Origin of the sequence: Streptomyces sp. NPDC050085 (assembly GCF_044460595.1) — a bacterium.
In the GTDB taxonomy this organism is placed as follows: Bacteria; Actinomycetota; Actinomycetes; order Streptomycetales; family Streptomycetaceae; genus Streptomyces.
Genome location: NZ_JBITJZ010000001.1, coordinates 1 through 115343 on the forward strand (window position 1 = coordinate 1; position 115343 = coordinate 115343).

The following is a 115343-nucleotide window of genomic DNA, read 5'->3' on the forward strand; positions in this document are numbered from 1 at the left end:
GGCCTCGTACTGGATGTACTTGGCCTTACGCCCGGTGCGGCGAAGGGGGCACCTCCCTGCTCGAGGTTGTTCGAGAGCTTGGGGGCGCGTGCCAGGCGTCGTGAGGCTGGGGGCACCTCCCAGCGTTAGCTGGGGGAGGGAGTTTGAAGACACGCCCTAGGACCTGACGAGGGGCTCCCCCGCGTCCTCGCGCACCCCGAACCGCTCGTGCACCCGTCGCAGCGGCCGCGGCGCCCACCATGCCCAGCGGCCGAGGAGTGCCATCGTCGCCGGTACGAGGAGCATGCGGACGACCGTCGCGTCGATCAGGACCGCGAGCGTGAGGCCGAGACCGATCTCCAGGATCGGGGCGAAGCCGCCCGTCATGAAGGCGCCGAAGACGACGGCGAGGAGGAGCGCGGCGCAGGAGACGACGCGCCCCGAGCGGCGCAGGCCGCTGACCACGGCGCCGGAGGCGTCGCCCATCGCGGTCCACGACTCGCGCATCCGGGCGAGGATGAACAGCTCGTAGTCCATGGCGAGCCCGAAGGCGATGGCGACGATCAGCGGGGGCGCGGTCAGGCTGAGGGCGCCGAGGCCCTCGCCGCCGAGCCAGGAGGCGAGGTGGCCGTCCTGGAAGACGAGCACCACCACGCCGAGCGCCGCGCCGAGGCTGAGCAGCGTCGTGAGGACCGTGCGCAGCGGGATCAGGACCGAGCCGGTGAACGCGAAGAGGAGGACCAGGATGCCGACGAGCACGGTGAGGGCGGCCCAGGCGGTGCGCTCGGCGAGCATGTGGCGGAAGTCGACGAGGCGGGCGGCGGTGCCACCGACCATGACCGGCCCGCTGTCCCTCAACGCCCGTGCGTCCCTGACCAGTTGCGTCGCCGTGGGGCCGTCCACGGCGCCCGTGGGTTTGACGCGCAGGACCCGGGTGCCGTCAGGGAGGGGCTGCGTCTCGTACGAGGCGACACCGGGCAGGGCGGTGACGCGGCGCGCGAACTGCGGGTCCGTGCCCGGCCGTTGGACGATCACGATCGGGTCGACGCCGGCGCCCGGCGGGTAGTGCGCGCGCACGGTGTCGTACACCTGGCGCGCCTCGGTGGCGGCGGGCAGCTGGCGGGCATCCCCGATGTCGATGCGCAGGTTCGTCACGGGCAGCGCGAGCGAAAGCAGGGCCAGCACGCTCACCGTCATCACGGCGATCGGGCGGCGCCCCGCGAACCGCGCGATGCGGGCGAAGGCCCGGCCCTCTTCGCCGGGCACGCGCGGCTTCGACGGGGCGATGCGCGCACCGAAGCGGGTGAGCAGCGCGGGCAGCAGGGTCAGTGCGGCGAGCATGTCGACGACCACGACGGCGGCCACGGCCAGGCCCATGCTGCGCAGGAACGGGCTCGGGAACACGAGCAGTCCGCTGAGGCTGACGGCGACGGTGAGGCCGGAGAAGAGGATGGTGCGGCCCGCGCGGTCGACGGTCCGGCGCACGGCCTCGGGAACGTCGGCGCTCGTGCGGCGCTCCTCGCGGAAACGCATGACCATCAGCAGGGCGTAGTCCACGGCGAGGCCGAGTCCGAGCATGGTCGTCACCTGGACGACGTAGACGGAGATCTCGGTGATCTGGCTGAAGCCGAACAGGGCGAGGAACGCCCCGGCGACGCCGCTCACCGCGACGAGCAGCGGAAGCCCCGCGGCGCGCAGTCCGCCGAAGACGAGGAGCAGCAGGGCGAGCACGACGGGCAGGGAGAACAACTCGGCGCGCTGGACGTCCTGTTGGGCCCGCTCCCCCAGCTGCCGACCGAGCAGCGGGCCGCCGCTGACGTGCACGTCGGCGGCGTCGACCTGGTTGATGCGGTCGGCCGCCGCGTCGACGGCGTCGTCCTCCGCGTCGTCGCCGAGCCCGCCCTCGAGGGTGATCGGCACGATGAGCGCCCGCCCGTCGGCGGCCGCCAGTCCGCGGGCGGTGTACGGGTCGGGCACGTCGGCGATGCCGGGGATGCGGCGCAGGTCGGCGACGGCCGCCTCGACCGTGCGGCGCACCGGGGCGTCGGTGACGCGGGGTGCCTCGACGACCGCGGTGATCGACTCGCCGCGCGGGTCGATGCGTTCGAGGAGGGCCTCGGTGGACTCGGACTCGGTGCCGGGGACTTCCGGGACCGCGTCGGAGAGCCGGCCGAACACGCCGGTGCCGAGCCCGAGTCCGAGCACGATCAGGGCCAGCCAGGTGAGGATCACGGTACGGGGGCGGCGGGTGGCCGCCCGGGCGAGTGCGCTGAGCACGGCGCCTCCTCGGAGGGTTCCGATGGGACGCGAACAGCGTTGCGGGCGCGGCCTGTTGGGCGGATCGCCGTGCCGGGCGGTTCGCCTCTCGCCCGTACGGGGGAGGCGGCGGCGACGGCTCCCCCGGGCGGGCGAGTTCACGGTCTCGTCCGGCGGCCCGAGTCACCGGGCCACCGGGTCACCGGGTCACCGGGTCACCGAGTCACCGGGCCACCGGGTCACCGGGTCACCGGGTCATTCGGCGGCCGGGGTCACGAGCCCGGACTCGTACGCGCAGATCACCGCCTGCACGCGGTCGCGCAGGCCCAGCTTGCTCAGGACGTTGCTGACGTGCGTCTTGACGGTGTGCTCGCTGACGAAGAGGGTCCCGGCGATCTCCGCGTTGGTCAGGCCGCGCGCGAGGTGGCGCAGGGTCTCCGTCTCGCGGGCGGTGAGCGCGTCGAGGCTCGGCGCGGCGGTGGTGCGGCGCCTGCGGCGGATGACGTCGGCGACCAGGCGCCGGGTGACGGACGGCGCGAGCAGCGAGTCACCGGCGGCGACGACGCGCACCGCGTGCACGAGGTCGTCTCGGCGCACGTCCTTGAGGAGGAACCCGGACGCCCCGGCGTACAGCGCCTCGTACACGTACTCGTCGAGGTCGAACGTGGTGAGCATGACGACCCGGCAACTCGACTGTGCGCAGACGCGTCTGGCCGCTTCGAGGCCGTCCATGCGCGGCATGCGGATGTCCAGGAGGAGCACGTCGGGCGCGTGCCGCAGCACGGCGGTGAGAGCCTGCGCGCCGTCGCCCGCCTCGGCGACCACCTCGATGTCGGGCTGCGCCTCGAGGATCATGGCGAAGCCGCTGCGGACGAGTTCCTGGTCGTCGGCGACGACGACGCGGATGCTCATGGCCCGCCGGGCGCGGGCAGCCGTGCGGTCACCCGGAATCCGCCGTGCGGTCCCGGTCCGCCGCGCGCGCTGCCGCCGCAGGCCGCCGCCCGTTCCTCGATCCCGACGAGCCCGTGCCCACCGGTGGACCCGGGCGCTGCGCGGCCCGTCCCGTCGTCCGTCACGGTGATCGTCAACTCCCCCTCCACCCAGTCGAGTTGTACGTCCGCCCGGGCAGCGTACGCGTGCTTGAGGGTGTTGGTCAGGGCTTCCTGGACGATGCGGTACGCGGCGGTCTCCGTGTCGGGGCCGAGCGGGCGCGGGTGTCCCGTGGTGCGCAGGGTGACGCTGAGTTCGGTGGTGGCGTCGACCTTGCCGACCAGCTCGGGAACGTCGGCGAGGCGCGGCTGCGGGGCACGCGCCGAGCTGCCTTCGGCCTCTCTCAACACGCCCAGGATGCGGCGGAGTTGCACCATGGCGTCGCGCCCGGTCCCGGCGATCGCCTCGAAGGCGGCCTCTGCCCGGTCGGGCCTGCTGCGCACCACGACGGGCCCGGCCTCGGCCTGCACCACCATCAGGCTGACGGCGTGTGCGAGGACGTCGTGCATGTCGCGGGCGATCCTGGCGCGCTCGCGGGCGGCGGCCCGGGCCCGGTCGGTCTCGCGTTCGCGCTCCACCGCGCGGGCCCGCTGTTCCAGGGCGGCGGTGTAGGCGCGCTGGGTGCGGGCCAGGAGCCCGAAGCCGTACGCGCTGAACACGCTGAGCAGGTGGAAGGCGTACTCGAAGGGCTCGGCGTGCTCCTTCATCGACATGGTGGCCCAGGCGCCGACGAACCAGCCGGTGAGCATGATGCGGCGCGGGACGGGCGCGGAGTACGCGGCGACGGTGTAGAGCACGACGAGGCCGCCGTACACGACGTCCGGCGGCGGCGCGTGGTACAGCGCCATCGCCGGGGTGAACACCGAGACGACGGACGCGCACACCATGGGCGCGCGGCGCCGCCACACGAGCGGCACGGCCGTGCCCGCGCCCAGCAGGAACCCCTGCCAGGACAGCGGGTCCCCGCCCTCGTCGGGGAAGAGGAACTGGAGGGACACGGCGAACAGGACGAGTGCGGCGAGGGCCGCGTCGACGAGCACGGGACGCGGGCGGCGGGGCAGGCGCATACGGCGGCTCCTTCCGGGCGGGCCCAGTATCGGGCGCCCGCGGGCCGAAGAACTCGCCGGTGCGGGGGATTTACCGGCAGTCCCGGCCGGCCGGGGCGGATCCCTCAGTCGAGCACCTTGATCTTCTTCATGGTGGGCTGGGACACGACCCGGGCGACCCCTTGCAGGCCGATCACCTTGCCGGTCTGGAACGCCTCGTACGCGTTGTAGTCGGCGACCATGACCCGCAGCAGATAGTCGGGGCGGCCGAACAGCCGCCGGAACTCGACGACTTCGTCGTATCCGGCGATGACCTCCTCCAGGTCCGCGAGCGTCTTCAGATCGCTCACGGAGACCTCGATGAAGACCATCACCTCCAGGCCGCCGCCGAGCGCCTCGTGGTCGACGCGGGCGCGGTAGCCGGTGATGATCCCGGCCTCCTCGAGGCGCCGTACGCGGCGCAGGCAGGGCGGCGGTGACAGGCCCACGCGGCGGGCGAGTTCGACGTTGGTCAGGCGGCCGTCCTCACGCAGGAGACGCAATATTTCGCGGTCGATGGCATCGAGGGTCATTTCCTTGCGCATGGCGCGACTTTAGGGAAACACTTCGCAACCATGTAAGGCGCGAATCGGCCTACCGTTGCTCCATGTCAACTCGCCTGCACCGTCTGGTTGTTGCCGTGCGGGACGCCGGTCCGGTCGGGCTCGGCGCGTTCCCGATGGGCGTGGCCTTCGGGGTGTTGCTGGTCCGCTCGGGGCTCGCCTGGTGGTGGGCGCCGGTGATGTCGGGGTGCGTGTACGCGGGTTCGCTGGAGTTCCTGCTGCTCGGCCTGGTGCTCGCCGCGGCGCCCCTCGGCTCGATCGCGGCAACGGCGTTCTTCGTGAACGTCCGGCACGTGTTCTACGCGTTGGCGTTCCCGCTGCACCGGATCGCGGGCCGGGCGGGCAGGGCGTACGGCACGTTCGCGCTGTCCGACGAGGCCTGGGTGGTCACCACCCGTGCACAGGCGGCGAGTTGGGACGGTCCGCGGATCCTCGGCGCCCAGGGGGTCATTCATGCGTACTGGGCGGGCGGAGCCACGCTGGGAGCCCTGACGGGGAGTTGGCTGCCGGTGGATCTGCACGGGGTCGAGTTCGCGGTGACCGCGCTGTTCGTGGCGCTCGCCCTGGACGCGCTGAGGGCGCACCCGGACGTCGTCACCCCCGTGCTGGCGCTGGCCTGCGCGCTGTTCGCCCGCTTCGTGTTCCCCGGCCAACTCCTCGTGGTGGCCTTTGCGTTGTTCACGGCAGGTCTGATGGCACGGCACCTGGGGACCGGCCGTGCCTGACGCCCCGTACCTGCTGGCGGCGGTGGGCGTCTCGGTCGCCGTGACCTGGGCGCTGCGCGCGCTGCCGTTCCTGGCCCTGGCGCCGCTGCGATCGAGCGCCACGGCCGCGTACCTCAACTCCCGCATGCCTCTGGGGGTGTTGACCATCCTGACCGTCCACACCCTGCGGGACTTCTCCCCGCACGTCCCGCACCGGGCGTGGCCGGCCGCGCTCGCCCTCGCGGTCACGGTCGGCCTGCACCTGTGGCGGCGCAACGTGCTGCTGTCGGTGCTCGGCGGCACCGCCGCTCATGTCGCTCTGGTTCAGGGCGTGTTCGGCTGAGCTGTGGAGTTCCTGCCTCGGCTGGCGTGGAAGCGGGCCTTCTTCTGCCGGTTCCCGCACGTGTTCATGTCGCACCATTTGCGGGTGCGGCTCTGACTGGTGTCGAAGAAGGCGGCCCGGCAGGTCGGTGACGCGCACAGGGCCAGTCTTCCGTCGCGTTCGCCCGCGATGACGCTGATCGCGTCGGCGGCGATCACGCCGAGGGCGTCCTCCACTCCGGAGGCCGGGTCGAGCCGCCAGCGCCGCTGCCCCTCGGGCGTCAGGACCGCCGCGGCCCGCCCCTGTGCGCTGCGGTCGTTGATGACGCGCAGGGCGGACGCAGGCAGGGCGTCCTGGAGCGCGGCCGCTGTCGCGGCGGCGTGGATCGACTCCCGCAACTCTCGGGCGAGTTCGAGCTGGTCGAGGGTGCAGGCATCCACGGCGAGGCCGCTCACCGCCAGCCAGTCGACGAGTCGGTGCGGTACGGGAATGCGCTCCACGGAGGTGCCATGACGCTCCGACAGGGTCCCCGTGAAGCTGGTCGCCAGCACGCTGCCGAGGCGGAAGTCGGGGAACTCAGAAGGCATGGAACCACCTTAGCCGGTTGCGCGACGACGCGACGACGGAGTAGAACCGTCTTAGCCGGTTCTCGCGATGCACGACCGGTTCCGCGACGGCCTGGAGGTCTCATGCCCCGCCCCACCAGCGACGGACAAGCACCCACCGGCGGCGTACAAGCCCCGCTCAACGACGCAGGAACACCGCTCAACGGCGCAGAACCACCGGTCAACGGCGTACAGGCATGGGAAGTCCGTGCGACGGAGGCCGACCTCGACGATCTGCGCACACGGCTGGCCGCCGCGCGGTTGCCGGAGGCCGAGACGGTCCGGGGCGCCGCGCCCGGACCCGGCCGCTGGGCCCAGGGTGTTCCGCTCGCCGACCTCGTCGATGTCGTGCACCACTGGCGCACCGGGTACGACTGGCGGTCGTTCGAGGAGCGCCTCGACCGGATCGGGCAGTTCCGCACGACCATCGACGGTCTGGGCATCCACTTCCTGCACCGTCGGTCCGCGCGCGCGGATGCCACTCCCCTGATCCTGACGCACGGATGGCCGGACAGCATCGTCCGGTTCCTCGACGTGGTGGAGGAGCTGGCGGATCCGGCGGACGCCGACGCACCGGCGTTCCACGTCGTGGTCCCGTCGCTCCCGGGCTTCGGGTACAGCGACAAACCGGCCACCACCGGCTGGGGAACGGAACGGATCGCGGCCGCGTGGGTGGAGCTGATGGGAAGGCTGGGCTACCCCACGTTCCTTGCCCACGGCGGGGATTGGGGCGGCAACATCACCACGGTGCTCGGCGGCAGGTTCCCGGCGCACGTGCTCGGCATCCACACGACGTTCGCGGAGGGACCGCCCGGGCTGACCATGGATGGGCTGACAGCGGCCGAGCGCCGATGGGCCGACGAAACCCGCGATTTCTGGCGCCACCGCGCGGCGTACGCGAAGCAGCAGGCGACCCGGCCGCAGACCATCGGCTACGGGCTCGTCGACTCACCGGTCGGGCTGCTGGCCTGGATCCTCGACAAGTTCGCCGAGTGGTCGGACACCGAGGACAGCCCGTTCGAGACGATCTCCATGGACAGGATCCTGGACGACGTCACTCTGTACTGGCTGACCAGGACCGGCGCATCGGCGGCCCGCATCTACTACGAGAGCCACAACTCGCTCGATCCCGGACTGCGCGTCGACGTCCCGTCGGCGATCACCATGTATCCCCGCGACGTCGAGAAGTGTCCGCGCCCCTGGGCGCAGGAGCGCTACCGGCACATCGCCCGCTGGGCCTGCCCCGAAAGCGGCGGGCACTTCCCGTCGCTGGAGGTTCCCGAGCATTTCGTCCGGGACCTGCGGGAGGGACTCGCGGCGGTGCTGGCCGCCCGGCGGTGAACGCGGGCACCGCCCGCCCCGGAGAGCGGACGGTGCCGAAGGCGCGCCAAGGGTGTCAGGCGATCGGCGCCGGGAACGTCGGGTACTCCACCCCGGAGACGTGCTGGACGACCCGGATGACCTGGCACGAGTAGCCGAACTCGTTGTCGTACCAGAGGTAGAGGATCGCGTTGTCGCCGTCGACCTTCGTGGCACCCGCGTCCACGATCGAGGCGTGCCGGGAGCCGATGAAGTCGCTGGAGACCGCGTCGGGCGAGTCCGTGAAGTCGATCTGGCGCTTGAGCGGCGAGGTCAGCGAGACGTCCCGGAGGTGACCGAGGACCTCGTCGCGGGTGGTCTCGCGGCCGAGCCGCAGGCTCAGGATCGCGATGGAGACGTCCGGGACGGGGACGCGGATCGAGCTGCCGGTGATCGGCGCCTTCAGGTCGGGCAGCGCCTTGGCGACGGCCGAGGCGGCGCCGGTCTCCGTGATGACCATGTTGAGCGGCGCGGAGCGGCCGCGGCGGTCGGCCTTGTGGTAATTGTCCAGCAGGTTCTGGTCGTTGGTGAACGAGTGGACGGTCTCCACGTGGCCGCGCAGCACGCCGTACTCGTCGGCCATGGCCTTCAGCGGCGGCACGATCGCGTTCGTGGTGCAGGAGGCGCAGGACAGGATCTGCTCGTCCGGCTTGATGGTGTCGTGGTTGACGCCGTGCACGATGTTCGGGACGTCGCCCTTGCCGGGCGCGGTCAGCACGACCTTGTCGATGCCGGGGCGCAGGTGCCCCGAAAGCCCTTCCCGGTCACGCCACTTGCCCGTGTTGTCGATCAGGATCGCGTTGTCGATGCCGTACGCGGTGTAGTCGATCTCGGACGGGTCGTTCGCGTAGATCACCTTGATGGCGTTGCCGTTGGCGACGATGGTGCTGGTCGCCTCGTCGACGGTGATCGTGCCCTGGAACTGGCCGTGGATCGAGTCGCGGCGCAGCAGCGAGGCCCGCTTCACGAGGTCGGCCTCGCCGCCGCCGCGGACGACGATGGCGCGCAGCCGAAGTCCGTTGCCCGAGCCGGACTTCTCGATGAGGAGGCGGGCGACGAGGCGGCCGATGCGGCCGAAGCCGTAGAGGACGACGTCGCGGCCCGCGCCCGGCTCGATGCTGCCGGTGCCGATGGCTCCGGCGACGGCGTCGGCGGTGAACTCCTCGACGCCGAGCCCGCGTTCGTCGGTGCGGTACGTCGCGGCGAGCATGCCGATGTCGATCTGCGAGGGCCCGAGGTCGAGCGTGGCCAGGGCCCGCAGGAACGGCATCGTCTCGGTGACCGAGAGCTCCTCGCCCGCTATCTGCCGGGCGAAACGGTGGGTCTTGAGAATGCTGACCACCGACTTGTTCACCAAGGAGCGGCTGTGCAGCAGGACGTTCACGTCCCGCTCGCGGTGCAGCTTCCCGATGATCGGGATCATCGACTCCGCGGTCTCCTCGCGGTGCTTCCAATTGGTGAACGAGTCGTCATTGACAGTCACGTGCGTCTCTTTCGAGCTAGGCGGCGCTCATATGCTAACCCGCCCGCTCGGTGGCCCTGCGGGCGCCCCTGATCATGAGCCCGCAGAGGTCACGCGAAGGCGCCGCCAGGGCCGAAGACGCGCTCGGCGAAACGCTCGCCGATGCGGAGGTGGCTGGCCGCGTCGGGGTGCAGCGCGTCGGGCAGCGGCAGCTCGGCGTGGTCCGCCTCGCCGTACAGCGCGAGCCCGTCGAGGTGGTGCAGGTACGGGTCGTCGGCCCGGCGCTGCGCCACGATGCGGGCGAGCTCGTCGCGGATGGTGCGCAGCGTGAGCTTCCCGTACGCCGTCTCGGCCGGGTCGCCCGTCGCCATGAACCTGACCTGCCCGCTGCCGAGCGACGCCGGGTCGGGGGCGCCGGGACCCGGGGTGTCCTCGTGGATCGGGCACAGGATCGGGGAGACGACCAGCAGCGGCGCCGTGGGGTGCCCGTCCCGGACGGTGTCGAGGAACCCGTGCACGGCCGGGGTGAAGGCGCGCATCCGCATCAGGTCGTAGTTGACGACGTTGATCCCGATCTTGACGCTGATCAGGTCGGCCGGGGTGTCCCGCATCGCCCGCGCCGTGAACGGGTCGAGCAGCGCGGCGCCGCCGAACCCCAGGTTGACCAGCTCGGCGCCGCCCAGCGAGGCCGCGTGCGCGGGCCAGGTGGCCGAGGGGCTCGCGGCGTCGGAGCCGTGGCTGATGGAGCTGCCGTGGTGCAGCCACACGGGCCGGCCCCGGTCGGGCAGCGGCTCGACGGGGGCGTCCGTGCGCAGGGCGACGAGCTCGGTGGTCTCCTGGTGCGGGAGCCAGATCTCGACGTCCTTCACGGCATCGGACAGGCCGTCGAAGCGCAGGGTGCCGGGCTCCCCCGGCCGGTGCTCGAAGGTGCCCGCGGCCATGTCGATGACCAGGCAGTGACCGCCTGCCACCCGGCCCTGCGCGACGAGCCGCCCGTCGACGAGGAGGTCGTACACGCCGTCCGGCCGGGGCGGGGATCCGGCGTAGACGCGCTTGGTCGGCACGGTGTCCAGCTCGATCGCGGTCGCCCGGGTACGGAACGCGAGCCGTACGCCCGAGGGCTGGGACTCGGCCATGGCGAGCTGTCCGTCGACGTTCTGGGCGCGGGCCCGGGCGGGCAGCCGGTGCGGCAGCAGGCCGAGCGGTGTGCGCTCGACGTCGAGGGCGCCGCGCAGCAGGTCGGGGGTGAGGGGTGCGGTGATCACGAGGTGGCCTCCGGCCAGTTGCGCAGGAGCGCGTCGAGGGCGTCGAGGGTGCGCACCCAGGTCTCGTCCGAGTCGGGTGCGCTGTGGCTGAATCCGCCGCCCATCTCCAGGCTCACGTAGCCGTGGAAGACGCTGCCGAGCAGGCGTACGGCGTGGGTCTGGTCCGGTTCGGCCAGGTCGTAGCCGCGCAGCAGCGCGCGGAACATCTGCGAGTGCCGCACTCCCGCGCTGGCGGCGGCCGCCTCGGGGTCGAGACGGAACTGGGCCGATGCGTAGCGGCCGGGGTGGGCGCGGGCGTAGTCCCGGTAGACGTTCGCGAGGGCGGTGAGCGCGTCCTTGCCGGCGCGTCCGGCGAGCGCTTCGGCGGCCCGGTCGGCGAGCTCCTCCAGGGCGATCAGGCAGATCCGCGTCTTGAGGTCGTGCGAGTTCTTCACGTGCGAGTACAGGCTCGCGACCTTGACGTCGAACCGGCGGGCCAGGGCCGAGACGGTGACGTGCTCGAAGCCGACCTCGTCGGCCAGGTCCGCGCCCGCCCGCGCCAGGCGCTCCGCATTGAGCCCCACTCGCACCATGACTGCCCTTCCGTCGACGCCCTGGTTGCTTCACTCATTATGCATTTGCCTAAAAGCTTTAGGCAACTTAGCCTCGGTGTTATGAAGCCACTGACCGAACGGGAGATCCGTTCCGCATTCGTGAACTGCAGCAAGGGCGAGGCGAAGCGCATGAACGTCCCGCACGATCTGGCCGAACGCCCCTGGGACGACCTGGACTTCTTCGGCTGGCGCGACCCCCAGGCCCCCGACCGCGCGTACCTCGTCGCCGAGATCGACGGCGAGGTGCAGGGTCTGTCCCTGCGCTCGTCGAACGCGGCGTCGTGGCAGACCCGGCGCAGCATGTGCTCGATGTGCGTCACGACGCACACCGGCGGCGTCTCCCTGCTGGTCGCGCCCAAGGCGGGCAAGGCCGGGAAGCAGGGCGACTCCGTGGGCGCGTACATGTGCAGCGATCTGGCCTGCTCTCTGTACGTGCGCGGCAAGAAGGACGCGGGGTCGGGCTCGCGCGTGCACGAGACCCTCACGCTGGAGGAGAAGGTCGAGCGGACGCGGACGAACGTGGCGGCCTTCTTCGCGAAGGTCACCGCGTGAGCGCCTGACCCGGCAACCCCACACGTCGCGGCGGCGACAGGAACGTGACCGGCAACTGCCGGTACGAGCCGACGAATTGGGGACCACCGGATGCACGGGATGCGCAGGACACGCAGCACGGGCAAGACGCACGGGACGACCAGGGCGACCAGGGCGCACGGGATGCGGCGGCCCACGGCGCTGCGCCTGTCCGCGGCGCTGGCCGCGGCGGCGCTCGCCGGCGGGATCGCGGCGGCCGTGTCGACGCCCGAGGCGTCCGCGGCCGCCCCCACCGCCACCGGGTACGCGAGCCGGAACGGCGGCACGACGGGCGGCGCGGGCGGGCAGACCGTGCGGGCCACCACGGGCACCCAGATCCACCAGGCCCTGTGCGGCCGGGCCGCGCGCGACACCCCGATCACCATCGAGGTCGAGGGCACGATCAACCACGCCAACACCAGCCAGGTGTCGGGCGACAGCTGCACCACCGCGGACGACGTGATCGAGCTGAAGCAGATCAAGAACGTCACGCTCGTCGGCGTCGGCAGTGGCGCCGTCTTCGACCAACTCGGCATCCACATCAGGGAGTCGAGCAACATCGTCATCCAGAACGTGACGGTCAGGAACGTCAAGAAGTCCGGCTCGCCCACGTCGAACGGCGGCGACGCCATCGGCATGGAGAAGAACGTCCGCAACGTCTGGGTCGACCACGTCAGCCTGCTCGCCTCCGGCGGCGAGTCGGACGGCTACGACGGCCTCTTCGACATGAAGAACAACACCCAGTACGTGACGCTGTCCTACAGCACGCTGCGCAATTCGGGCCGCGGCGGACTGATCGGCTCCAGCGACAGCGACCTGTCGAACGGCTTCGTCACGTTCCACCACAACCTGTACGAGAACCTCGACTCGCGCGCCCCGCTGCTGCGCGGCGGCACGGCCCACATCTACAACAACGCGTACGTGAGCCTGAACGAGTCCGGCATCAACTCCCGCGCGGGCGCCAAGGCCAAGGTCGAGAACAACCACTTCAAGGACTCCAAGGACGTCCTCGGCACCTTCTACACCGACGCGGCCGGGTACTGGCAGGTCAGCGGCAACGTCTTCGACAACGTGACCTGGTCGGCGCCCGGCGACGAGAACAACCCGGCGGGACCGGACGTGAAGTCGACGACCACGGTCTCGATCCCGTACGCGTACACGCTCGACGCGGCGAACTGCGTGCCGGACATCGTCGGCCGAACGGCGGGCGCGGGCAAGGGACTTCAGGTGTCGGACGGCACCTGCTGAGCAACGCCCTCGTCAGTGGGGCCGCTCGGCGGCGGCGAGGCGGGCGACCAGGTCGAGCCAGCCCTCCTCGAGCCGCTCGAGCGGCATCCCGCGCCGCCGCGTCAGATGGTGGACCACCGCGGGATCCACGCAGCCCATGAGCGTCTGCGCGTACACATCGCAGTCCGCGTCCGGGACGACCTGCGTCAGCAGATGGCGGACGTGCAGGGCGAGCACCTCGTGCGAGGGGTGCGCGAGCCGCCGGGACGGCTCGGGCTGCGCGGCAAGCTGGAGGTCGAGCTGGTCGGCGGTCCTGCGCAGGACGGTCAGGCCGAAGGCCCGCAGCCGCTCGATCGGCGGGGCGCCGGGGCCGAGCGGCGGCGGGCCGCCCATGAGATCGGCCTGCAGCTGGGTCGCGGAGTGGTCGAGGAGCGCCATCAGCAGCCCGTTGCGATCGCCGAAGCGGCGGAACACCGTCCCCTTGCCGACGCACGCCGCGGTGGCCACCGCCTCCATCGTGACCGCGGCCGCACCGCGCTCGGCGACCAGGCGCGCGGCCGCCTCCAGCACCTTGGCCTGGTTCCGCGCCGCATCGGCCCGCAGCCCCGACTCCTCGCCGGGGCGGCCGATCGCGAGCAACTGCGGCTGCCCGTCGGCGTCTTGCGGGTCCGGAAGGGGTGGCAGGGTGCGGGACATGAACACAGCGTAAAGCATTCTCGAGAAAACTGGACCACGGTCCGCTTAGGCTGCTACAACTTTAAACGGACCCCGGTCCGGGTCACTTTCAGCCTTCTTTGGAGACCTCATGTCTGTTCGCATCCTCGCGCTCGTCGGCAGCCTCCGCGCCGGTTCGCACAACCGGCAGCTCGCCGAGGCCGCCGCCAAGCACGCCCCGGAGGGCGCCGAGATCGAGCTGTACGAAGGCCTGGCCGACGTCCCGTTCTACAACGAGGACATCGACGTGGAGGGCAGCGTCCCCGCCGCCGCGGCCCGCCTGCGCGCGGCCGCCGCGTCCGCGGACGCGTTCCTGCTCTTCTCGCCCGAGTACAACGGCACCATCCCGGCCGTCCTCAAGAACGCCATCGACTGGCTGTCCCGCCCGTACGGCGCCGGCGCCTTCACCGGCAAGCCGGTCGCCGTGGTCGGCACCGCCTACGGCCAGTTCGGCGGCGTCTGGGCGCAGGACGAGGCCCGCAAGGCCGTGGGCATCGCCGGCGGCACCGTGCTCGAGGACGTCAAGCTCTCGATCCCGGGCTCGGTCGAGCGGTTCGCCACCACGCACCCCGCGGACGACGCCGAGGTCGCGGCCCAGGTCACCGAGGTCGTCGCCCGGCTGCGGGGCACCGTGACGCAGGCCGCGGCCGCCTGATCCCGCCACGCCACCACGAGGGGTCCCGTCCGCGCCGGACGGGACCCCTCGCCGTGTTCAGTGCCCGCGGAACGCCTCCTCCAGCCACCAGGACCCGTGCTCCCGTACGACCTTGGCGTCGACGAGCAGCGGCGCGGTCCGCGGTCCCACGAGCCAGTCCCGTACGGCCTTCAGGTCGGCCGGGGTGCGCACGGTGACCGCCTCGAAGCCGTAGCCGCGGGCGACGGCCGCGATGTCGGTGGGCGGGAACTCGACCGTGCCGAGCGGGAAGCCGTCCGGACCGAAGTGGTGCACCTCCGCCCCGTACGCGTCGTCGTTGTACACGACGACCACCATGGGCAGCGCGAGCCGCCGCACCGTGTCGAGCTCGACGGCGCTCATCAGTGCCCCGCCGTCGCCGAGCGCGGCCACCGCGAGCCGGTCGGGGCGGGCCAGGGCGGCGCCGATCGTGGTGGCGAGACCGAGCCCGATGGACTGGAAGGCCTGGGTGAAGCAGAGGCCCTGTTCGTCGGGGACGGACAGGTACATCGTCGGATGGCCCATGAAGTTGCCCGAGTCGATGCCGATGACGCGCTCGGCGGGCAGCAGGTCGTCCAGGGCGATGCTGAGCGTGCGCGGGTCGATGCGGTCCCGGGTGCCCTCGTCCTCGTACGGGATGTCGCGCCAGCGCAGTCGGTCGGTGAGCGCGGCGCGGACCCCGGGGGTGCGGTAGCCGCGGCGCTCGTCGTCCCCGAGCGCGCCCAGCGTCCGCCGCGCGGTCAGGAGCACGTCGCCGGTGACGCCGAGGTGGACGGGCCGGTTCACGCCGAGGGCGGCGGGGTCGTCGTCGACCTGGACGAGCGTGGCGTCGTCGGCGATGAGCCGGCCGTGCCGGGTCGTCCACATCGTCAGCGAGCAGCCCAGGCCCACGACCACGTCGGCGCCCTCGATCAACTCGGCGGCCAGCGGCGAGGCGAAGCCGCCGGACACGTCCAGCGACCAGGGGTTGCCGTGGAACAGGCCGCGGGCCACCGCCGACGTGGCGAGCAGCGCACCGCAGCGCTCGGCGAGCGCCTCGACGGCCGCGCGGCAGCCGGGCCCGCGTGCGCCGCGCCCGGCGACGAGGACCGGGCGCTCGGCGGACGCGAGGATCCCGGCGAGGGCCGCGATCTCGTCGTCGGCCGGGGTGACGGCGGGGCGCGGCGAGGGCGGCGCGACGGCCGCCAACTCCCGTTCGGCGTCCGGGACTTCCTGAACCTGTACGTCGAGCGGCAGGTTGAGCACGACCGTGCACCGCTCGTGGACGGCGAGGCGCACGGCGTCCGACGCCTGCGTGATGGCGTCGGCCGCCGAGGTCACGCGGGCACTGCGCGCGCCGACGGCGTGCGCCAACGCCCCTTGGTCGACAGCGAAGTTGGAGCGCGGCTGCGACGCCTCCGCCGCGAGGACGACGAGCGGCGTACGGCTCTTGGCCGCCTCGCCGATGCCGGTCATGGCGTTCGTGAGCCCGCACCCCTGGTGCACGCTGACCGCCGCCACGCCGCCCCGCACCCGGGCGTACGCGTCGGCCATGGTCGCGGCGCCGCCCTCGTGGCGCGTCGCGACGAACCGGGCGCCCGCCGCCACCATCGCGTTCGTGACGTGGAAGTTGCCGGAGCCGACGACCCCGAAGACCTGGTCGACCCCGGCCGCGACCAGGGTCCGGCCGACCGCCTCGGCGACGTTCATGACGCCTGCCCCGATCGCTCGACGAGGGCGAGGACCCGCGCCGGGGCGCCGGAGCCGGAGACGATGGGCAGCGGCCCGGCGACCACGACGGCGCCGGTCGGCGGCAGTTGAGCCAGGTTCTGCAGCTGCGTGAGACCGTACTTGCCGCTCCCCATCAGGTACGAGTGGCAGGGGAACGCGGGCTCGAAGGCGTGCGCGCGGCCCGCGTCCGTGCCCACCGTCTCGACGCCGAGCCCGATCACCGGCGTCCGTTCGGCGACCCAGCGGGCGCACTGCGCGGACAGGCCCGGCGTGTGCGGCCCGTTCTCGTCGGCGTTCAGGAACGGCTCCTGGGCGTGCGACCTGCTGCTCCAGCCCGTTCGCAGCAGGAGCCAACCGCCTTGCGGCAACGGCCCGTTGTGCCTCTGCCAGGCCTGGATGTGCTCCACCTCGACGAGGAAGTCCGGGTCCTTCGCGGCCTCTTCCGTGAAGTCGAGGACCACCGCGGGGGCCACGAGCCGGTCGGCGGGCACCGAGGCGACGTCACCGAGGTCCTTGCCCGTCACCCAGTGGTTGGGCGCGTCGAAGTGGGTGCCGGTGTGTTCGCCGCTGCGGAAGTTGTTCCAGTACCAGGCGGGCCCCCGGTCGTCGTACCGGCTGATCTCCTCCAGCTCGAACACCCGGGTCTGGCCGAATTCCGGCGGCAGTCGGAGCACCGGCGTACGCGACGACAACGGCGCGGTGAGGTCGACGACTTCGATCGCACCACCCCGCAATCCGGCCACCAGGGCGGCGAGAACGGACGGCGACGAGGAACCGGACGCTGCTGCGGCTGCAGCCGTGGGCTCAGACATACCCGCATCCTGAAGGCAGCGGCAAGATCGCACAATGGTCCCGACCGGCGGCCACGGCGTACTCTTCGACCGGAATCGGCGGCGTACGGGGAAGGAAGCGCGATGACCGACGCGGCGGCGCAGGCGTGGGAATCGAGGCTGACGTCGGTGGTGGTGTACGCGCGGGGCGCGGTCTGCCGGCGGCGGGCCGAGGGCGTCGTGCCGTCCGACGGCCGAGTCCGGGTGGGCGGACTGCCGCGGACCCTGGACCCCGACTCGCTGCGCGCCCGCGTCGTGGACGCGGCGGGCGCGCGCGTCGGCGAGGCGCGCCTCGTCGTCGACGCCGAGCCGGTCGCCCCCGGCGCGGACCACGAACTGCGCCGCGAGGTCGAGCGGTTGCACGAGGAGCGGCAGGCGGTCCAGGTGCGCCGGGACCGGCAGGCCGGGCGCGTCGAGGAGATCGCGGGCCTGCGCCCGGTGGCACCGGCGCGCAAGCGCGAGGACCCGCACCGGCGCACCCCCGTGGACGCGTGGCTGGGCCTCGCCGCCTTCGTCGACGAGCGGCTTGCGGCGCTGCACGACGGTCTCGCCGCGCTGGACGAGGAGCTCCGCCGGATCGACCACGAACTCGCGCTCGCCACGGACCGGTTGGAGCGCGCGTCCACGGACGCCCCGTCGGCCCGCGTGCAGTTGGCGGTCGCCGCCGACCTCACCGTGGAGGGCGGCGGAGCGGGCAGGGTCGTGGTGGAGGTGGAGTACCGCGTCCCGGGTGCGGTCTGGGTGCCCACCTATCGACTGACACACCGTCAGGGCGAGGGTGACGCACGGCTGGTGCTCCGCGCCTTCGTCGCGCAGCGCACCGGGGAGGACTGGACCGGTGTGCACCTCGGGCTCTCCACCGCGGACCTGCAACGACCCACCGGCGTACCGAAGTTGCGCTCGCTGCGGATCGGGCGCCGGCAGAGCGCCCCGGAGCCGTCCGGCTGGCGCGAGCCGCCCGCGGGGCTCTCCGCGCTCTTCACCGGGTACGACGCGGCGGGGCCGCGGCCCGTCACCGCCTTCCAGGCCGCGGCGCAGGCGGGCGGGTACGCGGAGGCGGCGGAGGAACCCCGGACGTTCGACGCGCCAGGGGCCGCCGCGGCCGCCCCGCAGGCCTACGGCGGAGCCGCACCCGCGGGCTACGGAGCAGCCGCACCTGTCGCACCCGCCGCGCCGTCGGGGCTGCGCCGAGCACCCCGCACGGTGGGACTCGACGCCCTGGACCGTTCCGCGCCCCCGGCTCCGGCCCCCGCCGGGGCACCGCCCCCGCCTCCGCCGCAGCTGGGGCCGCCGCGTCCCAGCAGTGCCGAACTCGACTACACCGGGCTCGTGTTGGCCGGACCCGAGGAGCCCGGCGACCGGCGCGGCCTCCTGCTGCCGGGCTCCCCCACCGACGCGGTGGCCGCCGAGTACCGGCGCCGCGCGGGCACGGTCGACGCGCTGCCGCTGCCCGGGCACGCGGTACGGCCGCACCTGTCGTCCGGCTCGTTCGACCACCGCTACGACGCCTCGGCGCCCGCCGACATCCCCTCCGACGGGACCTGGCACACCGTCACGGTCACCGAGCTCCCGATCGCGCTGCGCACCGAGTACGTCTGCGTGCCGTCCGTGGACGAGACCGTGTACGCGACGCTGCTGGTCTCCAACACCACCGACCAGGCGCTCCTCGCGGGCCCGGTGGACATCACGGTCGACGGCGACCACCTGCCGACCACGGCCCTGCCGACCCTCGCCCCTGGCGGCACGGGACGCGTCGGGCTCGGACCGGCCGAGGCGCTGCGCGCCGCGCGCCGCACCGAACTGCGCGAGACCACCACGGGGTTGCGCAGCACCACCACCGTGCTCGACCACCGGGTCCACGTGGAGCTGGCCAACCGCCTCGCCCGGCCGGTCACGGTGGAGGTGCGCGAGCGCGTCCCCGTGACCTCCGAACCGGACGTGCGCATCGAGGAGCACGGCACCTGGACCCGCCCCCCGGAGGCCACCGACGGCCCCGAGCAGCACGTGCCGGGCACCCGGCTGTGGCGGGTCGACGTCCCCGCGGGCGGCACCGCCGTGCTCGACGGCGGCTACGAGATCCGCATCCCGGCCGCCAAGGCCCTGACCGGCGGCAACCGCAGGAGCTGACACACATGCCCGTATCGCAGCCCGTGCCCCTGTCCCGGCCGGACGCCGTGCCGACGCCGCTGCCCGTCACCGCGGTGACCTGTCTGGAGGACCGCGCCCACGTCGAGCGCACCGCCACCGTGGAACTCGCTGTGGGCGTACAGGAGTTGCTCCTCGGGCCGGTCAGCGCCCTCGCCGTCGACCACAGCCTGCACGCCGAGCTCGACGGAGCCCCGGACGCCACCGTCCTCGACGTACGACTCGTCCGGGCCTGGACGCCGCGGGGTCCGCAGCCGCCGGCCGACGAGGACTCGGCGCTGCGCCGGCACGTCCACGCCCTGAAGGAGGAGCGCCGGGCCCTGGAGCGGCGGTGCGAGCGGCTGCGTACCCGGCGCGACGTCCTCGGCAGGCTGACCGCCGATCTGCTCCGGGACATCGGCGAGGGCACGGGCTTCGGAGAGGCCGAACCGGCGCGCTGGGCGGGCGAGTTGGACCGGGTGGACGCCGAGCGCGACGCCTGCGGGGACGAACTGCGCTCCGTTGAGGCCCGGTTGACCGCGGCGACCGTCGAACTGACCGAGACCCGGCAGGCGTTGCATCTGGCCGAGCAGGAGGACCCGGAGCTGACCGCCCTCGTCCGGCTGACCGTGCGCTCGGACACCGGAGGCACCGCCGCACTGCGCCTGAGCCACCTCACGCCCTGCGCCGTGTGGCGCCCCGCCTACCGCGCCACGCTCGACGACGGTGAACTGACGCTGCAGACCGACGCGATGGTGTGGCAGCGCACGGGCGAGGACTGGTCGGGGGTCCGGCTCACGCTGTCGACGGCCCGGTCCGCCGGGGCCACCGCCCCGCCGCGCCTCGTGGAGGACCGGCTCACGCTGCGGGACCGGTCCGCCGCCGAGCGCCGCACGGTCGAGGTGGAGGTGCGCGAGGAGGAGATCTCCGGGCTCGGCCCGAAGCCGGTCGCCGGTCTGCCCGGCGTGGACGACGGCGGCGAGGCACGCGTCCTGCAGGCCCCCGCCCCGGTCGCCGTGCCCGGTGACGGACGCGCCCACCGGGTGCCGCTCACCACCGCGGTCACGGCGGCGCACAGCGAGCACGCCTGCGCGCCCGAACTCTCCCCGCTGGTCACCGAAGTGGTCCGGTTCACCAACCCCTCAGGGCACGCCCTGCTCGCCGGCCCCGTGGAGCTGGTCCGCCCCAGCGGCTTCACCGGGCGCGGCACCCTGGCGTTCACCGCGCCCGGCGCCCCCGCGGAGCTGGCCTTCGGCAGCTCGGACACGTACCGCGTCATCCGCGAGAGCGACGAGTCCCGCGACACGACGGGCTTCACCGGCAAGGCCGTGACCACCCGCACGGTCCGGCTGCACCTGTCCCGGTTCTCCGCGCCGGAGGAGTCCGGCGCCCACGTCATCACACTGCGGGAGCGGATCCCGGTCTCCGAAGTGGCGGAGGTCGACGTCCGGCTCCGCAAGGAGGCCTGCTCCCCCGCCCCCGACTCGCTCGACGCGGACGGCATCGCCCGCTGGGACGTCACGCTGGCGCCCGGCGGGCGGCGCACGCTGACGCTGGTCTACGACGTGGTGTCGAGCGGGAAGGTCTCCGGGGTCTGACGACGGCACCTGATCCCACGACCGCACCTGATCCCACGACCGCGGCTCATCGCACGGCCGCGGGCAGCGGCGGCAGGCGCGTCCCGTACACCCAGTCGTCGAACAGCTCGTCCACCGGCCCGGGTGCGAACCGCTCCACGTGCCCGGCGAACATCTGCGTACTGACGACACCGTGCCGGTGGACGACGGCCCATTCGCGCAGCATCCGGAAGAACGCGTCGTCACCGAGCGCACAGCGCACCGCGTGCACGGCGACGCCGCCGCGTTCGTAGAGCCGGTCGTCGAACATCGACTTGCGGCCCGGGTCGGCCAGTTTGAGGTCCTGCGGCTGTGCGGCGAGCCGGCGGTGGGAGATACCGGCCAGTTCGTGGGCGGCACGCGCGCCCGAACGCTCCGACCAGAGCCATTCCGCGTACCGGGCGAGGCCCTCGTTGAGCCAGATGTGCCGCCAGTCGGCGACGGTGACGCTGTTGCCGAACCACTGGTGGGCGAGTTCGTGCGCGACGAGCCGCTCCGAACCGCGGGCGCCGTCCACGTGGTTGACGCCGAACAGGGAGAGGCCCTGCGCCTCGACGGGCACGTCGAGTTCCTCGTCGGCGACGACGACGCCGTACTCCCCGAAGGGGTAGGGCCCGAAGAGTTCCTCGAAGAGCCCCATCATCTGCGGCTGGCGGGCGAAGTCCCGGGAGAACTCGGCGAGCAGATGGGCCGGGACGTGCCCGGTCTGCGGCACCCCGCTGAGCCCCGGGTCGCCGAGCAGCACCGTCTGGTACTTGCCGATGGACAGGCCGACGAGATAGCTGGACGTGGGCGCGGGCTGTTCGTACAGCCAGGTGGTGGTGGAGGCCCTGGTGGTACGGGTGAGCAGGCGGCCGCCGATCACCACCTGGTACGCGGAGGGTGTGGTGACCGAGATCTGGTACGCGGCCTTGTCGGCGGGCCGGTCGTTGCACGGGTACCAGGACGGTGCCCCGACCGGCTGGCTGGCGACCAGCGCACCGTCGGTCAGCTCCTCCCAACCGAGGCCGCCCCAGGGGCTGTTGACCGGCTTGGGGTTGCCGGCGTAGTGCACCTCGACGGTGAACGCGGCCCCGGCGGCGAGCGGCTTCGCGGGCCGTACGCGCAGCTTGCCGCCGCGCAGCGTGTAGTGCGGGACGCGGCCGTCGACGCGGATCCGGCCGATGCGGAAGTCGCCGAGGTTCAGCTGGAACTCGCTCAGCGCGGCGCGGCCCGCGATCGCGCTGAGCCGCGCCGATCCCTCGAGCCGGTTCGGGACCGGCCGGTAGTCGAGGTCCAGTTCGTAGCGGTGCACCCGGAAGCGGGGGTCACCGTTGCCCGGGAAGTAGGGGTCCGGTGCCGTCATCTGCTGCCCGCTCACGCCTGGTCCGCTCCCTGCCGTGTCCTCGTCCGACGCGCCGCCGTACCGTCCCCGTCGGCCGGGTGACGGCGGCCCGCCGCCTCAGGGGCGCCAGGCCTCGATCGGGTTGCCCAGCCAGCGGGTGTCCGCCGGTACCGACTCCCCGGCCATCGCGAGGGACGCGGGGCCCAGGGTCGAGCGGGCCCCGATCTCGCTGCCGGGGAGCACGATCCCGCCCGGGCCCAGAGTGGCACCCGCGCGGAGGATCACAGTATCCGTCCGCAGGATCCGATCATGGAAGAGATGGGTCTGCAGGACACAGCCCCGGTTCACGCTCGCCGCGGACTCGACGGTGACCAGATCGGTCTCCGGCAGCCAGTAGCTCTCGCACCACACACCCCGCCCGATGCGGGCGCCGAGCCCGCGCAGCCACAGGTTCAGGACCGGGGTGCCGGGGACGGCTCCGGCGAGCCAGGGCACGGCGAGCATCTCGACGAAGGTGTCGGCGAGTTCGTTGCGCCACACGAAGGCGCACCACAGGGGGTGCTCGCCGGTGCGGTGCCGCCCGACGAGCAGCCACTTGGCGGCGACGGAGGTGAGCGCGGCGAGCGCGCCCGCGCCGAGGAGGACCGCCCCGGACAGCAGCGCCGCGAGCCACAGCCCGTGCTGCGCGGCCGCGGCGAGCAGCGCCAGGGTGAGGACCACGAGCGCGGCCGAGCAGAACACCGGGACGGTGCGGCACAGTTCGACCAGGGCGCGGGCCGCCCTCAAGCGGGCGGCCGGCGCGTAGGTGCGGCTGTCGTCGCGCGTGGCGGCCGCCCGGGGCAGCTCGACCGGCGGGAGTCCCAGGTAGGAGCTGCCCTCCTTGGCCTTCTTGGGGGTGGCCGAGAGGACGCCGACCAGCGCGTCGTCGGGCACGCGGCGGCCGGGCGCGATGATGCCGGAGTTGCCGAGGAAGGCCCGTCGGCCGATCTCCGCGCGGCCGATGCGGACCCAGCCGCCGCCGAGTGCGTACGGCGCGGTCAGCGTGTCGTCGGCGAGGAAGGCGCCGTCGCCGACCGTGGTCAGACCGGGCAGCGCGAGCACGGTGGACACCTCGGCGCCGCGCCCGACGCGCATGCCGAGCAGCCGCATCCAGACGGGGGTGACGAGCCCGGCGTACAGCGGGAAGAGCGTCGTCCGGGACAGGTCCATGAGCTGGGTGGTCGTCCACGCCTGCCAGCCGGTGCGGCTGTGGGTGGGCCGGGTTCCCGGGCGCAGGCCGAGGCCGAGCAGTCGTACGCCGACGAGGATCAGCAGGGCGTACGCGAGGCCGAAGGCCAGGGTCGCGGGGACGAGCGCGAGCAGGGCGCCGCGGACGGCACCGCCGAGTGCGGCGTCCGCGGGCACGAGGGCGCGGGCGACGCCCAGCGCGGGCACGGCGGCCGCGACCGGGAGGAGGCTGAGGGCGATGCCCGTCGCGCCGTACATCGCGCGCCAGTGCACCGCGCGCGGCGGGCGCTCCGTGGGCCAGTCGCGCTTGGCCCTGCCCTGCTTGACCGCGGGGGAACCGGCCCAGCGCTGGCCGGTCGGGACGGGCCCGCGCACGGCCGAGCCGGGGGCGATCTCGGCGCGCTTGCCGACCCGGGCGCCGGGGAACAGGATGCTGCGGGTGCCGACGACGGCTCCCGCGCCGACCTTGACGGCGCCGATCTCCAGGCGGTCGCCGTCGAGCCAGTGCCCGGACAGGTCCACCTCGGTCTCGACGGCGCAGCCGCGGCCGAGCTTGAGCAGTCCGGTGACCGGGGGCATCGAGTGCAGGTCGACGTCCGCGCCGACCCTGGCGCCCAGCGCGCGGGCGTACCGCTCCAGCCAGGAGCCGGTCAGGGACGTCGCGCCGCTGTACTCGGCGAGGCGCTCCGCGGTCCACAGGCGCAGGTGGACGGAGCCGCCGCGCGGATACGTGCCGGGTGCGACGCCGCGCAGGAGCAGCCGCGCGCCGCCCGCCGCGATGCACAGCCGGCCGGGCGGGCTGTACAGGACGAGGCCACCCGCGCCGATCAGCCACCAGGAGACGGCCGGCGCCCACGGGTAGGCGCCGAACTGGTGCAGGACGCCGCCGAGCGCGGCGAGTGCGACGGCCCAGCGCAGCCCGACCAGGGTGAACAGCGGGAGCAGCAGGGTCACTTGGGCGAGCTGGGTGCGGACGGGCACGGGGGCGACGGTCCGGTCGGCGCCGTCGTCCTGCGCGGACTTCTCGAGGCGGCGGGCGAGCTTGCGCAGGACGGGCCGCTCGTAGAGGTCGAGAACGGCGGCGCTCGGATAGCGCGTGCGCAGGCGGGTGGTGAGCCGGGCGGCGGCGAGGCTGCTGCCGCCGATCGCGAAGAAGTCGTCGCCCGCGCTGGTCACGGGGATGCCGAGGGTCTCGCTCCACTGCTCGGCGAGCCAGGCCTCGGTGCCGTACAACTGCTCGGCGCCGCCGCCGGAGTCGGCCTCGGGCAGCGGCCAGGGCAGCGCGTCGCGGTCGACCTTGCCGGAGGTGCGGGTGGGCAGTTCCTCGACCGGGGTCAGCAACGGGACGAGTGCGGCGGGCAGTTCGGCACGCAGACGCTCGACGGCGGCCGCGCGGTCGAAGCCGTCCTGGGTGACGAGGTAGCCGACGAGCAGTTGGTTGCCGCCGCGTGCCGTGCGTACGGCGGCGGCCGCGCCCGCGACGCCGGGCAGCGCCTGCAGGGCGGCGTCGACCTCGCCGAGTTCGATGCGGCGGCCGCCGAGCTTGATCTGCTCGTCGCCGCGCCCGAGGAAGACCAGCCCTTCGGGCTCGGCCTTCACCAAGTCGCCGCTGCGGTAGGCCCGTTGCCAGCCCATCGACTCCAGCGGCGCGTACTTCTCGGCGTCCTTCTCGGGGTCGAGGTAGCGGGCGAGTCCCGCGCCGCCGATGACGAGTTCGCCGCTCTCGCCCATGCGCACGGGGCGTCCGTCCCCGTCGACGACGGCCAACTCCCAGCCGTTCAGGGGCAGTCCGATCCTGACCGGGCCCTCGCCGGTCATCAGGGCGGCGCAGGCGACGACGGTGGCCTCGGTGGGCCCGTACGTGTTCCACACCTCACGGCCCTCGGTGACCAGCCGCTGGGCGAGCTCCGGCGGGCAGGCCTCACCGCCGAAGATCAGCAGGCGTACGTCGTTGAGGGTCTCGGGCTCCCACAGCGCGGCGAGGGTCGGCACGGTGGAGACGACGCTGATCTCCTGCTCGACGAGCCACGGCCCGAGGTCGGCTCCGCTGCGCACCTGGGAGCGCGGCACGGGCACCAGGCAGGCGCCGTGCCGCCAGGCCAGCCACATCTCCTCGCAGGAGGCGTCGAACGCGACGGAGAGACCGGCCATCACCCGGTCGCCGGGCCCTACGGGGTCGTCCGTCAGGAAGAGGGCGGCCTCGGCGTCGACGAACGCGGCGGCACTGCGATGGCTGACGGCGACGCCCTTGGGCCGGCCCGTCGAGCCGGACGTGAAGATGATCCACGCGTCGTCCTCGGGGCCCGGGCGCGCGGCCGGCACGTCGGCGGGCTTGTCGACGGTGAAGCGGTGTCCGGCGCCGATGACGGTACGGACCTCCGCCTCGCCGAAGACGAGGTCGGCGCGCTCGTCCGGGTCCTCCGCGTCGACCGGCACGTAGGCGGCACCGGCGGCGAGGACCGCGAGGATCGCGACGTACAGCTCGTTCGTGCCGCTGGGCAGGCGGATCCCGACCCGGTCGCCGTGGCCGACCCCGGCGGCGTCGAGCTCGCGCCGTAGCTGCGCCACTTCGGCGGCCAGTGCGCGGTACGTCAACTGGCGGGTGCCGTCGTCGAGGGCGGGTTCATCGGCGTACGACCGCACGGTCGCGTCGAGGACGTCGACGAGGGTGCGCGGTTGCGCGGCGCACCCCGCGGTGAAGAAGGCAGGCTCCTCGAACTGTTCGCTCATCTCCGCATCGAGCAGGCTGAGCTCAGCGTTCGTGCGCGTGGCTTCCATCGGGTCCTCACGTCGAAGGCCGCGGCAGCCCGGGGGTTCGCCGTGCCACTCCCGGTTTGCCCGAGGTTGTCAGCTCCTGGAGCCGGACAACCGACATAGCCTAAACGTTCCGGGAAGTCCCGCAGTGGATTTGTGGTCGACGAGACACCGGAACGCGGTGCGCCTGGACGCGTGACCCGACAGGCGCTGCCACGCCGGAGTTGAGGTCACGCGCCCAGGTCGGGTGCGGCCGCGCGTCAGACGCGGTCGGCCGCGATGAGCAGGTACTGGAAGGATCCGTCCTTGTAGGAGTTGATGAACGCGTCCTCGATCCCCGTGACCAGGGAGGACGTGGCCCTCAGCTCCCAGTAGGGCAGCGTGGCGGGCGTGAGGTCCACGACGGCCTGCGGCACGAGCCGGTTGTCCGCCATGGCGCGCAGGTACTCGCGGCGCGAGTGGATGTTGCACTCGAAGTGCGCGTTGATCTGGGAGACCCACTTGGAGGGCTGCCCGTAGCGCGGGTTCCAGCAGCCGGTGATGGTCACGTAGCGGCCGCCGACCTCGAGGATGCGGGAGTGCTCCGCGAAGAGGTCCTGCAGATCGACGTACATGCTCGACTCGTTGTTCCAGGAGGCTGCGGCCTGCCCGGTCTCGAAGGGGGTGTTGAGCATGTTGCAGACCTGGGCGCGGACGTGGTCCTGGATGCGCAGTTCGCGGGCCCGCCGGTTGGCGAACTCGGCCTGCTTGGCCGAGAGCGTGACGCCTTCGACCTTGCACCCGAAGCGCTGGTGCGCCATCACCATCGATCCGCCGCGCCCGCAGCCGGCGTCCACCAGGGTGTCGCCGGGCGCGATGTCGCCGAGGTGGTCGAGGAGGACCTCGGCCTGCGCCGACTCCAGTCGGTGGAGCTCGGCGATCAGCTTCTTCTCGCTCTCGCTGTCCTCGGGGTCGCCGAGGGCGGCGTGGTCGACGTCGCCGATGCCGTAGTGGTGGTGGTAGAGACCGTCGACATCGCCGAGGCGCAGGTTCACGGGCCTGGCCTCCCCGTCCCAGTAGCGGGCGATGTCGCCCTGGTAGGGAGTCGCCGGGCTCGGGATGATCAACGCGGCGTCGGTGGCGGTGAGTTCGGTGCTGGTCACAGATGCGTCCATTCTTCCTACCAGAAGTCCGGCAGGCTGTAGCGATACGTGTTGGTGCAGTGCCAGTGGTGGTTGCCGTCGACCCAGGCGGCCACGCCGCGCAGGAAGCGCTGCACGGGCGGGACGGGGCATTCGGCGGCCAGGGCGGCGGCATGGGTCTCGAAGTCGTGCATGAGGTCGTTGTGGACCTCGACCGACTTGAGGTAGGCCTGCTTGGCGGTCAGGCCCTCTCGTTCGGCGATCACGACGGGCAGGTTCAAGTGCGTGCCGGGAGCGTCGAGTTCCTTGGTGTACGAGTAGAGGTCGTTGACGATGGTCGTCGCGTTGCCCGCGAGCGCGATGACCTTCTGCATCGCGGGGTGTGCGTGCAGGTCCGCCGGCAGTTCGTAGCCGCCGACGGTGTCGGTGATGGTCGGGCAGGGGCGGAAGTTGTTGTACTGGCGCATCGCGAGGTACTCCCACACCTCGGGTACGCAGTCCTGCTCGGCCCAGGCGGCTTCGGCGAGGTACCCCAGGTGGAGGCGGGCCATGTCGTGCCGGAACCGGTCGGTCTGGGAGGGGCTCGCCTGTTGGACGAAGTACTCCATGGCGGAGCGGTAGGCACGCCGCGGCGCGTCCGCGTGCAGCGACTGCGCCCACTGCGGCTGGTACTCCGGGGTCGTGTGCACGGGGTCGAGGGCGGTGTGGGCAAGGAGCAGGCGTGAGCCGAGGCCGATGGGCGAGCCGCCGTGGTCCTCGCAGTAGCAGTCGTCCACCGCGTTCTCGGCCACCATCAGGCGCGTGGCGATCATCAGGTGGTCGACGGTGGGTGCGTCGGGATGGCAGGCCACCATGTAGCGGCCCACGGAGAAGCCGTCGAACTGCTCCTCCCAGTCGTCGGGGTAGAGCGAAACCTCGTCAAGGGCCCACGACTTGATCCTGCGGCTCACCTCCTCGACCCGCACCGGGTCGGGCTCGGCCACCGGATGGTGGTAGAGACCCGGGATCGGCCGGCCCTCGGCCGCGGGCTCCGGGGCTGTCCGCGGCTCCTCGCGCGGGGTCAGGTACAGGCTCGCCGTGCCCAGGCCGCTGGGGCCGCGCAGGATGCGTTGCAGATCGGCGATCGGTGTGGGCGCGGGCAGGGGCATCGAGGGCTCCTCGGAGAAGTGGCGACTGCGAACTACTGCCTGGGCGCTGCTACCTGGGCCAGCGGGAGACTTGTACGTTCTCCAGCACACCCACGGCGTCCGGCACGAGGATCGCGGCGGAGTAGTAGGTGGTGACGAGGTAGGAGGTGATCGCCTGCTCGTTGAGGCCCATGAACCGGACGGACAGGCCGGGTTCGTACTCGTCCGGCAGCCCGGTCTGGTGCAGGCCGATGACGCCCTGGTTCTTCTCGCCGGTGCGCATGCAGAGGATCGAGCTGGTCCGCTCGGGCGTGATGGGGATCTTGTTGCAGGGCAGGATGGGCACCCCGCGCCAGGCCGGGACCTGCTGGCCGCCGAGGTCGACGTGGTCCGGGTAGATCCCGCGCGCGTTGAACTCGCGCCCGATCGCCGCGATCGTCTTGGGGTGGGCGAGGAAGAACTTGGAGCCGCGGCGCCGGCAGAGCAGTTCGTCCATGTCGTCGGGGGTGGGCGGTCCCGAGTGCGGCTGGATGCGCTGCTTGAAGTCGGCGTTGTGGAGGAGTCCGAACTCCCGGTTGTTGACGAGCTCGTGCTCCTGGCGTTCGCGCAACGCCTCGATGGTGAGGCGGAGTTGCTCCTCCGTCTGGTTCATCGGCCCGTTGTAGAGGTCGGCGACCCTCGTGTGGATCCGCAGAATGGTTTGCGCCACCGAGAGTTCGTACTCCCGCGGCTTGCTCTCGTAGTCGACGAACGCGCCGGGCAGCTCGTGCTCGCCGGTGTGTCCCGCCGACATCGCGATCTCCGCCTCGCCGCGATGCGTCTGCGGCCGGCGCGAGAGCGAGGTGAACTCCTCGATGTGGTCCCGCAGGTTCGCGGCCATGGACACCACGGCCGCGAAGTCGGCGCGGGACAGGGTGAGCAGGGTGCCCGAGGTCTCGGCGGTGGCGGTGTGCTCCCACCGGGCGTCCTCGTCCAGCAGGGCGTGCTCTCCGAACTGGGCGCCGTCGGCGAGCACGTCCAGGGCGATCTCGTCGCCGTACTGGCCGACGGTGGTCTGGCTGACGCGGCCGTGGGCGATCAGATGGAGCCGGTCCGCGGGCGCGCCGCGCTCCACGAGCGTCTCGCCGATCCGGAAGTCGCGCTGTACGCACCGGTCGGCGATGGCCGTCAGTACGTCCACGTCGTCGAAGCCGCGCAGCACCGCGAGTTCACCGAGCTCCCGGGGGATCACCCGGACCCGGGCGCCGTCCTGCACGAACTCCACGGTGCCGTCGCCGACGGTGTAGGACAGGCGCCGGTTCACCCGGTAGGCCCCGCCCTGGGTCTCCACCCACGGGAGCATCCGCAGCAGCCAGCGGGAGGTGATCTCCTGCATCTGCGGGGCGGACTTGGCCGTATGGGCGAGGTTGCGGGCGGCCGCCGTGCCCAGGCTGGACTGCCGGGGCACCTCCGCTCGCGCATCGGGGCTCGAGTCAACAACTGTCATCGGGCGAGCTCTCCTTGCTCAGGGCATGCGCGTATCAGGTCGTTGTGTAGAGAAAGGGAAAAACATGTAGAGAACCTGGAAATCCGTCCAGATCCGGGGGAACATTAGCCCCCGCTTCCTGCCGCGAGCCAAGGAAAGTCGCCAGGATTAGCTCGATACGATGATCGCGCCCGGGCGATGTTTGCCGGGCGGCGACGGAATTCGGCCGTACACCGAGGCCTCGAAGTCGCCGAGGGGCCGCCAAGTGGCGTGTGTTCAGACGGGGTTGGGGCGGCGGGAGACGAGTCCGGCCAGGGTGCGCGCGCACCACGAACAAGCACGGAGCCAGGCGGTTCGCCGTCCGCGACGTCCTGCCTGAGCTCCGCGCCCCGTGCTCCGCGCTCCGGTTGCGCGGAACCTGCCGGGCCCGCGAATCCGGAGCGCTTGATGCCACCGAAGGGCAGTTCGGCGCCCTCGGCGCCCACGCCGTTGACGAAGACCACGTCGGCCCCGTTTGCTCGAAACTGCTCGAAGTTCCGCTCTACCGCGCAACATTGACAGTGCATCACCAAAGTGGTCTAGTCCGCTAGAGCATGTGCCAACCGTGGAGGCTCACCCATGTTCCGCACGAAGCACAGATCTCGCAGGACGTCCCTGACGGCGGTCCTCGCCGCGGCCGCCCTGGCCGCCGCACCCCTCGTGTTCGGCTCCGGCCCGGCCGTCGCCGGGCCCCGCCCGGACGAGGGGCCGCCCGTCATCACCCCGACCCCGCACACCGAACAGCAGCGCACGGACCAGATCACCCTCACCCCCTCCGTCACGCTCGTCACCGGCGCGACGTCCGACCCCGCCGCCGTGCGGCTGACCACCGCCGCGCTGCAGGCGGCCGGCGTCCGGCACATCACCACGTCGCGCCAAGCCCCCGCCACATCCGGCCAGTTGACGGTCTACGTCGGCGGTCCCGCCGAGAACCCCGCGTCGGCTCCGGCGCTCGCCGCCCTGCACACCGACGGCCCCGCGGGGCTCGCCGCCGAGGGCTACGTCCTCGCCCTGGGCAGGGCGCACGGCGACGGCGCCGGGCGCATCGTCCTGTCCGGCGCGGACGCGACCGGCACGTACTACGCGGCGCAGTCTCTGCGCCAGGTGCTGCCGCACCGCGGGTCCCCCGGCGCCACGGTGCGCGGCCTGGCCGTGCGCGACTGGCCCGCGACACCGGTGCGCGGCGTCATCGAGGGCTTCTACGGCACCCCGTGGTCGCACGCGGCGCGCCTGGACCAGCTCGACTACTACGGCGCGCACAAGATGAACATCTACGTGTACTCGCCGAAGGACGACCCGTACCTGCGGGCCAAGTGGCGCGACGCCTACCCGGCCGAACAGCTCGGACAGATCAAGGAGTTGGTGGACCGGGCGCGCGCGAACCACGTCGAGTTCACCTACGCCCTCTCCCCCGGCCTGAGCGTCTGCTACAGCTCCGACGCCGACCTCCAAGCACTCACCGACAAGTTCCGGACGCTGTGGGACATCGGGGTGCGGCAGTTCGCCGTACCGTTGGACGACATCAGTTACACCGCCTGGAACTGCGACGCCGACAAGGCGAAGTGGGGCACCGGTGGCGGCGCAGCCGGGCAGGCGCAGGCGTATCTGCTCAACCGCGTCAACCAGCGGTTCATCAAGACCCATGACGGCGCCCTGCCCCTGCAGATGGTGCCGACGGAGTACTACAACACCGCCTCGTCCCCCTACAAGACGGCACTCTCCGGACAGCTCGACAAGGACGTCCTGGTCGAGTGGACGGGCGAGGGCGTGGTCGCGCCGACGATGACGGTGGAGCAGGCGAAGCGGGCCAGGGCCGTCTTCGGGCACCCGATCCTGACCTGGGACAACTACCCGGTGAACGACTACGCGACCGGGCGTCTCTTCCTCGGCCCGTTCGTCGGCCGGGAGAAGGGCCTCGCCGAACAGCTGGCCGGGATCACCGCCAACCCGATGATCCAGCCGTACGCGTCGAAGCTCGCCCTGCACACCGTCGCCGACTACACGTGGAACGACTCGGCGTACGACCCCGACGCGTCCTACACCCGTGCCGTACGGGAGGCCGCCGGCGGGAACGCGGAGGTCGAGCGGGCGCTGCGGACGTTCACGGACGTCAACCACAGCTCGCCCCTCAACTCGACGGAGGCGCCCGAGCTTTCGGCCCTGGTGCAGGGCTTCTGGGCGGGCTCGGTTCCGGCGTCCCGGCTGACGGCCGCGTTCACCGCGCTGCGCGACGCACCGGCGACCATCCGCGGCGGTGGCGTCGAGCAGGGCTTCGTCGACGATGCAGGACCGTGGCTGGACTCGGCGCAGGCGTGGGGTGTCGCCGGGATCGCGGCGACCCGCATGCTGGCGCAGCAGCGCGCCGGGCACACGGCCGCGGCCTGGACCCTGCGCCAGCAACTGCCCGGCCTGGTCGCCGAGGCGAAGTCGTTCCGCTACACCGACCTGAACGGCAACAAGGTGCCGGTGGTCGTCGGGGAGGGCGTGCTCGACCCGTTCTTCGCGAAGGTGCGGGACACGTCCAACGCCCTGCTCGGCCTGGCCCCGCAGCCGACCGCCACGACCGGGCTTCCGGTGTACAACGGCAACACGGCCGACCGGATGACGGACGGCGACGACTCCACGTACTTCTGGAGCAGCCGGTCGCCGCAGGTCGGCGAGAGCGTCGGCGTCGACCTGGGCGGCGAGCGGAAGCTCGGCGCGGTGACCGTGGCCATGGGCAAGCCCGGCAGCACCGAGGACTACCTCCACCGGGGCGTCCTCGAGTACTCGTCGGACGGAAGCACGTGGCACGCGCTGGGCACGGAGTTCACCGGGAAGGCGACGTGGACGGCGGACGTGCCGAGCGGGACGACCGCCCGCTACGTGCGCGCCCGTGCGACGGCAGGTCAGGAGAACTGGCTCGTGGTGCGGGAGTTCACCGTGGCACGGCCCGACCGGCCGACGGTGGGCGGCGGCCCGGCCGCGGCGGACGGCAGCAGCCTGGCCGCCGCCGCGGACGGCGTGCCCGAGAACCCCTACCGGGCCGCCGCCGCACCGGCCTCCGGTGACGCGCTCACGGTGACCTGGCCGGCGCCGCGCGACGTGACCTCGGTGACGGTCCTGCGTCCCGACGACGCGACCGCGTCGAGGGCCGACGTGCAGCTGCGGATCGACGGCACGTGGCAGGCGATCGGCCCGCTGGACGGGCCCGTCACGATCCTGCGCGCGCCCGCGGGGACGCACGCGGACGCGGTGCGGCTCGCCTGGAACGACGGTTCGGCCACGCCGGTGGTGAGCGAGGTCATCGTCAGGTAGCGGGATCCGTCCTGAGCGGGCGGTGCCCGGGAGGCCGACGTCGGTTCCCCGGGCACCGCCCGTCGTGTCCGTGCCGCGACCAGGGGCGCACGTGCGGCCCGGCGGTCGCCTCGCCCTCGTACGAACGGCGTATGTCCCGCGCTCCGCCGCCCCTGTCACCCTGTGCGCCCATGGGGACAAGCCAGGTGTACGAGCTCATCGTGCCGGGAGTCGGCGCGCTGGACCGGAGCGACGTGCTCGTGCCGGACCGGGTGGGGCGCGTGAGCGGGGACCGGCAGGCCGGTGTGTACCGGTCACGGGCCACGGGCGGCGCGCACCGGGCGGGGGTGGTGCGCGAGGTGTACGACTGGGCAGCGCTGACCTCCGGCGGTGCGATGCGGTCGCTGTGGCTGTTCCTGCTGCCGTTCCTGCTGGTGAACGTGGCGGGCTGGATGCGCCCCCACCGTCCTGGCGGACGCAGGCTGAGTCCGCTGTACGGGTTCGGGGCCCGGCTGCTCGGGCTCTCGCTGACGGTGCTGCTGGTCGGCGGCCTGGCCCAGGTGACGATGGATCAGCTGGTGTGGCAGTGCCGCTCCTCCGCCGACCTGTGCTCGTCGGGGAACGACGTGGTGGCGACCGTGCGCGGCATGTCGGTGCCCGACGGTCTGCTGCTCGCGATGACCGTGCCTCTGGTGGGTCTGTTCCTGGCGGCGTGGGCCGCGGGTGACGGGCGCCGCGAGTACCGCACGGTGTGGCAGGACCCCGACCGGATCCCGCCCGCCCCGGCGCGTCAACCCGCCCTGTGGCAACGGCTGTTGCTGCCCGAGCGCGCCGGGCGGTCGACGCCTTTGGAGGAGTACGGGTACTGGCAGCGGAACACGCGCGCGGACGGCCTGATGAGCCGTCACCTGTGTGCCGGCGTGCTGACTCTGGCGGTGCTCACCGCGATGCCGCCGGCTTCCCAGGGCGGCGACCAGGCCCCGGCCGTCGTCCTGTTCGTCGTCATCGGGGCGCTGGGGACGTGGACCCTGTTCGGCACGGGGCCGTGGCGGCTGCGTGCGGTGCAGGCGTCCATGGTGACGTGCTGCCTGCTCGTCCTGCTCGGGGCGGTGCTGTACTGCCTGGCTCCCGGGCCCCGCTGGTCGACCGCGGGCCGGTTGCCCGGCCTCAGCCCGGCGTCCGGCGCTCTCCTGGGTGTGCAGCTGGCCGGTGTGGTGCTGTGCGTCCTGTCCGCGCTGCCGCCGCTGGGAGGGCGGCGGCGCACGCACGCCCTGTACGGGGCGTCCGGTGCCGTGACCGCGTTGATGGGGTGCCTGCTCGGCTGGATCTACGCCTCCGCGCTCGCCCTGTGGGCCCGCGGCTGGCTGCGCGCCCAGGACGCCCCGAAGGGCGAGGAGCTGCTCCTGCCGCAGACGGCGCTGAAGGTGGTCGCCGCCTGCACCACGGTCCTGCTCTTCGGCCTGGCCCTCGCCGCGCTCGCGACTCCGGTGACGATGGCGTTGCGCTGGTACCTGCGGCCGATGCCGCTGCTCGGCCAGTGGCCCCGACTCCCGCACGGGACCGGCCGGTTCGCCGCGCGCCGGATCCTGCGACGGCGCTACCGGGAGGAGGTGAGACGGTCGGCCGACCCGGCCTCGGTCCAGCGGAGGGAGACTCTGCGCGAGCAGCTGGACCGGACGCGGAGCATCGGCTTCGCGCGCCGCGTCACCGACAAGGGGGCAGCCAGGGCCGACCTGCTGTTCGGCGTGGCCGGCGCCCTGATCGTCCTGGTGCTGGCCGGCCTGTACCTCGTACAGGAGCTGGAGGACGCCATCGCCGTGGAGTTCCGGGCGCGGGTGACCTCGATCGTGCAGTTCCTGGTCTCGCTGGCCGGGGTGATCCTCGTCGCGCTGATCGCCGTGGCGCTCTTCACCGCGCGGGCCATCGCGATCCGGCGCGACGCGCGGGAGAACGCCGGGCTCGCCTGGGCGTTCGGCGCGTTCTGGCCGCGCTCGGCCCACCCCTTCGCGCCCACCGCCTGGACCGTCCGCGCGGTGCCGGAGCTGGTGCACAGGATCGACCACCTGCTCGCCCGCGATCCGCGCGCCCGGCTGCTGCTGCACGCGAACTCGCTCGGCGGGGTGATCGCGGTCCTCGCCCTGTGGCAGACCCGGCCCGAACTCCGGCGCCGCATCGCGCTGTTGACCACGGGGTGCCCGCTCACCCTCTTCTTCACCCGGCACTATCCGGCGTACGCGGTCCACGACCGGATCGCGCCGCTCGCCGCCTCGCTCGCGGGCTGGACCAACGTCCGGCGGGACACCGATCCCATGGCGGCGGACATCGCGGTGGCGGGCGTGCACGACGTGGTGTGGAGCGACGCCACCGATCCCTACGGACCGCCGCCCGCGACCGAGGCGGCGGTCACCGCCCAGCGGACGGAGCGCGGCCCCCACCAGCCGGTCTTCCGCCAACTCGAAGGGCACATCAACCATCGCGCGGACCCGCGGATCGATGCCGAACGCGACGCGCTGTTCGAGAAGTTGGCCGCCGTGCCGGAGCCGTCCCCCTGACGTTCCGTGCCGTCGATCGGCCGCATTCCGCCCGCCTTCTGGCCGCCTTCCGGCCGCGGGAGTGTCCGCGAACCTTCCCGGAGTTGTCCGCGATCTGTAACGGACGCATCCTTCGGCCCGTACGTCTCGTCCTGCCCAGTGATCACGCGGTGATCGGGACCGGTGGGGCAGAGTGCGAAGGGGACGGACATGGCGCGGCGAGGACACGGGCGGAGCTGGAACAGCAAGGTGGTCGGGGCCGCGCTCGGGGTGACGCTGCTCGCCACCGGCGCCTCGGTGTGGACGGCGCAGGCCGGCACCGCGCACGGCTCGTCACCGGAGGCGGCCGCCCCGGCCGCGCCGGGCGGCGACGCGCGGCCGACCGCGGTGACCATCGCGCACGCCTCGGACGCGGGCGCCCGCGGCGTCAACATCACCATCGACGACGGGCCCGACCCCGCCTGGACGCCTCAAGTCCTCGCCGTGCTGAAGGAGTTCGGCGTGAAGGCGACGTTCTGCATGGTGGGCCCGCAGGCCAAGGCGCACCCGGACCTCGTGAAGCAGGTCGTCGCGGCCGGGCACCGGCTGTGCGACCACTCGGTGTCGCACGACACCGCGATGGACAAGAAGTCCGAGGCGTACCAGTCGCAGCAGATACTCGACGCCGAACGCATGATCACCGAGGCGTCGGGGGGCGTGCGGCCGATGTACTACCGGGCACCCGGTGGGGCCTTCACCCCTTACAGTCGTAAGCTCGCCGCTTCCCGGGGCATGCGCCCGCTGGGCTGGAACGTGGACAGCAAGGACTTCGAGCGTCCGGGTGCGGACGCCATCGTCGCCACCGTCGAACGCGAGCTGCCCAACGGTCCGACGCTCCTGTTCCACGACGCGGGCGGCGACCGCGGCCAGACCGTCGAGGCCCTGCGCCGGATCCTGCCCCACCTCAAGGAACAGGGCTATGCGTTCGGCTTCCCGGTGCGCTGAGCCGCCGCGTCAGGGACCGAGCAGATGGACGCTGACCGCGTAACCGCCTCCGTCGTACGCGGCCGCGTCCCACGTGGCGAACCGGTCGACGAGGGTCAGACCGGCCGCGGAGCAGTGGGCGTCGTACTCCGGCAGCGTGATGCTCGGCGGCACGGGCAGATGGGCGGCGTCCAGGCCGAAGCCCGCGACCAGCAGGCCGCCGGGGCGCAGGGCCGCGGCCAGGCGTGCGACCACCTCTGCCTCCGTCCCGGGTGCGAGCAGGGGCAGGACGTTGCCCGCCGCGACCACCAGGTCGAAGTCTGCGGCGAGACCGCACGCGGCCGGGTCGAACGCGGCGAGATCGACCTGGATCCACGGCAGTCGGGGCGCGCGGGCCCGCGCCACGTCCAGCATCGAGGCGTCCAGATCGATCCCGGCACAGTCGTACCCGAGCTCCGCGAGCCGGATCGCGACCCGTCCGGTACCGCACCCGGCGTCGAGCACGCGGGCCCCTGCGGGCAGCAGGGCCGCACAGAACGCGGCCTCGCCGTGCACGTCCTTCCCACTGCGGGCCAGCGCCTCGAAGCGCGCGGCGTACTCGCCCCCGGACGTCCCACCGGTCAGTTCCTGCCAACGACTCATGCGATCGACCCTAGGCCACCGCGCCCCTCGAGTTGACAGAAGGTTGACCCGTTCGCGGGCGAGAGGTGACGCACCCCGGCCCTATCGTCGCCCGCATGCCCCCACGCCTCCCGAGGACCGCGGCCCTGCCGGTCCTGCCCTACCGCAAGCCCACCCGCGGCCGTGACTACTGGGTCCTGGACGACGTGCTGGCCGACGCCGACGCCGTTCGGGCCCGGTTCCTCGCCCAGGACGACTGGGTCGAGGGCTACCCGCACAAGCCCGAGAGCTGGCCCGGCCTGCGGACGATGCCGGGGCTCGCACCGCACGAACTGGCCCGCGTGGAGAGCCTGGTCAAGAAGGCCACCGGCGCGCGGGAACTGTGGCAGGAGACCGCCCCTGGCGGCGGCACCCTCAACCACAACTGCATCCAGGTCGTCGGCAAGGACGAGTGCGAGCCGCGTCCGCACACGGATTCGCGTTCGCTGTGCCGGTACGCGGCGGTGCTCTATCTCAATCCGAACGTGCCCAAGGACTGCGGAACCAGCTTCTACCGGCAGAGTCTGCCGGGCGGCCGGCTGGGCGGGAACTTGGTGACCGCCCCGCACAACAACCTCGTCGACGCCCTGGGCACCCGGTTCGTCCAGCCCGACTCGTTCACCGAGGACGTGCGCGTACCGCACCGCTACAACCGGCTGCTCCTCTACACGGCGAACATGATGCACAGCGCCACGGGTTACTGGGGCAGCGTCATGGAGGACAAGCGCACGACAGCCGTCTTCTTCTGGATGGCCTGACACCGGCGGGGGGGCCGGGCTGTGCGGAGCTCGGATACTCCTGACGCTCCTGACGTTCCTGACGCGGAGTTCAGCAAGCTCACCAAGCCCTGAATCGGAGCACCTTGATCCGGCGAACGGGCGGGACCGACCCTGAGAGGCAGGCCCATTTCCGCCTGCGCGAAGGAGGGAACCCGCTTGTCCGCCGTGTCGTCAGGTGTCAGGCCGCAGGGGTCGTCGGGTGCGCCGTCAGGCGTCTCGCCCGGTGTGCGGCGGGTCACGCTCACCACCGAGCACCGCTCCACTCCCCTGTCCGGGCTGCTCGCCGGGCCCGACCCCGCGCACGGCCCCTCGCGCGCCCTGGTGGTCGCCCTGCACGGCGGTGGCATGAGCGCGGGCTACTTCGACGGGCAGGCCCATCCGGATGTGTCGCTGCTGGCGCTCGGGGCGCGGCTCGGGTTCACGGTGCTCGCCCTGGACCGGCCCGGATACGGTCCGCACGCCGGACTGCGGCCCGAGGGGCGGACGCTGCGTGAGCAGGTCGACGACATCGGGCCCGCCCTGGCGGAGTTCGTCGGCCGGCGGGCCGACGCCGACGCGGGGGTGCTGTTGCTGGGGCACTCCTACGGCGGGAAGGTCGCGCTCGCCCTCGCCGCGGACCGGCCGCCCCGCGGGCTGCTCGGCGTGGACGTCTCCGGCACCGGGCTCCGACCGGCCGTGCCGCCCGAGCGGGCCGGGCAGGGCGCCGGTTTCGCCTCGCGGCTGCTCAACTGGGGTCCTTCCTTTGACCTTTACCCTCCCGGCACCTTCCTCGCGTGCCGGTCCGTGGTGGCGCCGATGCCCGCGCGGGAGACGGACTCGGTGGGCGACTGGACGGCGCGGGGCGCCGACGTGCTCGCACGCGTGCGGGTGCCCGTCCGCTTCACCTTCGCCGAGCACGAGGCGTGGTGGCGGCACGGTCCGGACGAGGTCGCCGACCTGACCGGCGGATCGGCCCGCGCGCCGCGCGTCGTGGTGGACCGGCTCGAGCGGGCCGGGCACAACGTCAGCCTGGGGTGGGCGGCCCGCGCGTACCACCTCAAGGTCTTCGCCTTCCTCGAGGAGTGCCTGGTGGCAGCGGGTGCGACGCCGCCGGGCCGGCCCTCGTGAGCGGCAGTGGGGGCGGAGTCTTCCGTGCCCTGCGCGTGCGCGACTTCCGCCTCTTCGCCCTCGGTCAGATCGTGTCGGTCGCCGGCACCTGGATGATGGTGGTCGCCCAGGACTGGCTCGTCCTCGGCCTCACCGACGACTCGGCGACGGCGCTCGGCACGGTGACGGCGCTGCAGTTCGCCCCGCTGCTGCTGTTCACGCTGTACGGCGGGCGGCTCGCGGACCGGCACGACAAGCGGGCGCTGCTGACCGCCGCCAATCTCGTCTCGGGTGCGCTCGCCCTGGTGCTGGCGTTGCTGGTGCTCGCGGACGCGGCCGGGCTGTGGCAGGTGTACGCGTTCGCGTTCGGTCTGGGGGTGGTGAACTCCGTCGAGGTGCCCACGCGCATGGCCTTCGTCGGTGAGCTCGTCGGGCCCGAACTGCTGCCCAACGCCTCGGCGTTGAGTGCCGCCTACTTCAACGTCGCCCGGGTGGTGGGTCCCGCTGTGTCCGGGCTCCTCGTCGCGGCGATGGGCGTCGGCTGGGTGATGCTGCTGAACGCGGCGAGCTATGCCGCCACGGTGGTCGCCCTGCGTCTGATGCGGGGCGGCGCCTCCCGGCCGGGGCGCGTGGCGGGCGACCGGGCCGGGGTCGTGGACGGGCTGCGGCACACGGTGGGCCGGTCCGATCTGCTGGTGCCGATGGCGCTGGTCGCGGTCATCGGGCTGTTCGGCCTCAACTTCCAGTTGACGCTGCCCCTGTTGGCGAAGCAGGTCCTGCACGCCGACGCCTCGTCGTTCGGCCTGGTGACGACCGTGTTCGCGGCGGGTTCGCTGACGGCGGCGCTGGCGACGACGGCGCGCCGGGGGCGTCCGTCGGCGCGCCTCGTGGCAGGGGCCGCCGTCGTCTTCGGGGTGCTTGAGACGGCGGTGGGGCAGGTGTCGTCGTACGCGGCGTCGGTGGTGCTCCTGTTCCTCACCGGCGGGGCGTCGATCTTCTTCGTGCAGGCCGTCAACCACCGTGTGCAGCTGGGCAGTTCACCCGAGTTCCGGGGCCGTGTCCTGGCGTTGTACACGCTGGTCCTGCAGGGGTCGACGCCGTTGGGTGCGCTGCTGGTCGGCTGGCTCACCGAGCGCTGGGGCGCGCGGTCCGGGTTCGTGGTCGGCGGTCTGGTGTCGCTGGGCGCGGGGATCGTGGCCGCGGCCGCCGGGCGGCGTGGTGCGGTGCGGGCCGTTGCGGTGGGTTCGGCGGCGCGGGACCGGGAGCCGTCCGAAGAGCGGGCGCGGCCGTGAGCGAGCGGCGGGTACTGCCGGGCCCCGGGTCCGTGGACCTGTGGCTGCTGGCGGTGCCGGGCCCGGGGGCGGCGGTGCCGGCGCGAGAGTACGCGCTGCTCGACGGGGCCGAGCGGCGCCGGGCCCGCGGCTTTGCGACACCGGGAGGCCGGGACCGCTACGTGCGGGCGCATCTGTTGCTGCGGCACGTCCTCGCCCGGTACGTGGAGCCGGACGCGGCCGCTCTCCGCTTCGGCCGGGAGCTCCCGCACGGCCGTCCGGTGCTGCGCGGCCTGTCGTTTGCCCCGCACTTCTCGCTCTCGCACAGCCACGGTCTGGCGGCCGTGGCCGTCGCGTCGGCCGCGGTGGGCGTCGACGTCCAGCGGATCTGCCCGCCGGGCACGGTCGAGGCGTGCCTGTCGCGCCTCCACCCCATCGAGCGGGCCGAGTTGGAGCTCCTCGGGCCCGTGGAACGGACACGGGCGTTCAGCCGGCTCTGGTCCCGCAAGGAGGCGTACCTCAAGGGGCTCGGCACCGGCCTGTCCCGTCCGCCGCGTGCCGACTTCCTGGGCGACACGGACCGCGCGTCCCGGCCGTCGGGCTGGAGCGTGCGCGACGTGCCCGCCCCGTCCGGCTACGCGGCGGCGACGGCCCTGCGCGCCGAGGAACCGCACCGGGTGACGGTCCGCACGGCGCCGCCGACGGCAGGGGAAGAGGCGGACTCAACTCCCGTACGGTGACAAACTCTTGCCCGGGATCGCGGCCAGCAGTTCCCGGGTCCACGGGTCCTCCGGCGTCGTGAAGACCGTCTCCACGGGTCCGGACTCGACGACCCGGCCCCGGTGCAGCACGGCGACCCGGTGCGCGACCTGTCGTACGACGGCGAGGTCGTGGGAGATGAACAGATAGCTCAGGCCGTCCTCGCGCTGGAGTTCCGCGAGGACGTCGAGGACCCGGGCCTGCGCCGAGACGTCGAGGGCGGAGACGGGCTCGTCGCACACCACCAGGTCCGGGCGCAGGGCCAGGGCGCGGGCGATGGCGACGCGTTGGCGCTGCCCGCCGGAGAGCTCGGCGGGGCGGCGCCGGGCCACGGCCACGGGCAGGTGCACCCGGTCCAGCAACTCGGCGGCGCGCCGGGCCCGTTCGGTGCGGCCCGCGACGCGGAAGGCGCGCAGGGGTTCCGCGACGATCTCGGCGACCGGCATGCGCGGATCGAGGGAGGTGTACGGGTTCTGGTAGATGATCTGCAGGCGACGGCGCAGGCCGCGCAGGGCCGGGCCGCGCAGGTGCGTGACGTCCGCGCCGTCGAAGGTGATCCGGCCCTGGGTCGCGGCGGTCAGGCGCAGCAGCAGCCGGGCCGTCGTCGACTTGCCCGAGCCCGATTCACCGACCAGGGCCAGCGTCTCGCCCCGTGCGATGCGCAGGCTGACGCCGTCCACGGCGCGCGGCAGCGGCCCTTCGCGGGGGCCGGTGCGGCGCGGGGCGTACTCCTTGACCAGGTTCTCGGCCACCAGGAGATCGGGGACCCCGGCCGGGACGCGGGGGCGCGGCCGGGGGCGGCGCGGGGTGAACGCCGGGGCGGCCGCCAACAGGCTCTGCGTGTACGGGTGCTGGGGCGTCGTCAGTACGTCGCGCGCGGGTCCCGTCTCCACGATGCGGCCCTGTGACATGACGGCGATCCGCTGGGCCCGGTCCGCGGCCACACCCAGGTCGTGGGTGATGAGCAGGACCGCGGTGCCGGACGTGCGGGTCAAGGTGTCGAGGTGGTCGAGGATGGTGCGCTGCACGGTGACGTCGAGGGCGCTGGTCGGCTCGTCGGCGACCAGCAGGCGGGGTCGGGCGGCCAGGGCGATCGCGATGAGGACGCGCTGGCGCATGCCGCCGGACAGCTCGTGCGGGTATTGGCGGGCCCGCTGCCGCGCCCGGTCGAGGCCTGCCTCGTCGAGGAGTTCGGCCGCACGCGCGAGGGCGGACTCCCGGTCGGCGGCGAGTCCGTGCAGGAGCAGCGCCTCGGCGACCTGGCGGCCCACCCGGTGCACCGGGTTGAGGGACACCATGGGGTCCTGCGGGATCAGGCCGATCGCGCGGCCGCGGTGGGCCCGCAGCACGGCCTCGTCCGCGCCCGCCAGGTCCGTACCGGCGTAGCGGATCGTGCCGCGCTCGATGCGCGCGCCGGGCGGCAGCAGGCCGAGGACGGCGTGGGCGGTGGTGCTCTTGCCGGAGCCGGACTCGCCGACCAGCGCGAGCACCTCGCCGGGGCGCACGCTCAGGTCGACGCCGCGTACCGCTGGGACGGGGCCCGCACGGGTGCCGTACGAGAGGGTGAGGTCCCGGATGTCGAGGAGCGTTTCCCCCGCCACGGATGTGTCCTTTCGGAGTGTCATCGGCTCTCCCTCGCCTCGCCGTCGAGGGCGCGGGCGACGCGGCCCGCGGCCAGGACGGTGGCCGCGATGGTGAGGCCGGGCAGCGTGGTCAGCCACCAGGCGGACGCCAGGTAGTCGCGTCCCCCGGCGACCAGTGCGCCCCACTCGGGCTGCGGTGGCCGGGCCCCGTAGCCGAGGAAGGACAGCGAGGACACCTGGAGCACCACCGCGCCGAAGTCCACGGCGGCGTACACGAGGACGGGCGCCGCCGCGTTCGGCACGACGTGCCGCAGCAGCACCGCGTACCAGCGCACACCGGTCGCCCGCGCGGCCTCGACGTAGGGCGCGCGGGCGATCCGCTGGACCTCCGTGCGCATGATCCGGGCGAACATGGCGACGCTGGTGACGCCGACGGCGACCGCGACCTCGACGGTGCCGAAGCCGAGCGCGGTCACCAGGGCCAGGGACAACAGCAGTCCCGGTACGGCGAGCAGCACGTCGGTCAGGCGCATCAGGGCGTCGTCCGCACGCCCGCCGAGGTATCCGGCGAGCAGCCCCACGAGCGAGCCGGCGACGAGGCCCACGGCGACCGCGAGCCCGGTGGCCCGCAGGGTGAGGGCGCAGCCGTGCACGACGCGGGCGAACAGGTCGCGGCCCAGCTGGTCGGTGCCGAACAGGTGCTGCCCGCCCGGGGGTTGGAGCCGCGCGCCCGGCACGCCGTCCAGGGGGTCGCGGGAGGTGAGCAGGGTGGGGAAGACCGCGGCCAGGAGCACCAGGGCGAGCAGCGCCACGGAGAGCACGAGTCCGGGTCTGGTCAGCCAGAAGGCCGCCGCGCGGCGGGCGCGCGTCCGGGTGGCGGGGGCGGGTCCCGACGGCTCGGCCGGGGGTGCGGTCGCTTCGGTGGCGAGGCCGGTCATGCCGTCACCGCCGGGCGGTCCGTCGCCGCGATCCGCGGGTCGATCAGCGGGAGGACGACGTCGACGGCGAGGTTCACCGCGACGTACGCGCAGGCGCCGAGGACCACGAGTCCCTGGACGACGGGGATGTCCTGCGTGGTGACCGCCGTCGCCGTCAGCCGGCCCACGCCCGTGCGCGAGAACACGGTCTCCACCACCACGGAGCCGGCCAGCACCCCGCCCACGAGGACTCCGGCCACGGTCAGCGGCGGGGCGAGCGCGTTGCGCGCGGCGTGCCCGACGTGCACGCGGGTGCGCCCCGCGCCCTTGGCCCTGGCCGTGTCGACGTACGGCTCGGCGAGCGCGGTCCGCAGGCTCTTCGCGAAGACCTGCGCGACGAGCCCGGCGGCGGGCAGGGCCAGGGTCACGGACGGCAGGACCAGTGACCGCCAGCCCTCGTTGCCGAACGCGGGCACCAACCCCCAGCGGAACGAAACCAGTTGTACGAGGATCAGCCCCACCCAGAACGTGGGCGCCGACACTCCGGCCGCGGGCAGGGACAACACCAGCTGGCGCAGCCATCGGCGCCGCGTGCCGGTGCCGACCAAGGCCACGGCGCAGCCGAGCGGGAGTGCCAACAGCAGCGCGCCTGCGGCAAGTTGGAGTGTCGCGGGCAGCACGTCGGCGATCATCCGGGTGACCGGCTGCCCGCTGTGCACCGAGGTGCCGAAGTCGCCGCGCACGGCGTGCCACAGGCCGATGGCGTACTGTTCGGGCACCGGTCGGTCCAGGCCGTAGCGGGTGCGCAGCTCGGCGATCTGGGCGGGCGTGACGGAGCTCGCGTCGCCGCCGCCCGCGGCCATGATCACCACCGGGTCGCCCGGCAGCACGTACAGAACGCCGAAGGAGACCGTGTACGCGGCCCACAGGACGAACAGCGCTTGCGCCGCTCTGCGCACGAGGTAGTTCCTCACCGCGTCCCCCCTTCCGTGCGGCGCGCCGTCACGACAGCCACGTGTCGTGGAACTGGAGGCGGGAGGAGGTGTCGAACCGCACGTCGTGCACGCGCTTGGACAGTCCGAAGACGCTGGTCATCTCGAAGACCGGGATCTGGTAGGCCTGTTCGAGGACGCGGCGCTGCGCCGTGGCGACGTGGGCGGCGCGCCGGGCGGTGTCGGCGGTGGCCGCCTGCGCGTCGAGTTCCCGCTGCAGCGTCGTGTCGTGGATGCGGGAGAGGTTGAGGAGTTTCGAGGAGAACGCGGTGCGCAGGATGTCGGGGTCGGTGCGGGTGCCGTTGCCCCATGCGAGGTCGTAGTCGCCGGCGCTCCTGGCCTTCTGGTAGTCGGCGATGGACAGGACCTTGAGGGTGAGTCCGATGCCGGCCTTCTTGACCTGCTGCTGGATCAGTTCGAGGGCGGACTGGTTGGGGCCGAAGTTCGTGGCGAGGATGACCTTGAGGGTGAGCTTCCGGCCGTCCTTGACGCGGATGCCGTCCGCGCCCGGGCGCCAACCTGCTTGGCCCAGAAGGGACTTGGCGCGCGGGATGTCATGGCCGAGCAGGCGGGTGTTGTCGCGGTAGCCGTCGGTGGTGCTCGCCAGCGAGCTGGTGGCCGGCCGGTAGCTGGGGCTCAGGACGGTGTCGACGACTTCCCTGCGGTCGACGGCGGCCTGCAGGGCGCGCCGCACGGCGACGTCCCCGGCGACCGGGCTCGCGGTGTTGACGCTGAGCGCGACGGGCACGCCGGGGTTGGCGCGGCCGACGACGGACACTCCCTGCGCCTTGAGGGTCGCCTCGTCCTGCGGGGCCACCCCCGCGATCACGTCGACCTGGCCCGAGGTGAGACTGCCGGAGCGCACGCCGGATTCGGGCACGACCTGGAGGGTGATGCCTTCGAGGCGGGCCGCGCCGCGGCTCTTCCACAGCGGCGAGCCCCACGCGTAGTCGTCCCGTCTGCGCAGCTCGACGGACTTGTCGGGCGTGTAGCTCTTGAGCGTGAAGGGGCCCGAGCCGGCCAGCGGCCCGGTGCAGCGCTGTTCCGCGGTGCGGCGCAGGGTCGCGGGACTCAGCAGCCCCAGGGTGGGGGTCGAAGTCGCTTGCAGGAACTGGGCGTTGGGGCCGTCGAAGCGCACTTCGGCCGTGTGTGCGTCGATGGCCTCGGTGCCCTTGTAGCCCTCGAGGAAGCCGGCGCCGAGGATCGAGCGGGCGCCCAGGGCGTGCACCGCGTCGAGGTTCTTCTTGACGGCCTGCGCGTCCACGGGGGTCTTGTCGCTGAAGGTGGCTCCGGTGCGCAGGTGGAAGGTGAACCGGGAGGCGTCCTTGCTGACGTCCCACGAGGTGGCGAGCCAGGGCACGATCTTCCCCGTCTCGGGATCCTGGTCGGTCAGCGAGTCCACGAGGCCGCGCGCCGCGTACAGCGCGTCGTTCGTGGCCGCCTGCTGCGGGTCGACGCAGGTCGGGTCGGCGGACACGGCAAGGGTGAGCCGCCCGCCGGAACGGGCGGCGGCGCCCGCACCGTCGGAACCGGCGACGGAACAGGCGGTGAGCGGCAGGGCGAGGCAGAGCGCGGAGGCGAGTGCGGCGACGTGTCTGCGGTCCGCGGACGCGCGGGAACCGGGCATGGGTCAACTCCAGTGGGGTGAGCGGGAGATGGCGAGGCAAAGGGGGCGGTCGGGCCGGGGCGCGCGGTGTCGTGCGCGCGGTCAGCGCGGACACAGGCCGCCGGCGACGCGCAGCAGGTCGATGTGCCGGCGCCGGGTGAGCACCGCGCGGCGCGCAGCGGGGCGCGCGGGGCCGTCAGGCACGGCCGAACCGGAAGCCGACGCCGCGCACGGTCACGATCCAGTCGGGCGCCCCCAACTTGGCCCGGATCGCGCTGACATGGGTGTCGATGGTGCGGCTCGCCCGGACGTCCGGCGCGTAGCCGCTGTCGCCGTAGCCCCACAGGTCGGCCATCAGCCGGTCCCTGGTGTGCACGGTGTGCGGCTCGGCGGTCAGGCGGTGCAACAGGTCGAACTCCTTGCGGGTCAGCGTGATGAGCCGGCCGTTGAGCCGCACCTCCCGGGTGGCCGGGTCGATGCACAGGGAGCCGCGGGCCAGTGCGGCGGGCGCCGGGACGAGCGGGGCCTTGGCGGGCCCGGACCTGCGCAGTACCGCTTCGATGCGGGCGATGAGCTCGCGCAGGCCGTACGGCTTGGCGAGGCAGTCGTCGGCCCCGGCCTGCAGGCACAGGACCCGGTCGAGGCCGCGGCCGGCCGGGGCGAACGCGATCAGCGGGATGTCGCTCGTGGCGCGCACGGCCCGGCACACCTCCAGGCCGTCGATGTCGGGCAGCCGCAGATCGAGCAGCAGCAGATCGAATTTGTCATGGATATCCAGAGCCTCTGATCCCGTTACGCATTCCATTGCATCGAAGCCGTGGCGCTGCAACTCGGCGCTGATGAAAGAGCTTTCGGACAGGTCGGAATCGACCACCAACGCATGCATCAATTCCCCCGGTTCTTTGCCGCGGCCGTGCGACCGATGCAGCGTGACGGAGCCTGCCAAGTCGCTACAACCCCGGGCCTGGATTATTCACAAGCCTGTAAAGACGGTGGGGAGCGACGTCGGCGGCGCCCCGTGGCCCCGGAAGGGCACAGGTGCCGAGGCTAGTTTCAGATCGTACGATCCGGCAGTGAGCTGAGTCACACGCCGCCCGGCTCGCGTACGTCACCCCGGCCGATTCCCGAGATTTGCACTTCCTCTGACATTCGCTTGTCGGTTTCCTTGCGGGGCGAGCCGTGTTGACGATCACCTCACAACTCCTTTTGCGTGTCCTGCAATTCACGGGTTGAAAACGCGAAGCGGCACCGCCGAGGATATTTGTGGCTGGTCAATCCAGACCTCATCAGCCGCCTCAAGAGTCGGGAGAGGAGAGCTTTATGGACGCATCCGTCGTCATCGTGGGAGCGGGTCCTGCGGGCCTGATGCTCGCCGGAGAACTGCGGCTGGCCGGCATCGGCGTCATCGTGCTGGAGCGGCTGGCGCAGCGCACCGGCGAGTCGCGCGGCCTCGGGCTCACGATCCGCACCATGGAGACGTTCGACCAGCGCGGGCTGCTGCCCCGCTTCGGTGATCCGGTGACGAGCACGCAGGGCCACTTCGGTGGCATCCCGCTCGACTTCGGTGTCCTGGACGGCGCGCACAAGGCGGCCAAGGCCGTCCCGCAGTCGACCACCGAGACCGTACTGGAGGCGTGGGCCCGCGAGTTGGGCGCCGACATCCGGCGCGGGCACCGGTTCCTCGGGTTCGACGAGGACCCGCACGAGATCCGCGTACGGGTCCACGGGCCGGACGGGCAGCGGACGTTGACGGCCCGTCACCTGGTCGGCGCGGACGGCGGCCGCAGCGGCGTGCGCAAGGCGGCCGGGTTCGACTTCCCCGGCACCGCCGCGACCACGGAGCTGCTGCTCGCCGACGTCCGGGGCGTCGACGTGGCGCCCCGGTTCACCGGGGAGCTCGTCTCCGGCGGCATGGTCATGTCCGCGCCGCTCGGCGGCGGCGTGCACCGCGTCATCGTCGGGGAGCGCGGCACGCCGCCGCGCCGTCGCACCGGGCCGCCCCGCTTCGAGGAGGTCGCCGACACGTACAAGCGCCTGACCGGCCACGACATCGCGCACGCGGAGCCGGTCTGGGTCAGCGCGTTCACCGACGCCGCCCGGCAGGTCACGGAGTACCGGCGGGGCCGCGTGCTGCTCACCGGGGACGCAGCCCACATCCATCTCCCGGCCGGCGGCCAGGGCATGAACACCGGCATCCAGGACTCGGTGAACCTGGGCTGGAAGCTGGCCGCCGTCCTGCACGGCCGCGCGCCCGCCGCCCTCCTCGACACCTACCACTCCGAACGCCACCACGTGGGGCGGCAGTTGCTCGCCAACACCCAGGCGCAGAGCCTGCTCATCCTCGGCGGCGCCGAGGTGCAGCCGCTGCGCGACGTGCTGGGCGAGCTGCTCTCGTACGAGCAGGTGGCCCGGCACCTCGCCGCGAAGGTGAGCGGCGTCGAGATCCGCTACGACGTCGGCGCGGGCCCGCACCCCCTGCTCGGCGCGCGGCTGCCCGCCCTGCCGCTGACCGTGGCGGGCCGTCCCACCAGCAGCGCCGCACTCCTGCGCCAGGGCCGCGGAGTCCTGCTCGACCTCGAGGACAATCCGTGGCTGCGCCGCCGCGCGGCCCCCTGGCGCGACCGCGTCGACGTGGTCACCGCGGCCCCCTCGCACCCCGTCCCGTACGGCAGCGCCGCCGTACTGCTGCGTCCCGACGGCTACGTGGCGTGGGCCGCGCCCGGCAGCCACGACGACCTGCCCACGGCCCTGGCCCGCTGGTTCGGGCCGCAGCACCGCACCGGTTCCCAAGAGAGGTAACGATGCACAGCACCCTGATCGTCGCCCGGCTCCATCCCGGCTCGGACGACGAAGTCGCCCGTCTCTTCGGCGCGTTCGACGCCACGGAGATGCCCCACCTCATGGGCACCCGCAGGCGCCAGCTCTTCGCCTACCGCGGCCTCTACTTCCACCTCCAGGACTTCGACGACGCGGACGGCGGTGAGCGGATAGAGAGCGCCAAGACCGACCCGCGCTTCGTCGCCATCAGCGACGACCTCAAGCCGCACATCGAGGCGTACGACCCGGCCACCTGGCGCTCCCCCGCCGACGCCATGGCCCGCCGCTTCTACCAGTGGAGCGCCCGGTGAGCCGCGCCGCGGACCACAGGGTCGTGATCACCGGCATCGGTGTGACGGCCCCCGGCTCGCTCGGCACCAAGAGCTTCTGGCAGCTGCTCACCGACGGCCGCACCGCGACCCGCCGCATCTCCTTCTTCGACCCGTCGCCGTTCCGCTCCCAGGTCGCCGCCGAGGTCGACTTCGACGCGGAGCCGGCCGGCCTGACCCCGCACGAGATCCGGCGCACGGACCGGGCCGCCCAGTTCGCGATCGTCACCGCCCGCGAAGCCGTGCAGGACAGCGGCCTCGACCTCGACGCCCTCGACCCGGCCAGGACCGGTGTCACCATCGGCAGCGCCGTCGGCGCGACCACCGGACTCGACCAGGAGTACCGCACGGTCAGCGACGGCGGCCGCCTCGACGTGGTCGACCACGCGTACGCGGTGCCGCACCTGTACAACTTCCTCGTCCCCAGCTCCTTCGCCACCGAGGTCGCCTGGGCGGTCGGCGCCGAGGGCCCGAGCACCGTGATCTCCACCGGCTGCACCTCGGGTCTCGACGCGATCGGCTACGCCACCGAGGTCATCCGCGACGGGCTCGCCGACGTCATGGTGGCGGGCGCGACCGACGCCCCCATCTCCCCCATCACGGTGGCCTGCTTCGACGCCATCAAGGCCACCACCGCCCGCAACGACGACCCCGAGCACGCCTCGCGCCCCTTCGACGCCAGCCGCAACGGCTTCGTCCTCGGCGAGGGCTGCGCCGTGTTCGTCCTGGAGCGCCTGGACCGCGCCCGCGCCCGCGGCGCCCACGTCTACGCGGAGGTCGCGGGCTACGCGACCCGCTCCAACGCCTTCCACATGACCGGACTGCGCCCGGACGGCCGGGAGATGGCCGAGGCGATCCGGGTGGCCCTCGACGAGGCCCGCCTCGACGCGACGGACATCGACTACATCAACGCGCACGGCTCCGGCACCAAGCAGAACGACCGGCACGAGACGGCCGCGTTCAAGGCGAGCCTCGGCGAGCACGCGTACCGGACCCCGATCAGCTCCATCAAGTCGATGGTCGGGCACTCGCTCGGCGCGATCGGCTCCATCGAGATCGCCGCGTCCGCGCTCGCCATGGAGCACCACGTCGTCCCGCCGACCGCGAACCTGCACACGCCCGACCCGGAGTGCGACCTGGACTACGTACCCCTGACCGCCCGCGACCAGCTCACCGACGCCGTCCTGTCGGTGGGCAGCGGATTCGGCGGCTTCCAGAGCGCCGTCGTGCTGGCCCGTCCCGATCGGAGCGAGCGATGAGCGTACGCACCGTGGTGACCGGTCTCGGCATCGCCGCCCCCAACGGGCTCGGCCTCGAGGAGTACTGGCGCAACACCCTCGCCGGGCGCAGCGCCGTCAAGGAGGTCAGCCGCTTCGACGCCTCCTCCTACCCGTCACGGCTCGCGGGCGAGATCAGCGGGTTCGAGGCGGCCGACCACCTGCCCAGCCGGTTGCTGCCGCAGACGGACCGGATGACGCGGATCGCCCTGGTGAGCGCCGACTGGGCGCTCGCCGACGCCGGGGTGAAGCCCGGCGAACTCCCGGACTACGCCGCGGGCGTGATCACCGCCAGCCACTCGGGCGGCTTCGAGTTCGGCCAGAACGAGCTCAAGTCGCTGTGGAGCAAGGGCGGCCAATACGTCTCCGCCTACCAGTCCTTCGCCTGGTTCTACGCCGTCAACAGCGGCCAGATCTCCATCCGCAACGGGCTGCGCGGCCCCAGCAGTGTCGTCGTCAGCGACGAGGCGGGCGGCCTGGACGCCGTGGCGCAGGCCCGCCGCCAGGTCCGCAAGGGCACGTCGCTGGTGGTCTCCGGCGCCGTCGACGCGTCCATCTGCTCCTGGGGCTGGGTCGCCCAGCAGGCCGGCGGACGGCTCACCACGCGTCACGACCCCGGGCGGGCCTATGTGCCGTTCGACGCCGAGGCCTGCGGGCACGTGCCCGGCGAGGGCGGGGCGCTCCTCGTCGTCGAGGACGCGGAGCACGCCCGGCGCCGCGGCGCCCCGCACGTCTACGGCGAGATCGTCGGGCACGCCGCGACGATGGACCCCCGTCCCGGCAGCGGCCGTGCCCCGGGGCTGCGCCGGGCCGTCGAACTGGCCCTGGCGGATGCCGAGTCGGCGCCGGGCGACATCGACGTCGTCTTCGCGGACGCCGCCGCCGTTCCCGACCTCGACCGGGTCGAGGCGCAGACGCTCGCCGAGGTGTTCGGCCCGCGCGGCGTCCCGGTCACCGCGCCCAAGACGATGACCGGCCGGCTGTACTCCGGTGCCGCGCCCCTCGATCTGGCCGCCGCCCTGCTCGCCCTGCGCGACGGCGTCATTCCGCCGACCGTCGCGACCCGGCCCGCCGCCGAACACGCCATCGACCTGGTGACCGACGCCCCGCGCCCGGCGCGGCTGCGCACGGCCCTCGTCCTGGCCCGTGGCCAGGGCGGCTTCAACTCCGCGCTCGTGGTCCGCGCGGCCACCGACTGACCCCCACCGCCCCACCTCACGTCACCTCACACGAAAGGCACCCCTTCATGTCCACGCACCTGTTCACCCTTGACGACCTGCGCCGCGTCCTGCGCGAGGCGGCCGGCGCCGACGAGGGCGTCGACCTCGACGGCGACATCCTCGACTCCGAGTTCGAGGCGCTCGGCTACGAGTCGCTGGCCCTCCTGGAGACCGGCGGCCGCATCGAACGCGAGTGGGGCATCACCCTCGACGACGACACCCTCGTCGAGGCCCGTACGCCCGCCGCGCTCATCGACGCGGTCAACTCCCTCCTGTCCGCCGCCCAGGCCGCCTGACGGGGGCCGGACATGACACAGCAGACCCAGCCCCCCGTGACCGCCTCGCGCGTGGCCGTGGTGACCGGGGCGACCAGTGGCATCGGGCTCGCCGTGGCCCGACTGCTCGCCACCCAGGGCCACCGGGTGTTCATCGGGGCGCGCAGCGCCGAGAACGTGACGGCCACCGTCAAGGAACTGCGCGCCGACGGCCTCGACGTCGACGGCACCGTCCTCGACGTGCGCTCCGCCGACGAGGTCAGGGAGTTCGTGGGCGCCGCCGTCGCACGCTTCGGGCCCGTCGACGTCCTGGTCAACAACGCGGGCCGCAGCGGCGGCGGCGTCACCGCCGACCTCGCCGACGAGCTGTGGGACGACGTCATCGACACCAACCTGAACAGCGTCTTCCGCGTCACCCGCGAAGTGCTCAACACGGGCGGCCTGCGCGCCAAGGACCGCGGCCGCATCATCAACATCGCCTCCACGGCGGGCAAGCAGGGCGTCGTCCTCGGCGCCCCCTACTCCGCCTCCAAGCACGGCGTCGTCGGCTTCACCAAGGCGCTGGGCAACGAGCTGGCACCGACCGGCATCACCGTCAACGCGGTCTGCCCCGGCTATGTCGAGACGCCCATGGCCCAGCGCGTGCGCCAGGGCTACGCCGCCGCCTACGACACCAGCGAGGACGCGATCCTCACCAAGTTCCAGGCCAAGATCCCGCTCGGCCGCTACTCCACCCCCGAGGAGGTCGCCGGGCTCGTCGGCTACCTCGCCTCGGACACGGCCGCCTCCATCACCGCGCAGGCCCTCAACGTCTGCGGCGGCCTGGGCAACTTCTGACTCCCCCTTTTCCTCAAGGAGTTCACCATGACCGTACGAGAAGTCGAGCACGAGATCACCGTGCGGGCCGCGGCGGCCGACGTGTACCGGCTGCTGGCCGAGGTGGAGAACTGGCCGCGCCTGTTCCCGCCGTCCGTCTACGTCGATCACCTGGAGCGCGACGGCGACGAGGAGCGGATCCGGATCTGGGCCACCGCCAACGGCGAGGCCAAGAACTGGACGTCGCGCCGCGTCCTCGACCCCTCCGCGCTGCGCATCCGGTTCTGGCAGGAGGTCTCCGCGCCGCCGATCGCGGAGATGACCGGCACCTGGATCCTGGAGCCCGTCGCCGAGGGCGAGACCCGCGTACGGCTGCTGCACACCTATCGCGCCATCGACGACGATCCGGACTCCCTGCGCTGGATCGACGAGGCGGTCGACCGCAACAGCAAGGCCGAACTCCCCGCTCTCAAGGACAACTTGGAGCGGGCCTCGCACGCGGACGAGCTCACGCTCTCCTTCGAGGACAGCGTCCGTGTCCAGGGTTCGGCCAAGGACGTGTTCGACTTCCTCAACGAGGCCGACCGGTGGACCGAGCGGCTGCCGCACGTCGCCTCCGTCGAGTTCACCGAGGACACTCCGGGGCTGCAGACGCTGCGCATGGACACCCGTACCAAGGACGGCTCCACCCACACCACCGAGTCGGTGCGGGTCGCCTTCCCGCACCACAGGATCGCGTACAAGCAGACGACGCTGCCCGCCCTGCTGGCGCTGCACACCGGCTACTGGCAGCTCGACGAGGACGCCGACGGCACCACCACCGCCACCTCCCAGCACACGGTGGTCCTCAACGCCGACGCCATCACCCGGGTGCTCGGTCCCGACGCCGGCGTCCCCGAGGCCCGCGCCTTCATCCGCGAGGCCCTCGGCGGCAACAGCCGCGCCACGCTCGGCCACGCCAAGAGCTATGCGGAAGAGCGGCGTTGACCATGACCGCGGCCCTCCCCTCCGGCGGACCCGAGTCGACCGACGTCATCGTGGTGGGCGCCGGTCCCGTGGGCCTGCTGCTCGCCGGTGACCTGCGCCGCGCCGGTGTCCAGGTCACCGTCCTCGAACAGCTCACCGCGCCGACCACCGAGTCCCGCGCCTCCACCCTGCACACGCGCACCATGGAACTCCTCGAAGAGCGCGGCCTGTTGGCCCGGCTGGGCCCGCTCCCCGACGGCGGCCCCGGACACTTCGGCGGCCTCCCGCTCGACCTGCGGGCCGCCGCCCCGGGGCACCGGTACGCGGGCCAGTTCAAGTGCCCGCAGACCCGTCTCGAAGCGGCACTGCACGCCTGGGCGACCGGTCTCGGCGCCCAGGTGCGGCGCGGCCACGCCGTCACCGGACTGCGCCAGTACGCGGACCGGGTCGTCGTCTCCGGCATCCAACTCGGGGGCGAGGTACGGCGGTTGGCCGCCTCGTACGTCGTGGGCTGCGACGGCGAGCGCAGCACCGTGCGCCAGCTGGCCGGGTTCGACTTCCCCGGCGACGACCCCACCGTGGAGATGCTCCGCGCGGACGTCGCGGGCATCGGCGTGCCCAACCGCCGCTTCGAGCGCCACCCGCACGGTCTGGCCACCGCCCACCGCTGGCCCGACGGCACGACCCGGATCATGGTGCGCGTGCACGGCAGCGAGCCCGCCCCGCGCACCGGGCCGCCCTCGTTCGGCGAAGTCGTCGCCGCCTGGGCGAAGGTCACCGGCGAGGACATCGGGCACGGCACGCCCGTGTGGCTGAACGCCTTCGACGACACCAGCCGCCAGGCCGCCCGCTACGTCAAGGGGCGCGTGATCCTCTCGGGCGACGCCGCGCACGTCCAGATGCCGGTCGGCGGCCAGGCCCTCAACCTCGGGCTGCAGGACGCCGCCGCCCTCGGCCACCGGCTCGCCGACCACCTCACCGGCCGGACCGAAGGCCCGGAGCTCGACGACTACGACCGGCTGCGCCACCGCGTCGGCGCCCGCACCCTCACCGGCATCCGCGCCCAGTCCCGGCTGCTGCTCGGCGGCCCGGAGGTGGAAGGGCTGCGCGCGGTCCTCGCCGAACTGCTCGGCCTCGACACGGCGGTCGGCCATCTCGCCCGCACCATCAGCGGCGTCGACGCCGAGGCCGACGTCCTCGCGCCGTCAAACCCCCGTAACGAACCAGGAGTTGCCGCATGACCCGCCTCACCGGCAAGACCGCGCTCGTCACCGGCTCCAGCCGCGGCATCGGCCGCGCCATCGCCCAGCGCCTGGCCCGCGAGGGCGCGCTCGTCGCCGTGCACTACGCCGGCAACGAAGCCGCCGCCGACGAGACCCGCACGCTCATCGAGAAGGACGGCGGCCGCGCCTTCACCGTCCGCGCCGAACTCGGCGTCCCCGGCGACGTCCACGAACTCTTCCTCGGCCTCGAACAGGGCCTGAAGGAACGCACGGGCTCGACCACGCTCGACATCGTCGTCAACAACGCCGGGGAGACCTCCCAGAGCGGCATCCCGCCGCAGGACGTCACCCCGGAGCAGTTCGACCGGTTCTTCGCCGTCAACGCGAAGGCCCCGTACTTCCTTCTGCAGCGCGCCCTGCCGCAGATACCCGAGGGCGGCCGCGTCATCAACATCTCCTCCGGTCTCACCCGCGTCGCCAACCCCGACCAGGTCGCCTACGCGATGACGAAGGGCGCCATCGAGCAGCTGACCCTGCACCTGGCCCGCCAACTGGCGCCGCGCGGCATCACCATCAACAGCGTGGCGCCCGGCATCACCAACAACGGCAGCGCGGTGTTCGACATCCCCGAAGCGGTCGAACAGATGGCGGCGCTCTCCGCGTTCAACCGGGTCGGCGAGGCCGGTGACGTCGCGGACGTGGTGACGTTCCTCGCCACCGACGAGGCCCGCTGGATCACCGGGGCCTTCATCGACGCCAGTGGCGGGACCCTGCTCGGATGACCCGGCCGCCCGAGCCCTCACAGGAGGAGCAGCACACCGTGGACGTCGGACTCCTCTTCGACCTGCGCAACCCCGGGGCGTGGCACCGTCCTTGGGCCGATCACTACGCGCACACCCTGGAGCTGTGCGAGGAGGCGGACCGGCGCGGCGTCGGCGGACTGTGGTTCACCGAGCACCACCTCTTCGACGACGGCTACCTGCCGCAGCCGCTGACGTTCGCCGCCGCGGTCGCGGCCCGCACGCGCGACGCCCGGATCGGCACGTCCGTCGTGCTGCCCGCGCTGCACCATCCGGTGGACCTCGCCGAGCAGGCCGCGCTGGTCGATCTGATCAGCGGCGGGCGCCTCGAACTCGGCCTCGGTGCGGGGTACAGGCGGCCCGAATACGCCCTGTTCGGCGCCGAGTTCGGGCGCCGCTTCCAGCACACCGAGGAGAACATCGCCGAGATCCTGCGCCTGTGGCGGGAGGGGGCGATCACCCCGGGGCCGATCCAGGACCCGCCGCCGGTGTGGGGCGGGTTCTACGGGCCGCGCGGCGCGCGCATCGCCGGGCGGCTCGGCCTCGGGCTGCTGCACATCTCCCGCACGATCCACGAGCACTATGTGCAGGGCCTCGAGGAGGGCGGGCATCCGCCCGAGTCCGCCCGGGTCTCCGACCTGCTGCCGATCATCCTCTCCACCGACCCGGAGGCGGCCTGGCAGCGCGTCGGCCCGCACCTGCTCCACCAGGTCAACTCCTATCGGCAGGGCGCCCTGCACGGGACGGGCCAGGCAGGGCCGCCGCCGCTGACGCTGCGGGACCTGCGCGACCCGGACGCCGAGGACACCCGGGGCCTGCTCGACATCCTCACCCCCGAGGACGCCGCCGCCCGGATCAAGGAGCTCACGGCGGGGCTGCCGGTGCGTCATCTCATCTTCTGGGCGAGCATCGCGGGGATGCCGGACGACCTGGTCGCCGAGAACATCGAGCTGATCACCGAGAAGCTGCCGCCGCTCCTCGCCCCCGGCACCCCATGACCGGCGAAGCCCCGGCGCAGGCAGTCAACTCCCCGGTTTCTGCGGGCACTTGGGACGTACGGCACCGAGCGGTTCTGCTGATCCTGTCCGCCAACATGATCCTCGACGCGATCGAGGTCTCGGTCGTCCTGGTGGCCCTGCCGGACATCCGCGCGCGGTTGGGCCTGTCCGCGTGGACCGTGCAGTGGCTGATGAGCGGTTTCGCCCTCGGCTTCGCCGCCGCGCTGCTGCTGGGGGCGCGGCTCGTGGCGCGGCTCGGGACGCGGCGGGTGTACCTGGCGGCGATGCCCGCGTTCGCCGCGGCCTCCCTCGTCGGCGGACTGGCCGACGGCCCGGCGCTGCTCATCGCCACGCGGGTCGTCAAGGGCGTCTGCGCGGCGCTGACCGCCCCGGCCGGGCTCTCCATCATCGCCACCGCGTTCCCGGACGGCCCCCGCCAGCGCCGTGCGGTGTCCGTGTACTCGTTGTGCGGGGCGGCGGGGTTCACGGCCGGTCTTCTGCTGTCCGGGGCGCTGCTGCAGGGCAGTTGGCGCTGGACCCTGTGGTTCCCGGCACCGCTCGCGCTGCTCCTGCTGGTGCTCGGGCTGCGGGTGCTGCCGGCCGACCGGGGCCCCGCGGCGCCCGCCCGTCCGGCGCTGCGGCTGCTGCGCGGCGGCCCGCTGCTGCGGACGGCGATCGGCGCGGCGACGCTGAACGGCACGTATCACAGCGTGTTGTTCCTGATCACCCTTCAGGTGCAGGAGCGCCTCGGGTGGACGCCGTGGCTCAACGCGCTGGCCCTGCTGCCCGCCTGTGTACCGCTCGCCGTCACTCTGCCCTTCGCCGCACGGCTGACGGCGCGCTGGGGCATCGAGCGGCTGATCGCGCTCGGCGCCGCGGCCCCGCTCGCCGGTTGCGCACTGTTGCTCGCCCGCCCGCGCTTCACGTCGTACGTCACCGATGTGCTGCCCGTGCTCCTCCTCGTCGGCGCGGGCTTCGTGCTGTCCTTCGCCGCGCTCAACATGCGGGCCGCATCGGCGGTCGCCGCCGAGGACCGGCCGGCCGCGATCCGCGCCTACCAGGCGGCCGTGCAGTTCGGCGCCGTCGTGCTGTTGCCGCTGACCGGGGCGCTGCTGACCGCCGGACACGACGGCCGGCCGGTGCTCGCCCCGATCGCCGCCGTCGCCGCCGTCGGTCTCGCGGCGGCCCTGCCCCCACTGTTCACCGCCTCCCGAAAGGTTCGAACGTGACCGCACCGCACCCGCCCCTCTCCCTGGTCGTCATCACGGCCAGCGTCCGCGACGGACGGCTCGGCCCGGCCGTCGCCGACTGGTTCACCGCGCGGGCGCGCACCCGCCCCGACCTGGCCGTCCACCCGGTCGACCTGCGCGAGGTGCCGCTGCCCGTGACGCTGCCCGAACCGGGCCACGAGCCGCCGCCGGAGACGGCCGCGGTCCGTGACGCACTGCGTGCCGTGCTCGACGGCGCCGACGCGTACGTGGTGGTGACGCCGGAGTACAACCACAGCTTCCCGGCCTCGCTGAAGAACGTGCTCGACTGGTTCCTCACCGAATGGGCGGCCAAGCCCGTCGGCTTCGTCTCCTACGGGGGTCTGAGTGGCGGGCTGCGCGCCGTGGAGCACCTGCGTCAGGTCTTCGCCGAGCTGCACGCCGTGACGGTGCGCGAGACCGTCAGCTTCCACACCGCGTGGGAGCGTTTCGACGCCTCGGCGGACATCCTCGACGACGACACGGCGGACACCGCGGCGAAGACACTGATCGACCAACTCGTGTGGTGGGGACGCGCGTTGCGCAGCGCACGGCAGGAGCACCCCTATGGGACGTGACACGCTGCCCGCGCCGGTGGGCCCGGACATCGCCCGGCCCGACGCGCACGCCGTCTTCGTCACGCAGTGGTACGTGCCCGACCGGGCCCGCGGGACGATGCTGCTCGACGAGGTCGCGGGCCAGTGGCGGGCCGCCGGACTGCCCGACGGCGTCGTCGCCTTCCACGCCTACCTGAACACCGACGAGGACACGGTCCTCACCTACGTACAGGCGCGGCACCCGGACGCGTACCGCCCGTTCGTGCGGGCGCTGCGCGGTGCCGCCCGCGCCGAACCGGTGGAGTACCGGCTGCGCCGCAACGTCGTCCTCAACTCCTCTGCGCAGCCGCCCGGTTGTGCGGTGGTGGCGACCTTCGACGTGGACGGCGCCGACCGGCAGGAGCGCATCATCGAGTCCGTGGTCGGCGCCCTGGAGGGCGCCCCCGCCGATCAGCACCGCGGCATGCTCAGCGCCCACTTCCACGCCAGCACCGACGGCACGCGGGTCCTCAACTACGCGCAGTGGACGGACGACGCGGCCCACGAGGCGTTCCTCGCGGGCGCCACCCGGCGCGCGACCCTGGCGGCCACGGGTGCCACCCCTGGGGTGCGCCCCATCGGATTCAAGCGGTTCCACCTGCACCACGGCATCGACACGCGACAGCCCGTCGCCGACCACGACAGGAGCCCTTCATGACCATCCTGGTGACCGGAGTGCGCGGCCGCGTCGGAGCCGCCGTGCTGCGGCAACTGCGGGACGCGGGCGCGGAGGTGCGGCCCGCAAGCGCCCGCCCGGACGCGGCCGCGGAGCTCCCCGGCGAACCGCCCGTCCACCTCGACCTGGCGGCGCCCGGCACCTTCGCCCCGGCGCTGAAGGGGATCCGCAAGGTCTTCCTGTACGCGCGCCCCGACACCGCCGAGCGGTTCGTCCGGGAGGCCGAGGACGCGGGCGTCACCGACGTGGTCCTCTTCTCGTCGCTGGCGATCGACGCCGACGGCGCCGAGCACAGCCCCATCGCCCGCCAGCACCGGGCGGTCGAGGACGCCCTGCGGTCCTCCGGGCTCGGCTGGACGTTCGTACGGGCCGGTGCGCTCGCCACCAACGCGCTGCAGTGGGCGCCGTCGATCCGAGCGGGGCAGAGCCTGCGCCTCGCCTACCCCGACACGTACAGCGAGCCCGTCCACGAGGCCGACGTCGCCGCGGTGAGCACGCGGGCGCTGCTCGACGAGGACCGTCGCGGGGAGGTCCTGCGGCTCACCGGGCCCGAGTCGCTGTCCGCGCGGCGGCAGGCGGAGCTGATCGCGACGGCCGCAGGGGTGCCCGTCGTCGTGGAGCGGGTCGACCGCGCGGAGCAGCGTGCACAGCTGACCGCGGTGCTGCCGGAGGCGATCGCCGACGTCCTGCTCGACTACCAGAGGGAGCGGGACGGCCGCCCGCAGGCTCCGCTGCCGGATGTGGAGCGGGTGCTCGGGCACGGTGCGGTGTCGTTCGCGGCGTGGGCCAGGGAGCACGCGGCGGCGTTCCGCTGACGGACGGCGGCGGCGCGGTGCCCTCTCGTCCGGGAGGGGCACCGCGCCGCCGCTCTGTGTCCTGCGGGTCACCACTTCACGGGCAGTTCCTTCACCCCGCGCATCACGCGGTTGCTCTGCCACACGACCTCGTCGACCGGCACCGCGAGGCGCAGCCCGGGCAGCCGGCGCACCAACGTGTCGAGGGCGATGCGCAGTTCGAGGCGGGCGAGCGGGGCCGCCGGGCAGTGGTGGGCGCCGTGCCCGAAGGCGAGGTGCGGATTGTGCTCGCGGGTGAAGTCGATCTCCTCGGGCCGCTCGAAGACCGTCTCGTCCCGGTTGGCGGAGTCGTTCTGTGCGACGACGGCGTCACCGGTGCGGATCAGCTCGCCGCCGAACTCGAAGTCCTCGACGGCGATCCGCGAGAACGGCGCGACGCTGGTGGCGAGCGGCGTGATGCGCAGCAGCTCCTCCACGGCCGCCGGTACGAGCCCCGGGTCCTCGACGAGGCTGTCCCACAGAGCGGGCCTGGACAGCAGCGTGAACAGGAAGTTGCCCGTCTGGTTGGCGGTGGTCTCATGGCCCGCGGTGAGCAGGTCGACGGCGAAGATGGCCAGTTCGGCCTCGGTGAGCTGGTCCTCTCCCTCGCGCGCCGTGACCAGCCGGCTGAGCAGGTCGTCGCCCGGCTCGGCGATGCGCCGGGCTATCAGCTCGCGCAGATACGCGTCGAGGCTGGCCCGCGCGGCCTCGATGACGGTCGGGTCGGCCACGGTGAGGGCCATCATCCGGTCGGTCCAGGACCGGAAGTCGTCCCGGTCCTCCTCCGGGATGCCGAACGTCTCGCAGATCACGGTGATCCCCATCGGCCAGGCGAGTCCGCCCGCCAGGTCGGCGGGCGCGCCGGTCTCCTCGATGCGGTCGACGAGCCCGTCGACGATCGCCTGCACCCGGGGGCGTACAGCCTCGACCTGGCGCACGGTGAACGCCTTGGCGGCCAGCCTGCGCAGCCTGGTGTGCTCCGGCGGGTCCATGCTGAGCAGCGACTCGGGGTGCTGGATGAGCGGGCTGGAGCGGGGCACGTCCTTGCCGACGGCGGCGGCCCGGCTCAGCCGCGGATCGGCGAGCGCCGCACGGACGTCGTCGTAGCGGGTCACCAACCAGGCGTCGCCGCCGTGCGGCATGGTGACCCGGCTGACCGGCTCCGAGTGCCGCAGACGTGCGTACACCGGGTCGAGGTCGAGGCGTTCCGAAGTGAAGTCAGAGGCAAGGAACGGGCAGGAGGAGCGGGCCGACGAATGGGAATCAGTGGACGTCATCTGACGGTCTCCGTCGCTGAATTGGCGGACGCTGGCCTCTCGACTCTAGGCGGAATCGATCCCGGCGATCGTCAGAGGAACAACCACTTATTCACAATTCACTGTCAAGAAATCGGTCGGGAAATCCGCGGGGAAAGGGCTGTTCACCTGTCTGCTCACCTGTCTGCTCACCTTGCTGTTCACCTGGCTGCTCACCCGTGCCCGATCCGGAAGCCGACGCCGCGCACCGTGCGGATCCAGGCCCTGTCCCCCAACTTGCCGCGCAGCGAGCTGACATGGGTGTCCACGGTGCGACTGGCGCGTGCCCCGGTCTCCCGCACTCCCCCGTCGCCCCATATCTCCTTCATCAGCCGTTGCCGGCTGACCACCTTCTCGGAGTGCCGGGCCAAATAGTAGAGGAGGTCGAATTCCTTGCGCGTGAGGTCGACCTGACGCCCCCACACCAGCACTTCACGGGATGCCGCATCGACGCGGAGCCCGCCTATGGAGACCACGGTCGGGGATTCCCGCGCCGACTCCCGCGGCCGCGTCCGACGCGTCACGGCCTCGATGCGGGCCACCAACTCCCGGAATTCGTACGGCTTGTCGAGACAGTCGTCGGCACCGGCCCGCAGCCCGAGCACCCGGTCCAGTTCGGTGCCGCTGTCGGTGAACGCGATCAGCGGGACCCGGGTGGCGGCGCGGATGCGTCGGCACACTTCCAGGCCGTCGATGTCCGGCAGGTCCAGGTCGAGCAGCACGAGGTCCGCCTCCCGGTACTGGCCGAGGGCCGCGCCGCCCGTCGCGACACAGGTGACGTCGTGGCCGAGCCGTTCGAGGCGCGCGGCCGGCGAGCCGGCACCGTCCGCCGGGGTCCCCACCATCAAGACGTGCACGATGCCTCCCTGCCCGGCCCGCTCGTGTCGGGCCTGCTGTGATGATCCACCGAAAACCGGGGCGCGACAGGGTGCGGCGGCCGCCTTAAAGGAGTGTTCACCGGCGTTCACAAATGCCGTGCGTGCAGGGCGAGTTCAGGTCGTGGGCCCGTAGGCCAGGAGGAAGGTGCGGACGGCGGAGCCGCCCACCGCACGCAGTTCGGCCTCGGGCAGCCGGTGGGTGCCCAGGTGCGACCGCGCCTCCATGGGGCCGGTCAGGAGTGCCAGGAGCTGTTCCGCGGCCTCGGCGGGGTCGCACGGGCGCAGGTGTCCGGCGAGGGACAGGCGGGCGAGCCGGTCGGCGAGGGACTGCTTGAGGCGGCCCGCGCCGCGGCCCCACACGACCTCCAGCAGGTCGGGGAAGTGTGCGACTTCCGCGTACAGCAGGCGTCGCAGCGCCCATGAGCGCTCGTCGCAGCACTGCAGGAGCAGCCGGTGGGCGACGTCCTCCAGCGTCTCGCGCAGACGGTCGGGCGTGAACGGGGCGCCGCTCGCATCCGCGGTCAACTCCTCGACCACAGCGAGGTTTTCCCCCATGACGGTGTCCGCGGCCGCCTCCAGGGCGCTGCGGAAGACGTTCTCCTTGTCGCCGAGGTGGTTGTAGACGGTGTGCTTCGCGACGCCCGCCACTTCGGCGATCTCCTCCATGCACGCGCGCGCGTAGCCACGGTGGGCGAACACCGTGAACGCGGCGCCGAGGATCGCCTCGCGCTTGTCGATGCGGCCGCGGGACGCCGCCCGCCCGGACGGCTTCGCCGTCTTCGCGGCCGCGGTCGCCTTGGTCTCTGTCCTCGTTCCGGTCACTTCGTCATCGTACCGGGCCGGTTCGAGAACTGCACCAGAGAGTGCAATCCATCAGTCGCGCCATTGCAATCAGACCGCTGAGAACCCTAAAGTGCACCCGCCAGTACAATGTGGCCGCGCCGCCCTGTCGGCGCCCTGTCCGATCACGCACGCGGCCACCGCTCACCGCTCGACCTTTCGGAGAGAGAGTCATGGTGCAATCACCCGACGCGCGCCTCGATCCCGCGCTGCGGCGACTGATCGGCGTCATCCTGCTGGGCGGGATCATGGGGATCCTCGACGGCTCGATGATCGCCGTCGCCGCCGACACCCTGGCCCACGACCTGGGCACCTCGCTGGCCACGGTGAGCTGGGTCTCCACCAGCTACCTGCTGGCCCTCACCGTCTCCATCCCCGTCACCACCTGGGCCGTCGACCGGTTCGGCGGCCGGCGGCTGTGGCTGCTCGGCCTCGTCGTCTTCCTCGCCGGGTCCATCGGCTCGGGGCTCGCCTGGGACGCGCCCAGCCTCATCGTCTTCCGCGTCGTCCAGGGCCTGGGGGCGGGTCTGCTCGACCCGCTGATGCTCACGCTGCTCGCCCGCGCCTCGGGCCCCGAGCGGGCCGGACGCGTCATGGGTCTCATGGGCGTGGTGGGCTCCAGCGGTCCCGTGCTCGGGCCCGTGATCGGCGGCATCATCCTCCAGGGCCTGGCCTGGCGTTGGATGTTCCTGGTCAACATCCCGATCGGGATCGTCGCCCTCGTGCTCGCCCTGCGGGTCGTGCCGAAGGACGCGCCGGACACCACGGCCGAGACCGTACGCCTCGACGTCACCGGGCTCGCCCTGATCGGCCCCGGCGTCGCCGCCGGTGTCCTCGCCCTGTCGCAGGCGGCCGAGCGCGCGGCGTTCGCCGTGTGGCAGGTCCTCGTCCCGCTCGCCGCGGCCGCACTGCTGCTCGCCGGGTACGCGGTGCACGCACTCGGCGCCCGGCGCACGGCGCCCCTCATCGACCTGCGCCTGTTCAAGCGGCGCAGCTTCTCGGCGAGCGTCACGGTCGGCTCGCTCGTCGGGCTCGCCACCTTCGCCAGCCTCTTCGCGCTGCCGCTCTACTACCAACAGGCCCGCGGACACGGCACGTTCGCGGCGGCCCTGCTGCTCGCTCCGCTCGGCGTCGGGTCGGCCGTCTCGATGCCGCTGACGGGTCGGCTGTCCGACCGTCTCGGCTCGCGCTCGCTGGTGCTCGCGGGCGCCGCCGTGGCCGGGCTGAGCGCGTTCGCCCTCACCCGGGCCGGCGCGCACACGCCCGAGGCGCTGACCGCCCTCGCGGCACTGACTCTCGGTCTCGGGCTCGGTTCGGTCGGCGCACCGACGATCGCGTCCCTGTACCGGACACTCCCAAGTGCCCTGGTTCCTCAGGGCAGTTCGGTCCTCTACATGCTCAACCAGCTCGGCGCCTCGATCGGCATCGCGACCGTCGCGCTCGTCGTGCAGACCGCCGGTGACGGCGACGCCGTGCGCGGATTCCACGCGGCCGCGTGGACCGTGACCATCGCGCTCGTCGTGACGCTGCTCGCCGCCACGCAGCTGCCCGGCCGCCCGGCGCCCGCCCCGGCTCAGCAGGGCGCCACCCACCCCGACGACGTGAACGTAGCCGCAGAAGAAGACAGGCCCGCCGTCGCGACGCAAGGAGAGAAGCAGTGAGCACCCTGGTCATCGCGGGCGGTACGGACGGCATCGGAAAGGCCCTGGCCGAACGGTATGTGGAGCGGGGCGACACGGTCTTCGTCATCGGCCGCGACCCGGCCAAGGGCGAGCAGTACCTGGAGCGGGCCCGCCGTCGCGGCGCCGCCGAGCGGGCGCACTTCGTCACGGCCGACCTGAGCCTGCTGGCACGGACCCGCGGGGCGATCGAGGAGATCGCGCGCCGGACGCCCTCGGTCGACGCGCTCGTGCTCTGCGCGCGCCACTACCGGTCCGACCGGACACTGACGCGGGAAGGGTACGAGGAGAACTTCGCCCTCTTCTATCTGAGCCGGTACCTCCTCGGGCACGGCCTGGTCGCGTCGCTGCGCAAGGCCGAGCGGCCCGTCGTGGTGAACGTCGCGGGCCCGGGCGCCGATCCGGGCGTGGTGCGCTGGGACGATCTGCAACTGCGGCGCGGCTACCACGGGGGCGTCGCCCTCGGCCAGGGCGGAAAGCTCAACGACCTGCTCGGCGTGGCGTTCGCCGACCGGTACGCCACCACCACCGGCATCCGGTACGTGCTCATCCACCCCGGCGTCACCGCGACCGGCTTCTCCGGCGAGTACGACGCCGAGACGCTCGAGCACATCAAGTCGATGCAGCGGCACGCGAAGCCCGTCTCGGCGGCGCTGCCGCCGATCGTCGCCGCCATCGACGACCCGCCCGCCGAACCGCTGAGCGCCTTCGTGGAGGGCCACCGGATCGAGGTCGGCTCACGCGGCTTCGACGGCGTGGCGGCCGCCCGCCTTGAGGTGCTCACCGAGCAGCTCCTGACGAAGAGTTGACGCTCGCCGGACGCCCTGACGAAGGCCTTTCCGGAACCTGTCGAACCGTCCGAACTCCCGAACGACCTCACGAAGCCCTGAAACAGCGGCACTTGGGGTGCGCCCGCCCTGCGCCGGAGACTTGAAGCCGTCCCGTGCACCCCGCCCTCGCTCGCCCTGAGGAGACAGATTCCCGATGCCGCACCCCTCGTCGCCCACCGACACCGCTGCCACGGCAAGGCCCGTCCTCGACAGCCCCGACAGCGCCGTCGCGCTCGTCACGACCGTGCCCGTCGACGGCCCCGACCGACAGCGGGCGGTGGCCGAGGCGGTGGCCCTGCGCGCAGCGGACCTCGCCGCGTGGCCGCGGGGCCTGACGTCCCTGACCGTCTACCTCGAAGGGCAGGGCGACACGGTCCTGATCCACACGCAGTGGGCGTCGGACCGCGAACTGGCCGAGGCCGCCTGGCCGGTCGTCGTCGGCCTCGGCCTGGACGCCGAGCGCGGAGCGGCCGCATCGGCCGAGCCGACGGCGACGCCCTTCCGCCACTACCGCACGGTCCGGGGCACCGCCCTGCCCGAACCCGCCCCCGTGCCCGAGTCGTTCCCCGTCGCGTTCTTCGACACCGCGGACGAGGACGCGGCCCGGGCCTGGCTCGACGGTCTGCTGGCGTCGGAGGAACGCACCGAGGGCGAGGACCGCGCCTACCCCGGCGCGGTGGCCGCGCACCTGCACGTCAGCCTGGACGGCACGAAGGTGCTGAGCTTCTCCGAGTGGCTCACGGAGGAACAGGCGGTCGCCCACATCGACGCGGTGTGGGCGGCGGTGCTCAAGGAGTTCGGCGGAACGGGAACGCTGTACCGGCACTACGGGACGTACGTGAAGTGAGACCGAGGGGGGGTCCCCGGCACGTGAAGCAAGAAGGGAATCCATCCGCAACCGCCGTGAAACCCCGCGCCGCGCCGTGCTTCGTACACTCGACGTACCGCGCACGGGGAGACCGGACACATGGCGCACATCATTCCGATCCGCGGCTCTGCCGCACGTGGGCCGGACACCGCAGGCACGCTCGCCTTCTCCACCGTCCACGGCTACCGCCGCGCCTACCGGATCACCGGTGAGGGACCGGCGGTGCTCCTCATCCACGGCGTCGGGGCGAGCTCCGCGCACTGGGAGGACTGCATCGAGACCCTGGCGCGCCGGCACACCGTCATCGCCCCCGACCTGCTCGGTCACGGTCACTCGGCGAAGCCCCGCGCCGACTACTCGGTCGCCGCGTACGCGAACGGCCTGCGCGACCTCCTCGGCGTGGTCGGCATCGAACGCGTCACCCTCGTCGGGCACTCCTTCGGCGGCGGCGTCGCGATGCAGTTCGCGTACCAGTTCCCCGAGCGCGTCGACCGACTGGTCCTGATCTCCACCGGCGGCGTCGGGCGCCGGGTCACCCCCGTGCTGCGGGCGGCGACCCTGCCCGGCGCGGGGCTCGGACTCGGCCTGTTGAAGCTGCCCGGCGCGCGCCTGCAGATCAACGCGTGCATCCGCGCCCTCCAACTCCTCGACACCGGGCTCGGCGTGGACGCGGAGGACCTCGTCGACCTGGTCGACGCCCTGCCCGACCAGAACTCCCGCAACGCGTTCACGCGTACGCTGCGGGCCGTCGTCGACTGGCGCGGCCAGGTCGTCACCATGCTGGACCGCTGCTACCTGGCCCAGGGCATTCCCACGCTCCTGCTCTGGGGCGACCGGGACAGCGTGCTGCCCGTCGCCCACGCCCACACCGCGCACGAGGCGATGCCCGGCAGCCGGCTCGAGATCTTCTCCGGCGCCGGGCACTTCCCGCACCACGCCGACCCCGCACGGTTCCTCCAGGTGCTGCAGGAGTTCATCGCCACCACCACGCCCAACGCGTGGAGCACCGAGCAGTGGCGCGAACTCCTGCGTACCGGACGCCCGGACGAGACGTACCGGCCCACGGAGCGCGAGTACCGGGAGGCCGGCGAACGCAGCGCGACGTGACGGAGCACTGCGGCGAGCGGCGCCGTCAGACCATCGCGCACTCGGCGATCTGGAGGCCGCCGGTGCAGATGTTGGCGACGCCCATGACGCCCACCGCGACCGCCTTGGGGACCTCCTTCGTGTTGACGGCCACCGCGTAGCTGACACGGGCGATGTCATTGGTGAGGTTGCTGGTCTCCTCCACGATCGCGATGCTCCGCGGCGAGCCGGCCGGCTTCTGCGACAGCTCGTAGAAGTGGTACGCGCTGCACGCCAGGGCCGGGATCACCAGGACGGCGTCGACGATGGCGCCGACTCCGCGGCCGGGACACCGACGACACGGGGATCGTGCGCTCCGTGAGCACCAGCACCGCCGAGACCGGCGTGTGGACCCAACTCACCGGCGTCTACGACGCCACCGCCAAGAAGATCCAGCTGTTCGTCAACGGCCAGCCCCAGACCGCCGCCTCGTTCACCACCCCGTGGAAGGCCACCGGCGGACTCCAGATCGGCCGGGTCCGCTACCAGGGCACCTTCCAGGAGTACTTCGCCGGAAGCGTCGACACCATCCGCGTCTGGGACACGTCCGTCGTCTACGGCTGCACCGACACGTACGCGATGGGACACCGCGGAGGCCCCGCCAACGCGCCGGAGAACACGCTCGCCGCCCTGGGCATCGCCGCTGACCACGGAGCGGACTGGGTCGAGACCGACGTGCAGTTCACCAAGGACGGCGTGCCGGTGATCATGCACGACGACACGGTGGACCGCACGACGAACGGCACCGGACGCGTCGACCAGCTCACCGCCGCACAGATCGCCCAGCTCACCATCGACGGCGGCGGCCGCGTCCCCACCCTGCAGCAGGTACTGACCTCCCTCAAGCCCAAGACCGTGCGGCTCCTGCTGGAGATGAAGGGCCCCCAGACCTCCGCGGCGGTCGACAAGGTCCTCGAGCTCGTCGCCAACGCCGGGATGACCGACCGCACCACACTCCAGTCCTTCGACGAGAACATCGTGCGGGCCGCGGCCACCTCCCCCTGGCAGACCAAGGTCGCCCTGCTCCGCTCGACCCTCGACGCCGATCCCGTCGCCACCGCCCGCGCCTTCGGCCTGGACGCCTACGTGGTCCAGTCCAGCGCACTCGCGACCCGGCCCGCCGTCATCGCGCAGCTCAAAGAGGCCGGCGTCGAGGTGTACACCTGGACCGTCGACACCGAACCCCAATGGCAGAACGTGACCTCGTGGGGCGTGGACGGCGTCATCACCAACCGCCCGGACCAGTTCCACCGGTGGCGCGTGGAGCACTGCACCGACATGTGACCCCCGGCGACGCAGCCCGTCACTCGGCCTCGGGGATCGCCTCTCGCGGCGTCTTCACCCAGCCGCCTCGGCGGAAGATCAGCCGGAACAGGGCTCGGAACAGGCTCGGAATGATCAGCCAGGTGTACAGCGCGTACGGGATCGACATCAGGAACGCCAGCGGCAGGTCGCGCACGCGCATCGGCTCGGAGCGGGCCAGCAGGCCGAGCGTGCCGGTGCCGAACGCGAGCCCGTAGATGAGCATGATGAGCCACAACGGACCGTTCCAGAACGGCAGATGACCGAAGCACCAGAGCGCCACCGCCACCGGCAGCGCGACGGCCACGATCAGCTGCTGGAGCGGCAGGGTGATGTACCAGAGCAGGTCGATCCGGACGATGAAGGAGACCTTCATCCGCAGGATGCCGCCCAGGTGCCGCAGTGCCTGGAGGTTGCCCTGGTACCAGCGGGTCCGCTGGCGCGACAGGCGGTGGTAGTTGTTCAACCCCTGCTGCGAGACGCCCGCGCGCCACTCGTGCGTGCTGCGCCAGCCCGCGCCGTACAGCCGAAGGCCCAGGTCCTGGTCCTCGGTGAGCGCCGGGCGCCACGGGCCCTCGGTGCCGGCGATCTCGTCGAGCGCGGACAGCCGGTTGAACTGGCCGTTGCCGCCCATGTCGGCGATGAACCAGAAGCTGCGCGCCAGTTGGTAGAGCCGTCCGTAGACGGCGAACTCGACGTCCTGGCACCAGGTGAGGAAGCCCTTGCGGTTGTAGATGGTCACCTGGCTCTGGACGCCCCCGACCCGCGGGTCCGCGAACCGGCGGGCGATCTGAGCGGGGGCGGCGGCGTCCAGCCGGCCGTCGGCGTCCACGATCACCACGACCACCTCCTCCGGTCCCGTCCCTCGATGCGGGCCCTGCGTCAGCACCGTGTCGTGAATGTGCCGCCACGCGTCGTTCAGCGCCTCCGACTTGCCCTTGCGTGCCTCGGGCAGGTCACGGCGCAGCACCACGAGCCCGGGGCGCGCGAGTTCGGCGAGGACCTGCGGGGTGCGGTCCTGCGAGCCGTCGTCGACCACGAGCACCACGCGCCGCTCGAGATCGAGGTCGAACAGGCGGCGCACGCTGTCGGCGATCGTCACCTCCTCGTTGAGTGCCGGAACCACGAACACCCACAACAGCGACGGAGATGCGGTGCCCGGGTCGTCGGCCTGGCGCTTGCGGTCGTACCGGCGCTGGCGGGAGGCGACGGCGAACAGCATCGCGGTCCAGACGACGCCGAAGACGATGATGGCCAGCGCCAGGACCAGCAGGGCCCTGGCCGGTCCCGCGCCGGCGTAGAAGTCGAACGCGGCTGCGCTGGTCACACCGGGTCCGGGCCGGGCGGGTCGGTGACGAGCGGCTCGGTGACGAGCGGGTCGGTGACGAGCGGGTCGAGGAAGGTACGGTCCGGGGCCAGGCCCGCCGCGCCCAGGACCGCCGAGCGCCGATAGCCGTGCCCGAACGGCACCGGCGGCGTGGTGTTGAAGGTCAGGTGCCCGAAGGCCTGCACGATCCGACGCGCCGCGTGCCCGTCGCCGTACGGGTTCGGTGCCTCGGCCATCTTCTGATGCGCCTGCTCGTCGCCCAGGAGCACCGCTGCCTCCGCGGCGATGCGGTCCGGGTCGGTGCCGACCAGGCGCAGTGTGCCGGTGTTGAGCCCCGAGGTGCGTTCGGTGTTGTCCCGGGTCACCAGGACCGGCGTGCCGAGGGAGGGGGCCTCTTCCTGGATCCCGCCGGAATCGCTGATGGCCAGGACCGCGCGCTTGAGCAGCCTGGCGAACGGTACGTAGTCCATCGGTCTGGTCACGTGGACGTTGGAGCTCTGCGCGAGCAGCGGGCGCAGGGTGTCGGCGACGATCGGGTTGGGGTGCAGCGGGACGACGAACAGCACGTCGGGGTGGTCGGCCGCCGCGCGCTGGACGCCGCGGCCGATGCCGACCAGTCCTTCGCCCCAGTTCTCCCGGCGGTGCGCGGTCACGACGACGACGCGGGTGTGCGGGTCGAGCGCGTCGAGGACCGGATCGCCGTAGTCGGTCTGCTGCTCGGCGGCCCAGAGCACCGCGTCGATGCCGGTGTTGCCGGTCACGAGGATCCGGTCGGAGTCGATGCCCTCGCGGATCAGGTTCTGCTTGCTGAGCGTGGTCGGTGCCAGGTGGAACGCGGCCAGGCGGGCGATCAGCTGGCGGTTGAGTTCCTCCGGGAACGGGGACAGCGTCGAGTGCGTCCGCATGCCCGCCTCGATGTGGTTCACCGACAGCCTCAGGTGGAACGCGGCAAGGGCGGCCGCCGCAGCCGAGCTGGTGTCGCCGTGCACCAGGACGGTGACCGGGTACTGGTCGGAGCCGAGCCTGCCCTGCCCCGGCTGCGGGGGCTGCCCGAAGTTCTTGCGCAGGGCCTTGTCGAACCGGTCCATGATCTCGGTGAACAGGTCGTTCAGCGGCATCCCCGGATATCCGACCCCGAGCTCGATGTCCGGGGTGATCCCGCCGAGTGCCAGGACCTCACGGACCATCCTCTCGTGCTGCCCGGTCGAGATGACGGTCGGATGGAACCCCTCGCTGGCCTTCAGCTCCCGGATCACCGGCAACAGCTTGATCGCCTCGGGCCGGGTGCCGACGACGACCGCGACGTTGAGCGTGTTCGGCATGAGCGGGCCCGACTACCGGCACCGCGGCGTCTGCGGGCCCAGCACGAAGGTGTCCCGGGCGATCGGATCCGGGTGGCACGTCGGTTCCGAGCTGACCGACCGCAGGTTGGCGTTCACGCGGTCAGTCTCGGCGACCGCTGTCATCGCCGCATCTTGGGCGCGGCGGGCCCGCACCCGAGGGCGCCGGGGCCGTTCCGGGCGACCGGGCCTCGGCCCCGTGTCACGGCCTCGGCAGCCTCTCGGCCAGGCTGCGGCGACTGCCGCACGTACCGACCCCGTCGATGGAGCCCGCCGCACGAGCACCACCCCCGGTCGCCGCAACGAGCCCAAGGGCCGGCGGGCGGGCTCGGCGCTCACCATCCTGCCGTCGTGGTGGTCGACGTACTCGGCGGAGAAGGCCCCGTGGGCACCGGACGTCTCGTACCACGGCGGCCCGTACCTCATGTACTACGCGGTCTCCGGCTTCGGCTCCACGCACTCGACCCGAAGCCGGGCGTCAACCTCCCGAACCGGAGCGGCGGTTGGCCGTCGTGTACTGACCGGGAGCCCTCGCCTCACTCCTCGACCGGATCCCGCAGGTCGACGAGGCGCTCGAAGAAGAACTCGTGCTTGAGGAAGGAGGTGTCGTACTCGTGGCCCGGCGACGGCGGGACGAGCTGCGAGGCCTGGATCAGCCGCCAGCCGTCGAGGAGGGCCGCGACACCGGTCTCGTAGGGCGGCTCGTCACTGTCGCCCGCGGTCGGGGTGGTGCGGCCGGTCCCGTCGTAGCGGGACCAGCCCACGACCCAGGAGTCCAGGGCGGAGGTGGCCAGGTACAGCACCAGGACCTGCTGCCGCAGCGTCGGAGTGGCGGTCGTCGGGGTCGCGTTCGTCGGGGTCTGGTTCGTCGCGGCGGCGGTCATGCGGCGGGCTCCTGAGGGCGGTTGCCGACCCTGGTCACCCAGTGGTCGAGGTCGAAGGCGTCGTCACCGGTCAGCTCCCGCCACAGCAGGACGCGGTTGTAGCGCTCCAGGCGGCCGGTCGCGTGCTCGTACCACGGGAAGTGCGCGTCCAGTTCCGTGCGCACCTGCGGGTCGTCGAGGTCCGCCGTGTCCCACAGGAGGCGCTGGCGCACCTGCGGGTTGAAGCGGATCTTGAACATGTAGCGGACGATGTCGCTGTCGTTGCGGCGGCCGCCGTGCCAGATCCCATGGTGCAGGAACACCACGGTCCCGGCCGGGCAGACGAGGCGGTCCTGGCCGCGCAGGTTCTGGTAGCGGCCGGTGTCGGACTCGTTGGTGCGCCGAAGATGGCTGCCGGGCACGCTGAGCGTGCCGCCCATCTCCAGGGTGACCTCCTGCGGGTAGTACATGAGCTGGACGTCGAACGCGTCGGGGCGTACGTCGATGATGGCGTCCGCGTGCAGCGGCTGGGCCTGCCCCTCGTGCGGCTCGCGGGTGTGCACGGCGTGGTGGTCGACGGTCGGTCCCGGGCCGACGAGGCTGTGCAACGCTCCCGCGACCTGGGGCAGTTGGAGCAGTCGGTCGACGAACGACCCCGGGGCGAAGGCCTGGCCGAGGGGGGTTCCGTACGGCACCTGCGGCACCCCGTGCGCAAGGACGTGCAGCGCCTCCGCGTTCATCTCCGGCGGCACCACCGCGTCGAGGCGCACGGCGCCGCGGGCCACGAAGCGGGCCATCTGCACCGAACTGAGCAACTGCCTGCTGGTCCCCGGGATCTTCTTCTCTGTTTCCTCCATGGCTCTCACGCTAGGAGTCGGCCCGGCCGGCGCGCGTGGGTCGTGTTCACCCTCAACTGGTCGATTCTCACCATCAGGTGCGTCGGGCCCGGACGGCGCGCGGGGACGCGCCGAGCTCGCGGCGGCAGGCCTTGTTGAACGCCTGGAGGTCCGGGATGCCCACGGTGGCGGCGACGGCGGGGATGGACAGGGTGCTGGCGCGCAGCAAGTGGCGGGCTCGCGTCATCCTGCGCAAGCGGATGTAGCCGATGACCGTCTGCCCGGTGGCCACGCGGAACAGGCGGGTCAGGTGGTTGTGGGACACCCCGGCCTCCTTCGCGATCCAGGACACGGTGAGCGGCTCCGCGAGCCGCGCCTCGATCAGGGACACCGCGAGGGCCACGGCCGGATGGGCGGTGGGCGCGGTCCCGTCGCGGGGCGGACCGAGTTCGGCCACCCGCCACAGCGCGGCCCACACCTCGGCCACCGCCCGCCCGGGCGAGTGCGGCCAGGCGGTCAGCGCCTGCCTCAACTGCCTTTCCAGTGCGCCGACTTGAGAGCCTGCGTGCTGCACCGACGCCACCTCGCGCGACTCCCCGCCCGCGCCGAGCCGCAGATGGGCGTAGAGGTGCTCGGAACGCCCCCGGTAGCGGTAGCGGACCGGCGTGCCGGGCGGCACCAGGCTGACGCTGCCGGGCCGGATGGCATGCACGACGGCGCCCACCGTCAAGTCCGCTTCGTAGTCGTAGAGATGGAACTGCCAGAGGTCCGGCAGCTCGAAGTCGTCCACGTGGCCGGCCGGGCCGTGCACGCCGATGCCGACGGCCGCGAGCTCCGGTGGAGCGTCGAGGTGGACGAAAGCCGTTCGTGCGGCCCTGATTTCGGTCACGGTGCCTCGCGGAGTCGTGGTCGGACGCTCCAACGTACCGACAGCACCGGGCCTGCCTCGGCGAGCGCGGTCGGGCTCATCGAATCGCTCCAACACCCCATCTTGCAGGACCTATTGACTCCGGGACGGCGCCCTCATACCGTCGCCCGTCGAAGCGCTTCGATCCATGATTGCCGATTCCTGGGAGATCCAGCGGATGTTGTCGATTCGAAGCTCCACCACCCGTCCGAGACTTCGGCGCGTCCGCGCCCTCGCCGCCTTCGGCCTGGCGCTCGCCTGCTCCGTGGCGCTCACTTCCTGCGGAAGCGGCGACAGCGGCAGCGGGGGCGACGGGAAGACTCTGCGCCTGTGGCACTACGAGGCCGCCAACAGTGCGATGGGAGCCGCCTGGAACGAGGCCATCAAGGAGTTCGAGGCCGGCCATCCAGGGGTGAAGGTGAAGCTCGAGGAGAAGAGCTTCGACCAGATACAGAAGACCGCGTCCATGGTGCTCGGCTCGGACGCCGCACCCGACGTCATGGAGTACAACAAGGGCGACGCGACCGCCGGACTGCTGTCCAAGCAGGGCCTGCTGACCGACATGAGCGCAGAGGTGGGCCGGCGCGGCTGGGACAAGCTGCTCCCGCCGTCCGTGACCACCACGAGCCGCTACTCCCCGGCCGGGAAAATGGGCTCGGGCAAGTGGTACGGGGTGCCGAACTACGGCGAGTACCTCATGGCGTACTACAACGAGGACCTCTTCAAGAAGTACGGCATCAAGATCCCGAAGACGTTCGACGAACTCACCACTGCGCTGCGCGAGTTCAAGCAGCACGGCGTCACGCCGCTCGCCAATTCCGGCGCCGAGTACGTCGCCCACCAGTACCTCTACCAGCTCGCCCTCACCAAGGCCGACCGCGCCTGGGTCGACGACTACGAGCTGAAGGGCAGGGCCGACTTCCACGACGCCGCCTGGACGTACGCCGCCGAGACGTTCTCCGACTGGGTGAAGAAGGGGTACATCAGCAAGAACACCACCAGCGCCACCGCCGAGAACGCGGGTGTCTCCTGGCTCCAGCAGAAGAGCCCGATCATCTTCTCCGGCTCCTGGTGGTTCGGCCGGTTCCAGGACGAGGCGAAGTTCGGCTGGTCGTCCGGCGTCTTCCCGGGCGCCTCGCTCACCGCGGGCTCCGGCGGCAACCTGTGGGTCGTCCCCGCCAAGTCCCGGAACAAGCAGCTCGCCTACGACTTCATCGACATCACCATGTCGAAGAAGATCCAGAACATGCTCGGCAACAAGGGCGGCGTCCCCGTCGCGGCCGACGCCTCCGCCATCAAGGACCCGAAGTCCAAGGAACTGATCGACCACTTCAACTCCCTCACGAAGAACGACGGGTTGGCCTACTACCCGGACTGGCCGGTCGCCGGGTACTACGAGACGCTCGTCTCGCAGACGCAGAGGCTGATGACCGGAAGCGCGACCCCGGACACCTACCTGGACGCCCTCCAGGCCGCCTACGACAAGGGCGCGTCCAAGGGATGAGTCTCGCCGCCCCCCGCAAGGAACACGCGGCGAAGGTCGGGCGCCGCGACTCGTACACCCTCTATCTCCTGCCGGGCGTGCTCGCCTTTCTCGCCGTGGTCATCGCCCCGTTCGTGATGAACACGGCGTGGAGCTTCGCCGACTGGCAGGGCGTCGGGGACCCGAAGTGGTCAGGCCTGTCCAACTACCGTGAGCTGCTGGCCGATGCGGAGTTCTGGGCGTCCTTCCGGCACAGCCTCTTCATGGTCCTGTCGATGGCGATCGTGCCCACCGCCGTCGGTCTCGTGCTCGCCGCGGCGCTCTTCGACTTCGTCGCCAAGCACTACGGCAGCAGGCTCGCGGCCGTGCTGCGCGCCTGCTTCTATCTTCCGCAGGTGCTGCCGATCGCGGTCGCGGGCATCGTGTGGAGCTGGATCCTGGCCCCGGACGACGGCGCCCTGAACGCGTTCCTGAAGGCGATCGGCCTCGGCTCCTGGCAGCACGACTGGCTGGGCGATCCGGACCTCGCGCTGTACTCCGTGATGGGCGTGATGGTCTGGGTGCAGCTCGGCTTCCCGCTCGTCGTCCTCATGGCCGGCCTCGGGCGCGTGGACCCACAGTTGTACGAGGCCGCGGAGCTGGACGGGGCGGGGTGGTGGCGCCGCCTGTGGCACATCACGCTGCCGCAGATCCGACCGGAGATCCAGGTCGTGCTGCTGTGGTGCACGATCGCCGCCCTGAAGGTCTTCGGCGCGATCTACGTCCTGACCAAGGGCGGCCCCGGCGGCGCCACGGACGTCCCGTCGTACTTCTCGTACACGACGTTCTTCGAGCAGACCCAGGTCGGCTACGGCGCCGCGATCTCCACCGTGCTGACCGTGATCATTCTCGTACTCGCACTCGTCGGTCTGAAACTGCAGACGCGGGCCGAGGACGCCGAGGAAGGACGGGCCGCGTGAGCAGCGCCATCCGCCGTCATCCGGTGCTCGTGGCGCTGGTCGTCGCGGCCCTGTTCATGATCGCGCCGTTCCTGATCGTCGTCGTCAACGCCTTCAAGTCCCCCGACGACTACTCGAACAACGGCCCGTTGAGCCTTCCCCACGGCCTCTACACCGACGGAATCACCGGGTTCTGGGAGCGCGTCGACTTCGGCCAGAAACTGTGGAACTCGGTCCTCATCAGCGGCTCCGTCGCCGTCCTCGCCGTACTCCTGTCCGTCCTGACCGCGTACGCGATCGGCATCGGGCGGGTACGCGGCCGCACCTGGGTGCTCGCCTTCTTCGTGCTCGCGAACATGCTGCCGCAGGAGGCGCTGGTCTACCCGCTGTATTTCCTGGCGAAGAAGGCCGACCTGTACGACACCCGGCTCAGCGTGATCATCGTGTTCACGGTGATCCAGTCGGCCTTCGGCACGTATCTCCTCTCCTCCGTGCTCGGCCGATTCCCGCGCGAGGTGATCGAGGCGGCACGGATCGACGGGGCCGGTAAGTGGCAGGTGCTGTGGCGGGTCGTGGTCCCCATGAGCCGGCCCACGATCGGGGTCCTGCTCGTCTTCTTCTTCGTCTGGACCTGGAACGAGTTCCTGCTGCCCCTCGTCATGCTGCTCTCCAACGACCACCAGACGGTGTCGGTGGCACTCGGCGTGCTGCAGGGACAGCGCCTGATGGACGCGACGATGACCAACGCGGCCGCCCTGCTCGGCGTGCTCCCCGCGATCGTCTTCTTCCTGCTCTTCCAGCGGACGCTGACCCGGGGCATCGCCGTCGGCGCGGTCAAGTAGCCTGCCCCGCCCTCAGCCGCGCGACCGGCGCCCCCGGAGTGGTGAAGCTCCGGGGGCGCCGGTCGCGTCGTCGTGCGGCAGGCTCTCTCGGGTTACGGGGCGGTGCCCCACAGGAGTTGGCCGCCGGAGTAGACGCCGATCTTTGGTGCGTCCGCGTACGAACTCGCGGTGCCGTGGCTGTAGTCGTCGGCCTCGTTGAAGTTCGACCAGTCGGCCCGGTGCAGCCGCAACTGGATGTCGCCGGTCGCAGCGCCCGCGGCGAGCGAGCCACTGGTGACGTTCACCTTGAGATAGCGGTTGGCCCCGGTCGTCGTGCCGTTCGTCGACACCGAGTGGGTGAGGTTCGAGCAGCCCATCTGCGCCCAGTCACACCAGGTGGTGTACGAGGACGCCTCGTCGCCGAACCAGTACCGGATCTCGACGTCCTTCAGACTCTGCGCACTGGAACCGGTGTTGACCAACTGCAGAGTCATCCGGATCGCGTTGTCCGTCAGGCTCGTATCGCTGGTCTTGAACTGCACCTTCAGGTTCCCGGTGCCCGTACCACCGCCCGCCGTCGTCGTCCCGGCGACCTGGGCGGACTGGGCCGAGGCGTTCCCGGCGGCGTCCCGCGCCCGCACCGTGTACTGGTAGGTGGTGGAGGCGGTCAGACCGCTGTCGGTGTACGTCGTGCCGCCGGTGGAGCCGACGAGGGTGCCGCCCCGGTACACGTCGTACGACGCGACGCCCACGTTGTCCGTCGAGGCGGTCCAGGACAGCGACACCGACGACGAGGTGGCGCCCGTCGTCTTCAGGCCCGCCGGAACGCTCGGCGCCTGGGTGTCGGTGCCGGGGTCGCCGCCGCCGTTCAGGGGCGGGTAGGCGTTCGCCAGCAGCATCTGGAACTGGGCGGAGAACCAGTGGCCGGCCAGCGGGGCGCCCGCCATGGCGCCGGTCGGGTTGTTGCCGTTGCGTGCGTTGCCCCCGTACGTCGGGTCGCACATCCGGTCGAAGCCCTTGCCCTCGTCGTTGTCGACGGGCGCGCTGTTGCCGTCCGACTCGCCCGGGGGCTTGGCCCACACGTACGCGTCGATCCCCGGCTCGGGCGCGGTCTGCGGGCGTTCGCCGACTCCGGCGCCCTGCTGGTTGCACCAGTTTCCGGTATGGATGCGGCGGTCGATGCGGCCGCCGTCGACGTAGGCGTTCACATCCGTCAGCGGGCCGGGGCCGGTGGGCCGTGCGGTGCCGCCCCAGCCGTTGCGGGCGGTGTCGATCAGCATGCCGATGCCGGAGTTGAAGCCGCCGCGGCTGACGAGGCGGTCGCGCATCGCCTGGGCGTAGGACAGCTCGTCGACGTAGTAGTTCCAGTCGACCCACTTGGACTGGCGCACGGTGGTGCCGTTGACCGAGTCGGTGACCTTGAAGTTCGGCTCGTGCAGCGCCCCGTAGTTGGCGGTGTTGACGATGAAGCCGGCGACGTCGTCGACCGTCGCGCCCTCGGTGGTGGCCGCGAGCTTGAACTCGTCGACGGCCGGGTCGAAGTTGGTGTCCCAGCCGAGCCAGCCGTGGTGGCCGACGTCGATGTAGTTGTAGACGTTGGGGATGTCACCGAGCTTGTTCAGCGCGTAGCCCACGCCGTGCTCGTACGCCCCCAGCTCCTTGACGTGCCGGCAGGCGTCCGTGGCTCCGGCCGCGCTGCCCGCGTTGGTGACCATGTTGGGCAGCGAGTCCGGCTCGATCAGCGTGGTGATCCGCAGTGCGGCGTACTTCGGGTCGGCAAGGATCGCCGCGATCGGGTCGATGTACTCCGACTTGTAGCGGCTGAGTTCCTCCGCCTTCAGCTCGCCGTTGGAGGAGAGCGCGGAGCAGTCGCGGCCCGGCAGGTCGTAGATGACCACCTGGAAGAGCGTGGCGCCCTGCGTCAGCGCGGTGTCGAGGTGGGCGCGCAGGCCGCGGCCGTTGGAGGTGCCGGTGATCGCGGCGATCCGGTCCATCCAGACGAAGCTGGGCTGATCGGCGATGACGGAGCCGCCGGGCTCGGCCTTCGCCTTGGCGGACCAGTCGGGGTTGACGTACGGCTTCGCGCCCACGTACGGGTTGTCGACGCGGGCCGCCGCGGCCGCCGAGGCCGGTGCGGTGGGGAGGGCGACGCCGAGCGCGGCGCCCATGGCGAGCGCGGGCAGCAGCGCAGCGAGCCTCCTGAAGCGGCTCTTGCGTCTGAGGAGCGTGGTGGTGTTCATCGTTGCGTGCTGTTCCTCTCGGATTAAGGGTGTGCGGATGTACGGCCCGGTGGCGGGAGGCAGCGGGAAGGATTCCCGCCACCGGGTGTCGGGGGGGGGATCAGGGCGCGGTGCCCCACAGGAGTTGGCCGCCGGAGTAGACGCCGATCTTTGGTGCGTCCGCGTACGAACTCGCGGTGCCGTGGCTGTAGTCGTCGGCCTCGTTGAAGTTCGACCAGTCGGCCCGGTGCAGCCGCAACTGGATGTCGCCGGTCGAGGCACCCGCGGCCAGCGAACCACCGGTGACGTTCACCTTGAGATAGCGGTTGGCCCCGGTCGTCGTACCGTTCGTCGACACCGAATGAGTCAGGTTCGAGCAGCCCATCTGCGCCCAGTCGCACCACGTCGTGTACGACGAGGCCTCGTCGCCGAACCAGTACCGGATCTCGACGTCCTGCAGACTCTGCGCGCTGGAACCGGTGTTGACCAACTGCAGAGTCATCCGGATCGCGTTGTCCGTCAGGCTCGTATCGCTGGTCTTGAACTGCACCTTCAGGTTCCCGGTGCCCGTACCACCGCCAGGTGCGGTGGTCACGCTCACCGGACCGGCGGGCGGCGAGGCGTTCCCGGCCGCGTCCAGCGCGCGCACGGTGTAGCTGTACGCGGTGGATGCCGTCAGACCCGTGTCGGTGTACGTCGTGCCGCCGGTGGAGCCGACGCGCGTGCCGCCGCGGTAGACGTCGTACGACGTGACGCCGACGTCGTCCGTGGCGGGATCCCAGGCCAGCGTGGCGGACGACGAACTCGCCGCGGTGGAGCGCAGGTTGCGGGGTGCGGTCGGCGGCGTGGTGTCCCCGCCGCCGCCCGCGCCCTTACTGGCGTCGAACGAGAAGGAGTTCACGCCGAGACCCTGGCCGCCCTGCCAGATCTCGAAGCCGGCCTCGGCGTCGATCAGGTAGTGCGCGGGGTTGATCTGGCCGCGTGCGGTGGCGTCGTCGACGAGGCGCTTCACGTCGAGGTCGGTCACCGCGGTGGCGCCGCCCTGCAACACGTACGAGACGACCTTCCACCCGGAGGCGCCGGGCCCGGTCCACACGTCCCAGGTCCGGCCGTCCAGGGTGACCGTGGCCGTGCGGGAGCCGATGGGCTGGACGCCGCCGCGGTGGTTGATCCAGATCATCAACTCGGTGCCGTCGGGCTGGTCGTCGGTGGTGGGCGTGGAGTTGAACCACAGGTCGTACGCGGCGTCCCAGACGCCGGAGGCGACCTGCGTGGTGTCGAACGTCGAGCGGGCGCTGCCCAGTTCGCTCACCCGGATCGGCAGGCCGCTGTTCGTGGTGCACGCGCCCCAGTGGCAGCCCTTGTAACTGGACGGGTAGGTGGCGGGCGGCCCCGCCGTGGTGAGCGAGAAGTTCGCCTCGGTCACCTTCCAGGCGCCGGTCGCGGTGTCCACGCTGACGCACTGGCGGGCCGAGGAGTTCCACTCGTTCTGCTGGTACGTGTACGTGCCGCCCTGCATCTCGGTGGTCCCCCACTGGGTGCAGTCGGTGACCGGCGCGGCCGCCGCCGGGTCCGCGCCGGTGAACAGCGCGAGCCCGGCGAGCAGGATGCCCGCGGCGATGGCGGCGACAGCGCCGCGCAGGTGCCCTCCCCTCACGGCGCCGTCCCCCACACGAGTTCGCCGCCGACATACGCGGTGATCTTGGAGGCGTCCGCGAAGGACGTGTTCGTACCGTGGCTGTAGTCGTCGGCCTCGTTGAAGTTCGACCAGTCGCTCTTGTGCACGCGCAGCTGTATCTCGCCGGAGTCGCCGCCCGCGGCGACGCTGCCCGCACCGGCGCTGAAGCCGACCTCCAGGTAGTGGTCCGCGCCGGTCGTCGGGCTGCTCAAGGCGACCACCCGGTGCGTGATGTTGGCGGCCCCGAGCATCGCCCAGTCGCACCACGTGGTGTACGTGGACGGGCCGCCGTCGCCGGTGAAGTAGTAGCGGACGGTCACCGTGGAGAGGCTGAGCGCGCCGCCGCCGGTGTTGCCGACCTTCAGGGACATGCGGATGGCGTTGTCGGTGGCGTTGGAATCGTTGCTCTTGTACTGGACCTTGGCCCCGCCCGTACCGCCACCCGCCTTGGTGGTGCCGATGACCTCGGCCGACAGTGCGGAGGCGTTGCCCGCCGCGTCCCGGGCGGCGACCCGGTAGTGGTAGGCGGTGGACGCGGAGAGCCCGGTGTCGGTGTAGGTGGTCGCGGTCGGGGTGCCCACCGGGGTGCCGTCGCGGTAGACGTCGTACGCCGCGACGCCCGTGTCGTCGGTGGACGCCGTCCAGCTCAGCGACACGCTGGTGCCGGTCGTCGCCGTCACCTTCAGGCCGGCCGGGACGGTCGGCGCGGTGGTGTCGCTGCCGCCGCCGGGGCCGCCCTCGTTGCCGAGGAGTTCGGCGTACGAGGCGAAGGAGAGCGCCAGCGCCGCCTGCGCCCAGAAGCGGTGGTAGGTGAAGACCGGCGGGGCGCCGCCGTCCAGGTACGTCTGCACCTTCGACCAGCCCGGCTCCTGCTTGAGCCACGGCCGCATCCCGATGAAGGTCGTACCGGAGCCCAGCTTCACGCCCTGCGGGGAGGTGCCGGACCAGCCCGCGGGGAAGTACACCGGGTCGTCGAAGCGGTCGTAGTCGCGGCGGGTCTCGGGGACGGCGATGCCCTGGGTGTCCGTGTGCCGGGCCATGGCGTCGAGCAGGGACTTGGCGAGTCCGGCGGCGTCGGCGTTCCCGGACTTCGCGGAGTAGTAGATCAGCGTCATGGCCAGCGCCGCGCCCACGCCGACGTCGTCGCCGTAGTCGACGACCGACACGTGCAGGCCGGTGTTGGCGCCGGGGCTCGTGGCGTTCCAGGTGTCGGGGGCGCCGGTCCAGCCCAGGGTGGCGGGGAAGCGGTAGCTGCCGTCGGCTCCGACGGTGGTCTGCGCGGAGGCCCAGGCCACCCATTTGTCGAGGACGGCCTTGGCGGTCGCGTTGTTGGTGACGTAGTAGTACTGGGCGACGCGCTCCATGCACCAGACCTGGAAGCCGAACCAGTTGTTGCTCGGCGGGTCGTGGTAGACGGGCTGCCAGTCGTACGCCATGCCGTAGAAGGTCGGGGTGCCGGCCGGCGGGGTGCCGTACTGGCCGTCCCAGCTGTTGGAACAGCCGCCGGCGAGCGCGCCCTCGGCGGACTGCAGCCAGCGCAGGAACTCGAGCTGCCGGGTGAGCGACTTCTGCCAATCGCCCTTCGCTGTCGGCGACTTGGGGGTGAGGGCGGGGATGGTGGACAGCGCCCAGGCGGCGAGGGGGTTCTGGTAGCCCTGGTGGGCGATGCCGTCGCCGATGCGCCAGGCCCAGCCGCCACCGGAGCCCGTCGAGCCGCCCCAGGCGTAGTACCAGGAGAGCAGGTAGTGCTGCGCGTCGCGGCCGGAAGCGGGCTGGCAGCCGGTGGGGCTGGTGCAGTTGCCTATTTTCTTGAAGTACTTGTCGAACATCGCGTAGCGCAGGTAGTCGCCCATCTTCGCGGCCTTGGCCACGGAGGCGGAGACCTGGCTCGCCTTGCCCTGCGCCGTCGCCCACGTCAGCGCCCAGTACGCGGCCTGCACGGCGCGCGCGTCGGCGTCGGGGGCGTTGGTGTACTTCCACTGCTTCGCGTACGAGGCGTCCTTGACGAAGAGGTCGAGGTAGCCGCTCGGGCCGCCGTACTTGAAGAGGTCCGTGGTGGGCTGCGGAATGGTCTCCCAGACGGACTCCTGCGCGCCGCGCTGGTAGCTGTTGACGAAGGACGCCATCTTCCCGGGGCCGAGCTCGTCGCCGGAGCCGGGCTTGTTGCCGAAGCCGTAGACGTTGTCGAGGTCCATCAGCCAGTGCATGCCGTAGATGTCCATCGTCCCGTACGCGGAGGCGAGTTCGGTGGCGATGGGGTCGGAGCCGACGGCGACGGAGGAGTTCAGCTCGGACGGGTAGCTGGTGACCTGCGGGTGTTCGGGCGCGTAGGTGGCGGGCTTGGAGGGGGTGTACGCGTCGTTGGTGGGCTGGTCGATGTGCGGCGGGATGATCGTGGCCTCGGCGACTTCCCACGACTTGTTGAACGGGGCCCAGTCGCCGGTGACCCGGCCGTACGCCGCCTCCAGCCAGATCCAGAAGCTGAACGCCTCGGAGGTCGTCTGGTGGCCGTGGTCGGGGGCCTCGACGATCAGGGTCTCGGCGCAGTGGTACGGGATGCCGTCCGGGCTGAAGTAGCCGCTGGCCGGGTTCTTGATCTTGTTGTACTGGGTGAGGAACGCCTCCGTGTAGGGGCCGCCCGCGGCGGCGGCCGCCGGTGCGGCGGAACCGTCCGGGGCCTCGGCGGCCCGGGCGAGCGCCTGCCCGGCACCAAGGGCGACGAGCGCGCCGCCGGCCGCGCCGACGAAGGAACGCCGGGAAAGCAAGGCGGACTTTTCGGATCTTTCAGGCATCTCGGGGTGTGCGGACACAGGTCCTCCAGGAGGGGATGCGGGTGGGAGTGGTGGAGGTGCACGGTCCGGGCGGGCGGGGGCTGTCGCCCGGACCGTGGTTCAGGGGGCGGTGCCGTAAACCGTCCGGCCGTCGAGGTGGACGGTGATCTTCGGGGCGTCCGCGAAGGACGTGTTCGTACCGCGGCTGTAGTCGTCGGCCTCGCTGAAGTTCGACCAGTCGCTCTTGTTGAGCCGCAGTTGCGCCTCGCCGCTCGAGGCCCCGGGGGCGAGACTGCCCGCCGCGGCGGCGAAGCCCACCTCCAGGTAGTGGTCGGCGCCGGCCGTCGGGCTGCTCATCGCGACGACCCGGTGCGTGAGCGCCCCGCAGCCGCGCACCGCCCAGTCGCACCAGGTGCTGTACGTCGTGGCACCGGACTCGCCGCTGAAGTAGTAGCGGACGGTCACCTTGGAGAGATCGACGGACGAGTCGCCGGTGTTGACCAACTGGAGTCCGGGTTTGATCGAGTTGTCGCCGGCGGACTGGTCGTTGTTCTTGTACTGGACCTTCAGGGCGCCGCCGCCCGTGCCCGCCGACTGCGTCATGGCGCTCACCGGCGCGGTCTGCGCCGAGACGTTCCCGGCGGCGTCGCGGGCCCGCACCATGTAGGCGTACGCGGTGGAGGCGGCGAGCCCGCTGTCGGTGAAGGACGTACCGGAGGCCGTCCCCGCCTTCGTGCCGCCGCGGAAGACGTCGTACCCGGTGACACCGGTGTCGTCGGTGGCGGCGTTCCACGCCAGGGAGACGGAGGCCGAGGTGGTGCCGGTCACCCGCAGGCCCGACGGCACGCTCGGGGCCTGCGTGTCGACCGCGCCGGTCTCGCCGAGGGCCTTGCGGAGCGCGCCCATGACGACGGGCTTGGGCTGGAGGTTGCCGTCCCACGGCAGGGCCGAGCCCTCGCCGTTGAAGACGCCGGGGATCCAGGAGTACTTGTCGGTGTAGTCCCAGACCGTGATCCCGGCGCACCGCGTGACCGCCAGGCAGGCCTCGGTGACCCGGCGGTAGTAGTCGGCCTGGGTGGCCTCCTTCGCCGTGTCCTTCGGCAGCTGCATCCGCACGTCGAGCTCGGTGACGGCCACGTCGAGGCCGAGGTCGGCGAAGCGCTGCATGTTCTGCTGCATCTGGTTCGGGAATCCGTACTGGATCGCCAGGTGCGCCTGCATCCCGACGCCGTCGAGCGGCACTCCGGCGGCCAGCAGATCGCGGGCGAGGGCGTAGAGGGCGTCGCTCTTCGCGCCGAGCCCCTCCACGTTGTAGTCGTTGATGTACAGCTTGGCGCCGGGATCGGCGGCCCGGGCGGCGCGCAGGGCGTGGGCGATGAAGTCCTTGCCCATGGCGTTGTAGAACGGCGAGTTGCGGAAGCTGCCGTCCTCGTTGAAGGGCTCGTTGACGACGTCCCAGGCGAACACCTTGCCGCGGTAGTGGCCGGCGACGCCTGCGATGTGGTTCTCCATGGCGGTGCGCACCTGCGCGGCGGGCAACTGCCCCACCCAGCCCGGCAGTTGGTTGTGCCACACCAGGGTGTGGCCGCGGACGCGCTGGCCGTGCGCCTGGGCGAAGTCCACGACCTGGTCGCCGCCCGCGAAGCTGAACTGCCCCTGGGTGCGCTCGGTGCTGTCCCACTTCATGGAGTTGCCGGGGGTGATCGGCCCGAACTGGGAGCCCAGGACCTGGGTGTACGGGGTGTCGGACAGCTCCCCGTTGTCGGTCGCCGAGCCGAAGTACTTGCCCTGCGCGTCGGCGAGTTGATGCAGGGTCAGCGGCTCGGCCGCGGACGACGGCGACGACGTGAGCCCCAGTGCCGCCATCACGAGCGTGAGGGTGGCGATCAGCGCGGCGATGCTCCGAGAGGCCGGTCTTCGGGCGGGGGGTGCGGGCGCCAGCGACATGCTGGTTCCTCTCTCCGAATGCGGGAGGGGGACGTTCGGGCGTCACCGAAGCGCTGCGACCGGGGTCCCACCGGTCACAACGCACCGTCTCCTCCCCCGCGGCTCTGATGGGAGATGGTGCAAGCCTTGAAGTCGTGGGAGCGCTCCCAAGTTGCTGGAGCGAGGTGCACCTGTCAAGAGGTGAGTCGAAACTTGCGTGTGATCTGGCGGCAATGCCGACAGCCGGGGCTTGACGAATCTCGGCACTCCGCCAACATGTGAAGCCCCGGACCACGCGTTGCCGTCATGTACTGAAATCGACGCGATGAGGCTCGCGCGGCGCAGGAGATCCGGGGTCGGCGAGTGCGGTGGCCGCCGGTGTCGGCGGACGGCCGCCGCGCCGCACTTCGAGGACGCGGACGACAGCTGGGGCTTTGACCGCCTCGCGCGCGAGCTTGCCGGACAGGCCCAGCCTGGCAGCGAGTTCGTCAGGTGCAGGTCTTCCCGTTGAGAGTGAAGGCCGTGGGCGTGGGATTGGTCCCGCTGTAGGCCCCCTGGACTCCGAAGCTCACTGTCGCTCCGGGTGCGATCGTCCGGTTCCAGTCGGCGCCACGGGCGACGACCGCGGTGCCGTTCTGGGTGACGGTCGCGTTCCAGGCGCTCGTGACGCGCTGCCCGCCCGCGTAGGCCCAGCCCAGCTGCCACCCGTCCACAGGGGTCGAGCTCGTGTTCTTGGCGGTGACCGTCGCGGTGAAGCCCGTGTTCCACACGTTGTCGGTCTTGTACGTCACCGCGCAGGCACCGGTGGGCTCTTCGCCGGTGGAGGTCCGCTCGGCGGCGTAGGCGGCGAGCCAGGCCAGCGGGGCGTTCCAGTTGACCGCCACCTCGTTCGTGGAGTACGAGCCGATGTCGTCGATATAGCAGGCGGCGGGCGCGCAGCCGGTCAACTTCTCCTCCGCCACGGGGTCCTGGAGGCCGCTGTTGGGCCCGCCCGCCAGCGAGCCCGCAGGAGGATGGGGCAACGAGGCGTCCAACTGGTGGGCCCAGAAGCGATGATGCTGGTTCTGCGAGGACGTCTCGCCATAGCCGGTCACGTACGACTGGCCGAGGGCGTTGCGGCCGAGGAGGTAGTCCATCGTCTCCAGCGCGCCGGTGCGGTAGCGCTGGTTTCCGGTCAGCTCTCCGGCGACGGCCAGGACGATCGCGTCGCCCGCGACCTCGCCGTTGGAGCCCCAGAAGTAGCCGTCCGCCGGTACGGGCACCGCGTAGCCCTGGGCGGCCATCCGGGACAGGTAGCCGTCGGCGGCCGCCGTCACCGAGGCCCGGACCCGGTCCCGGTCGGTCGTGGGCAGGCCGTTCGGGACGGTGGCCAGGGTGAGCCGGCCGAGCGCGGCCGTGTCCGCCCAGCCGAATCCGTAGGCAGAGAAGGCGGTTGAGGAGGTGTGCCAGGGCGAGTCGGTGACGGCGTCCCGGTAGCCGCTCTCGCCGGTCGTGGCGTACAGCTCGGCCGCCGCCCAGTAGAACTCGTCGCTGACCGTGGTGTCGCCGTAGGAGCCACCACCGGTGCTGTCCGCATCCGGCGCGTACAGCGCCGGGTTGGCCCGGGCCGCCGTCCAGGCCCGCCGCGCGGCCGAAAGACAGCGGTCGGCGAAGGCGGCGTCATAGGCCCGGTAGACCCGTGCGCACTGCGCCGCCGACGCCGCGAGGTTGAGGGTCGCTGCCGTCGACGGACGGTGCAGCTCGCGGGGCTGGGGGTCCTGGTCGGGGCGCAGCGGCATGCCGGTCCAGGCCGCGTCATGGATCTTGTGGAACGCCATGCCCGCGTACGGCTTGCCCTCGGGCACCTGCATCCGCATCAGGAAGTCGAGCTCCCAGCGCGCCTCGTCCAGCACGTCGGGTACGCCGTTGCCGCGCTCGGGGACTTTCAGGGAGGAGTCGCCCAGCGCCGCCTCCTTGCCCGCGCGCTTGGCCCGCTCGAAGGAGTTGACCATCAGCCAGGTCGAAATGCCGCCGTTCACCACGTACTTGCCCTGGTCGCCCGCGTCGTACCAGCCGCCCCTGACGTCCTGGGTGTAGTCGCACACGCCGGCCTGGCACGGGACGGAGGTGTCGCCCTTGTTGGGTGCGACGCCGAGGTGTCCGGCCGGGCGCGCATAGGCGGAGCCCACCAGGGAGGCGTCGATGGGTATGCCGCTGCGCTGGTGGTAGAAGAACGCCATCGCGTCGGAGCGCAGACCGTCGTACAGGTTCGCGCGGAGGTCGAAGGGCACGCTGCTGCTGCCGTCCACCGTCAGGACGTATCCCGAACCGGTCCCCTGGAACGAGGAGAAGTCGGCCACTTGGACGGACTGCCCGGAAGGGGCGTCCGCCCCGCGCGGAGCGGTCGAGCCGGAGGCGACCGTCGCTCCTGACGCGTCGCGCAACTGCCAGGGGAGCGACTGCGTCGCCGTGGTGACCACCGTGGCGCGCTTGGGGCCGTCCGGAAGATAGCCGACCTGGTTGACGCGTACGGCCGTGGTCGCCGCCGCTTGGGAGACGACGGCTGCCGCGGCGGGCGTGGTGAGCAGGCCGCCGACGAGGAGGGAGCTCGTCAGCAGGGTGGCGGCGAGGCGTCCGGTGCGGGGTAACGACGGAACAGTGGGCATGAACGGCTCCTGTGTCGATGCTGGTCAGCAGGCGGAGTTGGGCTGGGTGAGCAGGCCCGGTCGCCGGGGCAGGCGGAGACGGTCGCCTCCCCGGCGCCGGACATGTGGGAGTTGACGGGCCGGGTGGGGCACAGGTCCGCGCCGGGCTCGGAGCGGGGTGCGGGAGCGCTCCCAAACCCCGACATCCTGCCGGTGCGAGTGAGCCCGACACTCGGGTGGAACGCGTGGCGGCCGGTCCCCCGGGCCGCCACCGCCGTGGCGCCCCGGGGCGATCAGCGATTCGCCCTTTCGTCGAGGGCGGGTGCCCTCAGGTGCGGGTCCAGCGCTGGTTGCTGCCGTTCGAGCAGGTGTAGAGCTGGATCTGGGTGCCGTTGGCGGTGCCGGCGCCGACGGCGTCGAGGCAGAGACCGGACTGGACGCCGGCGATGGATCCGTCGGAGTTCAGGCGCCACTTCTGGTTGTCGGCGCCCCAGCAGCTGTAGATCTGGACCTTGGCGCCGTTGCCGGTGCCGGCGGCGTCCAGGCACTTGTTGCCGTAGACCCTGAGCTCACCGGCGGACGTGTACGTCCACTGCTGGTTGGTGCCGCCCGAGCAGTCCCACAGCTGGACCTGGGTGCCGTCGGCGGTGCCGGCGTTCGGCACGTCGAGGCAGCGGCCCGACCCGACACCCTTGATCTGTCCGCCGCCCGAAGGAGGCGTGGTGGAGCCGCCGTTGAGGGCGTTGAGGACCGCGGTGTAGGCGGGCTTCTTGCTGCCGTCGCCGTTGAACAGAAGCGGCGTGTCGCCCGATCGCCAGGAGTCGGTGTCGCGCACACCCCAGACCGTGATGCCGAGGCAGCGCGAGACGGCCAGGCAGTCGTTGGTCACGTTGGCGTAGGTCGTGGACGGGGCGCCCTGGATGTCGAGTTCGGTGATGGCCACGTCGACGCCGAGGGCGGCGAAGTTCTGCAGGGTGGTGCGGAAGTTGCTGTTGTAGGGGCTGCCGCTGTTGAAGTGCGACTGGAAGCCGACGCAGTCGATCGGCACGCCGCGCTGCTTGAAGTCCTTGACCATGTTGTACATGGCCTGGGTCTTGGCCCAGGTCCAGTTCTCGACGTTGTAGTCGTTGTAGCAGAGCTTGGCGGCCGGGTCGGCGGCGCGGGCGGTGCGGAAGGCGACCTCGATCCAGTCGTTGCCGGTGCGCTGCAGGTTGGAGTCGCGCCGGGCGCCCGAACTGCCGTCGGCGAAGGCCTCGTTCACGACGTCCCACTGGGCGATCTTGCCCTTGTAGTGGCCCATCACGCCGTTGATGTGATTGATCATCGCCTGGCGCAGATCACTGCCGCTGAGGCTCTGCATCCAGCCGGGCTGTTGGGAGTGCCAGGCCAGGGTGTGACCGCGCACCTTCTTGCCGTTCTGCACCGCCCAGTTGTAGACGCGGTCACCGGCGGTGAAGTTGAACTGACCCCGCTGCGGCTCGGTGGCGTCGGGCTTCATCTCGTTCTCGGGCGTCACCATGTTGAACTCACGGCCCGCGATCGACGTGTACGCCGAGTCACCCAGCCTGCCCGAGGCGATGGCGGTGCCGAAGTAGCGGCCGCTCTGTGCCGCCGCGGCGCCGAGCGTGCTCTCGGCGGCGTGTGCTCTCAGCGGGGCGGCCAGCGCGCCGACCGCCACCAGGACGCCGACGACCAGGGCCAACAGCAGACCGCGGGTCCTTCGGCGGATATCGGGTCCGGAAAGGGCGTACGAGCCCATGGCGGTGCCTCCAAGGTAGAAGTCACGGAAGAGCGGAAGGGCAGAAGCGCAGGAGAGTGCGTCGTCCGCCCCGCTCGATCGCCCCCCACTCGGCAGACGGACAGGCGGAGCGGCGGGCCGGAACCCGGCCGATACGGTTCGAAATCCTGAACCATGGCCGGTGTCTCAGACAGGGATGATTGAGGCTTGACGAGGACTCGTCAATACTCCCCGCAGAAGAAGTTTCCGTTCCCCATCCGAAACTTTCCGGAATCCCTCAGAGCCTCCGGCGCACTCTTCACGCCACTGCCGCCGGATGCCGTAGGTCGGGGTCAGGGCGTTGTGTGCTGTGTTTTCGGTCGACGCGACAGCCTTTTGAGCCCCAGCATGCAGGCGCCTTTTGTAGACAGTCGAGCTTCAGGCCTTGACCGGAGTGCCTCGCATTCCTAACTTGTGGCGTCAACAAGTCCGGGAACTTTCCGAAAAGTTTTCGGTACCGCCCCCGCCCTCTCTCCCCCTCAAGGAGTCCCTCTGATGCGGTTCCGGCATGCGTCCCCGTTCCGCCTGAGACGCTTACTCGCCGTCCTTGCGCCCCTCCTGCTCGTGGTCACCTTCCTCGGTGCCCATCCGGCCGACGCGGCGACCGTCGACACCAACGCCTCGTACGTGCTGGTCAACCGCAACAGTGGCAAGGCCCTGGACGTCTACAACCTGGCGACCGACGACGGCTCCCGCATCACCCAGTGGGCCAGGAACGATCAGGCCCAACAGCAGTGGCAGTTCGTTGATTCAGGGGGCGGCTACTACCGCATCAAGTCCCGCCACTCGGGCAAGGTGCTGGACGTCCACAACTGGTCGACCGCGAACGGCGGCGCGATCGTCCAGTGGACCGACCTGAACGCCACGAACCAGCAGTGGCGACTGGCCGACAGCTCGGACGGCTACGTCCGGCTCATCTCGCGCCACAGCAACAAGGCCCTCGAGGTACAAGGCGCCTCCACCGCCGACGGCGCGAACATCGTCCAGTACGACGACTGGGGCGGCACCAACCAGCAGTGGAAGCTCGTCAAGGCCGGCGGCGACACCCCCGGCGCCTGCGATCTTCCGTCGGCGTACCGCTGGTCCTCCACGGGCGCGCTGGCACAGCCCAAGCCGGGTTGGGCCTCGCTCAAGGACTTCACCGTCGTCCCGTACAACGGCAAGCAGCTCGTCTACGCGACGACGCACGACACGGGGACGAGTTGGGGTTCGATGAACTTCGGCCTGTTCACCAACTGGTCGGACATGGCCTCGGCCCCCCAGAACACCATGTCGTCCGGCACTGTCGCACCCACGCTCTTCTACTTCGCGCCGAAGAACATCTGGGTGCTCACCTACCAGTGGGGTGCGACCGCCTTCTCCTACCGGACGTCGAGCGACCCCACCAACCCGAACGGCTGGTCATCGCCCCAGGTGCTCTTCTCCGGGAGCATCGCCGGCTCCGGAACAGGGCCCATCGACCAGACGCTCATCGGTGACGGGACGAACATGTACCTGTTCTTCGCCGGTGACAACGGCAAGATCTACCGGGCAAGCATGCCGATCGGGAACTTCCCGGGCAGCTTCGGCTCGTCGTACACGACGGTCATGAGCGACACGACGAACAACCTGTTCGAAGCCCCGCAGGTCTACAAGCTCCAGGGCCAGAACCGCTACCTCATGATGGTCGAGGCGATCGGCTCGCAGGGCCGCTACTTCCGCTCGTTCACCGCCACCAGCCTGAACGGCTCGTGGACACCCCAGGCCGCGACCGAGAGCAACCCCTTCGCGGGCAAGGCCAACAGCGGTGCCACCTGGACGAACGACATCAGCCACGGCGAACTGATCCGCACCAGCGCCGATCAGACCATGACCGTCGATCCCTGCAACCTGCAGCTGCTCTACCAGGGCCGCAGCCCCAGCTCCGACGGCCTCGACTACGGCCTCCTGCCCTACCGTCCGGGTCTGCTGACACTGCAGCACTGAGGGTGTGGTGTGCCACGGGTCCGGCCGAGGAAAGGAGTCGTCAGGGCGTACGGGACTGTCGTGCTTTTGGCAGAGCCAGATCCACGACAGTCCCGGCACGAGCCGCACCACAGCGTCCGCGCCGGCGGAAAACGTATGCCACCGGTGCGGAACGGAGCCATCCGGATGGCGAGTTGGCGTGATCGTCTAGGATCGCGGCACGGCCCGACGGGTCGAGGCAGTTGGCGTTGGACATCGTTCGCGGCCGTGGAGGCGGGCCGCCCGTACCAGAGGATCACGCGTGCCAAGCCACATACGTTCCTTTTGGGTCACGGCTCCGGGGCGAGGCGAAATCATGACCTTCGAGGCCCGCCTGCCCGCCTGCCCGCCTGCCCGCCTGCCCGCCTGCCCGCCTGCCCGCCTGCCCGCCTGCCCGCCTGCCCGCCTGCCCGCTAATGCCGAGGCAGTAGTCCGGACGCTGTACTCAGCGGTCAGCCGCGGTACCGAGTCGCTGGTCTTCCAAGGGCGGGTGCCCGCAAGCCAGTACTCAACGATGCGTGCCCCGTTTCAGCAAGGCGAATTCCCGGGTCCCGTCAAATACGGGTATCTGAATGTCGGCCTCGTGGAGGAGGGTCCCACCGAACTGGTGGGCCGAACCGTGTTCAGCCTCTACCCTCACCAGACCCGGTTCCGCGTCCCTGCCCACGCCTTGGCATTGGTGCCCGACGACGTTCCGGCGAAGCGGGCCGTCCTGGCAGGTGTCGTCGAGACCGCGCTCAACGCGACGTGGGACGCCCCGCCGCGCATCGGTGACCGGATCTCCGTGGTGGGCGGCGGCATGGTCGGGTGCTGCGTGGCCGCCCTTCTTGCCCACTTCCCCGGGGTCCGGGTGCAACTCGTGGACATCGATCCCGCACGGGCGGAGGTCGCCGCGGCGCTCGGCGTCGACTTCGCCCTCCCGCCTCGAGCGGCTGACGACCGCGATCTCGTGTTCCACGCCAGCGCCACCGAGTCCGGGCTGCGGCGCTCCCTCGAACTTCTCGCCCCCGAGGGCTCCGTGGTCGATCTGAGCTGGTACGGGGACCGTCCGGTCACGCTGCCGCTGGGAGAGTTCTTCCACTCCCGGCGCCTGTCGTTGCGCAGCAGTCAGGTCGGCGCCGTCCCACCGGCGCGCAGCGGACGCTTCTCGCTCGCCGAGAGGCTCGGACTGGCACTCGATCTTCTGCGGGACCCGGTCTTCGACGTGCTGATCACCGATGAGTCCGAATTCGAGGAACTCCCGCGCGTCATGGCCGAGATGGCAGCAGGTCGACTTCCTGGGCTCTGTCATCGCATCCGCTACGGCAACCGCTGATGCCCTCACCACACCCACGCCGCCGAATCCCCACCGGAGAAGTCATGTTCACCGTCACCGTCCGCGATCACCTCATGATTGCCCACAGCCTGCGCGGCGAGGTCTTCGGACCCGCCCAACGCCTGCACGGGGCGACGTACGTGGTGGACGCGACCTTCCAGCGGCCGGAGCTGGACGACGACAACATCGTCGTGGACATGGAGTTGGCGGCAAAGGAGGTCCGGGCCGTCGTCTCGAAGCTGTCCTACCGGAACCTCGACGACGACCCCGACTTCGCCGGGACCAACACCACTACGGAGTTCCTGGCCAAGGTGATAGCCGACCGGCTGGTGGACCGCATACGTGCGGGCGACCTGGGCCCAGGGGCCGACGGAGTCACCGGCGTGACCATACGGCTCCATGAGTCACACATCGCCTGGGCGGACTATCAGCGGGCTGTCTGAAGCGCCCCTCCTCAGGTAGCGGCCTCGCCCGTTGCCCCGACGGTAAGTGAGCGCTCTCCATGGCCAGTTGAACGTCCACCGGTATGCTCGATGCGCATGTGACCGGTGGGTGGGCGTACGGGAGCGGGGGCCGGAAATGGACGACGCGGTAGAACTGGCCGACATGATCGCCCAGTTGCGCGGCGAGCTGAGCCGGGCCATGGCGGACGGGGACGGCAGCGGCATCCGTTTCCGGGCGGAGAAACTGGAACTCGAACTCACCGTGGGCGTGGAGCGCAGCCACGAGCCCGGGGCCAAGGTCCGGTTCTGGGTGATCGACGCCCAGCACACCGCTCGTTCCGCGCGCACCACCACGCAACGGCTCATGCTCACTCTTCAGCCTGTTCGTGATGACGCTCCCGACCGATCCGCACTGATCTCGGACGCCGAACTACCCGATGAACTCTGAGCAGTTGCCCTCCCGGTCCGGCCTCGATCCCCACCGCCTCGCCGAGATCATCGTAGAGTGCCACACCGGCAGGCAGCGTGGTTCCGGCTATCGGATCACCGACGGTTTCGTCCTCACCGCCGCCCACGTCGTGGCCGACGCGACATCCATCGTCGTACGGTGCGACGCCGACCGGCCCACTCAGTGGTCGGCTCCGGCGACCGTGACGTGGTCGGACAAGGGCGTCGATCTGGCAGTACTCGCCGTGCCGGCGCCGGAGGGAGCACCCCGGGCGATCGCCCCGGCCCGGTTCGGGCGCATCGCCGACGACCGGCCTGACGTGATCGACGTACGGTGCGCGGGATTCCCCCTGTTCAAGCGGCGCAGCCGTGACGGTGCGTCCTTCCGTGAAGTGCACCAGGCGGACGGGACCGTGGCCGCGCTGTCCAACCTCCGTACGGGAACACTGGAGTTGACGGTGACACCGGCCGGTGCCGACCCGGACCCGAGCACTTCGCCGTGGTCGGGGATGTCCGGCGCTGCTGTCTGGGCCGGCGACCGCATCGTGGGGGTGGTGGCCGAGCACCACCGGCGGGAGGGCACGGGCCGTCTCACCGCGGCCCGCATGGACCATGCACTGCGTCTGCTCGGTCCGACCGACCGCGCCGAGCTCACGCGGCTGCTGGGCATCTGCGACGCCGAGCAACTCCCACTCGCGGTTCCCGGAACGCCACTCGTCGCCCCGGTCCCCGAGGTGCGCGTCGTGGGAGTCCCGGTCGCGTACGGGATCGAGCTGTTCAAGAACCGCACCCGCGAACGCGACCAGATCATCGGCCACTTGAGCGATCCCACCCTTCGCATGGTGACGGTCGTCGGGCGACGCGGCATCGGCAAGAGCGCACTCGCAGCGAAAGTGATGGACCTCCTCGACCACGGCGAGTGGCCCGACACCGCGGCAGGGCCCCGTCCGTCCGGCCTCGTCAACCTCTCCACCCGAACGTCCGGGATCTCTCTGGAACGCCTCTACTTCGACTGTGCCCGTCTGCTCGGTCCTGAGCACGAACCCCGCCTGAGGACGGTCTGGGCCGAGGGAGGGACCACACAGAGCCGTCTGGCAGAGCTGTTGCATGCCATCGGCGAGCGGACCGTCGTCATCCTCATGGACAACATGGAGGATCTGCTCCTCGAGGACGGCAGCATCGCCGACCCGGAACTGAGGATCCTCCTCGACTGGGTCTTCCGCTCCGCAACCGGCCCACGTCTCCTCGTCACCAGCCAGGTACCGGTACGCCTCGCGCCCGAACTCCGGCGCTTCGCCGCCCAGGTGACCGTCTCGAAGGGACTGAGCCCGACCGAATCCACAGCACTGTTGCGCGAGCTCGACCGAGATGGTGACCTCGGGCTGGCCGACCTGTCCGACGAGGAACTACTGGAAGCGGCTGTCCGCGTCCACGGAGTCCCTCGCGCTCTCGAACTCCTCGTCGGGGCGCTCACTGATGACACGGTGTTGTTGCCCTCCCTGCACGACGTCCTGGCCGATTTCACGAGCCGTCAGGACGTGGTGGCCGACCTCGCACAGGACCGGTACAACCGGCTCGACGAGCGGGAACGCACCGTACTCGAAGTCCTCGCCGTGCTCCGCACACCGGTAGGACAGCGGGCAGTCGAAGAGATCACGGCCGTCCTCGATCCCGCACTGCCCGTACCGGCTGTTCTCGCCGCTCTCGTCCGCGTACGGCTGGTGTCCGCGGACCGGGCGAGCCGTACGCTCGCCCTGCACCCGCTGGACGCGGACATCGCTCGCGACCAGATGCCCTGGGACGGCCCGTTGGGGAGGCAAGCAGTGGAACGACGGATCGCATCCTGGTACGGCGACCGCACGGCCCCACCCGGGACATGGCGAACGCTGGAGGACATCGAGCCGAACCGGCGGCAGTTCGACCACCTCGTCCGCGCCGGGGACCACGATGCCGCGGCACGCGTGCTCAACGAGATCAGCGAATGGCTCGTCTGGCACGGTTCCGTGCTCACTGCTCTCTCGATGCACCTGATCGTCGACCCGCATATCGACGACGAACGGGTACGCCTCGCCCACCTTGTCGCCCACGGGCATGCGCGGCTCAGCGCAGGACCGATGGAGCAGGCACTCGAACTGTTCACCGCGGCGGCCACTCTTGCGGAACAACTCGGCGAGCGGCAGGCGCTGCAGGCCGCGCTCTTCGGCCTGGGGGACGCGCACCGGCAACTCGGCAACCTGGCAGCCACGATCGGACCGCTCGTCCAGGCCGCCGAGCTGGCACACGAGCTCGGCGACACCGAACGCGAGGTGCACGCCCGGCTGTCGGTCAGCCTGACCCACAGCTACCTGCGCGACGGTCGCAGCGCACTGGTGGTCGCCGACCAGTTGGCTGCGCTGGCCGCAGCAACCGGAGACCGACTGACGGCTGCGCGTGCAGGCAACGCACGCACCATCGCCCTGCTCACTCTGGGCCGCTGGCAGGAGACCGTCACGTCCGGTGCCGACACGGCCCGTGCCTACCGCGCCGCAGGGAGCCAGGAGGCGATCGCCTACGCACTGAACGCGCAGGGAGTCGCCCTCCTGGCCCTCGACGATCCGGCTCAGGCGGCGTCGGTGCTCGAAGAAGCCCGACACGAGGCGTCACAGATGCAGAATCCCCGGGCGGAGGGGGTCTGCCTGCTCAACCTCGCGTGGGCGTACTGGTGCGACGATCGCGTCGAACAGTCGGCCCAGACGGCCGACCGGGCCGCGATCGCCCTCCAGCGCGCCGGAGCCGCCGAGACCACGGCAGCGCAGGCCCTGGCCGAGGCCGCCCGCGTTCTGCCCACCTCTCCTGCGGATGCCGCCGCCGCCCTGCGCCGGACAGCCGGCGCCCTCGACGCGAACGCCGAGGTCGTCTCCGCAGCGTGGCTCGAGGAACACGCACGCAGGCTGGACTCCTAGGGCCTGTGTCGAAAGTGGCGTCTGCCTCGCCCACCTCGCCATGCCCCAGACCTTCGCAGCCCTCCGGCCGACGCGCCACCGCTGATCCACGGTCTTTCCGACAGTCTCCGTCCCGCCGCGCTCTATGCGCCGGCGAAGGAGCCGCTCCTCGCGGCGCGACCGCCGATCGCGGCTGCGACCAGCCGACTCTCGAAGGACCGCAGTATCTGTTCGACATCCGTCGCGTCGAACGAGGTCGCATCCGTCCCGAGACTGATTCCGGCCGTCTCGGACATGCCCCACACGTGGAAGGAGAGGCTCCCGGAGTACGCGTCGACGGGTTTGGGGAATCGTCGGTAGCGGCTGGCTGCCAGCGCCCGGTCGAGGTCCTGCGGTGCCCTGGCCGCGCGAGCCCTGATCAGCGTACGGGGCGCTATGGGGCGGATGTTGACCACGTACGGGTTGTGCGCGGAGCGGCCCAGTTCGGCGGAGACCTCGTCCAGGGATCTGGCGTAGCGGTCGGGCTCTCGCAGGCTGACGGAGGAGGATCTGACGAGTGCCGCGTCGACGGCTCGGCACAGCGCCGGGAACCGGTCGCTGCCCAGGGCCGTGTCGACCGGGACGAGGGTCCTGCCGGCGATATGGGCCACTGCCTCGCGGGCGAGGGCGGTGTGCCGGTTGGGCAGCACGGTGTTGAACACGCAGGTGCCGATGGAGAGGTGCTCGGCGAGTGTGCACGCGTAGGCGGCTTGCAGGACCGCGGCCGCGGATGTCCGGTACTGCTTCGCCAGACCGGCTGTCGCGAGGGCGACCGCCGCGGAGTCGAGGCAGACGAAGTTGTAGACGGCGGCCCTGTGGCCCGGGGGCAACTGGAGCTCGGGCATGGCGGACCGGCGGAGCATGGTCCGGTCATGGGCGTCGACACGATGGGCGTGCCGCCGCCCCGCGGGGCTGGCCTCGAAGCTCGCGATCTGCCGCGGCTGCCACCCCGAGCCGAGGTCGGCACCCGGATCGGCGGCCAGTCGGGCTATGTGCTCGGCCGTGATCCGGGCGCCCGTCGTGTCCGCCGAGAAGTGGTGCAAGGACAGCGCGATGTGGACGGGGCTGCCGTCCACGGTGATGACGGCGGCCCGCAACGGCAGGTCGTCCGGGGCGAATCCGGGCTCGGCCAGTCGGCACGTGAAGGCGCTCAACTCGTCGTGGGTCGGCGGGGCGTCACAGGCGTACTCGTCGATCTGGAGCACGCCGGACGCGACGACGACCGCGCGCAGGTGCCCGCCCGCGTCACGTGAATAGAGCGTGCGCAACGCCTCGAAGTGAGCCGTGACCGCGGCGAAGGCACGCAGCACCGCGGGCATGTCGGGCCGCCCGTCCAGTGCCCGCCCCATCCGTACGTTCCTGTTGCGGGGCCCGTGGAGACGGGGGTGGCATCCTTCGCGTTCATGGGCCTGCTGCGACCAGGTCAGTTCATGCTCTCCGGCGGTGCCGGCGGCGAAGACGACATCATGGCGTGCGGTCTGGCGCATACCCGCCCCGGCCCTCCTCCGGTACGGACCCCGATCCGCCACACCGTCCGGCGCGACGACGCGGCCGGAGCCCGGGGGCCCGTGTTCAGGCAGAGGATAGATCCGCGCGGGCCGCGTACGTCAATGGTCGAAGAGTGCGGAACGCGGCGGCGGGGTGTCTTCCTGCCGCGTCCTACCGCGGGGCCCCGACCCCTGCACCGGCATCCGTGACGTCCCTTGCAGGATCGCGCATCGCGGAGTCGAAGCGCTTCTACGTCGACGTGACGCTGAGCCGTGTGCCCAGCACAGGTCCCCCAGCAGTCGCGATCCACTTCTCCGGCATCGCGGTTCCTCTTGGAGAGTTCATCTAGAAGGCCAGTTCAACCGAGGTAAGGCCGCATGACGGGCGGTACGTGTCCCCACCTCCGACCGCGCCTGTTATCGAAAAGTGACCTTGACGCCCCGTTGTCGCCCCCGGAAATACGGCCTTAGTCTCACCGAAACGTCGAAGCGCATCGACACGGTTGGCCGTCGCCTTCCGGGCAGGAGGCCACCGGACGACACAGCCACTGCCTGCCCGTCGGTCGGATCGACGCGAACGAAGGGCCCGCCTACGGCACTTCCGGCACCCTCGGCGCGCCGGACGGGGCCTGCGGAATCGCCCTCCGGAGCCGGCCTGCCGGATCGCGGCTTGTGCGCAGGCCCCGTACGGACCCGCACCCGAAAGGCAAGGACCCGTCATGACCCACGCCCCGCACCTCTCCCGCCGAGGCCTGCTGGCCGCCGGCGCGGCCACGGCCGCACTCCCCCTGCTCGCCCCCTCCGGTGCCTCAGCCGCACCTGTCGCGTCCTCCCGCGTGGGCGAGAAGGTCGGGCACACGCCCTACACCTTCCGCAACGCCGAGATAGTGGGCGGCGGTTTCGTCCCCGGCATCGTCTTCAACCAGCGCGAGCCCGGCCTTGTGTACGCGCGCACCGACATCGGCGGCGCCTACCGCCTCGACCCGGCGTCCCGGCGGTGGATCCCCCTCACCGACTCGATCGGCTGGGACGAGTACGGACACACCGGCATCATCAGCATCGCCACCGACGAGGTCGACCCCGACCGCGTCTATCTGGCGGCGGGCACCTACACCCTCCCCGACTGGGACCCGAGCATGGCGGCGATCCTGCGCTCGACCGATCGCGGCCGCACCTGGAAGACCACTCCCCTGCCGTTCCGGCTCGGCGGCAACATGCCCGGCCGGGGCATCGGCGAGCGGCTGGCGATCGACCCGAGCCGCAACAGGATCCTCTATCTGGGGGTCCGCGGGGGCCACGGGCTGTGGCGCAGCACCGACCACGGCAAGACGTTCGCGAAGGTGACCAACTTCCCCAACGTCGGCACCTTCGTGCCCGATCCTTCCGACCCCGACGGCTACAACGGCGACAACCTGGGCGTGCTGCAGGTCGTCTTCGACAAGCGCACCGGCAGAGCGGGCAGAGCCACCCGGACCCTCTACGTCACCGTCGCCGACAAGGACAACATCCTGTACCGGTCGACCGACGCGGGAGCGACCTGGGAGCGCGTCCCCGGGCAGCCCACCGGTTTCATCCCGCACCACGCGGTCTTCGACCACGTCGGCGGTCACCTGTACCTGGCGACCAGCAACACCGCCGGCCCGTACGACGGTTCCAAGGGCGACGTGTGGAAGCTGGACACCGCCACCGACACCTGGACCCGGATCAGCCCGGTCCCGTCGACCAGCGACGACAACGCCTACGGGTACAGCGGCCTGACCATCGACCGGCAGAAACCGGACACGCTGATGGTGTCCACCCAGGTCAACTGGTCCCCCGACTGCATCCTCTTCCGCTCCACCGACGGCGGTGCGAGCTGGACCCGCGCGTGGGACCTGGGCCCGAATTCCGAGCGCACCCTGCGCTACGACATCGACATCTCCGCTGCCCCTTGGCTGACTTGGAACGCCAAGCCGTCGCTGCCCGAGATGGCCCCCAAGCTGGGCTGGATGATGGAGTCCGTCCAGATCGACCCCTTCGACTCCGATCACTTCCTGTACGGCACCGGCGCGACGATCTACGGCGCGGACAACCTGACCGACTGGGACAGCGGCGGCACGGTGCACATCTCCGTGCGGGCCCAGGGCCTGGAGGAGTGCTCGATCGGCTGCGTGATCAGCCCACCCGTCGGTCCCGCTCACCTCTTCTCGGGCGTCGGCGACGTCGGCGGCTTCCGCCACACGGATCTGCACAAGGCGACGAAGATGTACGACAGCCCGACCTTCGGCGCCACCCCGGCCCTGGACTACGCGGAGCTGGCGCCCCACACCATCGTGCGGGTCGGCAACCCCACCAGCGGCTGGACCCAGCACTTCGCCGTCTCCACCGACAGCGGCGCGACTTGGCGGCCCTCGGGCAACGAGCCGTCCGGCGTCACCGGGCCCGGAGTCGACGACCAGGCCGTCGCCGTCAGCGCCGACGGCAGACGCGTCGTCTGGTCACCGGCCGGCGCGCCGGTCAGCTGGTCCGACGACCACGGAGCGACCTGGTCGGCTGCGAAGGGTGTGCCGGCCGGGGCCTCGGTGCGCTCGGACCGGGTGAACCCGGCGAAGTTCTACGCCTACGACTCCGGCGTCTTCCACCTCAGCACGGACGGCGGCAAGACCTTCACGGCCACGGCGGCGACCGGCCTGCCCACCGCGGGGAACGTCCGGTTCAAGCCGGTACCGGGCCATGAAGGCGACATCTGGCTGGCCGGCGGCACCACCAAGCCCACCACCCCCACCCCGTACGGGCTGTGGCGGTCGACCGACTCCGGATCGTCCTTCACCAGGTTCGACGGGGTGGACCAGGGCGACGTCGTCGGATTCGGCAAGGCCGCACCCGGCGCCCCCTACCCTGCCGTCTTCACCAGCTCCAAGATCCACGGCGTGCGCGGCATCTTCCGGTCCGACGACGCGGGCCGGACCTGGATCCGCATCAACGACGACCAGCACCAGTACGCCTGGACCGGCAACACCATCACCGGAGACCCCCGCATCCACGGCCGCGTCTACTTCGGGACGAACGGACGCGGAGTCATCTACGGCGACCCGAAGTGAGGTCCGGTTCCCCCCACTCGGCACACCTTCCGGAGGGCTGATGAAATTCCGTATCGGCTGGGCCGCGCTGCTCGCGGCTCTGGCTCTCGTGTTCACCCTGCCGAACTCGGCAGTGGCGGCGTCACAGACGTACTGGTTCAAGTACTACGCGACCGGCGGCAACGCCTCGACGTGGTACAGCGACGACAACAACTGGGGTGTGAACTCCTCGACCGGCACCGGCTTCGTCGCCATGGTCAACGGCAAGGACTGGGGCTGGACCTCTCCGGTGACCACGCTCCCCAAGAAGATCCGCGACGTCAGCCCCACCAACACGACGTGGTTCAGCCAGTCGGCGTGGCCGAAGTCCGGCTCGTACTACGACGCCGCGTACGACATCTTCATCGACCCCTACCCCGCGCCGACCGACCGCAACTCCAAGACCGAGCTGATGATCTGGCTCGACTGGTCCAACACCAAGCCGCTGGCCGACCACTACGACGCGAACGGCAACGCGGTCCCGGCCGCGACCAACGTCAGTGTGGGGGGCCGCAGTTGGGACATCTACGAGTACACCTGGAGCAACGGCGGACACACCCTCAGCTTCCTGGACAGGAGCCGGTCCGGCTGGTGGTCCGGCAGCCTCACCCCGTTCTTCAACTACGGCCTGAACAGGGGCTTCTACACCGGCGACCACTACCTCAACAGCGTCATGGCCGGCTGGGAATTCGGGCCGGGCGACTACACGGCCCACTCCTGGGGCGCCGTCGGCTTCTGAGACCGCGCCGCCCTGGTGCGTGCCCACGCACTGCCGCCCGGCGCTGCGCGGATCCGCGCGGCCACTGACCTGGAAAGGACACCATGGAGAACGAACAGCGGAGCTTCCGCTGGGGGCACGACGCCCTGCAGCTCGAGTTCGTCCTCGGCGACGACGCAGGCGCCCGCCTGGCACATCTCGGACTGCCCGGCGAAGCGGGCGGCGACTCCGGTGCGTCCCTGCCCCTGGTGGAGGTGACGGCCGCGGGTCACGGCCGCGGCTGGTCGGGCAGCCGGCTGATCGGGACCCCTCTCGGCGGGCAGTTGCGCCACCGGGCCCACCACGCGGCCCGCGACGGCGACTGGCACACCCTGACCGTGCAACTCCACGACCCGGAGACCGGGTTGGCCGCGGAGGTGACCTACCGATCGCCGGACGGCGTCCCCGTGCTCCGCAGCGAAGTGATCCTGCGCAACGAAGGGCGGACCACACTGCACCTGGAGTCGGTCAGCTCGCTCGTGGTGGGGTGCCTCACCCCGCAGGACCCGGCGGCCGTCGACGCCGCCGACCTGCTGTGGGCGGACAACGACTGGCTCGCCGAGTGCCGCTGGCAGCGACAGCCGATGCGCCGGACCACACCCGGCGTCAGCGGACGCGTGACGTACGGCCACGGCAAGGCGGGCTTCGCCATCAACGGCCAGGGCACCTGGTCCAGTTGCGGACACCTGCCCATGGGCGGACTGACGGACCGGAGCACCGGCCGCACCTGGGTGTGGCAGATCGAGCACAACGGAGGGGGCTGGCGCTGGGAGTGCCAAGAACACGACCGGGCGGCCTACGCGGCACTGTTCGGGCCCACCGACGCCCACCACGGCTGGCGCCACCCCCTGGAACCCGGCGCCGAATTCCGCACCGTACCCGCCGCGCTCGCCTTCAGCGACGACGGCGGCCCCGACGCCGCGTTCGCCGCGCTGACCCGCTACCGCCGCGCCCACCGACGCCCGCACACCGACCACCGGCGGCTGCCCGTCATCTTCAACGACTACATGAACTGCCTGATGGGCGACCCCACCACCGACAAGCTGCTGCCGCTGATCGACGCGGCGGCCGAGGCCGGCGCCGAGTACTTCGTCATCGACGCGGGCTGGTACGACGGCGACAACGGCGGCTGGTGGACCACCGTCGGCGCCTGGGAACCGGCAGCCTCCCGCTTCCCCGGCGAGAAGGGCATCCACGAGGTCCTCGACCGCATCCGGGAGCGCGGCATGGTCCCCGGCCTGTGGCTGGAGCCGGAAGTGATCGGCGTCGACAGCCCCATGGCCAAGTCCCTGCCCGACGAGGCGTTCTTCCGCCGCGACGGCGTCCGCCTCACGGAGACCGGCCGGCACCACCTGGACCTGCGCCACCCGGCCGCCCGCACCCACCTGGACCAGGTCGTGGACCGCCTGGTCGGCGAGTGGGGCGTCGGCTACCTCAAGCTCGACCACAACATCGACCCCGGTTCCGGCACCAGCGCCCACCCCGGCGAGACCCCGGGCGTCGGCCTGCCCGGCCACAACCGGGCACACCTGGACTGGCTCGACGGCATCCTGGACCGCCATCCGCACCTGGTGGTGGAGAACTGCGCCTCGGGCGGCATGCGGTGGGACCACGCCCTGCTGTCACGGCTGCAACTGCAGTCCACCAGCGACCAGCAGAACCTCCAGCTGTACGCGCCCATCGCGGCCTCCGCACCCACCGCCGTCACCCCCGAGCAAGGCGCCGTATGGGCCTATCCGCAGCCGGAGGACTCCCTCGACGAAGTCGCCCTCACCATGGCGAGCGCCCTCCTCGGCCGCATCCACCTCTCCGGCCGCCTGCCCGAGTTGGGGCCCGAGGCCCTCGCCCTGGTCCACGAGGCGGTCGCCGTGTACAAGGCCGTCCGCACCGACCTGCCGGAGGCCGTGCCGTCCTGGCCGCTCGGGCTTCCCGCCTGGGACGACCCCTGGATCGCGCTGGCCCTGCACACCCCCGCCACGACGTACCTCACCGTCTGGCGCCGACCGGGCGGTCCGGACACCACCACCCTCCGGCTGCCCGAGCGGGCAGGCGGCGCGGCACATGCCGAGATCCTGTACCCGGCCGCAGGTCAGGCCGTTGCCGTCTGGAACCCGGACACCGCCGACCTCACCGTGACCCTGCCCACGACGCCCTCCGCAGCGCTGCTGCGCATCACCCCCAATGAAAGGACACCGTGATGTCCCGGAAGTCCAAGAAGAGAAGCGTCAGAGACGTACTCGTAGCCCTGCTGTTGGCGGTCTCGCCGCTGATCGCGGCGCTCGGGCTGACCGGCGCCTCGGCCACCACCGCGTCGGCCGCGTCACTGAACGAGGTGACCAACTTCGGCAGCAACCCCGGAAACCTGCGGATGTACGTCTACAGGCCCGACAGCGCTCCGGCGCACCCGGCGGTGCTGGTGGCCGTGCACTACTGCACCGGCACGGGGCCCACGTTCTACGCCAATACGGAGTTCGCCCGCCTGGCCGACCAGTACGGGTTCATCGTCGTCTACCCGGACGCGAACGTCAGCGGGCAGTGCTTCGACGTCTCCTCGCCGCAGGCGCTCAAGCACGACGGGGGCAGTGACCCCACGAGCATCGCCCAGATGGTCCGGTACACCGTGCAGAACATGAACGCCGACTCCGGCCGGGTCTACGTCACCGGCGCCTCGTCCGGCGCGATGACGACCAACGTCCTGCTCGGCGACTACCCCGACCTGTTCAAGGCCGGTGCCGCGTTCTCAGGCGTGCCGTTCGGCTGCTTCGCCACCACCAACGGCTCCGGCTGGAACAGCGACTGCGCAGGCGGCAAGATCACCAAGACCCCGCAGGAGTGGGGCGACCTCGTCAGGAACGCGTACCCCGGCTACACCGGCCCCCGGCCGCGGATGCAGCTGTGGCACGGCACCGAGGACACCACGCTGAACTACGTGAACTTCGGTGAAGCGATCAAGCAGTGGACCAATGTGCTCGGAGTGAGCCAGACCCCGGTCTCCACCGACTCCCCGCAGTCCAACTGGACCCGCACCCGCTACGGCTCCACCGGCACCCAGGCACCGGTCGAGGCGAACAGCTTCCAGGGGGTCGGGCACACCCTGCCCGCCGCCGGCATGGCGGCCCGGGCCATCGCCTTCTTCGGACTCGACGGCTCCGGGACCGGCGGGTCCACCACGGGTCCGGTCCACGCCACCGGTTCCGGCAAGTGCCTTGACGTGCCCGGCTCTTCGCGGACCAACGGCACCCAGACGCAGATCTGGGACTGCCACGGCGGCGCCAACCAGACCTGGACCAGCACGTCGGCCAAGCAACTCACCGTCTACGGCGGCGCGAAGTGCCTCGACGCGACGGGCACCACGGCCGGGGCCGCAGTCGCGATCTGGGACTGCAACGGTGGCACCAACCAGCAGTGGAACCTCAACTCCAACGGCACCGTCACCAGTGTCCGGTCAGGCCTGTGCCTGGACGTGACCGGCGCGTCCACCGCCAACGGCGCACTGGTCGAACTGTGGGACTGCCACGGCGGCAGCAACCAGCAGTGGCGCCTCGGCTGACACGACTGACGACGCGCACCACCCCGCGGTTCCCTCCCGACGGTTTCCGAAGACTGGAGATGTCATGCATTTGTCACGCCGGGGCGTTCTGATCCTGGGCGCCGCAGGCGCGGCCGCCGCCGGAGGTCTTTCGGCGGGCTCGGCCAGGGCCGCCGAGCCCGAGACGGCCGACGCAGCGGACGCTTCCCCGCGCACCGAGCGCCTCTGTCTGTCCGGCGAGGACGCCGACCACCCGGTCGACTGGGACTTCCTGTGCACCAGCGGGCGGCGCAGCGGCAGTTGGGGCAGCATCCCGGTTCCGTCCAACTGGGAGTTCCACGGATACGGCACGTACAACTACGGGTGGAATCTGCGCCCGGAGGAGAAGGGCCGCTACCGGCACGCCTTCACGCCCCCCGCCCACTGGCGTGACCGACGCGTCTTCCTCGTCTTCGAGGGGTCGATGACCGAGACCGAGGCGTGGATCAACGGCGAGCCGGCCGGGCCCGTCCACCGCGGCGGCTTCTACCGGTTCCGGCACGAGGTGACCGAAAAGCTGCGTCCGGGCCAGGACAACCTCCTGGAGGTGACGGTCAGCAAGGAGTCCACCGACGACTCCGTCAACCGGGCCGAACGCCTCGGCGACTACTGGAACTTCGGCGGCATCTACCGCCCCGTCCACCTCGAGGCGTTCCCGCTCCAGCACATCGAACGCATCGCCGTCGACGCCCGCGCCGACGGCACGCTGCGGATCGACGCCCATCTGTCGGGTACCGGCGCCGCCGACCGTCTCGTCGCCCGCGTCACCGACCTCTCCGGGCGCCCGGTCGGCGCCCCGTTCACCGCAGCCGTCGCTCCCGGCGACACGGCGGTGACCCTCAGGACCGCTGTCGACTCCCCCCGCCGGTGGACGGCGGAGACCCCGCACCTCTACCGCGTCGAGGTCGCGCTCCGCGCCGGCGACCGCCGCACCGTCCACCGCGTCGACGAGAGATTCGGCTTCCGCACCATCGAGGTGCGCCCCGGCGACGGCGTGTACGTCAACGGCGTCAAGGTCCTCCTCAAGGGAGCCAACCGGCACACCATCTGGCCCACGTCCGGCCGGGCGACCAGCGCCCGCATCAGCCGCAAGGACATCCTCCTGATGCGGGAGATGAACATGAACGCGGTCCGGATGTCCCACTACCCCCCGGACACGCACTTCCTCGACCTCGCCGACGAACTCGGCCTTTACGTGCTCGACGAACTAGCCGGCTGGCAGAAGTCCTACGACGAAGCGGCGGGCAGGCCCCTCGTCGCCGAGATGGTCACCCGTGACGTCAACCACCCCTCGATCCTGTTCTGGGACAACGGCAACGAAGGCGGCTGGAACACCGCCCTCGACGGCGACTTCGCCCGCCACGACCCCCAACAGCGCACCGTTCTGCACCCCTGGGCGAACTTCGGCGGCATCAACACCGACCACTACGAGACGTACGACAGCACGCGCCACATCCTCCAGGAACAGGGCGACGTCTTCATGCCCACCGAGTTCCTCCACGGCCTCTACGACGGCGGCGCAGGCGCGGGGCTCGACGACTACTGGAAGCTGATGGGCCGTGAACGGCTCAGTGCCGGCGGCTTCCTGTGGTCGCTGATCGACGAGGGCATCGTGCGCGACGACCTCGGCGGCACCGTCGACGTGGCGGGCAACGCCGCACCCGACGGCATCCTCGGCCCCTTCCGCGAGAAGGAGGCCAGCTTCTACACGATCAAGGACATCTGGTCTCCCGTACAACTCGCCGAGCCGGAGCGGTTCACGTCCGCCCTGCCCGACGACTTCGACGGCCGGATCCGCCTCACCAACCACTACGCCTTCACCAACACCCGCACCTGCGGCGCCACTTGGCGGCTCCTGGACTTCCGCACCCCGGCGCAGCAGCGGGACGGCCACACCGTGCGCGCCCAAGGCACCACCTCCGCGCCGGACATCGAACCCGGCGCGCAAGGAGTGCTCCGGCTGCCCCTGCCCTCCGACTGGCGGCGCGCCGACGCCCTGGCACTCACCGTCACCGATGCCGACGGCCTCCAGATCAGCAGCTGGACCTGGACCATCACCTCCGCCGCCGACCAGGCCCGGCGACTGGTACGGACGGGCCCGGGACCAGCCGTGCGCGGCCGACTCGAGGACGACGCGCTCACCCTCACATCCGGCCCCACCACGGTCACGCTCGACGCCACGACGGGCCTGCTGACTGGCGTCACCCACCGAGGGAGCGACTTCGCGCTGTCCCGCGGCCCACTGCCCACCACCGGATCGGCCGACCTCGCCCGCCTGACGCACGGGCCCGACGGCAACGGCTACACGGTGGAGGCCGAGTACTCCGGGGTCCTGCGCCACGTCCGATGGCGCCTGCACCCCAGCGGCTGGCTGCAGTTGGACTACCGCTACCACCTCACCGGCGAGCACGACCTCTTCGGCATCGGCTTCGACCATCCCGAATCGCGGGTGACCGGCGTGACATGGCTCGGCCACGGGCCCCACAGAGTGTGGAAGAACCGGCTGCGCGGCGTCGCGACGGACGTCTGGACGAAGCAGTACAACGACACCGCGACCGGTGCCGACGGCTGGGTGTACCCGGAGTTCAAGGGCTACCACGCGGACGTCCGCTGGGCGTCCCTGCACACCACCGCGGGACGCATCACCATGGTCTCCGAGGACGAGAACCTCTACCTTCGCCTCTTCACCCCCCGGTTCGGCCCCGACCCCCGCCATACCGCGCCGCCCTTCCCGAAGGGGGACCTGTCGTTCCTCGACGCCATTCCGGCCATCGGCACCAAGTTCGACGCACCGTCCGCGCTCGGCCCCAGCGGCGGCCCCACCACGGCAACGGGCGACTACGGTCGAACCCTGTACTTCTCGTTCTCCCAGTAGCGTCTCCGAAGCGATCTGGAAGCGCCATGCGGACGCACGTCAACGCGGCGTTCTCCGAGGGGAAATGACCACGAGCCCGCACCGCTTCACGACCTTGCCGACGGCACGCGCCCGCGCTCCCTCGCCCCCTCCCACTTTGCGGCAACGTCGGCTCGAGGTCTTGACAGGTGCATGGAGCTACAGCAATTTGGGAGCGCTCCCACGCTTCAGGACCCACATCCTCTCCCGGATCACCACAAGGGTCCCCGCGGCCGCTTGGGCGCGCGGCGGCTGTGCGTGGGCCCCGTACAGAGACATCGGTGCACCTCAATTGAGTGAGGAGACCCCCCATGCTCCACCGAAGAATCCGCATCGCGGCCGGCTTGGCCGCGACGGTACTGATCGCGGGCGGTACGGCGGCCGTGCCGTCCTCCGCCGCGGCCGCGACCACAGGTTGTGAAGTCACCTATCAGAATCTGAGCACGTGGCAGACGACCCCCACGTCGGGCGGCTTCAACACCACTCTCGCCATCAAGAATCTCGGCGATCCGATCACCGGGTGGAAGCTGACCTTCACGATGCCGAGCGGCCAGACGGCCACCGGCGGCTGGAACGCGACGTTCAACGGGAAGACCTCGGTCACCGCCACCGATGCCGGCTGGAACGGCGCCATCGCCACGGGCCAGGCCAACACCACCGTCGGTCTGCAAGGCGAGTGGACCCGCTCCACTGCGGGCTCCGCACCGCCCAGCCCGTTGCCGCGGCCGGCCGACTTCGCGCTCAACGGCACGCCGTGCACCGGCGCGCCCTCCGGAAACACGCCCCCTTCGGTCAGCCTGACCAGCCCTAGGGACGGCGCCTCGTTCGCGGCCCCGGCCGCCATCGACCTGGCGGCGACGGCAAGCGACGCGGACGGGTCGGTCAGCCGGGTCGAGTTCCTGAACGGCAGCACGGTCATCGGCTCGGACACCACCGCCCCGTACACCTTCGCCTGGACGAACGTCACCGGCGGCAGCTACACGCTCAGTGCGCGCGCCGTCGACGACAGTGGTGCGACGACGACCGCCACTCCCGCCAAGGTGACCGTCACCGGCCAGAGCTCCGGAGGCCCGGCCCCGGCCCTGCACGTCTCGGGCAACCACCTTCAGACCGCGAGCGGCACCACCTACCGGCTGCTCGGAGCCAACCGCTCCGGCGGTGAATACGCCTGCTTCCAGGGCAAGCAGATGTGGGACGGCCCGGCGGACCAGGCAAGTGTCGACGCGATGAAGGCGTGGAACATCCACGCGGTCCGGCTGCCGCTGAACGAGGAGTGCTGGCTGGGGACCGCCGATGTGCCCGCGGGCGGCGTCAGCGGCGCGGCGTACCGGCAGGCGGTCAAGGACTACGCGGATCTGCTCGTGGCCAACGGGATCAACCCGATCCTCGATCTGCACTGGACCTACGGCCAGTACAGCGGTCCGGGCGCCGGCTGCACGGACACCAAGGCGACCTGCCAGAAGCCGATGCCGGATGCGCAGTACACACCGCAGTTCTGGACCCAGGTGGCCCAGATGTTCAAGGGCAACGACGCGGTCGTCTTCGACCTGTTCAACGAGCCGTACCCGGACGCCGCGAACAACTGGACCGATGCCACCGAAGCGTGGACCTGCCTGCGCGACGGCGGCACCTGCACGGGGATCGACTACAAGACCGCCGGGATGCAGACCCTCGTCAACGCGGTACGGGCCACCGGCGCCACCAATGTGATCATGACGGGCGGCCTCACCTGGACCAACGACCTCACCCAGTGGCTCACCTACAAGCCGGCCGACCCGACCGGCAACCTGATGGCTTCCTGGCACTCGTACAACTTCAACGCCTGCGTGACGAGCGCCTGTTGGGACAGCCAGATCGGCACGGTCGCTGCCAAGGTGCCGGTCACGGCCGGCGAGATCGGCCAGAACACCTGCAACCACGACTACCTCGACCAGGTCATGAACTGGGCGGACAGCAACGGCGTCGGCTACCTGGCCTGGACATGGAATCCGTGGGGGGCGTGCGCCACGGGCGGCAATGATCTGATCACGGACTGGAACGGCACGCCCACGACGACGTACGGCGAGGCGTACAAAGCGCATCTGCTCAACCAGTAGCCGACCTGAGCTCCCGGCTCCGGCGCCGGGTCCCGGCCACCCGGCCTGGCCTCACCATCTCCCGGGGTGCCCATGCTGCGGTGAGATGGGGCCCTCTGCAGCCTGATGGTGAGGCCAGCGAGTCGGGCTGCCGTGCAACGTCTCCGAGCTCCCGGTGCACGGGGGTGCCCAACCCGACGGTGCGGTCCAGCAGTTGGGCTGGTCCGCGACGTGGTGAAGCTCCTGCTAGACGGTGTCACGACCAAGATCCACCGTGCGCCACCGGGAGCTCCGTGTGCTTGTCCATCCGTCGGCGATCGATCTGTCCACCGCGCGTCTGCGGCATCTGACGCGTCAACTGGCCGGACACCGCCGGGAGATCGGGACGCGATGGCGGCGGCTGACCGCAGATCGCCGAGCCCTGATCGCTCTGGCACACCTGCGCTGCGGTGACACCTGCGCCCAGCTCGCCGAGGGTTTCGGCATCGGGATCGCGACCGCGTACCGCTACGTCCAAGAGGCGATCGAGGTACTGGCCATGCTCGCGCCCACGCTCGACGAGGCGATGTCCGCGGCCCGGAAGAAGGCGTACCTGATCCTGGACGGCACGGTGCTGCCGATCGACCGGATCGCTGCTGACCGGCCGTGTTACTCCAGAAAGAAGAGGCACCACGGCATGAACGTGCAGGTCCTGGCCGACCCTTTCGGCCGGCTGCTTTGGGCCTCGCCCGCGCCGTCAGGCCCCCCACGACCTGACCACCGCACGCGAGCACGGCATCATCAACGCACTCGCCACGGCTGGGCTCACCGCCTACGCCGACAAGGCGTACCAGGGCGCTGGCCGCCGTGTCCGGGTTCCCTTTCGAGGCCGACGACTCAAGCGATGGCAGCGACGGCACAACACCACCCACGCCAAGATCCGATGCGTCAAAGACCAGGCCATGGCCGTACCGAAGGGCTGGCACCTGCTCCGCAAGCTCCGCTGCAGTACCCACCGCATCACCGACGTCGTGCAGGCCGTCCTCGTCCTCCATCACGCCTCAACGTGATGTTGGAAAACGCTCACTGCACCGGTGAGCTCCGATCTTCCTGCCTTCCGCTATCACCCAGATCCGCTCGCCAGCGGACCCATCCGCGAGAGCGCCGAAACATGTGCCTGCTGCAACCGCGCCACGGGGTGGATCTACACCGCGGCCTTCTACACCGCCCAAGAGGTCAGCGGACACTTCTGCCCGTGGTGCATCGCCGACGGCAGCGCGGCTGAACGGTTCGTCGGCGAGTTCATGGACGCCTACGGACTCGACGACGTCAGCGACGAGATCCTGCACGAGGTCACCCGCCGCACCCCCGGCTGGCACGACGCAGCCCGCCTCGATCGGTTCCTCACCCACCTCGGCGAGGGCGCCACCGCGATGCTCTTCCGCTGCACAATCTGTGACACCCGCCTCGCCTACGCCTCGTAACTGCCACCGAGCCCGACAGCCCTCGAGAGCGTAGCGATCATCCCTTCAAGGGAACCGCACCCGGTGAGCTTCACGCCACCGGCCTGGGCCCGGGCCACCACCTCGGCGACCAGCCCCTCATCCACGGCGTCCCTCGCACCCACAGCGACCCCCCGGCCTCGATGTCACTCGCCACGACAGGTATCAACTGTCGCTTCCAGCTCGGGAGTTCCACCGCTCGCGGTACAAACCCCATCGCTGAAGTCAGGTGTGGACGCGGAATGCCTGGGAGGCTCAGAGGTAGCTCGCCCGGGTCAGGTTGTGGACGCGTGGGTTGTGGCCGATCTCCTGGCCGGGGTCGACGGGGACCTCGACGAGCAGGGAGCGTCCGCCCGGGGCCTGGCAGGCGGTGAGGATGGCATCCAGGTTGCCGAGGTCGGGGTCGCAGCGGATGGCGTCCCAGCCAAGGCCGCGGGCGGTGGTGACGAAGTCGACCGGGGCGAGGTCGCCGTGGAAACGGTGTTCGGGGGTGCCCGGCATGATGTGCGGCAGGCCCTGGTTGACGATCGCGTAGGCGCCGTTGTTGAGGATGAACAGGCGCAGGCCCAGATGGGCGGTCTCGGGCAGAGCGCCGGCGTACAGGCGGAAGCAGCCGTCGCCGGAGAAGCACAGGACGCTCAGGTCGGGGCGGGCGAGTTTGGCGCCGAGGGCCAGGCCGAAGGCGCCGCCCATCGCCGAGCCCTGGTAAGCGGCGTAGGAGCGGATGTGGGGGTGCGGGCGCTGGAAGACGTACTGGCGGTCCTTGTAGGCCATGCACACGTCGTCGAAGGCGAACGCCGGGGTGGTCCAGGTCAGCGCGAGGCGTTCGAGGAACGCCGCGAAGTCGACGGTGCCTGGGCGCGTGAGGGGCTCTGGAGTACGGGAGTTGAGGTGGGCGGGGGCGATGCGTTGGCGCTGCGGGCCGGCCCCGGGGCGGCTCAACAGCACCTCCAGGGTGGAGGAAATGGGGCCGGTGATGCGCTCGTACGTGCCGGCGCAGCGGTGCGCGAAGCCGGATTCCCCTTGCCCGTAAGGGAAGGTGAGGGCGGTGAGGTGGATGACGTGGCCCGCGGTGACGCGGGCCAGGTTCAGGACGTACTCGCCGGGTTCGAAGCCGAGGGTGAGCAGCACGTCGTCGGGGCCGAGGCCGGTGAAGAGGGCGGACGCTACGTCGTTGCCGCCGAAGCCGATGTGGCCGTGCCCGTACGGGTCGCGGGGGTCGACGGCGGCAGCGCCATTGACGGTCCATACGATCGGCGCACCCCAGCGGCGGGTGAGGCGCGCGGTCAGTTCCGGCATGTGTGGGTCGCGGGCCGCTTCGTCGGTGGCCAGGACGACTACGCGGCGTCCCGCGATCCTGCGGTGGATCCCGTTCACGTCCGGCGGGTGCCTTGGGTGTCCTTGGAGTGGGACCATCGGGTCGGGCGCGGGCCCGGCGAGGACGTCGGGGTGCAGAGCGAACACGACAGGGCGGGAGTCGGCCAGGATGCGGCGGGCGAGCTGCAGTTGGCCGGGCAGTTGAGCACGGTCCTTCACATGCAGGCAGGCGTCCCCGAGCTCCGCGCGGAGCTGTGCGACCATCCCCGCGCCATCGTCGGAGACGTCCTGGAGGGGTGAAAGACCTTTCGTGGCAGTGGAGTTGAGGGCCACGAGGTAGACGGCCGGGATGTTGTGGGCCTTGGCGTCGCTGAGGCCGCTGGCGGCCAGTTTGCTGGCGGCGCCGGTCGTGGTCAGACAGGCGGCGATCCCGCCCCCGGCCAGATGGTGCCCCAGCGGCATGAACCCGGCCGTGTATTCGGGCACGGTGAACAAGCTGGGGGTGTCGGCCCCGGGCGTGCCGGGTGCGAGGAGGCGGGCGAGGTGGATGACCCCGCCACCGTTCACCCCCGCGTATGCGGTGACACCGAGCTCGGCCAGGGCATCGATCAGCCACCTGTTGGCCGAGGTGTCGTCGAGGAGACGGCTGGTCTGGGCGGTGGTCGGGTCATGGATGCTCACGGCAGTTCCTCCTCGGCGGCGCGCCTCGGCGTGGGGGCCGTGATCACTGCATACCCGCAGGCGAGAAGGGCTCCCCAGCAAACAGGGGCTTGATGAAGCGTCAACTAGTGGCGCTCGCTGACCAGTTAACGCCCGCGTGCGCCCCGCGGCTCCCCGTACGCGGGTCAGCCCTCCCCGTCCAGCAGTCCGCGCTGCGCGAACACGTCCTTGGCGGCGAGCGTGGCGTTCAATGCCCTCGGGACGCCGCAATAGACCGTAGTGTGCAGCAGGGCCTCCGCGATCTGCTCCTGGCTCAGCCCCACCGTGAGTGC

89 protein-coding genes and 3 pseudogenes (1 of these 92 running past the window's edge) are annotated in these 115343 nt (G+C 71.6%); 50 read left to right on the plus strand and 42 right to left on the minus strand.

The window, feature by feature from the left end:
* Positions 1 to 156 precede the first annotated feature (156 nt).
* The 4 genes from ACIBUY_RS00005 to ACIBUY_RS00020 all read right to left on the minus strand — a co-directional run bounded on the left by ACIBUY_RS00005 (position 157) and on the right by ACIBUY_RS00020 (position 4855).
* Entirely contained in the window at positions 157 to 2256 is a 2100-nt protein-coding gene (locus ACIBUY_RS00005; protein WP_399151199.1) for an MMPL family transporter, read from the minus strand.
* Between the two features lie 234 nt (positions 2257 to 2490).
* Positions 2491 to 3147: a response regulator gene (locus ACIBUY_RS00010; protein ID WP_399151200.1), complete on the minus strand. Its 657-nt coding sequence runs from the start codon at positions 3145 to 3147 to the stop codon at positions 2491 to 2493.
* Entirely contained in the window at positions 3144 to 4292 is a 1149-nt protein-coding gene (locus tag ACIBUY_RS00015; protein WP_399151201.1) for a sensor histidine kinase, read from the minus strand. The genes ACIBUY_RS00010 and ACIBUY_RS00015 overlap by 4 nt, the downstream gene beginning before the upstream one ends.
* A gap of 104 nt (positions 4293 to 4396) precedes the next feature.
* Positions 4397 to 4855: an Lrp/AsnC family transcriptional regulator gene (locus ACIBUY_RS00020; RefSeq protein WP_365562639.1), complete on the minus strand. Its 459-nt coding sequence runs from the start codon at positions 4853 to 4855 to the stop codon at positions 4397 to 4399.
* Between the two features lie 62 nt (positions 4856 to 4917).
* Here ACIBUY_RS00020 and ACIBUY_RS00025 point away from each other — a divergent pair, with 62 nt between their 5' ends.
* Both ACIBUY_RS00025 and ACIBUY_RS00030 read left to right on the plus strand, forming a co-directional pair.
* A complete protein-coding gene (locus ACIBUY_RS00025; protein WP_399151202.1) occupies positions 4918 to 5598 on the plus strand; it encodes an AzlC family ABC transporter permease in 681 nt (226 codons plus the stop codon).
* Complete coding sequence (locus tag ACIBUY_RS00030) at positions 5591 to 5920, plus strand: branched-chain amino acid transporter permease (RefSeq protein WP_399151203.1); 330 nt, start codon at positions 5591 to 5593, stop codon at positions 5918 to 5920. Before ACIBUY_RS00025 ends, ACIBUY_RS00030 begins: the two co-directional genes overlap by 8 nt.
* Here ACIBUY_RS00030 and ACIBUY_RS00035 read toward each other — a convergent pair.
* Positions 5902 to 6486 carry a CGNR zinc finger domain-containing protein gene (locus ACIBUY_RS00035; RefSeq protein WP_399151204.1) on the minus strand — a complete coding sequence of 195 codons (585 nt, stop codon included), beginning with the start codon at positions 6484 to 6486 and terminating at the stop codon, positions 5902 to 5904. The genes ACIBUY_RS00030 and ACIBUY_RS00035 overlap by 19 nt on opposite strands.
* A gap of 102 nt (positions 6487 to 6588) precedes the next feature.
* Here ACIBUY_RS00035 and ACIBUY_RS00040 point away from each other — a divergent pair, with 102 nt between their 5' ends.
* A complete protein-coding gene (locus ACIBUY_RS00040; protein WP_399151205.1) occupies positions 6589 to 7845 on the plus strand; it encodes an epoxide hydrolase family protein in 1257 nt (418 codons plus the stop codon).
* 55 nt (positions 7846 to 7900) lie between these two features.
* Here the strand turns inward: ACIBUY_RS00040 and ACIBUY_RS00045 are convergent, their stop codons facing one another.
* The 3 genes from ACIBUY_RS00045 to ACIBUY_RS00055 all read right to left on the minus strand — a co-directional run bounded on the left by ACIBUY_RS00045 (position 7901) and on the right by ACIBUY_RS00055 (position 11162).
* On the minus strand, positions 7901 to 9346 hold the full coding sequence (locus ACIBUY_RS00045; RefSeq protein WP_365562629.1) for a glyceraldehyde-3-phosphate dehydrogenase: 1446 nt from the start codon (positions 9344 to 9346) through the stop codon (positions 7901 to 7903).
* A gap of 89 nt (positions 9347 to 9435) precedes the next feature.
* On the minus strand, positions 9436 to 10590 hold the full coding sequence (locus ACIBUY_RS00050; protein ID WP_399151206.1) for a GDSL-type esterase/lipase family protein: 1155 nt from the start codon (positions 10588 to 10590) through the stop codon (positions 9436 to 9438).
* Positions 10587 to 11162, minus strand: a complete 576-nt coding sequence (locus ACIBUY_RS00055) for a WHG domain-containing protein (protein ID WP_365562623.1) — start codon at positions 11160 to 11162, stop codon at positions 10587 to 10589. The genes ACIBUY_RS00050 and ACIBUY_RS00055 overlap by 4 nt, the downstream gene beginning before the upstream one ends.
* 81 nt (positions 11163 to 11243) lie before the next feature.
* On the opposite strand from ACIBUY_RS00055, the gene ACIBUY_RS00060 reads away from it, so the two are divergent.
* Together ACIBUY_RS00060 and ACIBUY_RS00065 are read left to right on the plus strand one after the other, a co-directional pair.
* Positions 11244 to 11735 (plus strand): FBP domain-containing protein, encoded by a 492-nt coding sequence (locus ACIBUY_RS00060; RefSeq protein ID WP_399151207.1) that lies wholly within the window; start codon positions 11244 to 11246, stop codon positions 11733 to 11735.
* A gap of 162 nt (positions 11736 to 11897) precedes the next feature.
* Positions 11898 to 12998: pseudogene (locus ACIBUY_RS00065) on the plus strand (polysaccharide lyase family 1 protein); the annotation flags it as partial.
* A 15-nt stretch (positions 12999 to 13013) separates the two neighbouring features.
* On the opposite strand, the gene ACIBUY_RS00070 reads toward ACIBUY_RS00065, so the two are convergent.
* The gene (locus tag ACIBUY_RS00070) at positions 13014 to 13694 is read right to left on the minus strand and encodes a TetR/AcrR family transcriptional regulator (RefSeq protein ID WP_399151208.1); all 681 of its coding nucleotides are present in this window, start codon (positions 13692 to 13694) and stop codon (positions 13014 to 13016) included.
* Positions 13695 to 13785: 91 nt separating this feature from the next.
* Between ACIBUY_RS00070 and ACIBUY_RS00075 the strand changes: the two genes are divergently transcribed.
* Entirely contained in the window at positions 13786 to 14349 is a 564-nt protein-coding gene (locus tag ACIBUY_RS00075; protein WP_365562616.1) for an NAD(P)H-dependent oxidoreductase, read from the plus strand.
* A gap of 57 nt (positions 14350 to 14406) precedes the next feature.
* Here ACIBUY_RS00075 and ACIBUY_RS00080 read toward each other — a convergent pair whose 3' ends face one another.
* Both ACIBUY_RS00080 and ACIBUY_RS00085 read right to left on the minus strand, forming a co-directional pair.
* Positions 14407 to 16056 (minus strand): thiamine pyrophosphate-binding protein, encoded by a 1650-nt coding sequence (locus tag ACIBUY_RS00080; RefSeq protein WP_399151209.1) that lies wholly within the window; start codon positions 16054 to 16056, stop codon positions 14407 to 14409.
* Complete coding sequence (locus ACIBUY_RS00085; protein ID WP_399151210.1) at positions 16053 to 16889, minus strand: cyclase family protein; 837 nt, start codon at positions 16887 to 16889, stop codon at positions 16053 to 16055. Before ACIBUY_RS00085 ends, ACIBUY_RS00080 begins: the two co-directional genes overlap by 4 nt.
* Before the next feature lie 102 nt (positions 16890 to 16991).
* Here ACIBUY_RS00085 and ACIBUY_RS00090 point away from each other — a divergent pair, with 102 nt between their 5' ends.
* Together ACIBUY_RS00090 and ACIBUY_RS00095 are read left to right on the plus strand one after the other, a co-directional pair.
* A complete protein-coding gene (locus ACIBUY_RS00090) occupies positions 16992 to 19034 on the plus strand; it encodes a DUF4139 domain-containing protein (protein ID WP_399151211.1) in 2043 nt (680 codons plus the stop codon).
* A 5-nt stretch (positions 19035 to 19039) separates the two neighbouring features.
* Positions 19040 to 20629 (plus strand): DUF4139 domain-containing protein, encoded by a 1590-nt coding sequence (locus ACIBUY_RS00095; protein WP_399151212.1) that lies wholly within the window; start codon positions 19040 to 19042, stop codon positions 20627 to 20629.
* A 46-nt stretch (positions 20630 to 20675) separates the two neighbouring features.
* Here ACIBUY_RS00095 and ACIBUY_RS00100 read toward each other — a convergent pair whose 3' ends face one another.
* The 5 genes from ACIBUY_RS00100 to ACIBUY_RS00120 form a co-directional block, all read right to left on the minus strand.
* Positions 20676 to 21992, minus strand: coding sequence for a M1 family metallopeptidase (locus ACIBUY_RS00100; RefSeq protein WP_399152131.1), 1317 nt, complete (start codon positions 21990 to 21992; stop codon positions 20676 to 20678).
* Between the two features lie 96 nt (positions 21993 to 22088).
* Positions 22089 to 25976, minus strand: a complete 3888-nt coding sequence (locus ACIBUY_RS00105; RefSeq protein ID WP_365562603.1) for a Pls/PosA family non-ribosomal peptide synthetase — start codon at positions 25974 to 25976, stop codon at positions 22089 to 22091.
* Between the two features lie 236 nt (positions 25977 to 26212).
* Positions 26213 to 27094 (minus strand): geranyl diphosphate 2-C-methyltransferase, encoded by an 882-nt coding sequence (locus tag ACIBUY_RS00110; RefSeq protein WP_399151213.1) that lies wholly within the window; start codon positions 27092 to 27094, stop codon positions 26213 to 26215.
* Positions 27095 to 27111: 17 nt separating this feature from the next.
* A complete protein-coding gene (locus ACIBUY_RS00115) occupies positions 27112 to 28311 on the minus strand; it encodes a family 2 encapsulin nanocompartment cargo protein terpene cyclase (RefSeq protein ID WP_365562599.1) in 1200 nt (399 codons plus the stop codon).
* The gene (locus tag ACIBUY_RS00120; RefSeq protein WP_365562596.1) at positions 28271 to 29686 is read right to left on the minus strand and encodes a family 2B encapsulin nanocompartment shell protein; all 1416 of its coding nucleotides are present in this window, start codon (positions 29684 to 29686) and stop codon (positions 28271 to 28273) included. Before ACIBUY_RS00120 ends, ACIBUY_RS00115 begins: the two co-directional genes overlap by 41 nt.
* 597 nt (positions 29687 to 30283) lie before the next feature.
* Here ACIBUY_RS00120 and ACIBUY_RS00125 point away from each other — a divergent pair.
* The 3 genes from ACIBUY_RS00125 (at position 30284) to ACIBUY_RS00135 (ending at position 36495) form a co-directional block, all read left to right on the plus strand.
* On the plus strand, positions 30284 to 33001 hold the full coding sequence (locus ACIBUY_RS00125; RefSeq protein WP_399151214.1) for a beta-N-acetylglucosaminidase domain-containing protein: 2718 nt from the start codon (positions 30284 to 30286) through the stop codon (positions 32999 to 33001).
* A gap of 170 nt (positions 33002 to 33171) precedes the next feature.
* On the plus strand, positions 33172 to 35532 hold the full coding sequence (locus ACIBUY_RS00130; protein ID WP_399151215.1) for a hypothetical protein: 2361 nt from the start codon (positions 33172 to 33174) through the stop codon (positions 35530 to 35532).
* Positions 35533 to 35721: 189 nt separating this feature from the next.
* On the plus strand, positions 35722 to 36495 hold the full coding sequence (locus ACIBUY_RS00135; protein WP_365562589.1) for a polysaccharide deacetylase family protein: 774 nt from the start codon (positions 35722 to 35724) through the stop codon (positions 36493 to 36495).
* Between the two features lie 9 nt (positions 36496 to 36504).
* Here ACIBUY_RS00135 and ACIBUY_RS00140 read toward each other — a convergent pair whose 3' ends face one another.
* Complete coding sequence (locus tag ACIBUY_RS00140) at positions 36505 to 37116, minus strand: class I SAM-dependent methyltransferase (protein ID WP_399151216.1); 612 nt, start codon at positions 37114 to 37116, stop codon at positions 36505 to 36507.
* A 95-nt stretch (positions 37117 to 37211) separates the two neighbouring features.
* Between ACIBUY_RS00140 and ACIBUY_RS00145 the strand changes: the two genes are divergently transcribed.
* From ACIBUY_RS00145 to ACIBUY_RS00160, 4 genes are all read left to right on the plus strand, one after another.
* Positions 37212 to 37892 carry a DUF6445 family protein gene (locus ACIBUY_RS00145; protein ID WP_399151217.1) on the plus strand — a complete coding sequence of 227 codons (681 nt, stop codon included), beginning with the start codon at positions 37212 to 37214 and terminating at the stop codon, positions 37890 to 37892.
* Between the two features lie 186 nt (positions 37893 to 38078).
* Complete coding sequence (locus ACIBUY_RS00150) at positions 38079 to 39020, plus strand: alpha/beta hydrolase (RefSeq protein ID WP_399152132.1); 942 nt, start codon at positions 38079 to 38081, stop codon at positions 39018 to 39020.
* On the plus strand, positions 39017 to 40291 hold the full coding sequence (locus ACIBUY_RS00155; RefSeq protein WP_399151218.1) for an MFS transporter: 1275 nt from the start codon (positions 39017 to 39019) through the stop codon (positions 40289 to 40291). The genes ACIBUY_RS00150 and ACIBUY_RS00155 overlap by 4 nt, the downstream gene beginning before the upstream one ends.
* Entirely contained in the window at positions 40288 to 41010 is a 723-nt protein-coding gene (locus ACIBUY_RS00160) for a 4'-phosphopantetheinyl transferase family protein (protein ID WP_399151219.1), read from the plus strand. Before ACIBUY_RS00155 ends, ACIBUY_RS00160 begins: the two co-directional genes overlap by 4 nt.
* On the opposite strand, the gene ACIBUY_RS00165 is transcribed toward ACIBUY_RS00160, so the two are convergent.
* The 6 genes from ACIBUY_RS00165 to ACIBUY_RS00190 all read right to left on the minus strand — a co-directional run bounded on the left by ACIBUY_RS00165 (position 40993) and on the right by ACIBUY_RS00190 (position 47013).
* The gene (locus tag ACIBUY_RS00165) at positions 40993 to 42654 is read right to left on the minus strand and encodes a dipeptide ABC transporter ATP-binding protein (protein ID WP_399151220.1); all 1662 of its coding nucleotides are present in this window, start codon (positions 42652 to 42654) and stop codon (positions 40993 to 40995) included. The genes ACIBUY_RS00160 and ACIBUY_RS00165 overlap by 18 nt on opposite strands.
* A complete protein-coding gene (locus ACIBUY_RS00170; RefSeq protein ID WP_399151221.1) occupies positions 42651 to 43550 on the minus strand; it encodes an ABC transporter permease in 900 nt (299 codons plus the stop codon). Before ACIBUY_RS00170 ends, ACIBUY_RS00165 begins: the two co-directional genes overlap by 4 nt.
* Complete coding sequence (locus ACIBUY_RS00175; RefSeq protein WP_399151222.1) at positions 43547 to 44503, minus strand: ABC transporter permease; 957 nt, start codon at positions 44501 to 44503, stop codon at positions 43547 to 43549. Before ACIBUY_RS00175 ends, ACIBUY_RS00170 begins: the two co-directional genes overlap by 4 nt.
* A 28-nt stretch (positions 44504 to 44531) precedes the next feature.
* Positions 44532 to 46148: an ABC transporter substrate-binding protein gene (locus ACIBUY_RS00180; RefSeq protein ID WP_399151223.1), complete on the minus strand. Its 1617-nt coding sequence runs from the start codon at positions 46146 to 46148 to the stop codon at positions 44532 to 44534.
* A gap of 81 nt (positions 46149 to 46229) precedes the next feature.
* Positions 46230 to 46331 carry a putative leader peptide gene (locus tag ACIBUY_RS00185; protein ID WP_399151224.1) on the minus strand — a complete coding sequence of 34 codons (102 nt, stop codon included), beginning with the start codon at positions 46329 to 46331 and terminating at the stop codon, positions 46230 to 46232.
* Positions 46324 to 47013 (minus strand): response regulator transcription factor, encoded by a 690-nt coding sequence (locus tag ACIBUY_RS00190; RefSeq protein ID WP_399151225.1) that lies wholly within the window; start codon positions 47011 to 47013, stop codon positions 46324 to 46326. Before ACIBUY_RS00190 ends, ACIBUY_RS00185 begins: the two co-directional genes overlap by 8 nt.
* 434 nt (positions 47014 to 47447) lie before the next feature.
* Here ACIBUY_RS00190 and ACIBUY_RS00195 point away from each other — a divergent pair, with 434 nt between their 5' ends.
* The 14 genes from ACIBUY_RS00195 to ACIBUY_RS00260 are packed head-to-tail and all read left to right on the plus strand — an operon-like array spanning position 47448 to position 60182.
* Positions 47448 to 48926: an FAD-dependent monooxygenase gene (locus ACIBUY_RS00195; protein ID WP_365562565.1), complete on the plus strand. Its 1479-nt coding sequence runs from the start codon at positions 47448 to 47450 to the stop codon at positions 48924 to 48926.
* Positions 48927 to 48928: 2 nt separating this feature from the next.
* Entirely contained in the window at positions 48929 to 49255 is a 327-nt protein-coding gene (locus ACIBUY_RS00200) for a TcmI family type II polyketide cyclase (RefSeq protein ID WP_399151226.1), read from the plus strand.
* Complete coding sequence (locus tag ACIBUY_RS00205) at positions 49252 to 50532, plus strand: beta-ketoacyl-[acyl-carrier-protein] synthase family protein (protein ID WP_399151227.1); 1281 nt, start codon at positions 49252 to 49254, stop codon at positions 50530 to 50532. The genes ACIBUY_RS00200 and ACIBUY_RS00205 overlap by 4 nt, the downstream gene beginning before the upstream one ends.
* On the plus strand, positions 50529 to 51749 hold the full coding sequence (locus ACIBUY_RS00210) for a ketosynthase chain-length factor (protein ID WP_399151228.1): 1221 nt from the start codon (positions 50529 to 50531) through the stop codon (positions 51747 to 51749). The genes ACIBUY_RS00205 and ACIBUY_RS00210 overlap by 4 nt, the downstream gene beginning before the upstream one ends.
* 47 nt (positions 51750 to 51796) lie before the next feature.
* Positions 51797 to 52066 carry an acyl carrier protein gene (locus tag ACIBUY_RS00215; protein WP_365562556.1) on the plus strand — a complete coding sequence of 90 codons (270 nt, stop codon included), beginning with the start codon at positions 51797 to 51799 and terminating at the stop codon, positions 52064 to 52066.
* A gap of 12 nt (positions 52067 to 52078) precedes the next feature.
* Positions 52079 to 52882: a 3-oxoacyl-ACP reductase FabG gene (gene fabG / locus ACIBUY_RS00220; RefSeq protein WP_365562555.1), complete on the plus strand. Its 804-nt coding sequence runs from the start codon at positions 52079 to 52081 to the stop codon at positions 52880 to 52882.
* A 27-nt stretch (positions 52883 to 52909) separates the two neighbouring features.
* Positions 52910 to 53848, plus strand: a complete 939-nt coding sequence (locus ACIBUY_RS00225) for an aromatase/cyclase (RefSeq protein WP_399151229.1) — start codon at positions 52910 to 52912, stop codon at positions 53846 to 53848.
* 2 nt (positions 53849 to 53850) lie between these two features.
* The gene (locus ACIBUY_RS00230) at positions 53851 to 55068 is read left to right on the plus strand and encodes an FAD-dependent monooxygenase (protein ID WP_399151230.1); all 1218 of its coding nucleotides are present in this window, start codon (positions 53851 to 53853) and stop codon (positions 55066 to 55068) included.
* Positions 55065 to 55832: an SDR family NAD(P)-dependent oxidoreductase gene (locus tag ACIBUY_RS00235; protein WP_399151231.1), complete on the plus strand. Its 768-nt coding sequence runs from the start codon at positions 55065 to 55067 to the stop codon at positions 55830 to 55832. Before ACIBUY_RS00230 ends, ACIBUY_RS00235 begins: the two co-directional genes overlap by 4 nt.
* Positions 55829 to 56848 (plus strand): LLM class flavin-dependent oxidoreductase, encoded by a 1020-nt coding sequence (locus ACIBUY_RS00240; protein ID WP_399151232.1) that lies wholly within the window; start codon positions 55829 to 55831, stop codon positions 56846 to 56848. The genes ACIBUY_RS00235 and ACIBUY_RS00240 overlap by 4 nt, the downstream gene beginning before the upstream one ends.
* The gene (locus ACIBUY_RS00245) at positions 56845 to 58077 is read left to right on the plus strand and encodes an MFS transporter (RefSeq protein ID WP_399151233.1); all 1233 of its coding nucleotides are present in this window, start codon (positions 56845 to 56847) and stop codon (positions 58075 to 58077) included. Before ACIBUY_RS00240 ends, ACIBUY_RS00245 begins: the two co-directional genes overlap by 4 nt.
* Complete coding sequence (locus ACIBUY_RS00250) at positions 58074 to 58673, plus strand: NAD(P)H-dependent oxidoreductase (protein WP_365562538.1); 600 nt, start codon at positions 58074 to 58076, stop codon at positions 58671 to 58673. The genes ACIBUY_RS00245 and ACIBUY_RS00250 overlap by 4 nt, the downstream gene beginning before the upstream one ends.
* On the plus strand, positions 58663 to 59349 hold the full coding sequence (locus tag ACIBUY_RS00255; protein ID WP_365562536.1) for an antibiotic biosynthesis monooxygenase: 687 nt from the start codon (positions 58663 to 58665) through the stop codon (positions 59347 to 59349). The genes ACIBUY_RS00250 and ACIBUY_RS00255 overlap by 11 nt, the downstream gene beginning before the upstream one ends.
* Entirely contained in the window at positions 59346 to 60182 is an 837-nt protein-coding gene (locus ACIBUY_RS00260) for an NAD(P)H-binding protein (RefSeq protein ID WP_399151234.1), read from the plus strand. Before ACIBUY_RS00255 ends, ACIBUY_RS00260 begins: the two co-directional genes overlap by 4 nt.
* A 68-nt stretch (positions 60183 to 60250) precedes the next feature.
* On the opposite strand, the gene ACIBUY_RS00265 is transcribed toward ACIBUY_RS00260, so the two are convergent.
* From ACIBUY_RS00265 to ACIBUY_RS00275, 3 genes are all read right to left on the minus strand, one after another.
* Positions 60251 to 61477, minus strand: a complete 1227-nt coding sequence (locus tag ACIBUY_RS00265) for a cytochrome P450 (RefSeq protein ID WP_365562531.1) — start codon at positions 61475 to 61477, stop codon at positions 60251 to 60253.
* A gap of 191 nt (positions 61478 to 61668) precedes the next feature.
* Positions 61669 to 62340, minus strand: a complete 672-nt coding sequence (locus ACIBUY_RS00270) for a response regulator transcription factor (RefSeq protein ID WP_365562677.1) — start codon at positions 62338 to 62340, stop codon at positions 61669 to 61671.
* A gap of 147 nt (positions 62341 to 62487) precedes the next feature.
* Positions 62488 to 63195, minus strand: a complete 708-nt coding sequence (locus ACIBUY_RS00275) for a TetR/AcrR family transcriptional regulator (RefSeq protein WP_399151235.1) — start codon at positions 63193 to 63195, stop codon at positions 62488 to 62490.
* 191 nt (positions 63196 to 63386) lie between these two features.
* On the opposite strand from ACIBUY_RS00275, the gene ACIBUY_RS00280 reads away from it, so the two are divergent.
* The 4 genes from ACIBUY_RS00280 (at position 63387) to ACIBUY_RS00295 (ending at position 67697) form a co-directional block, all read left to right on the plus strand.
* A complete protein-coding gene (locus tag ACIBUY_RS00280; protein ID WP_399151236.1) occupies positions 63387 to 64874 on the plus strand; it encodes a DHA2 family efflux MFS transporter permease subunit in 1488 nt (495 codons plus the stop codon).
* Positions 64871 to 65701: an SDR family NAD(P)-dependent oxidoreductase gene (locus tag ACIBUY_RS00285; protein WP_399151237.1), complete on the plus strand. Its 831-nt coding sequence runs from the start codon at positions 64871 to 64873 to the stop codon at positions 65699 to 65701. Before ACIBUY_RS00280 ends, ACIBUY_RS00285 begins: the two co-directional genes overlap by 4 nt.
* A gap of 175 nt (positions 65702 to 65876) precedes the next feature.
* Positions 65877 to 66569 carry a hypothetical protein gene (locus ACIBUY_RS00290; protein ID WP_365562519.1) on the plus strand — a complete coding sequence of 231 codons (693 nt, stop codon included), beginning with the start codon at positions 65877 to 65879 and terminating at the stop codon, positions 66567 to 66569.
* A 120-nt stretch (positions 66570 to 66689) separates the two neighbouring features.
* On the plus strand, positions 66690 to 67697 hold the full coding sequence (locus ACIBUY_RS00295) for an alpha/beta hydrolase (protein ID WP_365562516.1): 1008 nt from the start codon (positions 66690 to 66692) through the stop codon (positions 67695 to 67697).
* A 25-nt stretch (positions 67698 to 67722) separates the two neighbouring features.
* Here ACIBUY_RS00295 and ACIBUY_RS00300 read toward each other — a convergent pair whose 3' ends face one another.
* Positions 67723 to 67965 carry a hypothetical protein gene (locus ACIBUY_RS00300; RefSeq protein WP_399151238.1) on the minus strand — a complete coding sequence of 81 codons (243 nt, stop codon included), beginning with the start codon at positions 67963 to 67965 and terminating at the stop codon, positions 67723 to 67725.
* 59 nt (positions 67966 to 68024) lie between these two features.
* Between ACIBUY_RS00300 and ACIBUY_RS00305 the strand changes: the two genes are divergently transcribed.
* Complete coding sequence (locus ACIBUY_RS00305) at positions 68025 to 68999, plus strand: glycerophosphodiester phosphodiesterase family protein (protein ID WP_365562510.1); 975 nt, start codon at positions 68025 to 68027, stop codon at positions 68997 to 68999.
* A gap of 19 nt (positions 69000 to 69018) precedes the next feature.
* On the opposite strand, the gene ACIBUY_RS00310 is transcribed toward ACIBUY_RS00305, so the two are convergent.
* From ACIBUY_RS00310 to ACIBUY_RS00330, 5 genes are all read right to left on the minus strand, one after another.
* Positions 69019 to 70344 carry a glycosyltransferase gene (locus ACIBUY_RS00310; RefSeq protein ID WP_399151239.1) on the minus strand — a complete coding sequence of 442 codons (1326 nt, stop codon included), beginning with the start codon at positions 70342 to 70344 and terminating at the stop codon, positions 69019 to 69021.
* The gene (wecB, locus tag ACIBUY_RS00315) at positions 70341 to 71666 is read right to left on the minus strand and encodes a non-hydrolyzing UDP-N-acetylglucosamine 2-epimerase (protein WP_399151240.1); all 1326 of its coding nucleotides are present in this window, start codon (positions 71664 to 71666) and stop codon (positions 70341 to 70343) included. The genes ACIBUY_RS00310 and wecB overlap by 4 nt, the downstream gene beginning before the upstream one ends.
* Before the next feature lie 554 nt (positions 71667 to 72220).
* Positions 72221 to 72505 carry a hypothetical protein gene (locus ACIBUY_RS00320; RefSeq protein ID WP_365562676.1) on the minus strand — a complete coding sequence of 95 codons (285 nt, stop codon included), beginning with the start codon at positions 72503 to 72505 and terminating at the stop codon, positions 72221 to 72223.
* Positions 72506 to 72564: 59 nt separating this feature from the next.
* Positions 72565 to 73404: a phytanoyl-CoA dioxygenase family protein gene (locus tag ACIBUY_RS00325; RefSeq protein WP_399151241.1), complete on the minus strand. Its 840-nt coding sequence runs from the start codon at positions 73402 to 73404 to the stop codon at positions 72565 to 72567.
* A gap of 73 nt (positions 73405 to 73477) precedes the next feature.
* Entirely contained in the window at positions 73478 to 74272 is a 795-nt protein-coding gene (locus ACIBUY_RS00330; RefSeq protein WP_399151242.1) for a helix-turn-helix transcriptional regulator, read from the minus strand.
* 196 nt (positions 74273 to 74468) lie between these two features.
* Here ACIBUY_RS00330 and ACIBUY_RS00335 point away from each other — a divergent pair, with 196 nt between their 5' ends.
* From ACIBUY_RS00335 to ACIBUY_RS00345, 3 genes are read left to right on the plus strand one after another with little or no spacing between them, the layout of a single operon-like run.
* On the plus strand, positions 74469 to 75794 hold the full coding sequence (locus ACIBUY_RS00335; protein WP_399151243.1) for an extracellular solute-binding protein: 1326 nt from the start codon (positions 74469 to 74471) through the stop codon (positions 75792 to 75794).
* On the plus strand, positions 75791 to 76732 hold the full coding sequence (locus ACIBUY_RS00340) for a carbohydrate ABC transporter permease (RefSeq protein ID WP_399151244.1): 942 nt from the start codon (positions 75791 to 75793) through the stop codon (positions 76730 to 76732). Before ACIBUY_RS00335 ends, ACIBUY_RS00340 begins: the two co-directional genes overlap by 4 nt.
* Positions 76729 to 77553 carry a carbohydrate ABC transporter permease gene (locus tag ACIBUY_RS00345; RefSeq protein WP_365562493.1) on the plus strand — a complete coding sequence of 275 codons (825 nt, stop codon included), beginning with the start codon at positions 76729 to 76731 and terminating at the stop codon, positions 77551 to 77553. The genes ACIBUY_RS00340 and ACIBUY_RS00345 overlap by 4 nt, the downstream gene beginning before the upstream one ends.
* A 92-nt stretch (positions 77554 to 77645) precedes the next feature.
* On the opposite strand, the gene ACIBUY_RS00350 is transcribed toward ACIBUY_RS00345, so the two are convergent.
* The 7 genes and pseudogenes from ACIBUY_RS00350 to ACIBUY_RS00380 all read right to left on the minus strand — a co-directional run bounded on the left by ACIBUY_RS00350 (position 77646) and on the right by ACIBUY_RS00380 (position 90509).
* A complete protein-coding gene (locus ACIBUY_RS00350; protein WP_365562674.1) occupies positions 77646 to 79700 on the minus strand; it encodes a glycoside hydrolase family 6 protein in 2055 nt (684 codons plus the stop codon).
* 172 nt (positions 79701 to 79872) lie between these two features.
* Positions 79873 to 81408, minus strand: coding sequence for a cellulose binding domain-containing protein (locus ACIBUY_RS00355; protein WP_399151245.1), 1536 nt, complete (start codon positions 81406 to 81408; stop codon positions 79873 to 79875).
* Positions 81405 to 84194: a glycoside hydrolase family 48 protein gene (locus ACIBUY_RS00360; protein WP_365562487.1), complete on the minus strand. Its 2790-nt coding sequence runs from the start codon at positions 84192 to 84194 to the stop codon at positions 81405 to 81407. The genes ACIBUY_RS00355 and ACIBUY_RS00360 overlap by 4 nt, the downstream gene beginning before the upstream one ends.
* A 126-nt stretch (positions 84195 to 84320) precedes the next feature.
* Complete coding sequence (locus ACIBUY_RS00365) at positions 84321 to 86147, minus strand: endo-1,4-beta-xylanase (RefSeq protein ID WP_365562485.1); 1827 nt, start codon at positions 86145 to 86147, stop codon at positions 84321 to 84323.
* 373 nt (positions 86148 to 86520) lie between these two features.
* Positions 86521 to 86625, minus strand: a pseudogene (locus ACIBUY_RS00370) (GntR family transcriptional regulator); the annotation flags it as partial.
* On the minus strand, positions 86615 to 88771 hold the full coding sequence (locus tag ACIBUY_RS00375; RefSeq protein WP_399151246.1) for a glycoside hydrolase family 9 protein: 2157 nt from the start codon (positions 88769 to 88771) through the stop codon (positions 86615 to 86617). The gene ACIBUY_RS00375 and the pseudogene ACIBUY_RS00370, both read right to left, overlap by 11 nt.
* A 307-nt stretch (positions 88772 to 89078) precedes the next feature.
* Entirely contained in the window at positions 89079 to 90509 is a 1431-nt protein-coding gene (locus ACIBUY_RS00380) for an endo-1,4-beta-xylanase (RefSeq protein WP_399151247.1), read from the minus strand.
* Positions 90510 to 91022: 513 nt separating this feature from the next.
* Here ACIBUY_RS00380 and ACIBUY_RS00385 point away from each other — a divergent pair.
* From ACIBUY_RS00385 to ACIBUY_RS00405, 5 genes are all read left to right on the plus strand, one after another.
* Complete coding sequence (locus ACIBUY_RS00385) at positions 91023 to 92492, plus strand: non-reducing end alpha-L-arabinofuranosidase family hydrolase (protein ID WP_399151248.1); 1470 nt, start codon at positions 91023 to 91025, stop codon at positions 92490 to 92492.
* Positions 92493 to 92826: 334 nt separating this feature from the next.
* Complete coding sequence (locus tag ACIBUY_RS00390; protein WP_399151249.1) at positions 92827 to 93825, plus strand: zinc-binding alcohol dehydrogenase; 999 nt, start codon at positions 92827 to 92829, stop codon at positions 93823 to 93825.
* A 44-nt stretch (positions 93826 to 93869) separates the two neighbouring features.
* On the plus strand, positions 93870 to 94268 hold the full coding sequence (locus ACIBUY_RS00395) for a 6-carboxytetrahydropterin synthase (RefSeq protein ID WP_365562474.1): 399 nt from the start codon (positions 93870 to 93872) through the stop codon (positions 94266 to 94268).
* Positions 94269 to 94404: 136 nt separating this feature from the next.
* Positions 94405 to 94716: a trypco2 family protein gene (locus ACIBUY_RS00400; protein WP_365562471.1), complete on the plus strand. Its 312-nt coding sequence runs from the start codon at positions 94405 to 94407 to the stop codon at positions 94714 to 94716.
* Positions 94717 to 94720: 4 nt separating this feature from the next.
* A complete protein-coding gene (locus ACIBUY_RS00405; RefSeq protein ID WP_399151250.1) occupies positions 94721 to 97657 on the plus strand; it encodes a trypsin-like peptidase domain-containing protein in 2937 nt (978 codons plus the stop codon).
* Positions 97658 to 97779: 122 nt separating this feature from the next.
* Here ACIBUY_RS00405 and ACIBUY_RS00410 read toward each other — a convergent pair whose 3' ends face one another.
* Positions 97780 to 99024 carry a condensation domain-containing protein gene (locus ACIBUY_RS00410; RefSeq protein WP_399151251.1) on the minus strand — a complete coding sequence of 415 codons (1245 nt, stop codon included), beginning with the start codon at positions 99022 to 99024 and terminating at the stop codon, positions 97780 to 97782.
* A gap of 857 nt (positions 99025 to 99881) precedes the next feature.
* On the opposite strand from ACIBUY_RS00410, the gene ACIBUY_RS00415 reads away from it, so the two are divergent.
* The 8 genes and pseudogenes from ACIBUY_RS00415 to ACIBUY_RS00450 all read left to right on the plus strand — a co-directional run bounded on the left by ACIBUY_RS00415 (position 99882) and on the right by ACIBUY_RS00450 (position 113016).
* On the plus strand, positions 99882 to 102242 hold the full coding sequence (locus ACIBUY_RS00415) for a xyloglucanase (protein ID WP_399151252.1): 2361 nt from the start codon (positions 99882 to 99884) through the stop codon (positions 102240 to 102242).
* Positions 102243 to 102282: 40 nt separating this feature from the next.
* Entirely contained in the window at positions 102283 to 102999 is a 717-nt protein-coding gene (locus ACIBUY_RS00420; protein WP_365562463.1) for a cellulase B precursor, read from the plus strand.
* An 83-nt stretch (positions 103000 to 103082) separates the two neighbouring features.
* Positions 103083 to 105215: an alpha-galactosidase gene (locus ACIBUY_RS00425; RefSeq protein WP_399151253.1), complete on the plus strand. Its 2133-nt coding sequence runs from the start codon at positions 103083 to 103085 to the stop codon at positions 105213 to 105215.
* Positions 105215 to 106567 carry a PHB depolymerase family esterase gene (locus ACIBUY_RS00430; protein WP_399151254.1) on the plus strand — a complete coding sequence of 451 codons (1353 nt, stop codon included), beginning with the start codon at positions 105215 to 105217 and terminating at the stop codon, positions 106565 to 106567. The genes ACIBUY_RS00425 and ACIBUY_RS00430 overlap by 1 nt, the downstream gene beginning before the upstream one ends.
* A gap of 64 nt (positions 106568 to 106631) precedes the next feature.
* Positions 106632 to 109460, plus strand: coding sequence for a glycoside hydrolase family 2 TIM barrel-domain containing protein (locus tag ACIBUY_RS00435; RefSeq protein ID WP_399151255.1), 2829 nt, complete (start codon positions 106632 to 106634; stop codon positions 109458 to 109460).
* A gap of 329 nt (positions 109461 to 109789) precedes the next feature.
* A complete protein-coding gene (locus ACIBUY_RS00440; RefSeq protein WP_399151256.1) occupies positions 109790 to 111574 on the plus strand; it encodes a cellulase family glycosylhydrolase in 1785 nt (594 codons plus the stop codon).
* A 274-nt stretch (positions 111575 to 111848) separates the two neighbouring features.
* Positions 111849 to 112602, plus strand: a pseudogene (locus ACIBUY_RS00445) (transposase family protein).
* Between the two features lie 24 nt (positions 112603 to 112626).
* Positions 112627 to 113016 carry a CbrC family protein gene (locus tag ACIBUY_RS00450; protein WP_399151257.1) on the plus strand — a complete coding sequence of 130 codons (390 nt, stop codon included), beginning with the start codon at positions 112627 to 112629 and terminating at the stop codon, positions 113014 to 113016.
* Between the two features lie 273 nt (positions 113017 to 113289).
* Here ACIBUY_RS00450 and ACIBUY_RS00455 read toward each other — a convergent pair whose 3' ends face one another.
* Both ACIBUY_RS00455 and ACIBUY_RS00460 read right to left on the minus strand, forming a co-directional pair.
* Entirely contained in the window at positions 113290 to 115032 is a 1743-nt protein-coding gene (locus ACIBUY_RS00455) for a thiamine pyrophosphate-dependent enzyme (RefSeq protein ID WP_399151258.1), read from the minus strand.
* A gap of 164 nt (positions 115033 to 115196) precedes the next feature.
* Positions 115197 to 115343: the 3' portion of a carboxymuconolactone decarboxylase family protein gene (locus ACIBUY_RS00460; RefSeq protein WP_399152133.1), read on the minus strand. The gene runs 258 nt beyond the window's last position; the window shows 147 of its 405 coding nt (coding positions 259–405); its start codon lies off the right edge, out of view — the gene reads right to left on this strand; the stop codon is at positions 115197 to 115199.

Excerpts from the sequence above, each read along its gene's own strand:
- ACIBUY_RS00440 (WP_399151256.1), top strand. The coding sequence starts at position 109,790 with ATGCTCCACCGAAGAATCCGCATCGCGGCCGGCTTGGCCGCGACGGTA.
- ACIBUY_RS00255 (WP_365562536.1), top strand. The coding sequence starts at position 58,663 with ATGGGACGTGACACGCTGCCCGCGCCGGTGGGCCCGGACATCGCCCGG.
- ACIBUY_RS00350 (WP_365562674.1), bottom strand. The coding sequence starts at position 79,700 with ATGGGCGCCGCGCTCGGCGTCGCCCTCCCCACCGCACCGGCCTCGGCG.
- ACIBUY_RS00435 (WP_399151255.1), top strand. The coding sequence starts at position 106,632 with ATGCATTTGTCACGCCGGGGCGTTCTGATCCTGGGCGCCGCAGGCGCG.
- ACIBUY_RS00080 (WP_399151209.1), bottom strand. The coding sequence starts at position 16,056 with ATGAACGTCGCCGAGGCGGTCGGCCGGACCCTGGTCGCGGCCGGGGTC.
- ACIBUY_RS00425 (WP_399151253.1), top strand. The coding sequence starts at position 103,083 with ATGGAGAACGAACAGCGGAGCTTCCGCTGGGGGCACGACGCCCTGCAG.
- ACIBUY_RS00165 (WP_399151220.1), bottom strand. The coding sequence starts at position 42,654 with ATGACACTCCGAAAGGACACATCCGTGGCGGGGGAAACGCTCCTCGAC.
- ACIBUY_RS00215 (WP_365562556.1), top strand. The coding sequence starts at position 51,797 with ATGTCCACGCACCTGTTCACCCTTGACGACCTGCGCCGCGTCCTGCGC.
- ACIBUY_RS00130 (WP_399151215.1), top strand. The coding sequence starts at position 33,172 with ATGGGGACAAGCCAGGTGTACGAGCTCATCGTGCCGGGAGTCGGCGCG.
- ACIBUY_RS00395 (WP_365562474.1), top strand. The coding sequence starts at position 93,870 with ATGTTCACCGTCACCGTCCGCGATCACCTCATGATTGCCCACAGCCTG.
- ACIBUY_RS00120 (WP_365562596.1), bottom strand. The coding sequence starts at position 29,686 with ATGACAGTTGTTGACTCGAGCCCCGATGCGCGAGCGGAGGTGCCCCGG.
- ACIBUY_RS00100 (WP_399152131.1), bottom strand. The coding sequence starts at position 21,992 with ATGACGGCACCGGACCCCTACTTCCCGGGCAACGGTGACCCCCGCTTC.
- ACIBUY_RS00430 (WP_399151254.1), top strand. The coding sequence starts at position 105,215 with ATGTCCCGGAAGTCCAAGAAGAGAAGCGTCAGAGACGTACTCGTAGCC.
- ACIBUY_RS00180 (WP_399151223.1), bottom strand. The coding sequence starts at position 46,148 with ATGCCCGGTTCCCGCGCGTCCGCGGACCGCAGACACGTCGCCGCACTC.
- ACIBUY_RS00340 (WP_399151244.1), top strand. The coding sequence starts at position 75,791 with ATGAGTCTCGCCGCCCCCCGCAAGGAACACGCGGCGAAGGTCGGGCGC.
- ACIBUY_RS00135 (WP_365562589.1), top strand. The coding sequence starts at position 35,722 with ATGGCGCGGCGAGGACACGGGCGGAGCTGGAACAGCAAGGTGGTCGGG.
- ACIBUY_RS00075 (WP_365562616.1), top strand. The coding sequence starts at position 13,786 with ATGTCTGTTCGCATCCTCGCGCTCGTCGGCAGCCTCCGCGCCGGTTCG.
- ACIBUY_RS00105 (WP_365562603.1), bottom strand. The coding sequence starts at position 25,976 with ATGGAAGCCACGCGCACGAACGCTGAGCTCAGCCTGCTCGATGCGGAG.
- ACIBUY_RS00240 (WP_399151232.1), top strand. The coding sequence starts at position 55,829 with ATGACCCGGCCGCCCGAGCCCTCACAGGAGGAGCAGCACACCGTGGAC.
- ACIBUY_RS00410 (WP_399151251.1), bottom strand. The coding sequence starts at position 99,024 with ATGGGGCGGGCACTGGACGGGCGGCCCGACATGCCCGCGGTGCTGCGT.
- ACIBUY_RS00290 (WP_365562519.1), top strand. The coding sequence starts at position 65,877 with ATGCCGCACCCCTCGTCGCCCACCGACACCGCTGCCACGGCAAGGCCC.
- ACIBUY_RS00325 (WP_399151241.1), bottom strand. The coding sequence starts at position 73,404 with ATGGAGGAAACAGAGAAGAAGATCCCGGGGACCAGCAGGCAGTTGCTC.
- ACIBUY_RS00125 (WP_399151214.1), top strand. The coding sequence starts at position 30,284 with ATGTTCCGCACGAAGCACAGATCTCGCAGGACGTCCCTGACGGCGGTC.
- ACIBUY_RS00025 (WP_399151202.1), top strand. The coding sequence starts at position 4,918 with ATGTCAACTCGCCTGCACCGTCTGGTTGTTGCCGTGCGGGACGCCGGT.
- ACIBUY_RS00085 (WP_399151210.1), bottom strand. The coding sequence starts at position 16,889 with ATGTCTGAGCCCACGGCTGCAGCCGCAGCAGCGTCCGGTTCCTCGTCG.
- ACIBUY_RS00380 (WP_399151247.1), bottom strand. The coding sequence starts at position 90,509 with ATGGGCTCGTACGCCCTTTCCGGACCCGATATCCGCCGAAGGACCCGC.
- ACIBUY_RS00010 (WP_399151200.1), bottom strand. The coding sequence starts at position 3,147 with ATGAGCATCCGCGTCGTCGTCGCCGACGACCAGGAACTCGTCCGCAGC.
- ACIBUY_RS00060 (WP_399151207.1), top strand. The coding sequence starts at position 11,244 with ATGAAGCCACTGACCGAACGGGAGATCCGTTCCGCATTCGTGAACTGC.
- ACIBUY_RS00390 (WP_399151249.1), top strand. The coding sequence starts at position 92,827 with ATGACCTTCGAGGCCCGCCTGCCCGCCTGCCCGCCTGCCCGCCTGCCC.
- ACIBUY_RS00070 (WP_399151208.1), bottom strand. The coding sequence starts at position 13,694 with ATGCTTTACGCTGTGTTCATGTCCCGCACCCTGCCACCCCTTCCGGAC.
- ACIBUY_RS00170 (WP_399151221.1), bottom strand. The coding sequence starts at position 43,550 with ATGACCGGCCTCGCCACCGAAGCGACCGCACCCCCGGCCGAGCCGTCG.
- fabG (WP_365562555.1), top strand. The coding sequence starts at position 52,079 with ATGACACAGCAGACCCAGCCCCCCGTGACCGCCTCGCGCGTGGCCGTG.
- wecB (WP_399151240.1), bottom strand. The coding sequence starts at position 71,666 with ATGCCGAACACGCTCAACGTCGCGGTCGTCGTCGGCACCCGGCCCGAG.
- ACIBUY_RS00235 (WP_399151231.1), top strand. The coding sequence starts at position 55,065 with ATGACCCGCCTCACCGGCAAGACCGCGCTCGTCACCGGCTCCAGCCGC.
- ACIBUY_RS00385 (WP_399151248.1), top strand. The coding sequence starts at position 91,023 with ATGCGGTTCCGGCATGCGTCCCCGTTCCGCCTGAGACGCTTACTCGCC.
- ACIBUY_RS00040 (WP_399151205.1), top strand. The coding sequence starts at position 6,589 with ATGCCCCGCCCCACCAGCGACGGACAAGCACCCACCGGCGGCGTACAA.
- ACIBUY_RS00280 (WP_399151236.1), top strand. The coding sequence starts at position 63,387 with ATGGTGCAATCACCCGACGCGCGCCTCGATCCCGCGCTGCGGCGACTG.
- ACIBUY_RS00365 (WP_365562485.1), bottom strand. The coding sequence starts at position 86,147 with ATGTCGCTGGCGCCCGCACCCCCCGCCCGAAGACCGGCCTCTCGGAGC.
- ACIBUY_RS00020 (WP_365562639.1), bottom strand. The coding sequence starts at position 4,855 with ATGCGCAAGGAAATGACCCTCGATGCCATCGACCGCGAAATATTGCGT.
- ACIBUY_RS00265 (WP_365562531.1), bottom strand. The coding sequence starts at position 61,477 with ATGACGTCCACTGATTCCCATTCGTCGGCCCGCTCCTCCTGCCCGTTC.
- ACIBUY_RS00095 (WP_399151212.1), top strand. The coding sequence starts at position 19,040 with ATGCCCGTATCGCAGCCCGTGCCCCTGTCCCGGCCGGACGCCGTGCCG.
- ACIBUY_RS00200 (WP_399151226.1), top strand. The coding sequence starts at position 48,929 with ATGCACAGCACCCTGATCGTCGCCCGGCTCCATCCCGGCTCGGACGAC.
- ACIBUY_RS00230 (WP_399151230.1), top strand. The coding sequence starts at position 53,851 with ATGACCGCGGCCCTCCCCTCCGGCGGACCCGAGTCGACCGACGTCATC.
- ACIBUY_RS00145 (WP_399151217.1), top strand. The coding sequence starts at position 37,212 with ATGCCCCCACGCCTCCCGAGGACCGCGGCCCTGCCGGTCCTGCCCTAC.
- ACIBUY_RS00245 (WP_399151233.1), top strand. The coding sequence starts at position 56,845 with ATGACCGGCGAAGCCCCGGCGCAGGCAGTCAACTCCCCGGTTTCTGCG.
- ACIBUY_RS00210 (WP_399151228.1), top strand. The coding sequence starts at position 50,529 with ATGAGCGTACGCACCGTGGTGACCGGTCTCGGCATCGCCGCCCCCAAC.
- ACIBUY_RS00225 (WP_399151229.1), top strand. The coding sequence starts at position 52,910 with ATGACCGTACGAGAAGTCGAGCACGAGATCACCGTGCGGGCCGCGGCG.
- ACIBUY_RS00270 (WP_365562677.1), bottom strand. The coding sequence starts at position 62,340 with ATGGTGGGGACCCCGGCGGACGGTGCCGGCTCGCCGGCCGCGCGCCTC.
- ACIBUY_RS00420 (WP_365562463.1), top strand. The coding sequence starts at position 102,283 with ATGAAATTCCGTATCGGCTGGGCCGCGCTGCTCGCGGCTCTGGCTCTC.
- ACIBUY_RS00190 (WP_399151225.1), bottom strand. The coding sequence starts at position 47,013 with ATGCATGCGTTGGTGGTCGATTCCGACCTGTCCGAAAGCTCTTTCATC.
- ACIBUY_RS00415 (WP_399151252.1), top strand. The coding sequence starts at position 99,882 with ATGACCCACGCCCCGCACCTCTCCCGCCGAGGCCTGCTGGCCGCCGGC.
- ACIBUY_RS00195 (WP_365562565.1), top strand. The coding sequence starts at position 47,448 with ATGGACGCATCCGTCGTCATCGTGGGAGCGGGTCCTGCGGGCCTGATG.
- ACIBUY_RS00140 (WP_399151216.1), bottom strand. The coding sequence starts at position 37,116 with ATGAGTCGTTGGCAGGAACTGACCGGTGGGACGTCCGGGGGCGAGTAC.
- ACIBUY_RS00015 (WP_399151201.1), bottom strand. The coding sequence starts at position 4,292 with ATGCGCCTGCCCCGCCGCCCGCGTCCCGTGCTCGTCGACGCGGCCCTC.
- ACIBUY_RS00090 (WP_399151211.1), top strand. The coding sequence starts at position 16,992 with ATGACCGACGCGGCGGCGCAGGCGTGGGAATCGAGGCTGACGTCGGTG.
- ACIBUY_RS00035 (WP_399151204.1), bottom strand. The coding sequence starts at position 6,486 with ATGCCTTCTGAGTTCCCCGACTTCCGCCTCGGCAGCGTGCTGGCGACC.
- ACIBUY_RS00375 (WP_399151246.1), bottom strand. The coding sequence starts at position 88,771 with ATGCCCACTGTTCCGTCGTTACCCCGCACCGGACGCCTCGCCGCCACC.
- ACIBUY_RS00055 (WP_365562623.1), bottom strand. The coding sequence starts at position 11,162 with ATGGTGCGAGTGGGGCTCAATGCGGAGCGCCTGGCGCGGGCGGGCGCG.
- ACIBUY_RS00260 (WP_399151234.1), top strand. The coding sequence starts at position 59,346 with ATGACCATCCTGGTGACCGGAGTGCGCGGCCGCGTCGGAGCCGCCGTG.
- ACIBUY_RS00295 (WP_365562516.1), top strand. The coding sequence starts at position 66,690 with ATGGCGCACATCATTCCGATCCGCGGCTCTGCCGCACGTGGGCCGGAC.
- ACIBUY_RS00400 (WP_365562471.1), top strand. The coding sequence starts at position 94,405 with ATGGACGACGCGGTAGAACTGGCCGACATGATCGCCCAGTTGCGCGGC.
- ACIBUY_RS00335 (WP_399151243.1), top strand. The coding sequence starts at position 74,469 with ATGTTGTCGATTCGAAGCTCCACCACCCGTCCGAGACTTCGGCGCGTC.